Raw genomic sequence first — 87,923 nt, forward strand, 5'->3', positions numbered from 1 at the left:
GCCTTTCAATTTCGCACTATGCAGTGCAAAATGTTATCCGGTATTAGCCCCGGTTTCCCGGAGTTATCCCAGTCTTATAGGCAGGTTACCTACGTGTTACTCACCCGTCCGCCGCTAACTTCTTAAGAGCAAGCTCTTAATCGGTTCGCTCGACTTGCATGTATTAGGCACGCCGCCAGCGTTCATCCTGAGCCAGGATCAAACTCTCCAATAAAGTTAGTTTGTCTAGCATCATAAATAAAAATTGACGTTTCACGTTGTTTGTTTCGTTCAGTTTTCAAAGAACTTATCCGCCGCTCAATTGCGACTTTCTTATGTTAACACCTTTGTTTTTCGATGTCAACATTGTTTTTCATTTCTTTTTTCTGTCTGCTTTCTGCTTTCGTGCATCAGCGACGTTTATTAATATATCATGGTGAATTTCGAAATGCAACACCCTTTTTCAATATTTTTTATAAAAACTGGCCAAATTTCCTTCCTTGTACCATATACTAAAAATATCAGTTCATCTATTACACTAAATTACGGGGAGGAATACAAATGGAACACTTCGATTTATTACTTAAGTTAGGCCTCTCTGCCATTTTAGGATTTGCAATTGGTTTAGAACGTGAATTAAAGCGAAAACCACTAGGTTTAAAAACTTGCTTAGTTATTTCTATTATCAGTTGCTTGCTTACCATCGTTTCGATTGAAGCAGCTTATAATTTACCTAGCTCACTTTCAAACCGAATTGGCATGGATCCTCTCCGCTTAGCAGCTCAAGTTGTATCAGGAATTGGTTTTTTAGGAGCAGGGGTTATTTTACGTAGAGGTAACGATAGTATTGCAGGCCTGACTACCGCCGCCATGATTTGGGGAGCATCAGGAATTGGCATTGCAGTGGGAGCCGGTTTTTATCTAGAAGCTATTTCTGGTATGTGTTTTCTTATGATCAGTGTAGAACTTATCCCTTTTGTAATGAATATTTTAGGACCAAAGTCCCTCAGGCAGCGTGAAATTGCTGTAAACCTTGTCGTGAATAGTATGGAAAATATCCCTACCGTCATCGATGACATAAAAAAGATGGATATAAAAGTTAAAAACATGAAACTTAAAACATTAGAAACTGGAGCCCATTTCATACAAATGAAACTATCTGTTGACCAAAAAATACGTACAGCTGATGTATACTATGCAATCCAACAGCTTAATAGCGTTCAACAAACCGAAGTGGAAAGTATCTGACAACTCCCTCACTTATGAGGGGGTTTTTCTTTTTTCATAATGGCAACAATATAAAGTGAAACTTCCATCAGTGGGGGTCTTACTGTCCACGAATAGCGGGATAACTATATTGATGCGGGAGGAGCTACAAACATTGAATGCAAGAAGTAGTATCTTAGATACATTTCGCAATTCTATTATTTTACGTCTAGTCACCTTAATTAGCTTATTCATTCTCTTCTTTGGATTTCTTATACATAAATTAGAACCCGTTCACTTTCGAACATGGTTTGACGGTATATGGTGGGCACTTGTCACAACGTTCACTGTTGGATACGGCGATTACGTTCCTCATAGTATACAAGGAAAAATCCTCGCAATTATTCTCATTTTGTTAGGAACCGGATTCGGTTCTTATTATATGGTTTCATTTGCTACAGAAATGATTAGTAAACAATACATGAAAATAAAAGGTGAAGAGGCTGCCTCTTGTCATCAACATATGATCGTCGTCGGTTGGAACGAACGTGTAAAGCATGTAGTAAGTCAAATGCGCGTATTACAACCAAACCTTGATATTGTCCTTATAGATGAAACACTTCCTTTGCTGCCAAAGTCATTTCATCATCTACAATTTATTAAAGGCTGCCCTCATCATGATCATATTTTACTCAAAGCAAACATTCGTACTGCACATACTATTTTGATTACAGCTGACAAAGAAAAAAGCGAGAGCTCTGCTGATACACAGTCTATTTTAACCATCTTAACAGCGAAAGGATTAAACCCAAATATATATTGTATCGTTGAAATGTTAACTTCCGATCAAATTCATAACGCTAAACGAGCAGGTGCAACAGAAATTATTGAAGGAAATAAATTAACAAGTTATGTGTTTGCTGCTTCTTTATTATTTCCTTCGATTTCAGAAGTGCTGTTTACAATTTACAATGAAATTACTGCGAATAAATTACAACTCCTGTATATTTCTGAGAAATATGATGGAGAAACATTCGAATATTGTAACTGCGATTTATTAAAACAAAACATACTCTTACTCGGCCTACAACGTGACGGGCACTATCATATAAACCCTATTCATTCATTTACTCTGAAAAAAAATGATTTACTAATTGTAATTAAACATTAAGAAGATATACTTCTAATTCCCGAACTAGAGCTTTTCCAATATCAATATATTTCGCTTGAATATCTCCGTCTGGATCTTTCGGCTCTGTAAACTGATCGAAAGACGTTATCCCTGCTGTAAATGTATTCACTTCATCATCTAATTCGTCTTGATACACATGTGACAGAAGGTATGGTGTATCAAGGCGAACGATAACTCCATTTACATCGAGTTCTCCTTCAACTGCCGTAAACGGTAATCGTAAAAATTGATATCCTTCCTCTTCATCTATTTTATAGTCAAAACATCCCTTCTCATAATCCCAATTCCCGCCGATTGTATAGCCCAGCGGCTTTAATATTTCTTCTAATTTGAAAAGGGCAAACGTTTTTCCTTGTAGCTTCGAATGAATCTGAATCAAATGGATCATCCTTTCTAGATTTTTTTTAGCATGCCCAATTCGAACTCCATATATCGGCAATTCGACACAGTATAAGGATTCCTCAATATTATCCGACACGTATTTACTATAAAAAAAGCTGTTGGGATGATCCCAACAGCTCCGCTTTTCTTATTTCAAGCGTTCTTCTAATTCTGCTTTTAGTTCTTCGAATCCTGGTTTTCCAAGCAAGGCAAACATGTTTTTCTTGTATGCTTCTACGCCTGGTTGGTCAAATGGATTTACGCCTAGTAGGTAGCCGCTCATCGCACATGCTTTTTCGAAGAAGTATACGAGATAACCGAATGTATACTCATTTAGTTCAGGAATGTTTACGATTAAGTTCGGTACACCACCATCGCTATGTGCAAGTAATGTTCCTTCGTATGCTTTTGTGTTAACGAAGTCTACTGTTTCGCCAACAAGGTAGTTTAATCCATCTAAATCGTTCTCATCTAATTCAATTTTTAGTTCATGTGTAGATTTGCCTACTTTTAGAACTGTTTCAAATAGGTCGCGGCGTCCTTCTTGAATGTATTGACCTAAAGAATGAAGGTCAGTTGAGAAGTTTGCGGAAGATGGGAAAATACCTTTTTGATCTTTTCCTTCACTCTCACCAAACAATTGTTTCCACCATTCAGCGAAATATTGAAGTGCTGGTTCATAGTTGACAAGCATTTCAATTGTTTTTCCTTTATTGTATAAAGCATTACGTACAACTGCATATTGGTAAGCTGGATTTTCTTCAAGCTCTGATTTCGCAAAATCATCATGACCTGCAGCTGCCCCTTGCATCATTTCTTCGATATTTAAACCACTTACAGCAATCGGCAATAAACCAACTGGTGTTAATACAGAGAAACGTCCACCAACATCATCTGGAATCACGAATGTTTCGTATCCTTCTTCGTCAGCTAATGTTTTTAAAGCACCGCGCGCTTTATCTGTTGTTGCATAAATACGTTTACGTGCCTCTTCTTTTCCGTATTTCTCTTCTAATAATTTACGGAAAATACGGAATGCAATTGCAGGTTCTGTTGTTGTACCTGATTTAGAAATAACATTAATTGAGAAGTCTTTACCTTCTAATACATCCATTAAATCTTTCATGTAAGTGGAGCTAATGTTTTGTCCAACAAATAGCACTTGTGGCGTTTTGCGCTGTTCTTTAGACAGCATATTGTAGAAAGAATGATTTAACATTTCAATCGCTGCTCGTGCTCCTAAGTAAGAACCACCAATACCAACAACAAGTAAAATGTCAGAGTCATTTTTAATTTTCTCCGCACACTTTTGAATGCGAGAAAATTCTTCTTTATCGTATGCAAGAGGAAGTTCTACCCAGCCTAAGAAATCGTTTCCTGCCCCTGTTTTTTCATGGATTGCATGGTGTGATACTTTTACTGCATCACGTAAGTATGTTAGCTCGTGTTCACTAATGAACGATAATGCTTTTGAATAATCAAACGTTACATGTGTGCTCATTTTTTTGCCTCCAATACAATGTCTATATGTATTTCTGTCTTCACTTTAGCGAAACAACCGTTGTAAATCAAGCGAACTACAAATTGTAAGCGTACCCAATTTATTTTTTTTACAAAATCGTCATAACTTCTGTCCTTTGTATAGATAAGTATACAACGAGAATTTTAAATTTTTTTGTATAAGAAGGGCAAAAGGTATCCATTCTATAAAAGAAGCTCGATAAGCGAGTAAACGTAGCTCGTTTGCGCTTCATCATTTAAGGAGGGACTGCTTAAAATGAGTACATTACAACGCATCGCTTTAGTATTTACGATTATTGGCGCAGTAAACTGGGGACTCATTGGCTTCTTTCAATTCGATTTAGTAGCAGCTATATTCGGCGGACAAGATACAGCGCTTGCTCGAATTATCTACGGCATTGTAGGTATTTCAGGTTTAATTAACCTTGGTTTATTATTTAAACCTTCTGAAGAGCTTGGAACACACCCAGAAGCACGCCAAGTTAGATAACTCTCTTATGATTTTATAAAACACATATCTCCGCTTGTTTTATAAACAAGTGGAGATTATGACGCTTCTCTACCTTCCGACATACGGGCGTTTCTTTATACTGATTACAAGTGCAGCAAAAGAAACGTTTGATTATTTTATATCATAATGTAACACGAATAAAAGCAGGGAGCATAACTCCCTGCTTTTATTTTGTAATTTGTGATTCTTCAATCCACTCTGTTAACTTTTCTCGTAATGTGTTAAATCCATTTGCAGATGGATTTGGAATACGTACTTTCCCTTGTTTCCATTTGGCAGCCTTCAATGACAAACCCATTTTTCCGTTCTTCTTATCAACTGAAAGTACCTTTACTTCCACTTCATCTCCGACTTTTAAAAAATCATGAATATCTTTCACATATCCATTTGTAATTTCAGATATGTGCACAAGCCCTTGTGTTTCTTCATCTAATGCAACGAATGCTCCGTAATCTTGAATTCCTGTTACTTTCCCCTTTACAACCACTCCAGTTGGATATTTATTTAACATAAGAAACACTCCCATATGTTTACCTTTTGTATTAGTAAATTATACCACCTAGTTGGATTTGATTCAAAATTCATGAAAAAAATCCCTTTAACATGTATAAATCTTCAAATATGGGGATAAAATACTAACACATGGCTTTCTAGTATTCCCCCCCTTTTATGGACAAAACGTATTACGTTTTGTCCTTTTTTCATTCTCTACAAATCGTTCCATACGTTTCATTGCTTCCATAAGCTGTTCAAGTGACGCGGCATACGAACAGCGAATAAACCCTTCTCCACTCTCGCCAAATACACTTCCAGGTACAACAGCGACTTTTTCCGCTAACAATAAACGTTCAGCAAATTCCGCCGAAGATAATCCAGTCGAACGAATCGAGGGAAATACGTAAAATGCTCCGCCAGGCATATGACATTCTAATCCCATTTCATTAAACGAAGTTGCCATAAAGTTTCGGCGTTGTTTATAGCTCTCACGCATACGAATAACCTCTTGTTCTCCTGAACGCAGCGCTTCTAACGCCGCAAATTGAGACATCGTCGGCGCGCACATCATCGAATATTGATGAATTTTTAACATTAGTTCTGTAAAATGTTTAGGAGCTGCAATTAACCCAAGGCGCCAGCCTGTCATCGCAAAGCCTTTTGAAAAGCCAGAGATTAAAATCGTATGATCACGCATATGTTTCACACTTGCAAAACTTGTATATGTTTCATCGTAAACAAGCTCGGCATAAATCTCATCAGATAATACAATTAAATTGTATTTCTCCACAATAACAGCAAGCTTCTCCAATTCTTCTTTATTTAAGAGCGTTCCTGTCGGATTGTTTGGAGAACATAGTAAAATCGCTTTCGTATTCGATGTAATGACCGATTCAATTTGATGCGGCTGCACTTTAAATTCATTCTCTGGAGATGTAGACACAGGTACTGGTACACCGCCCGCTAACGTAACAAGCGGCGCATATGATACAAAGCTTGGTTCAATAATAATTACTTCGTCACCAGGATTAACAATGGTACGCATTGCCACATCTAACGCTTGGCTTGCCCCAACTGTTACAATGATCTCTTCTTTCGGATCATAATCGACTGAAAATTGTTTGTGTAAATATTTTGATATTTCTTCACGCAGCTCTAACAATCCAGCATTCGCAGTATAGGCTGTATACCCTTCTTCTAACGAACGAATACATGCTTGTCTTACATTCCAAGGCGTCACAAAATCAGGCTCTCCAACTCCTAATGAAATAACCCCTTTCATACCGGCCGCCAAATCAAAGAACTTGCGAATACCGGATGGTTGTAAAGATTGTGCTACTTTTGATAATTCAAATTTACTCATGGTGCCACCACAATTCGTTTATCATCATCTTTATTTTCATATATAATTCCCTCATGTTTGTACTTTTTCAAAATAAAATGCGTTGTCGTTGATACGACAGATTCAATTGTCGCTAACTTCTCTGCTACAAATGTTGCAACTTCAGCCATCCCTTTTCCTTCTATCGTAATGGAAAGGTCATATGTCCCTGACATTAAATACACCGACTTTACTTCTGGATATCGGTAAATTTGTTCTGCTACCGCATCAAATCCAACGCCATGCTTCGGTGTAACTTTCACATCAATCATTGCTGTTAAACCTGTATGTTCTTTTACCTTTGTCCAATCAATCAGTGTTACATAATCGACAACCACTTTTTCTTTTTCTAATTTCTCAAGAATTGCTATTACTTCTTCTATATCTATGTTTAACATTTTGGCTAATGTTTCTTCAGATAATCGGCTACTTTTCTCAAGACAAGCTAACAATTCTAACTCTTTTTCTGTCATCACAATCTCCCTTTCCTTTTTGGATATTTTCTAAATTATACAGACTGCTTTTCCTATTTGAAAAGAAGATTTTTTTAAGGAATTATGTGACAATAAAATAGAAAGGGGCTGACACTGTGAAACAAAAAGTCTACATTGCAGAAAAAGTGCCTGCATTTGTTGAAGAATATATTGCTGAGCATTATGAATACGAAAAGTGGGATAGTAATGAAAAAATCCCGCGCCATGTACTATTAGAGAAAGTAAAAGATAAACACGGACTATTAAATTTCGGGGCTATTATTGATGATGAACTACTCGAAGCAGCTCCGCAATTGAAGGTAGTGAGTAATATTTCAGTCGGCTATGATAACTTCGATATCACAGCCATGAAGCAAAGAAACATAATCGGAACGAACACACCATACGTGTTAGATGATACTGTCGCTGATCTTGTCTTTGCGTTAATGTTATCTGCATCGCGCCGCGTTTGTGAACTCGATCGTTACGTAAAGTCAGGACAATGGAATGCGGAAATTGGAAAAGAGCATTTCGGCTTAGATGTTCATCATCAAACAATCGGAATCATCGGCATGGGACGCATCGGGGAAGTTGTTGCAAAACGCGCAAAATTCGGCTTCGATATGGACGTTTTATACTACAATCGCAGCCGTAAAGAAAAAACAGAACGCGAGCTCGGCGCAACATATTGCGAATTAGAAACGTTACTGCAAAAAGCAGATTTTATTGTCCTTCTAACACCATTAACAGAAGAAACGTATCATTTAATCGGGGAAAAAGAATTTAATATAATGAAAGAAACAGCCATTTTTATTAATGCATCCCGCGGAAAGACAGTAAATGAAAGAGCATTAATTGAAGCGCTGCAACAAAAGAAAATTTTTGCAGCAGGCATTGATACATTTACACAAGAACCAATCGAAAAAGATAACCCGTTGTTATCTCTGCAAAATGTCGTGACGCTTCCTCACATTGGTTCTGCGACGTTAAAAACACGCCGAACTATGGCAATGACAGCAGCAAAAAATTTAGTAACTGGATTGCAAGGACATACACCGCCGAACGTTGTGAATGAACTAAAATAATGAAAACGCGCCTGTTTTGACAAGCAGGCGCGTTTTCATTATTCATACCCTTTTTGTAACTACTCAGCTATACCTTTTAGAAATTTGGAAAAGGGGATGATTTTAGTGAAAGCGTGTCTCTCTATTACTTATAAATTCGTTTTTTGGCATATAGACTGTTGTCATGCAAACAGGGCAGGAGCCTGCACTTATTGTCTACTTTTGTTTTCAAACCTTGCACGTGGCAGGAAAGGCCCTGACCGCTCCCATGCATCGCCAGTCCCTCTCTCCATTTAAAAAAATGCTTTTCTGTCGGTTTTTCATAAAGTAACTGAGTAGTTACCCCTTTTTTTAATAGGAATGTATAAGTCAACCTTTGCCTTCCCTTCCGGATCAGTTGCTGGGTTATTCATACAAAATTCAAGGCATGGTTTATCATCTGCATCGTATTCACTATTAGGGAGCCATTGTCCAAAAATACTTTGATAAGCAAGGGCAAATTTATCGAGAGTATCATGAAACTGATACAAAGCGTATGTACCTCCTTGTAAAGTTTTATATTGTATGTCATCATTATTTTCTTTATAGAAATCTTTCGGGATTGTTACACACGCATCGTAGCGACAAGCATATTCATCAACAAAATTAGGATCATCTAATGAAATTCCAATCGAATATTTTGTTTGGTCAATCCCATGTTTATGTGCCCATTCTCCCAATTTACTCCATGCCTGAAAAGTTTCTAAATAGCTCCCAACGTGTCTCACATACGCTACTTCATAATCAGGTAATTCTTTAATCATAATATTCATTGTCCATATCCTCCTTAACAAGTTATTGTTGCTATCATTAGCGTAACAAACGGAGGTAGACATCTCTTCTTGATTCTTGCTCATATATAACGAAATATTGCTATTATGAAAATTATTTTTCCTAACATCAGTAGGAACGATATGAAAGTGCTTTTTAAACAATGCATGAAATGTGGATGATGATTCAAAACCACAGAGGTTACTGATCTCTAATATCGATTTGTTCGTTTCTGTTAAGTAGTATATCGATCTTTGAAGACGTTTTTTATTCACAAAAGACATCGGGGTTTCACCAATAATAGCTTTAAAGATCCTACTAAAATGATACTTAGAAAAGTGCGATACTTGAGCTAATGAATCAAGATCAATTTTCTCAGCGTAGTGATCTTCAATATATTTTATAACCGTTTCAATTCGGGTTTGATAATCATTCTTCATGTAAACTCTCCTACTCCTTCGCTAATAAAAACTTTCAATTCCCCTAAAAAAATTCTCACTTACTACCGCTTTTCCTTCTCGTTCCTCTAGGATAATTCCTACCTAAAAAGGAGATGATATGAACAAAAAAACAACGGAGTGATGAAGATGGAAAACGAAGTTCAACTCCCTCACTTCATCTTTTCTACAAGAGGGATGATAATTCATTATGAGCTCTACCAGTCTGTCAATGCCGAAGAAAAACCAACATTTGTTTTAATTCATGGGTTTCTCTCTTCAACCTTTAGCTATCGACGTCTCATTCCCCTTTTAACAAAGCAAGGGAATGTGATTGCTCTAGACCTACCGCCATTTGGAAAAAGCGATAAATCCTATCATTTCACATATTCCTACCAGAACCTCGCAACAATTGTCATTGAACTTATGGAACATTTACAAGCAAAAAACGTTATTTTAGTAGGGCATTCAATGGGAGGACAAATTGCGCTATATGTAAACAAATTGCGGCCTGATTTAATTCAAAAGACAGTTCTTTTATGCAGTTCAAGTTATTTATCTCGGGCGAAACTGCCGCTTATCTATACTTCCTATTTACCATTCTTTCATTTATACGTAAAAAATTGGATTGTAAGGCGAGGAATCGTCCATAATTTAATGAATGTTGTTCACGATCATTCTTTAATCGATGACGAAATGATGCAAGGCTATGCAGCGCCTTTTTATGATAATCGCATCTTTCCTGCACTTACCCGCATGATTCGAGATCGCGAAGGAGACTTAACGTCAAAAGAACTACAAAAAATCACAACACCTACTTTGCTTGTTTGGGGAGAAAAAGATCGTGTTGTTCCTATTGAAGTTGGACACCGCCTACACAATGACCTGCCGCATTCACACTTTATCTCTTATGAAAACACAGGACATTTATTACCTGAAGAAAAACCAGAACACGTATGCGAAGAAATTATGACTTTCTTAGCTAATTAACCTAAAACAAGAAGCGGATATCGAAAAGCCCACCTCCCGTAAACTTTTCGATACCCGCTTCTTATACCCTTGCTATTCAATAAGAACTTATAGACTACAACTTCCGCCGTCTTTTAATAATAACAATTGTTCTGCTAACCATTGACATTTTTCAATCGGCAATGTTCTATCAAATGATATTAAATAAATGTGCTGTATTTTCTTTGCGATATATTTTGCATCATCAAATGTACTTACAATGTAGACGATGTCGCTTGCTTCCGTTTCATAAAATTCCGGCCCCATTTGAAACGGATCCCACTTCTTCACAAAGTCTATCATCTTCTCATATGTCCCCATACACTTCCCGCCTTTTTCTTAAATTCCACTTCCCTTTATCGTATCATATCAGCTATGCTAGAAAAAATGATAGAACTTTCAGCATATTCATCCCAGAATCGAAAGGAGCAATAAATATGGGGAACTTTAACGAAATGATAAATCGCCGCGGAACAAACTCCGTTAAATGGGATACACATAAAAACGAGGAACTTCTTCATGCCTGGATTGCAGACATGGACTTCCCTGTTCCCTCACCAATTCAAGATGCTTTAACAAAACGTTTACAACACCCTATTTTCGGTTATAACACTTCAAGTGAACAAATAAAAGAAGCAATTTGTCATTGGGTAAAAACACAATACAATTGGGTTATTGAAAAAGAATGGCTTGTCTTTAGCGCCGGCATCGTTCCTGCACTTAGTGTTTCTGTACAAGCTTTTACTGAAAAGCAAGATTCAGTGCTTGTACAACCGCCTGTATATTCCCCATTTTTCGAAATGGTAGCAACGAATGGGCGCCAAGTGCTGACTAATCCGCTGCGCTTAGAAAACGGTGTTTACAAAATGGATTTTGAACAGTTAGAGAAACAATTTCAGCAAGATATAAAACTGATGTTTCTGTGTAGTCCTCACAATCCAATTGGACGTGTATGGACAGCGGAAGAGTTAACAAAACTCGGTGCACTCTGCGAATTGTATGATGTAACCGTCATTGCAGACGAAATTCATGCTGACATTATCTTTAATGGATGTAAACATATTCCACTTGCCTCTTTATCACCAAACTTAGCGAAGCGAACTGTTACATGCATCGCCCCAAGTAAAACATTTAATATTGCTGGGCTGCAAGCATCGGTTATTATTATTCCAAATGAAAAGCTGAGAGATGCCTTTACCGCTGTGCAGCATCGCCAAGGCTTTCATGGTTTAAACACATTTGCTTACGCAGCAATGCAAAGTGCGTACACAGAATGCAATGAATGGCTAGCAGATTTGTTAGCTTATATAGAAGAGAATGCACGATTTGCATGTGACTTTATTAAACAGCATATTCCGAAACTATCCGTCATTCAGCCTGATGGTACGTTCTTACTTTGGATTGACTGCTCCAAACTTGGACTCACACAAAGTAAACGAATGGAATTATTAGAGACAAAAGGAAAAATCATTGTAGAGCCTGGAGAAAAATTTGGTGCCGGCGGTGAGCATCACATTCGTTTAAATATCGGCTGTCCACGCCCTGTATTAGAAGATGCGCTCCGCCGCTTACAATGTACATTTGCGTGTACTTCTAAAGAACAGCTACCTATGTGATTTGAATCTGGTTATTATAATAAAAGAGCTGGAAATTTTCTCTCCAGCTCTTTTATTTATCCGCTATGTTAGCTTTTATTGGTATCCACACTTCTTCTTTTGCGTTTAAATCATCTGGACGATAATTATCATCCATAATTTCAAAATGCTCCCTTACATCTAAGCTATAATTTGAATTCGGTAACCACTCTTGAAAAATATACTGGAATGTGCTCAAATCAGACGCTGTTCCTTGATGGATAAAAACAGCATATAAGCCTCCTGCTAACGTATGCGTTGATAGTTCTGAAGAAGTATCATTTTCGAAATGTTCCACCTCAACAGCAGCCCATTTTTCATAAGTATAGTTCATATCATTCAAATTTAAAGGGGTGCTTAACACCTTTACAGAAAGAAAACAAGAGTTACTTCTGTAAGGGATACGATTTCTTAATGGCATAAATGTTTTCCATATTCCCATTGTGACTTCAGGGTCTTTTACAAAAGTTGTTTCTTTCCTAATTCCAACAATGTTTTTTGCTGGGATACTTATTATTTTAGGCTCCATTCTTTTCTTTCCTCTCATTATTACTATTTAACATAAATATGTAATAGTCTAGCTATATTAGGAGTTTGATTAAAATTTATCCTTCTTAATGTATGTACGTGTTCTCTATATACCCGAGTTAAAAAAACGACATAAAAACCCCTTTCCCTGCCACATGCGAGGTTTAAAACAAAGAGAGCAAGCGAGTACCATTCGCTTGCCGTTTTTTCATAGCTTCGTATGTATCCGAATTCCTTTTGCTTTCTCTTTTTCACCCTTCACACTTACACTCAATTCATATGAGCCAGGTTTCGGTGCTTCAAAAGAAAGCAGACCCTCTTTTTCGGAAGTGATTTCTTCTTCATGAATAACCTGATCGCCTTTTATGACTTGCAATAAAATTGTACCTTCTTCAACGGATGCTTCATAAGGAATCTCCACATTTCCATTTTCAACTTTAATCGTTTGTACTTCGTGAGAACCTTGCAGAGAGCCAATTTTCAAAGTAGTTTCTCCGTTGTTTTGAACCTTTGTGATTTTTGTTGCTACATTGCATGCGCTTAACAATACAACAAGCGTAAGAATAAGAAGTGAACGTAATAATTTCATAGAATCCCCCTTTTGTGTATGTACATGTTCTATTATAAAGGATTTTCCAAAAATCAACTGAAGGATATACGTAATTCGGAAAATATATGATGTATATCCTTTCATAAAAATCCGCTTCTGCGCCAAACCAAAATCTGTATGATGATAGATTCATAAAGTGTCCGGCGCAGTAGCGGTAATTTAAACTTTCCGAAGTCAAAAATTATAGCGAACACCGGAAGCTTGCGCATAATTAATTATTTTGTTCCTATTCACGCCACTCTCTTTTTTCTGCTTCAATTTTAATTATCTCTTCCACAATGCGTACACTTACCACGCCGACGATAATAGTAAGCGATGGCAGCAAGACCAAGTGCTACTCCCCATGGCACCCAGAAAATCATAGGTCCAATCGTTCCCCATATCTGACTGAGAAGGAGGGTATCGGCTGGCATAAAGTGTAATATCACAGCAAGAAAATTAAAGGTAAAGACAAATCCAGCTGCAGTTACCGCAATGGCTATAATAGAAGCTGGAACTACTGCGAGCATGATAGGAACTCTTTTACCGCCAATGAACGGGAACCAATCGGGGAATATTTCACCCCATTTTTGAATCAAACCAAGTGTAAGAATCCCTCCGCCTATGCAAACAGACCCAAATACCCACTCTGTTATATGTGCCATAGAATTAACTGTTGAGAAATCGTGAAAGAATTGCTGGTCTACTCCTAAAGGTATATTAAGTGCCCATGCAAAACGTGTGATAGCATAAGGAATAGGCGCAAGAGCCGCGATAATGGTCAACCATCTTCCCCAGCGTACCAATAAAAATGTGTTTCCTTTCTCTGTCCGTCCACAGTATTCACAAGCATCACGGGTCCTACGTTGATATGCAACAGCAGTCAAGATCCAAAGCAGAGCACCTATAATACAAATAAGCTGATTGAACATAATCCAGTTAAAAGCAAACTTAAATAAAAAGGCATAAGCCATAGCTGCGATTAAGCTAATATCAGGAATAAAAAGAAGCAAGGCAACGGCAAAACACCAAGCAAAAGTAAGGAATAGCCACCTAGGAAGAACACCTCTCCATATTTTTTGCATAGCTACACCAATCACTGTTCCTAATAAACAAAAAATCACAAAAATGAGGCCACAAGCTTTGGATGGAAGATAAGTAACCATGGCCGCAAACAATCCCATCCCATCACTTTTGAAGGGATAACCCGCCCCTCCAAGTAACCAATAGAGCTGTACAACGCCGTAAAGCAGTGACCACCCCGCGGCGCCATATCCAATCCATAAGGGCCATCGCTTAAAGCCTTTCCCAATCTTTTCTTCCATTATCGGCGATGAAGTTTCCATTGAAATTCTCCTCTTTTCTTTACTATTTTACATACCTACGAAACGAATCGAATGGGGTATTAGCACTTACTTATGTTTCATAAATTTAACCCCACCATCATTCTAATCAGTGAAGATTAAAATAACGGTGGGGTCTAGTTTAAATTTCGTTTAACTTTTGTCAGATTACCACATTTCAATTTTTTCATATAGATAAATACAAGTTCCGTTCATCGAACTTGTTATTTTCCATTCAAGATTCATTTCTTGGAGCATCAATGAAACAATGGATAAACCAATTCCTGCTCCTTTTTCACTGGAGATGCTATCCATTCCAGGGCCTTTGTCTTCAACAACAATAGCAGTCCTTCCATCTAACTCTTCCAAGCTTACACCAACATACCGTCCAGCTTTTGCGTGTCTAACAACGTTTTGGAATAGATTATCTAATATACGGGTAAACCAGTGCGGGTCAACATTCCACATTAAAGCTTTTTCTGCCAAATGAACCTCCACTTCAAATCCTTCCTTTTCAAATATAGGAAACCACCCTGCAACGGAAGTCCGAGTTAATCGGATCATATCTGTCTCCTTCTGTTGCAAAGTATATTTCCCCGCCGATAATAACGTGTAAGAAAGAAGGTTTTCGAGCAATTGGCTAAGAGCATCTACTTTTCTTTCAATCAAATGAAGCGATGCCTTCCCTTTAGGAGATAAGGTTTCCTTTTGCAATGAATAAGCATGTCCACGGATGGTAGTGAGCGGTGTCCGTAAATCGTGTGATATATTAGCAATCAATTGTTTACGAAGAGCTTCCTCCTCCAGTTCACATTTCCTACTGCTCTTCAACTCGTCAATCATATGATTGAATGCCGACCCTAGTTGTGCAATTTCGTCCTTTTTACGAACGAGAATTTTCTGAGGAATGCCGTCCTCATCGACTTCGGCCATTGCGGTTTGTAGTTGAACGAGACGCCTGCGAATTTTCGAGAAAAATACCCAAGATGCAATTAGAAAAATTGCAAAGACAAGTACAAAATATACTAACAAAAACTTATCATCGATGACGGATGCACTAGGTGGCTGTGTAACGAAAAGAGGGACTTGAAAAACCATAAAGCCTTGGCTCTGGTCACCGCCAATAAAAGCAATAATTGTGAACATATCATTATCAACATTTTTCTTCATAAACTTAGTGCTTTCCTGAAACGTCCATTGGTCAGGTATACTCTTTTTTTGGGGAAGCTTGAGCTGTGTTTTGCCTGCGGCGTCAACCCAGAACATTGTCGCCATTGAATATCGTTCTTTTAACGAATAGATTTGTTTGTCCACTTGATTTGGTGGTGCCCCGTCCAACTTGTCCGCCTCATCATTCCACATTTGTTCCAACTTTTTTGTATCTATATACTTGACCTTTTGTTGCATATCCTTGTCTAGTGTATATTTCGGTAAATAATAAAGAGGTAAAACAAACGGCCATAAAACGAGCGCAGTTGTAATAATCAACAAATATCTAGCTAACAGCGAATGTCGGAATTTCATTGTTTCACCCTATATCCAATACCGCGAATTGTTTCAATTATTTGTGGCTTACTTGGCTCCTGCTCTACTTTTTCACGTAAATGGCGGATATGTACCATTAAGGTTTTATCTCCTTCGATATATGGATTTTCCCATACGGCCTCATAAATTTGTTCTTTTGTTAAGATTTGGTTTGGATGACGGAGTAAATAGGTGAAAATTTGAAACTGCTTAGCCGTAAGTATGATATCATTATTCGATCTGGAATCCACAATGCGGTTCTCATTCAAATAAATGCGGAGATGTGATAGTACAATGAGTGGGGAGCATATCTTGTCAAACCGTCTAAGAAGCACTTCCACCCGTGCCCCGAGTTCATCGGGATGAAAAGGCTTTGTCATATAATCATCCGCAAACTGCAGCCCTTGCAATTTATCATCAATCGATGATCTGGCAGATAGCATTAAAATAGGGGTCTTTGGAAATTCCTTTTTCAACCGCTGTCCAACTGAAAAACCATCCAATCCCGGAAGCATAATATCAAGGATTACTAGATCGATTTCCGTCATATGTTCAATAGCACCTTCGCCTGTGGTAATCCAAGTTACCTGATAGCCCCGTTCGAATAAATCTTCACATACCCAAGCACCAATTTCCTTATTGTCTTCAATATATAGAAGCTTCCTTTTCATGTAATCCCCTTTCTGAATCCCCCACCTATCTTCTTTAGAAAAGCGGAAGCGGCTCGCTTAGAATGTGAGGGGGATAACATTTCTGACGTAGAGGTGTTTTTTACCTCTTAGGAAGAAGCGAAGCCACCGAACATTCTAGCCACTGGAACTAGACAGCGTTTCTCTCTGAATCTTGAAGTGAGGGTCTTACTGCTCATAAATTCCAGGATAAAATGGTAATATTGTATATTAATAGGTTATATAAATACAAACTAGGGTATCAAGTAGTACAACAAATATTTTCAGGTGATAAAGTGAAACTTCCATCAGTGGGGGTTTTTTCATCCCCCACTGATGGTTAGCCCGCCCAATCGGGCTTTTACGGGCAGTTATCCCCCACCTATCTTCTTTAGAAAAGCGAAAGTGACTCGTTCAGAATGTGAGGGTGATGGAGCTTCTGACGTAGAGGTGTTTTTTACCTCTTAGGAAGAAGCGAAGCCACCGAACATTCTAGCCACTGGAGCTGGACAACGATTCTCTCTCAATCTTGAGGTGGGGGTCTTACTGCCCACGAATAGCGGGATAAAATCATAAAGTAAAGCTTTCATGTTCGTTCTTCGACGGCTACTTATCTTCGTGAAATTGTCCGTGCTTTAACAGATGTCGCACACGAATATGAGTTACCTTACACGAAGGACCGAATTTTGTTGAATCACTTTGTGCCCGCATCCAATAACTTGTATCGGTGATTTTAATATCGAAATATACAAAGGCCGCCGAGACCTTCCTGGCAGCCTTTACAACGTACGGTTTTCTTTATTTCCCTTTTTCCTTCTCTTTTTTTAGATCCGAAGCCTTTTTCACAATCACACCGCATACAATACGTTTCCCAGAATTTCCTGCTGGCTGTGTCATCCCATCGTCTGCATTTTCCGTAATGATAAGCGATGCACCGTCTTTTCTATTCATTGTTGTTTTGCCTTCTTTTAAAGCCACTTGCGGTGCCGTAATATCTACCTTAATCTTCCCTTCGCCATCCGCAATCACATTCGGCAAATCTCCATTTTCAAATCCTTTTGGATGTAATAACCCATGCTTCTTTTTATTTGGATTAAAATGATCCCCAGCAGAAATAAAGTCCGGTGCTTGACATTGCCCTACTTCATGAATATGTACTCCGTGTACACCAGGTGTAAGCCCCTCTGCTTTAATCGAAATCTTTACTCCGCTTGATTGCTGGGCAACCTTCGCCGTTCCTACTTGATCTCCAGAAGCATTATACAGCTTCACTTCTATTTCTTTCGGGTTCTCTTTCGCACATCCAGCAAAGAGGATAGCTGCAAAACATCCCAATACGAGTTGCTTTTTCATCCATGTTCCCTCCAAACTCATTCTGTTTTTATATTGTCCGAGCCTAGAAGGAAACATACAAAAACTCCTGCACGAAAGCCGACAATTCTCGAAGAAAAGACGTCTCTAATCGCCAGGTTCGTCTAGCTAATGTTTACCGTTTTTCCATAATCCGTTTTTCCATCTCTTTCAAATTTTCCGCTTCTCTTTCTGATGATTTAATAAACATACGCCACGTAGCAATTGCTCCGATTATAAATAGTACACATACAATGGCAGGTATAATATATTCTGTCTTATCTTCCGGAAAGTATAAAGGCATCATAACTGTTCACTCCTTTGTTCATTTCCTTGCTACAATTGATTATACAGAAATTTCAGTCTAAATAAAACTTCCTTTCTTCTTTGACTCATTCTCTTCCATTGCTTACTATGAAAAAGGGGTGAAAAATATGAATGAAACATTCCAAATTGGCGATGTTGTAACAGGTATTTATAAAACAGGTAAATACATTGGGGAAGTCACAAACGTTCGTCCGCAGCATTATCTTGTAAAAGTGCTCGCTGTTGTAAAACATCCTATGCAAGGCGACCTGCATAATGTAAAACAAGCTGATGTACCTTTTTTCCATGAACGCCGCGCCTTAGCATTTCGCGAACAAACGAATATCCCGCAACCAATGGTGAAACGCTATGAAGGCGATGTGCCAGATTATAAGGAATCACTGCAAAAAGCATTAACAGAGCAAATAAGGCAATTACAAGAAGACGACACGCCATTCGCGCAGCGCAGCTTACAAATGCTAGAGCAGTTAAAGCATGATTATCAATTGTAAAAACAACAAAACGACCAAATTACAATTAAAATTGTAATTTGGTCGTTATTGTGCACTCACTCTTTTTAATACTTTTGAAAAGTCTACAAGCTCACCAAGTGTCGGAGGAGCTGGTTTTACTAAGTATTGCTTATCTTTCTCAACAAGTTTAAAAATATTATATGTCGTCATCGCATCGTCTAACGCACAGTGATGCTTACCTGTCCCGACCTTTCCGTATGCCTCAATTGCTTTCCATAATCCAGTTTGGTTGCGCTCTCCAAAAAAACGCTTATACTCTAATGATAAGTCACGACATTGTCCTGCAAATGGATAAGGAATATTAGCTACTTTGCAATTATTCTTCAGCACTTTCATATCCATATTTCCCCACGTCACAACCGTTGTATTGCAACGTTTTTCATAGCTTGCTAGTCGTTCAACAAGCATCGCAAATGAAATTCCATTGTCCACCGCTTCTTGCTGAATTCCTAAAAATGTTTTGCACCGTTCTGTTAATACCGAAAAAGTTGCTGGTTTTACATAAGAAGAATACGTATCAACTACAACATGATTCACAACCGAGACAATTCCGACTTCAATAATTTCCGGAAAAAACCCTTTTGGTTTTTTGCGATTTTGAGGCATCGTGAACTCAAAATCTAAAAATAAAAGTTGTTGTTCATCCATACGATCCCTTCCTTATAAAGTGAAACTTCCATCAGTGGGATCTCCTTCATCCCCCACTGATGGTTAGCCCGCTCAATCGGGTATTAACGGGCACTTATCCCCCACCTATCTTCTTTAAAAAAGCGGAAGCGGCTCGTTCAGAATCGCAGGACGCCCACGCCCCTGACAAAGAAGCGCTTTTTGCCTCGTCCAAGGGGGCGAAACGACCGGAGATTCTAGCCGCTAGAGCTGGACAACTTTTCTCTCCAAATCTTGAGGTGGGGGTCTTACTGCCCGCAAGTAGCCGGATAAACTCTTCCATATTCATCCAGTATACTATAACAAATAACGACGAACACTTTTCAACTTACGAATTTTAATGTAACGACGTAACCCAAATGAAAATTTCTCTTCATACATTCCATGAGATGTATCTTATATATATGTCAAATAGCAGCAAATATTTGCAAAAACAAGAAAATAGCTTAATTCATTTTTGCAGAAAATATGACAAAACTGGGGCTTTCATTTACAGCATACATTTTTCTACTTTATAATGACTTTAATTGTGTTTATTTCGCAATTGTATCAAATACTAAGAAAAAACTACTGAGAGGAGATGAGATTTTTGCACGAAACAACACAAGAAATTGCAAACTGGCAATACTATTTTGCAATTGTTGTCTTTTTAGTTACATATGCCATTATCATTTCTGAAAAAATTAATCGTGCTGTCATCGCGCTGCTCGGTGCAGCCTTAATGGTCATTGTAGGCGTTGTTGATTTACATAACGCTTTTACAAAGCATATTGAATGGGGAACGATTACCTTACTTATTGGTATGATGATTTTAGTTAACATTACAAGTAAGTCGGGAGTCTTTCAGTACGTTGCGATTAAATCCGCTAAAAAAGCAAAAGGAAATCCAATTCGCATTTTAATTATTCTTTCCTTACTAACTGCAGTTGGTTCTGCTTTTTTAGACAACGTGACAACTGTTCTTCTCGTTGTACCAGTTACACTATCTATCACACGTATTTTACAAGTTAATCCTGTTCCGTATTTACTATCAGAAATTATTTTTTCAAATATCGGTGGAACAGCTACACTTATCGGTGACCCGCCAAACATTATGATTGGCTCATCAAATAAGCATTTAGATTTTAATGCCTTTTTAGTGAACTTAGCTCCAATTGTAATCATTATTATCGCTGTAACAGCGGTTATGTTGTACTTCACATACAGGAAACAATTGGTAGCTGACCCGATTCAAATAAAAAAACTAATGAGTTTAAATGAAAAGCAATATATTAAAGATCCAGTGCTCATGAAAAAATCATTAACGGTACTTGGCCTTACAATCGTCGGCTTTATGACACACTCTATTTTTCACATTGATGCAGCAGTTATCGCCTTAACAGGAGCAACTGTATTAATGTTAATCGGCGTGAAAGAACATGAAATTGAAGATGTATTTGCGCATGTAGAATGGGTTACTATTTTCTTCTTTGCTGGTTTATTCGTCCTTGTTGGCGGCCTGATTGATATCGGTTTAATTAAGTCGTTAGCACAGCAAGTATTAAATGTAACTGGCGGTGACATTTCCTTCGCTTCTGTACTTATTTTATGGGTATCAGGTATCGCTTCTGCAACGATTGACAACATCCCATTCGTTGCAACAATGATTCCACTTATTAACGATATGACAGTCGGACTTGGCTTAACACCAGCTGATGCACAAGTTGATGTACTTTGGTGGGCATTAGCACTTGGTGCTTGTTTAGGAGGAAACGGAACATTAATCGGGGCATCTGCAAACGTAATTGTTGCAGGTATCGCAAACCGCGAAGGGCATGGCTTTAGCTATATGGAATTCTTAAAAGTCGGCTTCCCAATTACAATTGTTTCATTAATCATTTCGAACATTTATATTTATTTACGTTACTTAATGTAAATAAAGTGAAACTTCCATCAGTGGGGGTTTTCTTCATCCCCCACTGATGGTTAGTTGAACCAATCGGGGTCTTACTGCCCTAAAGTAGCGGGATAAATGCAAATTAAAAACCAACATGAACCCTTTCTTTTTAAGTGGACAAGAGCTTCTGGCCATGCATAGAAGCGGTCAGATCCTTATCCTGCCCCATGCGTCGTTAAAACAAAGAGAGAAAATGAGTGAAGATCACTTTTTGTTTTGCATGGCAGCGACGTATCTGCCGAAAAATCAAAATGGATTTATAAATAAAAAAAAACGGAAGGAATCCCCTTCCGTTTTTTCATTCTCTCAATATCTCGGTTCATTATTTCGAATCACAAATAAATGGATTGGAAGGAAAATAGAACATGTAATAACGTGTAGAACTGTATATAGTACTGCATTTGTTGTGTATCTTTCAAACAATAAATAAATAACATAAATTCCCAATACAAACAACAGAATTGACGATACAACATTTAAAAACGGAATCCATCCGATAATAAAGCAAGCAACATATACACCAACTAACTTCCAACCTGATTGCGGCTGCATAAATTGCGGAAATTTCTTTCCAATTAAATCTCCCCATGTTTTACAATTTAAAAATGGAATAAATGCAAAGAAAGCATCTTCCAATCCATCTGCTTTTGCCATATGATACAAAGCAAATGCCGTTAACAAATACGCCACCAGAGCCCAAACTAAAAAGATAATAACAAAAATAAGTCCTAACGCTAAAAACCAGGCTATAATCCCATCATTCGGTACACCGTCTATTACAATTTGACTCTCCATCCTAATACCCCCTTCTGTCTTAGTTCCATTCTTTTTCTATATATTCGTCACGAAAAGTATTAAGAAGTGGATAAAAAAATTTTTATCTTTACCAAAAAGCGGTACACTTAAATAAAAAAACGAATAAGGAGTGAAAATATGCACCCTTTCACTGAAAGCTTACAAAAACACTTTGAAGCACATCGAAACCGTGAAAAAGCAGAACCAATGGAACGTTATATGAAAAAACACTTTCCCTTTCTCGGCATTCAAACACCAGAGCGAAAGCAATTGTTCCGTGAAGTACTGCAAAGCGCTGAAGCACCGAAAGTAGCAGACCTTCCCGTTATTATCCGCGAACTTTGGGCACTGCCAGAACGAGAATTTCAAATGCTCGCTTTAACTCTACTAGATAAATATCGAAAGCACTTAGATGAAACGCATATCCCACTTTTAGAAGAGCTCATTACAACAAAATCATGGTGGGATTCTGTAGATATGCTCGCAAGCCATTTTATCGGCCTTATCTTAGCAGCGCATCCACACTTAGTCGAAGTGTATGTGCAAAAATGGATGGCATCTCACAATATGTGGCTGCAAAGAACATGCCTTTTATTTCAACTCAAGTATAAAGAAAAAACAGATACGAAACTTCTCTTCTCGTTAATCGAACAGCTCAGTCACTCTAAAGAATTTTTCATCCAGAAAGCAATCGGCTGGGTACTTCGTGAATACGCAAAAACAAATCCTCAAGCTGTTTGGGAATTCGTACAAACGCATGACCTCGCACCGCTTAGTAAGCGTGAAGCAATTAAACATATTAAAACTGTATTTGTACAATAAGTTTTGGGCTATACTACATAACAGACACTGCATGGACTAAGCAAAACACACGTATCTCTATTGTGAATTAGAAAAGAACATGATAGAATATGGTCATCTATTTTTTAAATATGGTAGCGATGAAGGATAAATAAGTACTTGCAAAAAAGAAGCGATTCAGGGATGGTGCAAGCCTGAAACTGCAAGGAAACAGGCAGTCCCGAGCAATACAGTATAAAGTGGACATACACAGTTGTGTGTCAACTAGGGTGGAACCGCGGGCAAACGCTCGTCCCTAGGCAAATAAGCCTTGGGATGAGCGTTTTTTTTATTGAAAAGCGAAAGCGGCTCGCTCAGAATATGAGGGGGATGGAGCTCCTGACGCAGAGGTGCTCTTTACCTCGCAGGAAGGCGCGAAGCCACCGAATATTCTAGCCGCTGGAGCTGGATCTATTGAAAAGCGGCAGCGGCTCGCTCATCTAATCGCTTCTCCAAGTACTACACCACCTTTCATCGCCAATACGTTATCTTTTAAGGAGGAATTGGAAATGGCTTCAATGGAGCAAATCGTAAACTTAGCAAAGCATCGTGGTTTTGTTTTCCCTGGTTCTGAAATTTACGGCGGTCTTGCAAATACTTGGGACTACGGTCCACTTGGTATCGAATTAAAAAACAACGTAAAAAAAGCTTGGTGGAAAAAATTCATTCAAGAGTCTCCGTATAACGTAGGTTTAGATGCAGCAATTTTAATGAATCCAAAAACTTGGATAGCATCTGGACACGTTGGAAACTTCAATGATCCAATGATCGACTGTAAAAAATGTAAGGCGCGCCACCGTGCTGATAAATTAATTGAAGATGCACTAGAAGCAAAAGGTATCGAAATGATCGTTGATGGTCTTACTTTCGATCAAATGGCTGGATTAATGAAAGAACACGAAGTAAAATGCCCAGATTGCGGCAGCGAAGACTTCACTGAAATTCGTCAATTCAACTTAATGTTCAAAACGTTCCAAGGCGTGACAGAATCTAGTACAAACGAAATTTTCCTTCGTCCTGAAACAGCACAAGGTATTTTCGTAAACTTCAAAAACGTACAGCGCTCTATGCGTAAAAAGCTTCCATTTGGTATCGGCCAAATCGGTAAAAGCTTCCGTAACGAAATTACGCCTGGTAATTTTACGTTCCGTACGCGTGAATTCGAACAAATGGAACTTGAATTCTTCTGCAAACCTGGCGACGATTTAGAGTGGTTCACGTTCTGGCGCAACACTTGTAAAAACTGGCTTCTTTCACTTGGTATGAATGAAGGAAGCATGCGTCTTCGTGACCATGGTGAAGAAGAATTATCTCACTACAGTAATGCAACAACTGATATTGAATTTAAATTCCCATTTGGCTGGGGCGAACTATGGGGCATCGCGTCTCGTACTGACTTTGACTTAAACCGTCATATGGAACATTCTACTGAAGACTTTAATTATGTAGACCCACAAACGAATGAACGTTACGTACCATACTGCATCGAGCCATCTCTTGGCGCAGATCGCGTAACATTAGCATTCTTATGCGATGCATATGAAGAAGAACAATTAGAGAACGATTCTCGTACAGTTCTTCGTTTCCACCCAGCATTAGCACCGTTTAAAGCAGCTATCCTGCCGCTTTCTAAAAAGTTATCTGAAGGTGCTGGGGAAGTGTTCGCAGAGCTTGCGAAAGACTTTATGGTAGACTTCGACGAAACAGGCTCTATCGGTAAACGTTACCGCCGCCAAGACGAAATCGGTACACCATTCTGTATCACTTATGACTTCGACTCTGTTGAAGACAAAGCAGTTACAGTCCGTGACCGTGACACAATGGAACAAGTACGTATGCCAATTACTGAACTAAAAGACTTCTTAGAGAAGAAAATTCAATTCTAATGAAAAAAGGACTGCTTAAAGCAGTCCTTTTTTACGTGCTCATCGATATATCAGCGGAAGTAGAAATAGTCCATCTCTTCTCAATATGAATCGTTTTTATCTTTTTTCTTTTACCGCAACTGTACATCTTGAAATACAAATTAAATTATTTTCTTCATCAATAATTCGAATGTCCCAAACCATAGTCGTCTTCCCTTTATGAAGCGGTGTTCCAATCGCAGTGACTATGCCGTCTCGTTTAGACTGCAAGTGATTTGCATTAATTTCAAGACCAAAACAAATATATTTATCTTGATCAATTAAATTATATGTACCGACACTAGCAACTGTTTCTGCTAAAGCAACAGATGCTCCTCCGTGTAAAAAACCAAATGGTTGATGCGTACTTCCATGCACTGGCATCGTCGCCACAACCTTTTCCTCTGTCATTTCTAATAATTCAATACCTAATGCTTCCATTAATGTTTTAGACATCTGGTTGTCCCCTTTCAAATTACCAAAAAATGCATAATAAAATCTATTTCTTTTCAAACTATTAGTAAATCTATAATACATGGAGGTATATTATATGAAGAAACTATTATATATCATGTTACTTTTTTTCCTCTCTACTGCTATTGTACCAAAAGAAACAATAGCAGCCCAAGCATCTAACATTACAATTGAAGTTCATACTGCAACACAAAAAGGTAAAAAACCTTATTTGGAATATCAACTCAATTATCCACAATTTCATAACATTTCGGATGGACAATTTCAAAAGAAATTAAATACGTATTATGAGAAAAGCATAAATAGGTTCAAAAAGAAATTAGAAAAAGATGCAAAAACATATTATGAACAATCAAAAGAAACCGATGCTCCGTTTCATCCATATGTTGCGAATGTTGACTACAAAGTTCCATTCAATGCATTTCCATTACTCAGTCTATATGTAAACTATTATCAATATACAGGCGGTGCTCACGGCATGTATGAATGGAAAGCAAATACGTTTGATGTTCAGCAGAACAAACCGCTTCGCTTAGCAGATTTATTTCAAAAAAATAGTCAATATGAAAACATCATTAAGACCGAAATCGTTAGACAAATCGAGCAAAATAAGGAGAATTTCTTTCCAGATGCTGCCGAGAAAGTAATGAATGAAAAAAAACTCAAATACGTTTTAGAACAAGAAAATTTGGTGATTTATTTCCCGTTATACGAAATTGCACCATACGTCAGTGGCATTCCACAATTCCGTATTCCTTATACGCTACTTCGTGAAGTGTTAGAGCCGAAGTATCAAAATATTTTAATTGACAATACCTAAACAGATTCAGTACTATAATGTTAACCAAACAACGACAAGGGGTTGACATTATGAATAAACTTCGTGTATTAGACTTAGCTTTAGCCGCGATGTTTGTCGCACTTATGGCGATCGGTGCCAATATTACATCTTGGGCACCATTTCTACAAATTGCAGGTGTTCCGCTTTCTATGCAGCCATTCTTTGCTATTTTAGCTGGTCTTCTTCTTGGAAGCCGCCTTGGGGCCTTATCTATGATTGTTTATACATTAGTTGGAATTGCTGGAGCACCTGTATTCGCCGGCTTTAAAACTGGATTTAGTCAACTATTAAGTCCAACTGGTGGATTTATTATTGCTTTCATTCTTGTTGCTTATATAACAGGTAAAATCGTTGAGCAAGTGAAAAAACCAAAATTCGGTACATTCATTGCAGCTTCTACTGTCGGAATCATTCTTATCTATGTCATTGGAACAACTTATATGTACTTAGCTATCAATAGCTGGATGAACGGTCATATTAGCTATGTAGCTGCTTGGAAAGTTATGATGTGGTTTGCAGTAAAAGATATTATCTTTACAGTGATTGGCGCAATCATTGCACCTCGTATATACTATGCTGTTCGCCGTTCTGCGTATCAAAATAGCCGCTTGGCATCATAAAGTGAAATATCCATCAGCAGATGCTTATTGCCCACGAATAGCGTGATAAATTGAACACATTATTTTATACTATTGTTTTTCTATAAAAGACGGGAATCGTTATTGTCTTTTATTACGAGCTAAAGAGGATATTCTCCTATTGGATGATATCCTCTTTTTTATGGGAAACATTTTCTATATATATTTGATTTTTACATACAAATAAATTATGCTTGAAAAAGAATTAAATTAAAGTAAGGATTTGATTAGAAATGAGTAGAGAAGCCTCTCAAGACAAGACAAAAAGATTTCTCATTGTAACACTATTTTTCACCCTTGGGACAGCTTTAGGAAAACTACTTGGATTTGCAAAAGAAGTAACACTTGGAGCTTATTTCGGTACAAACTATGCTGTTGATGCATACGTTGTCGCTTTAAATATACCTACTATTGTTTTCACTGGTATTACAGGAGCTTTCGCCTTTTCTTTTATTCCTATCTTTATGGAATTAAAGGGAAAAGATCCGGTTAAAGCATATCGATTTATGAATAATTTTTTAAACATTGTTCTACTTATTTTTTTCATTCCGCTTTTGCTCATTGAATTGCAGCCCCGCTTCTTCATTTCAATATTTGCGCACGGGCTCCCTGAGCAAACAGCTTTATTATCGGCTTACCTATTACAAATTATTTTTCCGACTGTATTTTGTACATTCATGATTGATATTTTTAATGCTTATTTGAACAGTTTACATAAATTTCGTATTACGAGTATGCAATGGGTTATATTAAACGGGATTACACTTATTATTTTCGTCTTGCTTGTAAAATGGATTGGAATTTATGCACTTGCACTCGGTGTTATTGTCGGAAACGTCGTACAAAATACACTCGTCTATTTCGCTTCTAAGAGGGAAGGATATCGCTATCAATTTATAATCGATTGGAAAGATCCTTCTTTAAAAACAATGATTTCTTTGAGCATTCCTGCTTTTATTACAAGTACATCTGTTCAAATTAATCTACTTGTAGATCGTACACTAGTCTCTGGATTAAAGGAAGGATCTATTGCGGCTCTTAATTATTCCCAAAAGCTATACTTTATTCCGCTTGGGTTAATTGCTGCTCCTGTCTTAACAGTTATGTATCCTAAATTTGTTGAGTACGTAAATCAGTCAAACTGGAAAGACTTTGCAAAATTAATGGAAACAAATATAAAGGTGCTGTTATATTTATTTATTCCTGTCTTTATTTATTTCACCTTTTTTACAGAGGAAATTGTCAAAGTTATTTATAACTATGGTGCATTTGGGAAAGATTCTATTATGATGACAGCAACCGCGTTGCAATTTTATGCGTTAGCTGCCCTCATGCAGCCATTAAAAGACTTACTTGATCGCTTGCTTTTTTCTTTGAAGCTGAATCGATACATTATGTATGCATCGATTATTTCTATGATTATAAATGTTATATTATGTATTATACTTGTTAACCAGATTGGTTTAGCTGGTGCAGCTCTTTCCACTTCAATAGCATCAGCGAGCACTGTACTTATGCTATTATGGATGCTACAAAAATTCATGAAAGAGAAAGAACAGGTGAACTTGCGCTACGGTGGCTTTTTATTCAAATGTATTGTTGCATCTTTTGTAAGTTTGTATACTTCCAAACTGCTGCTTCATTTCTTACATGATACAAAGTTGCTTATCTTATTAGCAATAGCAATTGGTGCCATCGTTTACTTACTCGTCACTTACACATTAAAGATAAAGGAGCTACAACAATTGCTATCGCTATTTTTAGGTAAAAGGAAGGATATAAATGAATAAAATTATGTACCTTTTAAATTATATCGGGGATGGAGGATCAGAAAAATACGTTCTAGATTTAATGGAATCTATTGGTCCAGAGCACTGTATCCTTGTATACTCTATCCCTGGTCCTTTCTTAAAAAAGTTTGAACAACTAAACGTACCAATGTACCGCATTAACATGCGTCATCCTTTTGATATACAAGCTGCCATACAATTAAAGAAGATTATAAAAAAGGAAAAAATTGATATTGTTCATGCACAATTTTTACGTGAAAACTATATTGCGATTTTAGCCAAACTATTAGGTGCTCCTGTTCGGGTCATTTGGACATATCACGTAAATGTGCTGATGCCATTTCACCTAAAGTGTAGCAATTCCTTTTTTACTCGCTATAATGATGCAATCATTTGCATCTCTCAATTTATGAAGCAGCAACTATGTCAAAAGGGTGTACCAGAAAAAAAAATACATGTTATTTATAACGGCGTTTCAGATCCATATACAGATGTCCCTCTTTCTCAGCGTGGGCCGAAAAAAATTGCTGTTATCGGGAGGCTAAGCAAAGAAAAAGGACAACCGTTCTTATTAACAAGCTTGCAAAAACTAAAAGCTCTGCACCCATCTTTAGAGTGGCATTGCGATATTATCGGTGAAGGGCCATTAAAAACAGAGTTAACAACTATGATTCAAGAATTATCACTAGGTGAGCATGTATCATTAAAAGGATTTCAAGATGATGTTATAAAAGAGTACACAGAACATGATATTATTGTGATCCCATCAGAAAATGAAGGATTATCCTATGTCGCTATTGAAGCAATTGCTATGAAAAAACCTGTGATTGCAACAAATGTCGGCGGCTTGCCAGAAGTAATTGTTCATAATCAGTCAGGGCTATTAATACCGTACGGATCGGAAGAAGCTTTAGCTGCTTCCTTAGCACAATTATTACAAGATGAAAAGTTATATCATTCCTTAGCAGAATGCGGACGCGAACATTACCTACAACACTTTACTTTCTCAAAAATGGTGAACGAAGTTACAACACTTTATCGCATACCATCATCATGTTAAAGGAGAATATATATGACACATTCAACTCGATTCTACTATATATGGGCAAGTATCTTCTTCATTCTATTGGGATTACTGTTTCCATCAATTTATACCGGGCTTTTCATTTCTTTCGGACTAGCATGTGCTGCTTTTCGGGATGAAAAGCTCGGTATTGCTTATTTATTACTATTTATTCCGATGCGCCCTTTTCTCGTTGCTTTTAATCCTGGGCTAAAGTTTATCGGTCTATTTATCATCATTGCACTCTTAGTGCGTCTATTATTGCAATATCGAAATAATATTCCACAGCTTTTTTCATTCCGTTACTTTGAAATATTATATTTTCTTTTCTGCTTGTTTGGCGCTGGAATTGGTCTATTAAACGGCGTTTCATTTATTGCAATTGCTATGCAATTACACACGCTGCTTCTATTTTATTTTGTATACTATATTGTTTCTCGTATCACTGTTCAGCATGATGATATCGTATTTTTTGCGAAGATTACCTTTATTGCTTCTGTCATTATGTCTGTACAAGGTTTAATTGAAAAACTATCATTGCGCACCATGTTATTGCCAGAGGCTTGGAAAGATCTTGTGCTTGCTCCGACAAATAAAATTCGGATATACGGAATGGCCGGCGGTCCAAATGAATTGGCATTATATTTGACGTTAGCTTTTCTCATTTCACTATACGTTCTTCAACACGTATCAGGGAAAATGAAATATGTCACATATACAGGGCTCATGCTTATTGCCACAACACTATGGCTCACGTATTCACGAGGTGCCTTTCTAACAGTTATCGTCTTTGGACTTGTCTATCTATGTATCCACCGAAAGATGCCAATCTGGAGAGCATTGCTAGTCATCTCCCTTTTGTCATTCCTATGTGCAACATGCATCTCAAAAATGACAAACTACTTAGAAGGAGATCAAGTAGGCGTAAAACGATTTACAGAAGCATTGTCAGAAGACACAGTTGAACTTAGTAAACAAGACGGGCGCATTTACTATGTAAAAAAAGCAGTTGAAATCTTTCAAGATAAACCGATTACTGGCTATGGATTAGGGACATTCGGGGATGCTGCTACGCAAACTTTTTCATCACCTATTTATAAGCATTATGGGATTACATGGAATTTTTATTCTGACAATCAATACATTCAAATACTCGCTGAAACAGGTATCATTGGCGTGCTCTTATGTGCGGGATTTACCTTTGGATTCCTTTCTCTTCTTTGGAAATATAGACGAAAAGCACCATTTGCTCCTCTTACTTTATATTTAATAGTTGGAGCGATTATTGGCAGCGCATTTTATAACATATTAGAAAATGCTTCATTTATGATGTATTTCTTTTTAACAGCCGGGTATATACAGCATGCCACGAAAAAAAGCTACTGAGAATTCAGTAGCTTTTTTCTTTCTTATTCTATTTTTGTCGTAACCTTCTTACCTGTACAAAAGTAAATAATATAGTAAGGATGATGCTTACACCAGAAATCATCATACCAAGTTTTAATCCTGGAGAATAGTAAGTAAGCATAACTTCATGATTACCAGCTTCCGCCTTCACTCCTAACAACCCATCCATGACCGCTGTTGTAGGCTGCTCTTTCCCGTCGATTGTAACTGACCAACCGGCATCATAAGGAATCGGGAATACAAATGTAGCATCATTCTTTAATGCAATTTTTCCTTTAACCATTTTTCCTTGGTTTTCAGTAACCTTCATACTGCTTTTTTGTAATGCTTTTATTGTCTCATTAAATTTGTCTATGTCTAATCCATAGAACTGTAATCCTTTTAACGAAAAGATATCTTCATTTTCAACCTTGATCTTCATCGTTGTAATCCCATTTTTTGGGAAATACCCAAAATCAATTAAAGTTTTTTCAATATCTGGCGGTAAATAAGATGGATACTTTTCATTCACCATAATTTCTTTCCAATTTTCAATCCCTGTAGCTAATCCGTATAATTGAACCTCTTTTGGTATATTTACTTGAATCGTAATATATCCCGGGTTTTCCTTATTAACTCGTTCATATTTTCCTTCTTGTCCTGAAATAGCAGCCATATTTTCCAATGAAATTTTTGGATCTTCTAGCTTTTTAAACAGCGTTCCTTTTTTTATATTAATCAATTTTTCCTGGAAAACAAAAGGATTTTCTTCTTTTTTAGAAGGTATATGTTCGATTGGATAACCAAATGGAATCATATTGTTATTCTTAAATACATTAGCAAAGCCAAATTGATTTATTTTTTCATGTCCATATTTCGGTACGATGCCTTCTTCAATTTTATATCCAATTTTTAAAATCGCATCCATGAGCAACGTGTCACCATGGTTATTGGCTACTAAAAAGTCTGGAGACGTTGAATAGCCCGTTAGCTTTAAAAAGCGATGAAATGATCCGTTTGCCATCGAGTTAAATGTTTGGAAAGAAGGATAATTATATTGTAATGAATCATTTAGCGTTCGATAATATTTAGTACTTACACGATAATGCTCTGCATTGATTTCATTTACATATTGAATAGCTTGTTTCGCATCTTTGTTCAATTCGTACTCATCACGCTTTGTATAAGCCATTTCTTTATGCAATCCATAAATATATTTTCTTGTATTAAACCCTATGTCACATACTAAACATAGAAGCAATAATCCTGTCGTTATTTTTGTTAATGATGGTTTCATCATGCGAATATGCAATACGACCACGATAAAAGTAATAAGGATAGCGTTTATAAGCAGTGTCTTACTATGAACTACTTCATAATGTTTCACTGACAATGCATACAATAAAATCAAATGGATAATATAACCAATCCATAACGGCAATACATCTTTTCGACTGATATGTTGAAATACTCTCGCTGCCATAAAAACAGCTAACATTACAAAGACAAACGCAAAACGATATGGATATGCATTCGGCCACTTATTTCCATGCCACGCTAAATTTAAAAATGGAATTGCAAAACTACAAATTAAGAACAAAAATACAGCTATAGATAAGAATTTTTCTCGTTTATTAATTCCTTTATTAACAAAGTATAAAGGTAATAATACGAGTACTAATATAGATGCATATACGTTCGGAATACCAAATAAACTTGAATCATACCCACCAGATAATAACTTCCAATAGAAAAGAAGTAAATCTAGCTTCCATTCTAATTTGAACTCCGTTGAACCGATACTATATGGGTTACTCTTTAACGCTTCAAGAGTTGGAAGAATAATCACCGCTCCTATGCCAGCAGCTAATCCCGTTCCGAGGCAGAAAAGAAGAAAATATTTTCCCCACGTTTTTATGGCCCGAAACTCATATTGTGTAAAGAGTCGAATCATAAAATAAAGGAATGTAAAAATCCCAAACATAAAGGAAATGTAGAAATTTGCGATAAACATAATTGCTAACGAAAACGTAAAGAAAATAATCTTTTTATCTCGTAAAAGTTTTTCAACTCCTATTAAAACGACAGGTAGAAATACAATACCATCTAGCCACATTACATGAAACGAATAGGCCATAACAAAGCCTGATAATGCATAAGCTGTTGAAAATAATAACAACCCTTTATGCTGCTTTCCTATCACATAACGTAAAAACAAGCCGCATGTTACTCCTGCAAACCCTACTTTTAAAAGCGTAATAAGAAAAATAAATTCTGGAAGGTTTGCTTTATTAAAGAAGAAAAGAAGAAGAGAAAACGGACTTGATAAATAATAAGCAAATGTTCCAATAAAGTTAAGTCCCCCGCCTAACTCCATTGTATATTGTAAACTCTTTCCTTCTGTAAATACGCTATGTAAATAAGAATAAAATTGAACATATTGTGTGCTTAAATCACTAATTAATACTGAATAATTCCCAAACGGATACATACCAAATATAGCATAACTTAAAAGCAATATCCCAAACGGAATGAAAAAGAACAGTACGCCATATAACCCTCTTAATTGTTTCATTATTTTATGCTCCTGTTTTATTTTTTTTGCATACTTGCTATTTTCTCATATTAATGAATATTTGTAAAAAAAAACCTTTCTAAACAGGTTCTGTTACCCCTGCTTAGAAAGGATTCTCTTTCACATTACTTCCTCTTCTTTGACACGATAAAACAAAGAACAATCGCTGCCAATAAGCTAATAACAGAAACGATGACCCCTACTACAAATCCAGGGGATGTATACTTCAATTCAATTGTATGTGTTCCTTTTGGTAGTTCTACTCCAAGAAATGCATCATTTAATTTCAGTACTTTACCATCTTTTCCATCAATTTTTACTTTCCATCCTTTATCATATGGGATAGATAAGAAAAGGAGATTATCTTGCTTTACATCAATCTTCCCTTGAACACTACGACCCGTATAGTTTGTGACGTTCAATGGTTGTTGTTTTAATTCATTCACACGTTTTTCAAATGTATCTATGTCAAGTCCATAGAACAACTGCTGATCTAATTCAACGGAATGACGTTTTACCGTCACTTCTACTTCTACTTTTTCATTTTCAAAATAGCCTAAATCAAGAATACCATTGTTCCAATAATAAGATGGATAATCAGACACGTCGCTGTCTGGTCCCTCACCGATTGTTTTACCTAATGTTTTTCCATTTACGTAAACCTTTGTTACACCAGTTGGTTCCACACGTAATTTTGTATATAACTGTTGTTTTCCTTTAACATCAAACACGTATTTAATACTTGCTGTCTTATCATCTTGCTCTTTGACTAACTGGATTGGTTTTTGATTTGTAAGAGCCGCTTTTTTCTTCTCAGCAGCAAGTTGCTTTTTACTTTTTTCTTCATCTGCTACTGCCAAGTTATTATATTGAACAGAAATTGGTTCAAGCGGTTTATAATAGCTTACACGTTGTCCATTTAACTTGCCAATTAGTTTATTTTGCTCTTCAAATGAGTTTGTATAGTTGGTTTTTTCAACCTTTAATTTCTCTTTTCCTTTTGTATCAAACTCATCTTTATTGACCATATATCCAAACGGAAGGGCATTTGTATTCTCATATACGGAAATATCGCCGACATTATCGACTTTTTCAAAACCATATTTATTTAACGGACGATCTGAAATCATATACTTCATACCAAATAAGGCATCAGTTGAAACAATTCCTTTGCCGTTTTGCAAAATTAATGCATCCAAATAACCATAACCTAAATCTTGCATATATAAATTCAAATGCCCATTTGCAACAGAGTTGAAATGAGTAAGTCCTTTATATCCAAAGCGCATCGCATCATTCCAAGTTCTTCCCATTGTTGTTTCCATGCGATATAGCCCTTTGTCTTTTTCAGCTACTTTTTGAATTGTTTCTTCATATCCCGGATATGGAGATGCATATTCTTGACGATTAATGTAGCCATATTCATAGCCCATTAACTTAATCATATATACTGTGTTAAGTGCAGCATCTAGTCCAACTACAGCTACTAATGCGAAAGATACCAATGCTTTGTTCTTTTTCACTCGAACTTTTGCGTATAGTAACAGCGCATATACAACAACGAAAAAGATGTTTGCCATCATTTTATTGGATTGCATATAAGAAGGTGCTACTTTTCCAAGTAAAACAATCATAAATAGGTTAAAGAAAACGACTTTTTTCAATGCAGGTAATAATTCTTCTCCGAATACCATAAACGTTCGAACAGCCACATAAATCAGTGAGAATGACAATACAAACGAATAACGATATGGGAAGTTTGTTGGCGGTTCAAAGCCATGCCAAGCAATATTTAAAAATGGTATTTCAAAAGAAAGAACGATAAAGAGCATCACTGCCCCGTATACAATTTTTTCTTTTAATGCAATTTTCTTTGTTACAAAGAACAATGGAACAAGTAACAGTGTCAATACACCAGCATACACGTTTGGCATTCCATTAACCGTTGTATCGGTAATTCCATTAAAGAAGCGACTATAAAAATCAAATGGGTCGAAATTAAACGCTGTAGAAAATGGAAGTTTCGTACGTTCTGCAAAGTTACTCTTTAAGTCCATATACGTCGGTAGTATAATAAATGCCGCCATTCCAGCTGCTAAACCTGTTCCAATGCAGAACCATACAAACTTTTGCATAAATTGCTTTACATTACGAACGTCATAAAGGACACAGAAACGCGCCACAAAGTAAATAAATGTAAAGATCCCTACCATATAAGAAATATAGAAGTTTGTAATAAACGTAAGAGCTAAACTAAAAATAAACAATCCGTATTTTTTAGTTGTCAACAACTTCTCAATTCCAAGCATAATGAGCGGAAGCAAATAAATTGCATCCAACCACATAACGCAGAAGGAATAGACTGTTACAAATGACATTAATGCATAAAAAGTTGAGAATAATGCGATTGTAATCTCACGACGCTTCATCATATGACTTAAATAATGTGTCATTGTCACACCAGCTAATCCAACTTTCAATAATGTCATAACCATAATTGCTTCTGGAATATGAGCACGATCAAAAAAGAGAATTAAAATAGAAAACGGGCTTGCTAAATAGTAGGCAAATACGCCAAGAAAATTTAGTCCCATTCCGCCTTCCCAACTATAAAAAATGCTTTTTCCATTTTTCATAACATCATATAAATATGTGTAAAACTGTACATACTGTGTGTGCAAATCAGTAATAAGAATTGATTTTTGTCCAAATGGAGCAATACCAATCAGTATAAACATTACACCATAAATAGAAAACGGAAGGAAAAAAGCTAATGCATATAAAAATTTCTTTTTCTTAAATAAATCCAACAGTTGTTGCATTATACTCCCCCATATCATTCCTAGTTCGAAAATATATGTATAAAAAACAATAGCCGGCATAAAGCCAAGCTATTTGTTTTTTATGCATTTTGGCCTTGTTTCACTTCGACCTTCTTTTTGAAAATTATATATTTACTTGCAAAATAGTTAACAATTACAACAATAACATTCGCGATGATTTTTGATACTAAATCATTGATACCTAACCATTCGATTAATACAATCATGGAGAAAATATCGATGAAGTACGATAAAACGCGAAATCCCATAAAATAGAAAAATTCTTTCATCGCATGGGCAAAGCTTGTTGGTTGACTTTTAAATACGTACTTTTTATTTGTAACATACGCAAACAACACAGATATAATCCATGCGATTGTCGTAGCAACTTTGTAATCCATTCCAACTAAAGTTGCACAAACATAATACGTAACTATATTAACTAACGTCGTTAAACCGCCAAAAAGCAAATAGTTAAAGATTTCCTTCATTCTGTTATTCACGTTTTTAATCCCCTAACGATTTGATTTTACTTTATGGTCTTCTACGCGATATAACTTTGCTGTCGGCTTTTCATCCAAATTTGTTACTTTATCATCGTTATACTCATCTACAAAGTATAGTGGACGATTTTTCGTTTCGTTAAAGATACGACCTAAATACTCACCGATGATTCCAATTGAAATCAACTGTACTCCACCAAGGAATAAAATCGCTGTCATCATTGATGGATATCCAGTTACGGACTCACCATACATCATCGTTTTAATAATGATCCAAAGCATATAACAAAACGCACCAAATGATACGGTGAATCCTAAGAAGGATGCAAGACGTAATGGAAACGTTGTAAAGGATGTGATTCCTTCAATTGCTAAATCCATTAGCTTAAAGTAGTTCCATTTCGTTTCACCAGCTGCGCGTGGATCGCGGTCGAATAAAATTTCTTTCTTATTGTATCCAATCCAACTGAACATTCCTTTTGTATAACGCTGTGTTTCACGAATTTGCTTTAATGCTTCCACGCAGCGTCTATCCAATAAGCGAAAATCTCCTGTATTTTCTTGAATTGGGATTCTTGTTGTTTTCTTTAATAGGCTATAGAATTTTCCAGCTGTCCATTTCTTCGCCCAAGATTCTCCTGCACGAGAACGTCTTTTTGCATAAACATCATCATAGCCTTGCTCCCAATATTGAATCATGTCTGGGATTAATTCTGGCGGGTCTTGTAAATCAGCATCAATAATGATAACTGCATCTCCCATCGCATGATCAAGTCCTGCGATCATCGCTGTCTCTTTACCAAAGTTACGAGATAAGTCTACATAAGAAATGCGTTTATCGCGTACTCGAAACTCTTTGATCATATTTAATGTATTATCTTTACTTCCATCATTCACAAATAAAATCTCAAAGTTGTAGTTTGGCACCGACTCAATTACGCCCGTCAACCGGCTATACAGCTGATCTAACACTTCTTCTTCATTATATGCCGGTACTAAAATTGTAATGGTCTTCAAAGAAGGTACCCCTTTCTTTTTCAAATTTTCTCAGTAAAGAACAATTTATAAGCACAGATTAGACATAGTAAATTGGATGTTTCCCTTAGAATACCTCATTCTCCAATTCACTATGTCTAATCTTACACATCTATCAATAATTAATTTTTAACCGCTTGTTCTTGTACAAGTTTTTGCATAATTTGTAGTAAATCTTCTTTTAATTCGTCATGTTGCAGCGCCATTTCAATTGTTGTTTGAATAAAGCCAAGCTTTTCACCAACATCATAACGTGTTCCTTCAAAATCGTAAGCGAATACGCGTTGAATTTCATTTAGATTTTGAATTGCATCCGTTAATTGAATTTCACCGCCAGCACCGATATGTTGCTCTTCTAAGAAGCGGAAGATTTCAGGTGTTAAGATATAACGACCCATAATCGCTAAATTTGAAGGTGCTGTACCTTGTGCTGGTTTTTCAACAAATTGTTTTACTTGATAACGACGACCATCTTTTTCTAATGGATCAATAATACCGTAGCGATGTGTTTCATTTTCTGAAACTGTTTGTACACCAATTACAGATGACAATGTTTTTTCATACTCATCGATCAATTGTTTTAAGCAAGGTGTTTCTGCTTGCACAATATCGTCTCCAAGTAATACAGCAAACGGCTCATCACCAATGAATTTGCGCGCACACCATACTGCATGTCCTAAACCTTTTGGTTCTTTTTGACGGATATAGTGAATATCAACCATTTTAGAAGATGCTTGTACTCTTTCAAGCAACTCATACTTTTTCTTCTCTAATAAATTTTGCTCTAATTCAAAAGCATTATCGAAATGATCTTCAATTGCACGTTTTCCTTTACCTGTAACAATAATAATATCTTCAATACCGGCAGCTACTGCTTCTTCAACGATATATTGAATTGTTGGTTTATCAACAATCGGTAACATTTCCTTTGGCATTGCCTTCGTTGCTGGTAAAAAACGTGTTCCAAGACCAGCAGCAGGAATAATAGCTTTTCTTACTTTTTTCATGTTTACAACCTCTTTCTTTATTGGTTTTACATGGCGAACATTTTTTATTTCCTATCAGTTAATTTATCCTACACAAGATAAATTTATTGTACAAAGCACACTTAGTTATAGAGAAAATAATATGAAGAACCTCATCATATTAATTCTCATATTGTCTCTCTCTCTAGGAATCTTACAACCTTTTTCCTTTGTAATATTCCCTTTTTTTATGACAAAGTGACATTCCCTACAAATTTTACATGATTGTCTCTTCATTAGTCAAGGTTTCCTCAAACTTGTCATAAATTTATAACTTAATAATACTCCTCTTTTATGAATAAAATGTCATATCAAGCCCTACTGTATAAATCCATTTTAACTTTCCGACATCTTGTCTAGCTCCAGCGGCTAGAACAGTCGGTGGCTTCACGTCTTCCGCCGAGGCAAAAAGCGCCTCTATGTCAGAAGCTCCATCCCCCTCTTGTTCTGAGCGAGCCGCTTCCGCTTTTCTTTGTAAGTCTCTGCTACGCAGAATACACCATGACCTCTACTTGCTTTCTCCTTTTGTTTTGAACCTTGCATGTGACAGGAAAACGCCCTGACCGTTTCTATGCGTGGCCAGATGTCCTCCTAAAAAGAAAGGGGTTTCATGTTGTTGTTTACTTATATGAATGTCCATAAAATAGATTTGCCTGATACATCTCCTTTACAAAATAAAAAAAGGGATTTCTCCCTTTTTTTATTTTACTCGATTCATAATATCTTCTTTAATCGCTTCAAGCTTCTCTTCACTACGCTGCAAGGAATCTCCTTGTACACCGAAGTAAAACTTAATCTTTGGCTCTGTTCCAGATGGACGTAGGCAGAACCAAGATCCATCTGCCAAATAATACTTTAATACATTTGATTTTGGTAATTCAATTTCTTCTGTCACATTTTCTTTTACTTTTGTTCTAACGCTCGCTTTATAATCTTCTGCAATCGTTACTTCTAAATCTGCCACTTCTGTCGGTCTATTTTCACGGAACGATGTCATCATATTTTGAATTTGCTCTGCTCCGTCTTTTCCTTTTAACGTTAAGGAAACAAGTCCTTCACGGAAATATCCATACTTTTCAAATACTTCAAGTAAACCATCATATAATGTTTTGCCTTGCGCTTTATAATATGCGGCAACTTCACATGCAAATAATACAGATTGTACTGCATCTTTATCACGGCAGAACGGGCGAATTAAATAACCGTAGCTTTCTTCATAACCGAACTGGAACTCATATTCTCCGCTCGCTTCATATTGCTTAATCTTCTCACCGATAAATTTAAAGCCAGTTAACGTATCGATTGTATCAAGTCCATAAGATTTTGCGATTGTACGTCCTAATTCAGATGTAACGATTGTTTTTAATACAACACCGTTTGCCTGTAAAATACCTTGTTCTTTCTTTTGTGATAATAAGTAATCCAGCATTAAAGCACCTGTTTGGTTTCCTGTTAATACTTGATACTCACCATCATGATTGCGAACTGCTACACCAAGACGATCAGCATCTGGATCTGTTGCAATTAATACATCTGCATCAATTTCCTCACCGTATCGAATTGCCAATTCAAACGCAGCATGTTCTTCTGGATTTGGTGATTTTACTGTTGAAAAGTCTGGATCTGGCTGTTCTTGTTCTTTTACAACAGTTACATTTTTAAATCCAACTGCCTCTAATCCGCGGCGAGCCGGAATATTAGATGTTCCGTGCAAAGGTGAGAAGACAATTTTTAAATCTTGTCCAACTTCCTTCACAAGCTCTTTATTAAGAATAACTGTTTTTAATTGTTCTAAATATGCATCGTCAACTTCTTGACCGATGATCTGTAAGAGACCATTTTGTTTCAATTGCTCTACATCAGCAACCGCTACTGTCAATTCATCACTTACATTATTTACATACTGAATTAACTCATCTGCTTCTTTTGGAGGCAATTGTCCACCATCATCTCCGTACACTTTATAACCGTTATATTCCGGCGGGTTATGGCTTGCTGTAAGAACAATTCCACTGTACGTATGCAAATAACGTACTGCAAATGACAATTCTGGTGTTGGGCGTAGACTTTCAAATACATATGTTTTAATGCCGTGAGCACCTAATGTTGCCGCTACTTCCATTGCAAACTCTGGAGACTTATGACGGGAATCATATGCAACAACAACGCCGCGTGCTTTTGCTTCTTCACCTTGATTTTCAATGAAACGAGCTAAACCTTCCGTCGCCTTACGAACAGTGTACACATTTAAACGATTTGTGCCGGCACCTAACTCTCCGCGCATACCACCTGTACCAAATTCTAAGTTTTTATAAAAACTATCTTCAATTTTCTTTTCATCACTTTGCATTGCTTCTAATTGCTGCTTTAGCTCTGCATCTAAATCTGCAAAGGAAATCCAGCGTTCATACTCTTTTTTCCATTCCATGTTGTTTTCTCCTCTCAATCAGCATAGTTTCATTATATGAAAAAAATTATGCTTCCCTCAATATTTTTTATTTTTTTACAACATTTAATTCCCTATTTATCGAGTGAAAGCACTGGCACACATCTAAAAAAGGATTGGCAAATGCCAATCCCCTCCTTACTTACTCTTCATTTCCAAAGCTTTCAACAAGTGTTGCCAATGTACGCACCATTGCTCCTGTTCCTCCGCTTGGACCTAAGTCATGTGCGCTCTTTGTATCAGATGTTCCTGCGATGTCTAAATGCACCCAAGGTGTTTTTTCTGCAAATTCTCCAAGGAATACACCTGCCATAATCGCATGGCCATCACGCCCTGGCGAGTTATTTAAATCTGCTAACTTACTATTTCGAACACGCTCTTTATCGCGTTCGAAAATCGGTAATTGCCACATTGGCTCATCTGTTTCCATCGATGCCTCTAGCACTTGCTCATAAAATGCTTCGTTATTTGTCATAGCACCCGTTGTATGATTTCCAAGTGCAACAATAACACCACCTGTTAATGTCGCAACATCAACAAGATAATTTGCTCCAAGCTTCTTCGCATACGTAATACCATCAGCTAACGCTAAACGACCTTCTGCATCTGTATTTAATACTTCAATCGTTTTACCACTCATCGATGTAATCACATCATCTGGTTTAAATGCAGTACCGCTCACCATATTGTCTGTAGAAGGAATAACAGCCACTACGTTTTGCTCTGGGCGAAGTTCACCGATAATTTCCATTGCACCAAGAACAGCTGCCGCACCGCCCATATCGCCTTTCATACCAACCATGCTTTCGCGCGGTTTTAGAGAATAACCACCTGTATCGTATGTAATTCCTTTACCAACTAAACCAATTACATCTGTCCATTCTTCTTTACCTTTATATAAAAGAGCAATCATTTTTGGCGGCTCTGTAGAACCTTGATTTACCGCAAGCAGGGCGCCCATTCCAAGCTCTTCCATTTCTTCTTTCTCAAGAACTTTATAATCCATATCATACTTTTCCGCTAGTTCAACCGCATAATCGGCTAAAGCTGTTGCCGTTAACATATTTGGCGGCATATTCACAAGCGTACGCGCAGAGTTTGTAGCACGCCCGTGTACATAGCCAACTGTTAATGCAGCTTCAATTTCTTGCGGGTCTTCCTTTGTAATTACAACAAAGCTTTCTAATTGATGCGCTTCTTTTTTATCTGTTTTATATGTTAATAACTCATATGTGCCAAGGAAATATGTTTCTGCCGCAATATGCGCAACATCAATAGCGTCCATTTTATCTGTAACAAACGAATCTAACATAAATGCAACATTTTTCACTTTAGCACTTTGCAATGTTTTCGCTAACTTTCCGAGCGTACCTCGCAGTGTTTCTGTCGTATATCTTTCTTTTTTGCCAAGGCCAACAAAATAATAACGCTTTGTATCTGTTTTTCCTAAACTATGTAATTTAGAAATGACTTTTTTCTTTGGAGAAATTTCCTTTTCATCTAGTAACACTTGTAAATGACCATCAAACGCTTGGTTTAATTCTTTCACAAAACTGCTCATTACCTCATCTTCAAATAAAGCAACAACTACCGCTTCATGACTTACTAATTCTTTTTGCACTTGAAACATGCTAGCACCCCCTGTTTTTTGTGTTTCTATTATATCCTTATTTTCGGGAAAATGCGACAATTCAAACTTCTTCCATGTATAAAATAAATTGCGGGAGCTGCGGCAATTTCTGAATTTCCTCATATGAAATTCGATTTATCTCTTTCGGTAACATTTCACGACACGTTTGAATGAAGTGTACAACTTTTTCAACATTCAAATTCCAATAAATCGGGCAATACGGAGTTAAATACGCTTCAGCTACTCCCATCATTATCCGTGCCCCCTTTATATTTCCGTAGCTATAATGATACTGTGAGACTGTCATTTGCAATAAACCTTTTAAAAACAAATTCCCTCGATCTTCGAGCCACATTTCTTCTAATAAGTCATGGCACGTATAATAATCACCTTCATTATACTTTATAAAAAACTCATAATACGCTAAAGGATAATCTTCCATCACTTCTCTCCCTTTACTGCGTTTTTTCTTCTCCATTTCACTTTATCCTGCGATTCTGGGCGAGCCGCTTCCGCTTTTCTAAAGAAGTTAGGTGGGAGATAAACTGCTGGCATGCGCCCGATTGGTGAGGGCCGATAATCAGCGGGGGATGAAGACCCCCCCCACTGATTAAAGTTTCACTTTATGATAACAAACAAAAGAAGTCTAGCGCCACAAGCGTCTAGACTATTGCTGTTTTAAATATTGTGAGCGAAACACTTGCATTGTTTCGTCTTCATTTAAAAGCGTTAAATCTTGTTCTGTAAGTTTGCCATTTCCCATTTTCACAACGTAAACATTCACTTTTTTCTTTCCCCATTGATTATATACATCTCGCACGGTTTCATAATATAAATCAAGGCGATTCCCTTGAATTGCACCGCCTTTATCCGCCACAACACCGTAGCCATATCCAGGAACGAACAGAATCGTCCCAATCGGAAATACGCGAAGATCAGCTGCGATGGTTGAATATATATCCCTCTTTACTTTCACTCCGGAATATGTAATCCCGTACTCAGGATGTCCTTTTGTTTTTCCTGTTGACTCCATACCAGCTGTATATCCTGTGGCAGTAACTTCCATCTGGTGGTACTTTGACCAATCTTTTGCATTCTCTAAAGCACGAATAACTTCGGCACTTGGAATCGCCTGCTTATTTTGTTCAGCTGCGTGTACTACTTTCACTTCATTTTTCTTATACATATGAATCATTTCAGAAAGAGAGATTCCTGACATAGCTTGCCAAGTTACACATAATGCAGCTATAAATAAGCAAATCATTATCATGCGAATGCTATATCGTTTTATCATTTTCGTTTTCCACACTCCTTCATCGTTATTGTGCCCCAACTGATGAAGGAAATATTCATGAAAAAAGCTCCTAAAAAAAAGGAGCTTCAAAACATTTGATATCCACGTTGTCGTAATGATTTGATCACAATGCCAGATAAAGCGGCACCGACTAAGCCAGTTGATAAGATCATAATATCAGCTTGTCCAAGGTGAAGAAAGCTTGTTCCTAATGAAGTGAACGCTTCTTTCGGCTGTACAAAGTAATCTAAAAAATCAACTTTATCAATAATAAACACACAAATAAGCGGATATACGACAACCATGACCCATGTTGCTCGTAAAATCATATTTAATAAAAAACCAATTCCAAAAAATAAAACTAAGAATAACATCATAGAAATTAATAAAACGGGTATGCTCATTATTTCCATCCCTTCTTATTTATTTTCTGTATTTCCTACAAAAATGTTATATACTGTATAGCCAAATTGCTCTCCTGGATTTAACGTCCCGTCCATTTGTAAAAGCGGAGCTGGCATCGCTTCTAATAAATACTGTATTAACACGGAAGCATGTTCATCATGTGCGATATCTGTCGGAAATAAGAATGCTCCTTCAGACAATTCTCGCTCCTGAATGATAATATGTTCTCCTTTTGGTTCTAAAAGAAAAATAATCATATTGTCACTAATCTCACCCTGTATGACACCTGATCGAACACTCATTATTCCTTTCACACTCGTAGCAATTCCTGTCTCCTCTAACACTTCACGCTGCACTGCTTGATCGATTGTTTCTCCTTCATTGACAAAACCAGCAGGCAATGACCATTTTCCTTTTAATCCGCCATATTTTTTCTTAACGACAAGCCACCTTCCATCTGACGTTATGACAAGACCACTTACCGCTAACCATACCTTTCCACGTTTACTCATTATTAGAAACCCCTTCCGGTCAAACGAACAGAATATTCACTCTTTTCTTCCATTATACTATAAAGATTTCAAAAGGAGAACGAGGTGAAATGCGCTCTCTATGTAAAAAGAACTTTATTTATTTTGTAATATTCAGTAAAATTAAAACAACAAAAAACAGAAACAGCCGATAGCCGTTTCTGTTTTGAATTACAAATTAAAATAATTTTAACTTACCTTTTTTAAGAACTAATAAAGGTCCGCCAAGTATAAATAGGTAACGGTTGTCGATTACTTTCTTCATGAATGAAGCTTTCCAGCCAGTTAATTTTTTGCCCATTACAACGCCCATTGCATCGTCATGTCCTAATGAACATACAGAACCTTTGTTATCGAATACAAACTTCTGCATTTCGCCTTTACCACGAACAAGAACGGCTAAGTTATGTGCAATGTTGTAACCTTGTTGAATCGCAATTTGTGCTGTTGGTGGGTATGGACGGTTAATTTCTTCGTTAATGATTAACGCTGCATCACCAACCATGAATACTTCTTCATGACCTGGAGCGTGCATGTACTCGTCCACTTTTACACGACCGCGCATTGCTTCAAAGCCAGACTCTTCTACAATACCGTTACCGCGAACACCTGCAGCCCAAACTACAGTTGCAGATTTCAATAATTCTACATCGTCGCCGTTTGCAACAAGAATACCTTCTTCAGTTGCTTCTTTAATAGCTGTACCAATGCGGAATTCTACACCTTTTTTCTCTAATTGTTTTACAGCGTACTCAACTAGCTCTGGATCGAAACCAGGAAGTGCTGTTGGAGCAGCTTCAACACAAATGATACGCGCTTTTTCACGAGGAACATCATACTCTTCGCAAAGCTCAGGAACACGGTTTGCAAGCTCACCTACATACTCGATACCTGTAAATCCAGCACCGCCGACAACGATTGTAACTAACTCATCGCGTTTTTCCGAAGCATATAGAGAAAACATGTACTCCATATGATCACGAATTTGACGAGTTGCATTAATGTTAGCAATAGAGAATGCATGCTCTTTTAATCCTTTAATTCCAAACGTTTCAGACTCGAAACCAAGACCGATTACTAAGTAATCATACTCTAGCTCGCCATTCTTTAAGATAACGCGCTTTTCAGCTGCTTTAATTTCTACAACTGTGTCTTGTACGAAGTTTACTTTGTTTGTGTCGATTACATCTTTAATGTCTAAACGAACTTTGTCATGATGCAACGTACCAGCTGCACTTTCATGTAACCAAGTTGCTTGATAATGATAGCTGTTGTTATTTACTAATGTGATTTCAGCTTCACTTACAGATAATGTTTTTTGCAGACGAACAGTAGTAATCATTCCGCCATAACCTGCGCCTAGAACTACGATTTTTGGCTTCTTCACCCTAATCACAACCCTCTTCTTTATATAGATAGTTAAAAATAATAAAAATAGTGCTAAAACAAATGAAATGCTAAGAATGTAAAAGTTCTCACATTCTTAACAAAACCAAAAACAAGTTTGAAAAATGTTACGAAATTTGTCATAAAAAATTAATACATTTACCTTCCTATATTAGTCGTTTTCTTTTTACTTTTCAAGCACTTGTAGAATTATCAATATTTTAAAATAACGTAGTCTTTTTAAGTTTTTCGACATTTGCTTATTCACTAAGTGTATAAAGCTTTTCACCCAGTTTTTTGCTTTCTGTGATGCCGTATATATATTAGAATTACGAAAAAATACATATAATTACCAAACATTGCATCCTTTACTTACTGGCTAGTTTCTTCTTTGTATAACAAATCTATACAAAGTGCATATACGATTCAGTCGTTTTCTACGGCTTTTTTTTATAAAATATGATATTATTTGTCTTGGGTGCGCTTGCACTCCGCTCATGAAAGTTTCGTATAACATACATACGAGTGTATATAGGATAAGCACGAAAAATTTCCTAATTATAGGGGGAGTAAACAGTGACAGAAAATCAAAAGGTATACGACATCACTATTATTGGTGGAGGCCCAACTGGATTATTCACAGCTTTTTATGGCGGTATGAGACAAGCAAGCGTAAAAATTATCGAAAGCTTGCCACAACTCGGCGGTCAATTATCCGCATTATATCCTGAAAAGTACATATATGATATCGCAGGTTTTCCAAAAATTCGTGCACAAGAACTTATTAACAACTTAAAGGAACAAATGAGCAAGTTCGAACCAACCATTTGCCTAGAAGAAGCTGTACAAACGATAGAAAAACAAGAAGATGGTGTGTTCAAACTTGTAACAAATAAAGAAACACACTATTCTAAGTCCGTCATCATTACAGCTGGAAACGGCGCGTTTAAGCCGCGTCCTTTAGAATTAGAAGGCACAGAGAAATTCGAAAAAACAAACTTACATTATTTCGTTGATGATATGAATAAATTTGCTGGCAAACGCGTTGTCGTCTTTGGCGGCGGAGATTCTGCTGTAGACTGGACAATGATGTTAGAGCCAATCGCAGAAGAAGTAACAATCGTTCACCGCCGTGATAAATTCCGCGCACATGAGCATAGCGTCGAAACGTTAATGAACTCGCGCGCACTAGTAAAAACACCATACGTTCCAGTTGAACTTATAGGTGAAGAAAAAATTGAACAAGTTATACTTCAACATGTGAAAACAGAAGAGACAGTTGTCATTGATGTTGATGATGTCATCGTAAACTACGGATTCGTCTCTTCCCTTGGTCCAATTAAAGATTGGGGCTTAGATATCCAAAAGAACAGCATCGTTGTAAATTCTAAAATGGAAACAAACGTCCCTGGCATTTACGCAGCTGGTGATATTTGCACATACGAAGGAAAAGTAAAACTAATCGCATGCGGCTTTGGCGAAGCCCCAACAGCAGTAAACAACGCAAAAGCATACTTCGATCCAAATGCGAAGCTGCAACCAATGCATAGTTCTAGTATGTTTTAACAGAAAGAGACTGATTCCAAAGGCACTTAAGCGCCTTTGCGAATCAGTCTCTTTTTTACATGCCCAGCAATATATATCGGCGGAAGTGGAACATATATCGGCGATTCGACACAATATAAAGTGAAACTTCCATCAGTGACGACTTTCTCACTGATGGAAAGCCCGCCCAATCGGGCTTTTACGGGCAGTCGTCTTCTCCATGCTTCCACAACCTGTACTGCCCGTTAATGCGGGATAAAGACCCCTCGACGATGTTCGACACGTAATTCCCCTATCCTCCACCTGTATAATTATGGTACAATCGATAAGAACGTTTGTTCTTATCAAAAAGAGAGGATGATACAATAATGCAACCTACAATTATAAAAAAAGAAGCTTTTCAAGCCATCGGGATTTCTATTACTACAAACAACGAACTGGAAATGTCCAGCGCCGGAAAAATCCCTCATCTATGGAATCAATACTTCCAAGAGCAAATTACCAACCAAATTCCTAACAAAACTACACAAACAGAAACGCTCGCATTGTATTCCAACTATGAATCCGATGAAACAGGTCGCTATACGTATACAATTGGTGTTCCTGTTTCTACTGTCATTGATACACCAGAAAACATGACATCATTCACGATCCCAGCTGCTACATACGCCGTATTTACAACGCGCAAAGGGCCGCTATCCGAAATCATCGCAGAAGCATGGCAAGATATTTGGAACTGGTCAAAAGAAAATAAACGTGCGTTCACAACGGACTTCGAGCTGTATGATGAACGAACTTTCGATCCAAATGATGCTCAAGTTGACATTTATATTGCACTTGCTTAATACACAAAAAGACGCAAGCAGCTGCTGTGTCTTTTTTTATATCCACTTCTCGTTATACCTTTATATATTTTTTAATCAACATATGGATATAACATCAAACCTAAAAAAAGCCTTACATTACATATCGCCGAATCTTACAAAACTGTTATGTTTCTGTAAGATTCGGCGATAGTAAGTCCATACGTTCTCCTGCATAATAAGCGTATAACAACAAGAAAAGATTTCATGAGGTGATACATATGAATGGAAATAAAATATTATCTGCTCTTTCGTACTTTAGTGTTCTCTTTGCACCTATCTTGTTCCCGCTAATCGTTTGGATTGTAGGCGATTACGAAACAAGAACTCATGCTAAACGCGCTCTATGGACACATATTCTTCCGAGCATCGCTATCTTTATAGGACTTGCAGTATTAGGAGTTATGGATGCTGGTTTTAATCAGCCAGCTGAGACACTTGCTCTTAGTGCAGTGATTGTAGTATGCATTTGTGCCCTAATTAGCCTATACTACTTTATTTGGAATATGGTAAAAGGAATTACAGTCCTTAAAGGATAACTTCTTCCATTGAACTACCCCCACCTACCGTTTCGTGCTTGAGGTGGCGGTCTTCTCACTAGATATGATAAAAAAGGATTCCCCAAGTTAAAAACGCAACCACCCAATATCTCACATAAGAGCCGTTTGGTGGTTTTTCCTTTTTCAACATGAAAAATCCACTGGGCAAATTCTACTTTTTTGAATACAATAAAAAAGTATCTGTATAGAAAGATTAGAAACTGTTAACAAAGATAAAAAGACATATGACAGAAAGGGATTCATATGGAGGAATTACAGAAAAGTAAACTTGCTCTAGAAGAAATGGAAATGCCTTTATTAAAAAATACAAACTTCCTATTTCTTTGGGCAGCCACTCTATTTTCAAGCTTTGCCTTAGCATTTTTTACGTTTTCACAAACATGGTACATAGCAAAAACATTAAATTTAGAAGCATCACTCGGTGTTGTCTTTGTGGCTCTTAGTGTTCCGCGCCTCATCTTCATGATTATTGGCGGAGCTGTTGCAGACAAATTCCCAAAAAAGAATATCATGTTTTATTCTAATATTATTCGGGCGCTTCTTGTCACTATCATTCTTATTTGGTTTATTATTGGTCACGTCACACTATACACATTTGCTTTATTTGCACTTTTCTTTGGCTTAGCCGATGCCTTTTTCTGGTCAGCTGATGGTTCTATCTTACCTGAGCTCGTAGCGAAGCATCGTCTTACACAAGCAAATTCACTTACACAAATGACGAACCAAGCATCAGTTATTTTCGGCCCTGTCCTTGGCGGGATACTCATCAAATTCAGTAATTATGAGACAATCTTTACAATAACGATTTTATTATTAATTATCGCTGCCATACTGATTCAAAAAGTTCACTCTAGTACAGGTCAAGAAGATAAACATGAAAATAAAGGCATGTTCACCTCTATTAAAGAAGGCATTCTTTATGTGAAAGAATCTTCATTTTTATCCACGTTCCTTATTTGCAGCGCCTTTTTGAATTTATTTTTAATCGGACCGATGCAAGTTGGTTTTCCGCTATTTGTTAAAAATGTACTGCACGGTGATTCTCTACAATTTAGTTATTTAGAGGCAGCTGTTGGCGGTGGGATGGCCATTGGCGCTGTTATCGTTGGACTGCGAAATATTACTCGCCGCCGCGGGTTATTTTGCATTATTATGATGCTGTTGTCAGGTGTTTTCTTCTTGTCTATTAATTTCAGTACAACACTTTGGCAAGCACTTCTTTCAGGCTGCTTTTACGGCATTACAATCGCAATGGCAATTGTGCCGTTAATGGCCATGATTCAATCGACTGTGAAAGAAGAAATGATGGGACGTGTCATGAGCTTACTTATGCTATCATCGATGGGCTTTATCCCTATTTCTTATGCAATTACATCACTTGCCTTAGCAGCTGGAATACCTATTGTTATAGTTATGAAAAGCGGTGCAATTGCTGTCATTGTCTTTGTACTCTTTATCGCGATTCGCGTTCCAACTGTACGAAAATTTGATTAAAAGAAAGGAGTTATGCTTCATAAGCATGACTCTTTTCTTTTTTCACTTTCCAATGGAAATCCGTTTTGTTAATCTTAGTTTGATACTGCGCCAAAATTTGCTGCTGCTATGTATTAAACTCTTCTTTATTTTGAAATTCACTATGTTGCTTCATTAATGAATACATTTTACTCATATTCATCACTCCCATTTATAAATAAGAAAAAAAACATAAAGGTGGAGAAAGATTTTATTGTATGATAAAAATAAATTCATCAAACTGAGGTGGAAAAATGATTGTAATCAGTGCATGTTTAACTGGAATTGCTTGTCGCTATGATGGAAACGATAATTTCGTTACAAAAATCCAAGAACTACTCGAAAAAGAAGAGACAATTCTTATTTGTCCGGAAATATTAGGTGGATTACCAACGCCTCGCATGCCTGCTGAAATCACGGGAGGCAACGGAGATGATGTGCTAGATGGAAAAGCAAAGGTTATCGATCGCAGCGGAAATGACGTGACAGAAATCTTTATTGCAGGTGCTTACAAAGCATTAGATCAAATCAAAGATTTAAACCCTGAGTATATTATCCTAAAAGAACGCAGTCCGTCATGCGGAAGTTCTGTCATTTACACGGGTAAATTTAATGGACAAAAACAAGATGGTTACGGCGTTACCACTGCATTATTTAAACGACATGGTTTTACGGTTATTTCAGAAGAAGCATTTACCGAAAAATAAGGCGATGCCCTTTATTCCTCTCCTTATTCATTTTTTCCGTATTTCTCCATTCGTTTGCACAATAAATATCTATATAACAAGAAATACAAAGATAAGCCATATTCATTATCATTAATATAAAATATATTATTAAGAAGCAGGTGAACTGGGAGTGAAGAGAATAAAATGGGCTGTTTTCATTTTAGTGTGTAGCATACCACTATTTCTATTAAGTGGTTGTTTTACAGAAACAAAACTAAAAAAACCAATAGGAGATTATTTGTCAGAAAGCTATGGAATAAAGGATGGAGATTTTAAAATTCTTTCTGCTGATAATAATTGGTTTGAAGGTATTGATCATCAAACTTATGTAGAAATAAAAAAACCCTACCACACTTTTGCTTATTTAATTGTAGATAGAAATTCACATGAAATAGATAAAAATAGCGGCGATGATGTTTTCTTAGAAATATTCAAAGGAGCGTATGTTAAACAACATCGTGATGTTTTGAAACAATCTGATAAGATTATAAAAAAATATAACTTATTAAGTGAATCTCCTAATGACTATGACAATGGGAAACAAAATTTCTATTACTATTTACATATAAATATAGATGAACAACAAGAAAAAGAATTAATTACAGACTTCAAAAAAGAACAAAAATTAAACACTGACAACATAATAAAAACATTAAAAGTTAGTAAACCTAGAGATAATGCCGATCATATAGGAGTCATCAATTTTATTTACTATTACAACACCTATAAAAATAACGGAAGTGTACCTAAAGCCCAAAGCATTGTGGATGATTTTGAAAAAAGTCACGTGTTAACAGAAGGTGTTTATAACGTAGCAGTTAACACTATATATTCTAGTCCTGAGTCTATACAACAAGGGATGGATAGTAGAAATAGTAATGTCATGTTCATCGTAGATAAATCAGGGAAATTTAAAGCAATGGAACCAAATTCGAGTTTTTAGAACCCGATAACTTCGAAAATGGCGACGAAATCTGATAATCCATCTATATACTCATTTACCGTGACAGTTAATGCCACAAAAGTCCATTTAAAAAGAAAAAGAAGATAACCACTTACTATATATAGAGGATTGTCTTCTTTTTCTTTTCTATATAAATAAGATTTTCATCCCTTACGCAAACCATATAAATTCATTTTAATTTTTTGACATATAAGTTACTACTATGCAGAATACAACATGACCTGTACTCGCTTGTGGCAGGAAAAAGCACTGACCGCTTCTATGCACGGTCAGATGCTCTCGTCCCCCGTTTTTATCCCGCATTAACGGGCAGTAAGACCCCCACTGACGGAAGTTTCACTTTATGTCGATTTTTACCTGTATATAGCCTTATTATGAGGCTGGTTTGTTAATTACATAACGTTGTTCAATGCGTTGTTCAATTCTTTCCAACTCTCGTTTATCATTCAGGATCTTTTGTTTATTTTCCTGTACTAATTCTTTAAAGGATTTATTAAGTAATTTACAATGCTTTTTCACAATAATCATTCCTCCTTATTTTCTATGAAACCAAGATGTAGAATGAAAAAACACATAAAACTTTTCGCTTCTTGTAAAAAATTTGTCTTTATTTGTCGAAAAATTCTACTTAATTAAATAATACTATACCTTTTTCTTTTTCAAAAGGTAATTTTTTGAACATTTCGTGAAATTAACGAACTATGGTAATAGGGATTGTATTTTTTGTTTTTGCCATTAGCTTTTTGTACTTCCGTTTATTCACAGATCTAGATCGAGATAGAAGACAGTATCAAATGCTTTCTAAAGTGGGGTTAACGGAAAAAGAATTGAAGAAGGTTGTAACACAACAAATTAGTGTGTTATTTTTTGTACCAATTGTAGTAGCAGTAGTTCATAGTGGTGTAGCATTTATGGCACTACAATATATAGCGCAGCATAAACACGTAGATTTATCAGTTACTCAAAATTCCATTTTCGTATTCACAGGGTTTATATTTGTACAAATTACTTACTTTTTGTTTATTCGAAGAAATTACTTACGTCAGTTACTTCGCTTTGTGGGCTGAGATTCCATATGATTTAAATATATTCAAATTAATAGTGTAGGCTGATTATTGGCTTACACTATTTTTTTATACAAAATTAAAAGAATACTCTTAAGTAACAGTTTTTTTAGAATAATACTGTTAGCGTGGGGGGTTTCCGAAATGCTGGCGGTACCCCATATAGAAGAAACAAAAAAACACGCGGTGTAGGTGCACCACGTGTTTTCAATTAATTCGGAAGCTCCTGATTCCCGTTTACAATATCCTTTGGCTTTACCTTCAAAAATGCCTTGTGTAAGATGTTGTTTTGAACGCGATAAGCTGGTGCATTGACGCCGCCGTAAATCGTGCTAATACCTTCAACCGCTGCACCTGTTGTGATGGTATTGCCAGTGATGTTTGCTTGTTGGCCCTGGAACGGTTTGTCTTTATTCCAATAGTCTCCCACTTTGATAACCGCTTTGTTCATCCCTGGCAGTAAGCCAGAGGTAATCGTGTTATTGACAACATTGATTTGTTTCCCCATTGGGATATTGAGTACAGTTGTATCACCATTGATATCAAATCGAGAGTTTTGAATTGTAACATTTGCGTCTTTGTTTCCGACGTTAAATGTCCCTTTTGCTGCCTTAAATGTACAATTTTGAAAGATGTAAGTGCCGTTATAGTCGACATGTGTACCACCAGTCGCAGTTGGACTGGATTCAAACATGCAATTGTTATAGGTCCCTCGTACGAATGAAGTGCCAGGGTGATTGAGCACTTTCAAGTTGTCAAAAGTACTTCCGTCTGGTGCTTGGCCGCCCACTCTTCCTCCGTTTATGGTTACATTACTTACATGAACAGGGTTGACCCACACATTTAAATCCATATTGTTTAATGTAAGGTTTTTCGCTTCGATTCCAAACGGGACACGACTTGAAAGACTAAACATCGTTTTATCAAATGTCATGCCGTCTACCACCGCGCGAGGTCCTGTGATGCTCATCAGTCCATCCTTTATGCTGTTTCCTTCAAACGTGATATCGTGATAGGCGTAAATACTATTGGCATCAAATGTATTATTCTTGATATATGCATTTGTGAATGGTTCGGAAACAGCTAAACCGATTTTCCCTCTTGATCCGAAGTGATTCCCTTCAACAACCCCATCATGTCCATCATATAAAATGACATCGTATTTGTTATTGTTGTAGAATTTGTTGTTTTTGATGAAGATGTTTTTGTTCATCATCCCGTTTTCACCGTATCCGCCCTCTACGTCAATGCCAGATTCAGGCGCAACACCTTTAATATCATGGAAGACACTGTCTGTGATGGTTACATGGTCCGCGCCTCCCACTGTGATGCCTTGACGCCGATTAAAGGAAAAGTCAGAATGTTTTACGGTCACATTCTTTGCTAATGCCTTGCTCCAAAACTCCCCGTATACACCGCTCGTATTTGCTTTTTTAAACACCGCTTTAAAGGACGCTGCAGATTTTGGAATTTGAACCACTTCTTTTCCGGTATTGACACTGTAGCTAGATAAGAAGGAACCATCTGCTTGATAAAAATAGACATCATAGAGATACGGCAAATTTTTTGCATTTGGCATTTCAAAATAAGGTTCTGTTTTGAGGATGTCCTTTGTGAATGGGATCGGTGCTTTCAATCTAATTTTCGTTGGATCTGCCACTTTGTTTCCATTTTTATCAAGAGAACCCGATTCAAAATGATCTGGATAGATGTCTTGCAATAACGTTCCTTTCCCACCAATACCCGCACCATCACCTGTGAAGTTTGTTGCTTTAACGCCGTCAATTGTCAAGTTTTTGGCCGCATATACAGAAATGCCGATTCCATTTTCATGCGTACCAGGAAAACTCGGTCCTTGTTTTTTCGAATAGTCATGCGTATCTTTATCACCTTTGTACGTCCCGCCTTTTAATGTGACGTTGTCGGCGCCGTACCCAACACATACAGTTGAATATACTTCTCTTGCGTTTGTTTCTTTTTGAATCACAGCATTTTCATCTAACCAGAATGTGATATTCGGAACCATATTGATACACGCGGAAGGGTCATTCGACAAAGCAGGATTTTCTTTTTTTACCATGTACGTTCCTGCTGGAACCTTGAATGTTTTGAGGGCATTTGCTTTTGCGAATTGGAGTGCATCGTTCATTCCTTTTGTCGATTCAATCGGATGCGTGCCATCGTTTGAAATATGCCATTTTTCTTGCTCTTTTTTGTTTAATTCATAGAAAGTACCATCTTTTTCTACCGTTTTGAGGGCAGCTTGTTCACCTGCCGCCGCCTTTACTTGCACGTTCCCATTTTTCAACCTGCTTCCGTTGATCGAAGTTTGAAATAGTCCCTCTTTATTTGCTGTAACGTCTGCAGAAACTTGTTTTCCATCTGCATCTGTCACTTCAATGTGAACAGGCGTATTTGCTTCTGCCGTGCCTTCTACTCCGTAAGAAGATTGATTGTTGTAAATCATATGTTGTAAATTTCCGAGTGCTACGTTTGTTTTTTTTGTTTCTTTTGTTTGTTTTGCCGCTATTTGGGTAACAGGATTACTTGTGAATACCCTATTTGTTTGCACGAAACGCTTTCGCCCTGCACCGTCCCATTTTTCGTATTTATTTGCGACATGCACCGCGGTAATTGGAATCGGTTTCATGGTATTCCCATTTTCTGTGTGCAAACTATTTTGAAGCAATAACAATAGAGCTGTCATCACCATCATCGATACTTCACCTCTTTCTATATAACCATTTCAAATTAATCGTTTTAAGATTGTTTGTTGGGATCTGATTTATCCCTTTCTTTTAACTTTTTCTCTACATTGTAAACGATTGTAATCATACATAGAATCATAAGCGTCACGATTCCAATTGTTGTATAAGGACTTCTCCATAACAAGCTAACGACGCTTCCGATTACAATCATAAAATAGCCGCTTCTTTTCAAAACATTGATTCCACACGACATCTACCGTTTCCCTTTTTCTTGATGAAGAAAAGAAATTTATCGTTTATTTAGATTATTTTTATTATAAGATATAAAGGAATCAGGAAAGGCGAGAGTTTCACCGTTTTTATTTTATTCACGAAAAAACATGATACCATTAAGAAAAACAATTTGGCAAGGGGGAACAATATGAAACACGTAATCAAATCAAAAAAGCAAAGAAACCATATGATTATTCCTTTGCTTGGTATTTACTGGTTCGTTGCACAAAACAAACATCTTTAGCAAGATTTCGTAAGATATTTGGGGATAAGAAACTTTGAATTTCTTGAGCAAATAGTTGTAATTCATCAGATACAGAAATAGACATACAAAAACGCCATCCTTTCCTATGATTCTGCAGAAAGAATAGCGTATTTTTTCATTTTAGGGGGTATTTTGTTTTATTAGCTTGATAGCGATGTGACGGTACCCCTGTTAGCTCATATTTTAATTATCCTTACACTTAGCGTACAGAGTACTAGTTAAATCATTTCCAAAATATGTCTAAATGTACAATTTTCTTTTTTTGATATGGTGAGGCCTAATAAATCCATTTTGATCTCCCAGCATATAAGCCGCCGTTATGCAGAACAAAATATGACCTACACTCACTTTCTCCCGTTGTTTTTATCTTCGCACGTGGCAGAAACAGACCCTGACTGCTTCTATGCATGGCCAGTAAAAATGGGTTTAATCAAAAAGAGCGTCGAGCTTTGGACGCTCTTTTTGATTAACAAGGTATAATGATAGAAAAACATGTTCCTTTTCCTTTTGTACTCTCTATTTCTATATCTCCATTTAGCTCTCTAATAATGCTATACGCAATCATAGTACCAAGCCCAGTTCCTTTTTCTTTTGTTGAATAAAATGGCGTGGCAATTCGCTTTATTTCTTTTCGAGACATTCCAATTCCTGAATCAATAATATCAATTACAATATTACCCTTAATTTTTTGTGCACGAATTTGTAATACTCCACCATCTTTCATAGCTTCAATTCCATTTTGTAAAATGTTAGTTAAGCACTGTTTTAATTTTTCAGGATTCGCATTTATATACAAACACGCTGGAATATCTCTCTTTATTTCAACATTGTATGAAAACGCTAGTGGTGAAATAATATTGGTTACTTCCCGAAAAATACAACTTATATTTAGTAGTTTTTTTATCGTATGTTGTGGTTTTGTGAGAGATAAATAATTATCGATAATCAATTGTACTTTTTCTAATTCCATTAACATAATTTTCAAGTACTCATCTTGAGATGTTTTTGAAATTTCAATTTCACGGAACAATTGAGTGAATCCATATACAGTAGTCAGCGGGTTATGAATTTCATGTGCAATCGATGCAGCTAATTCACTAGCTGTATAAAATTTTTCAGCTCTTTGAATTTTTTCTTTCATTTTAAATTTCTCGATCATTCCCTCTACTAAATAAACAGACAAGAATCCTGTGAAGGCGTTGACCACTACATAATTAATCAAAAATCCAATAAAAACAGCTTCGATTTTACCATTTATTTCAATTTGATTCATTATCGCAAAGATAGAAAAAGAACTAGTACAAATCAAAAGCAATAATGTGTTGAACAATACCTTTTTTCTCCTAAAATAAATGGGTAGAAAATAACGTAATATTGTCGTAATAGCTGTAATTACAGTATATATAATAACTGATGAAAAAAAGCCGTTTCCACCTAAATAAAATCGATAAGCAATATATACAATACTTATACAAATAACGCTTCTTGTGTTTCCATATAGAAGCACTAAAAGAATAGGAATAAAACGCAAATCATAAATATACCCATCATGTAAATGAATAGGGAATGTCATACAAAGAACAATTGCAACCGATGAAAGAAAAGAAATGAGTATGTTGTTACGTGCTTTTTTTTCTGTTTTATCTAACCAAAATACTTGATAACTAAGGATACAAATTATAATAATAAATGCATTTAATAGTAGTGTAGAAATTCCCATATTCTATACCTCCCTAATTTTTTGTAAGGGGGATAATACACTCTTCCTCAAAAAAATATTTTAATTTTATATTACGTTATTTCAATTTATTAGTTCGTTACGTTTCCCGATTTTAAAAATACTAAATAGGTATACGTGCTTTTGATCGTTTATATTCGTTAGGTACAAAGAAAAATTTTTTTGGGTACAGACGTACAAGAAAGAGGAAATGGGAAAAACTTCACGATTACTTTCTGAAAATTCTGTTAATTCAAAAAGACAAACCATCTTCTCTTCTATATAATTGACTTTATAATAACATGAAAATGAGCAAATAACAACAAAAACACTCGAATTTCTACTTTTTTCGCCATTTTTACTCTTTCGTTCCATCCAAAATAAAAACCCTCTTAACGAATGAATATTGTAATTCACCGTCAAGAAGGTCGGTATTATTAATCCTTATAGATGCGCACTACACAAATATTATCTAATGTTAACATTCCTCAGGCTTACCGGCATTCGTCGCTGTACGGAAAGATGATCCACAGCCGCATGATGCGATTGCGTTTGGATTGTCGATTGTAAATCCACCGCCAAGCATTGATTGCTTATAATCGATTTTTATTCCTTTTACAATTGGAGCACTTTCTTTATCAATAACAAATTCAACACCGAAAAATTCAAGAACTGTATCGTCTTCATTTGGTTCTCTTTCAAATCCTAAGCCATAAGAAAGACCGCTACATCCACCGCCGTGTACAGCAAGGCGAACGTATCTTTCTCCTTCTTCAGCGTCTTTTAACATATCTTTAATTTGATGTGCTGCTTGTTCTGTTACAGTAATCATAGAATTCACCTTCCTTCCTTTCTTCTCTCGTTCTATTATACATCTTTACTCTTCAATCTTATAATAATATACACCGCTGCAAGTGACTTCTGCTGGACCATTCATGAGAACTGTTCCTTCTTCTGTCCATGTAATCATTAAATCTCCGCCTGCTAAATGAACAGTAATCTCTTGTCCGCGCTTCATCTTTCTATTTAAGATTGCAGCTACAACCGCAGCACATGCCCCTGTTCCACATGCTTGTGTAATGCCCGAACCGCGTTCCCATACACGAAAATGCATTTCACAATCATTCAGTACTTCAATAAATTCTACATTTACGCTTTCCGGAAACATCTCATGTGTTTCTAATACAGGTCCTAATGTTGTAAGCGGTGCTTCTTCAATATCATCTACAAAAATAACAGCATGCGGATTTCCCATTGAGACAGCTGTAAATGTGTAACGGTGGTTACTGTAAAGGAAATCTTCACGAATAAATGGTATTTCTCCTTCACCTAACATCGGTAAATCAATGCGTTTTAATCTAGGTGCTCCCATATCAATTGTTGCCGAGGTTACAATTCCATCTTCAGCTTTTACTTCTGCTGTAACGATTCCTGCTAACGTTTCAATCATAAAAACAGTCTCTTCTACTAATTTATGCTCATATGCGTACTTTGCAACGCAACGCAATCCATTCCCGCAGCTTTTTCCTTCTGAACCGTCTTTATTAAAAATACGCATTTTCACAGGAGCAATGTCAGAGGGACAAATTAAAATCATTCCGTCGGAACCAATTCCAGTATTCACATCCGATACTTTTTCAGCAACTTTTGCGAGATGCTCTTCTGCAATTTGTTCTTCAAACATATTTATATAAATGTAGTTATTCCCAAGTCCGTGCATTTTTGTGAAAGAAAGTTGTGCCATATTATTTCACTCCAAAATTTTTGATTGTTATAAGTATAAAATGAGCGCTTTTGGAAAACAATAAGAATGTCCCCCGTTTCTCATATTCAACGACAATTTTGGTGTAACAATGTCGTACTTACACATATTGTGTAAGCAAAAAGCCCTTCAAAAAAGGGCTTTCTTTTTTGTCTATATACTAAGCAACTGCTGCACTTGTTATAGCCTGTTCTTTCGAAGTGATTTTATGCGTTCAAATGAAAAGGCGCTACCTCGTTGCAGCACCTTAAAACATCGGATTTTCATCTAAATAATCGTATACATTTTTCACAAGTTCATCCGGTGTTTCACCTTTTACAACTTCACCGTTTACGAGCGCATACGGCCCTTCAAAACAAACGCCGCAATACCCAAGACAGCCATACTCAATCACATCTAAATTCGGATCTTTCTCTAATTGTTCACGTGCCTTTTGCGCACCGCTTGCAAGGTTGCTAACACAAAATTCAATTAACGGTTTAATCAACCTCAATCCCCCCCTATATCTATTTCAAAGCTTGTTTTATAACAGTAAGCCTAAGATGTTTGTCTAAGTCCAGCGAAAACGATTAAAATATTCAATCGTTTCATTTGTTAACTCTTAATAAAAAGCGTTTACTGGCAGGAAACTCCATAATTCTACTAATTTTGAATGAGCCACTTCCACTTTTCTTCTTATCCAGTCCCAGCGGGTATATAAATCCTTTTTAATTTTTTGACATATAAGTCAAAACTATGCAAACAAAGACATGACCGCTACTTGCTTTCTCCCTTTGTTTGAAACCTCGCATGTGGCAGTCAAAGGTCCTGACCGCTTCTATGCACGGCCAGATGCTCTCGCCCCCCTATAAAGAAAGGGGTTTTATGTCGTTTTTCTATTTGTATTTATATAGAATGGCCTTTAACATCGCTTTCACTTTCTTATTATTGTACAACAGAGTATGTATTCACGCATTGTTATTTGCTTCTAAATTCGATATAATTTTAATGAGTAAAGTCAAAATATTTTTGTAATATAAAATTTTATGATTAGGGGATATTTCAACAGAAAAGGGGTAATCCATCATGAAGCACCTCGTAATACTAGGTGGCGGCTACGGTGGAATGAGAGTTTTACAGCGTCTTCTTCCGAGCAACCAACTTCCAGATGATGTTCAAGTGACATTAATCGACAAGGTACCGTATCACTGTTTTAAAACAGAATACTACGCATTAGTGGCAGGAACGATTTCTGAAACGCATATTCGCATTCCATTTCCAGAGCATCCACGACTTAATATTCAATATGGTACTATAACCAACGTTGATCTAGAAAACAAAGCTGTTCATCTTGAGGGCGGTGAAGTTGTCAATTATGATGACTTAATTATCGGACTTGGCTGTGAAGATAACTATCACAACGTTCCAGGAGCGAAGGAAAATACATATAGCCTTCAATCCATTGAGCAAGTTCGTCAAACATATCAACAACTAAATGGTTTAGAACCACATGCAACAGTTGCTGTTGTAGGCGCTGGACTAAGCGGTGTTGAAGTAGCAAGTGAGCTTCGCGAAAGCCGTCCAGACTTAAACATTTATTTATTTGACCGAAAAGATCGCATTCTTTTCCCATTCCCAGAGAAATTAAGTAAATACGTAGAAGAGTGGTTTTTGAAGCATAATGTTACAATTGTTCGCAACTCGAACATTACAAAAGTAGAACCAACTATTGTGTATAACCACGATGAACCACTTGAATGTGACGCAATTGTATGGACAGCTGGCATTCAAGCGAGTGAAATCGTTCGTAATCTACCTGTCGAGCATGATAATAGTGGTCGGGTTGTATTAACAAAGCATCATAATATTCCAGATTACGAGAATGTATATGTGCTAGGTGACTGCGCTGCGCTGCCACATGCACCATCTGCACAGCTTGCAGAAGGTCAAGGTGAACAAATTGTCCAAATATTATTAAAACGTTGGAACAATGAAGCATTACCAGAAGAGCTACCTGTTATTAAACTAAAAGGTGTTCTCGGTTCTCTCGGGAAAAAACACGGATTCGGTTTACTCGCAAATCAGCCATTAATGGGCCGCGTACCGCGTCTTTTAAAGTCAGGTATTCTTTGGATGTACAAACATCATAATGGTTAAAAAATAAAAGAAGTTCACAAAAAATGTGAACTTCTTTTATTTCCTACACTTCTTCTTACATTCCTCTATCCCAAATAATAAATACTGCTTCGTCAGCTTAGCACGTTTCCATCTCGATAAAGACGGTTTCATTCCTTCTTTTTGACGTACCCGGTACACATCTTGAAGAAGCGGTTCCCATTCTTTAAAACATTTCATCATATATTGCAGCCCTTCATCTTTAGAAACAATCCGTTCCATCTCTAGCGTGTATATAATACGTCCTATTGTCACAACTGCAAACTCTACCCATTCTGTAGATAAAAATAAATATGGACGCTTTACTTTCTCACTCCAATATTGTTCCACATTGTATTTCATTGTGCTTACAACATCATCCCACGTTACTACATATGGAAGCTCGTCTGCTTTTTGACCCAAAATCGTAATACCGCAATTCTTTATCATCCACCACGTCACAGAATTAATGTCCCAATAGCCTTCATTTATTTTTCCATCTGAATAATATAGATACGGTGACATCTCATGATTTTGCTTTCCTACATCACCAAGCGGAATATACATCCCATCCATTCGTTTACCGAGGTCATGTGTATAAAGCCTCTTATGTAATTCACGTATTTTCACTTTCTCTGCTTCACTGACTTGTTCTGTCATCACCGTTACAAAGTCAATATCACTCGTTTCCGGATGAAATGCATCTAATGCTAATGAACCATACAAATACACACCAATTAGCTTTTCTTTTGAAATGATTTTTTGAAGTTCGTTCACATATTGGTCTAATAAGAACTTTGCTTCTTTTGGTATAGAATGCTCCGTTACGATAGCCATAAGTATACTCCTAACGCTGCTGTCATATTAGGAATTGCTGCAAATGCGTTCGTTTTAGCAGATTGAAAGCGGGATTCTTTTCGCGTTGGCTTTGCCGAGGCAAATGTCCCCCTTGCTCCTAAAATAAATCCATCTATACAAAGAAATACTGCACTAGCTAAGAAAAAGACGCCCAGCCAACCTGCTAATGAGTAAATCGCTGCTGCATCCTCTTTCATACAAGCAATACTGCTAACTAGAAAAAGCCCTATAATCCCCATTACAAATCCCTTCTTCATCTCATTCATCCTCCAAAGCACAGAAAAAGCCCTTGCGATTTGTAGTCTAAGTTGCAAGAGCTCTGTGAGTGATAAGTTATATTATAAATATTTCTCAATTTCTTCGTATACATCCTTTAAGCGAGGATTTCCTTCTCCGACAATCTCGTTATTCACAAGAACAACAGGATAAAATAAGTCTTCTTCCATAACACGCTCAGCAAAAGCTCGTTTTTCTTCCTCCTCTTGCTCCTCATGAATATCCACATATTCAAAATGAAACTTATCTTCTTGTCCTTCATATTTTCGTCCGATTGCTGCTTGCAGCCATTCATACGTTTCCGTTGAAGACGGCATTCCAACGCAGCTCGCACATACAACTTTCGCGCCGTAAACACTAACTTTTATCATATTTTCTCCCCCATTTGCACACACATTTCTTTCCACATCTTATTGTCACATATAAGCAGGAAACTTCCATAAACTATCTTGACAATATAAGAAAGATATTAAAAATAGATTTTCCCCTGTATCTTGATTATAATAAAACTGATGAAAGGAGTCGATAAAAATGGAAAACGAAAACTTACACGAACAAGTAGTAGAAGTATTAGATAAATTACGTCCATTCTTACTTCGCGATGGCGGTGACGTAGAATTAGTAGATATCGAAGACGGTATCGTTAAATTACGCCTTCTAGGTGCTTGCGGCAGCTGCCCAAGTTCTACAATCACATTAAAAGCTGGTATCGAGCGTGCTCTTTTAGAAGAAGTACCGGGTGTAATTGAAGTAGAACAAGTATTTTAATTTAAAAGCGGAAGCGGCTTGCTCAGAACAGGAGGAGGATGGAGCTTCTGACATAGAGGCGCTTTTTGCCTCGACGGAAGACGCGAATCCACCGACTGTTCTAGCCGCTAAAGAAAAAAGAGACCCACCATGGTCTCTTTTTTCAAAATTACATATTACGTAAGCCAGTCAATCTTGCGAATTCCTAACCTATCAATAGGTAAGCGAATAAGATCATAAAACTGCTGAAGAAACTGTTCCGATTGATTTACACGTCGCAAAATCGTTTCTAACCGATCTTGGTATACATACTTTTGCGTTTCATTTCCAGTTAAGTAATAACCTTCGATGGTTTCAAAATAATGAAGCGGAAAGAGAAGACGGGCAAATAATAAACGCCAGCCAAACGAAGATAATGAATAGTTCCGTTCGTAGTCGGTTAAGAACTGGACAATCGTTTCTTCCCAGTTCTCTCTTTTTTCAAAAGAAATATGACGTACCCATTCGGCTAAATCACGGCTTGGATGGTCATATACCCAATCAACTGGCAGCTTTAATCGTTTCGTTTGCTGCCAAAGTAATGGCGTAAATCGTTCCTGACAAATTGTTGCGGCATCAGTAGGTTGAGGATTATCATCAATTTCTGTATCTACTACATATTGAATCGCGTTTTCGGCAAGACCTAAGTAGTACGGAAAAGATTCAATAAATAATTGTTCAAACACATCAGTAGGGTGACTTGCTATTTTAGATTGCCAAAAACGTTCGAGTTGATCTAATCGTTTTTCCCAGAGCGACTTCCATTCACCAATTCGGCTGAGATGTTCAATTTCTTCTGAAAAGAATGCACCGCGCTTATGAAATAATGATAACTCACTTCCTAATGAAATGACATTACGCTCTAACGTGCGTATTCCTTTTAACAAACAATAATTTGTTTCTTCTATCTCACTAACGTAATAACCTTGTACGTTTGGCACAAACGTCGCAACGGTAATATCACCTTGCTGATTCATATAATCACTTAATTTTTTCATTTCAACAAGCTCTTCTTCTTGCAAATGACCGGCAGGAAGAAGCACATAAATTTTATTACGAACCCAAAAGCTTTTATAAGGACCAAGAGGTGTAAATTCCTTGACGTGTATATGATAGTTCTCATAAATATGTTGAATCATCGTACTCGCCACCTACATTTTTTCTATATATATATGAGCTTTTAATTGAATTTCATTCCTATGCACATCATACACCTATACGTATACAATATAAAAAAGAAAAAAAGGTGATAAACATGACACAACGAAATGAACTACAAGAAAGAGCATTACAGTTACTACAAGAACGCGGTGTAAAAATTGACGATATTGCAGAACTCGTTCATTTTCTTCAAAAAAAATATCATCCAAATTTAGCAATGGAAGAATGTCGTTATAATGTAGAACGTGTCTTATCCAAACGTGAAGTACAAAATGCCCTCATTACAGGAATTGAATTAGATGTTCTTGCCGAAAAAGGTTTACTAAGTGCACCTCTTCAAGACATCATTCACCGCGATGAAGGATTATACGGAGTAGACGAAGTTGTCGCCTTATCCATCGTCAACGTATACGGCTCAATCGGTTTCACAAATTTTGGCTATATCGATAAATTAAAGCCAGGTATTTTACAATATTTAAACGATAAATCTACAGGTAAAGTTCATACATTCCTCGATGATATTGTTGGAGCGATTGCTGCTGCTGCTTCAAGTCGTTTGGCACATAGGGCAGCACACGCTGAATAATACAAAAACAAGAAAACCAGCTTCTATATAAAAAGAGCTGGTTTTCTTATTTATTTCTCCTCATACTCCATAAGCTGAAATTCTCTACCTCTGTTCACAAAAGACACTTTCTTTTGAAAACCTGCTTTCACATATAGATGAATAGCCCGCTCATTAAAAGCCGCAACGCTTAACCGAATTTTCTCTGGCTTAAACTCATCCTTCGCAAACTGCAATCCTGCTTGTAAAAAAGATATCCCCAGCCCCTTTCCTGTTAATGCTGGTTTCATCCCAAGTCCGATATCCACAACGCGCTCACCTGTGTATAACTTCGCATCTCTTCCGCCTGGCACCTGTGCGTTATCCCCAAAACAAAAATAACCGATGAATTTATCCTGCTCATCACAAACACCGTAATATGTACCATCAAGCAATTCTTTTAACGTTTCATCTTCCCCAGTAAAACTATACAGTTCATACGGGGTCTCATATTGCCATGTATTGATTTCTTTCGCTTCTTCGATTGTAAGGTTATGAATGTTCATTTGTATGTTCTCCTCGCTTTCCTTATACCTATTCGCTCACACGAAAAGAAATCCTGTTATACAAAGCATCTTCTTTGCTATCCCCCTGACAAGTAACTACAATAGTTACAGAAGATGTTTTCAACTGATTTTGAACATACTACTCACATATCCACATATAGGAGGACTCGTAATGAAACATTTAATCATTTATGCACACCCGAATCCACAAAGTTTTAACCACGCAATTCTAGAAACAATGCAAGGACAACTACAAGAAAAAGGACATGAAGTGTGCGTTCGTGATCTTTATGCGATCAACTTTAATCCTGTATTAGCTGCCAATGATTTCATTTCATTTTCACAAGGAAATACACCGGCTGATATTCAAGCTGAGCAAGAGCATATTACGTGGGCAGATGTAATTACCTTCATTTATCCAGTTTGGTGGACAGGTCTTCCTGCCATCTTAAAAGGGTATGTAGATCGTGTATTTAGCCACGGATTTGCTTATGCATACGGCGCAAATGGTATTGAGAAGTTATTAACAGGTAAAAAAGGCCTATTATTATCCACAATGGGCAATTCGAAAGAAAATTATGAGGCAAGTGGTATGTTTGAGGCAATCAAGAAAACAACTGGTGCAGGGATTTTTGATTTTACTGGTATTGAAACGGTAGAGCACGCTTTCTATACGAGCGTCCCGTCTGTGGATAATGAGACGAGAAAACAATACCTTGCAGAAGTGAAAGAGCTTATGAATCGTTTGTTCTAATAAAAAACCACCTTTTGAAGGTGGTTTTTTTAATTCCCAATAATCTTAGGGGTATATCTTTGCAGAACTTTTTCTATGTAATCATCTCATACAAACTCTTGGAAAAATTTCCGTGGAATAAAAGAAGCCAAACATTGTGTTCGGCTTCTAAACATCCATTACAATTCATTTCTTCTTCGACTATAAGCTACTGTATAGATGCTTGCACCAATTAATACAGCAACAATAAAAACGAGTAGTAAATTACTATACAAGTACGTTTTCGCATTTTGTATAGTGGAAAGTAACGGATATTCTAAAATATGTTTTGTTAATAACCCACCAACAATCGCTATCCCTAGTCCTTCTGCTAAGAAGCAGGCGAAGCTAAGAAATCCCATACCTGCACCGACTTCCTTCGGTCCCAGAGCATCCGCAACACTCGTAGAAATGACTGTTTTAACGAAGGAAAGTCCACCAAACATTAGAATTAGCATACCTGAAACGAACCATGGGGTTTGATCTGCAAATAATGAAAGGATAAAAAAGCTCGCAATAATGAAAGATGAGCCAAGCCACAGAACAAATGTCGTTCCTCGTCTATCAACTAGGCTACCACCAACAATGCCGAATGCCATTACACTCATCGTTCCTGGGAATATAACCCACCCAATCATACTTGCAGACAGTTGGTGTACACCTCTCATCATATAAGGAATCATTGATATACAACCTGCCACGGTACCTAGGAGAACACAACCAGTTAGCACTCCCAACATAAACTTTCGGTTCATCAATAATCTTGGTTCTATAAAAGGCTGTTCAACCTTGTGTATATGCAAAGTGAAGCCTACAAACAACACAAAACTAATCGCCAAATACAACCAATTATATTGCGTTGTATATATAGTAAATGTAACAATTCCACAGGACAGTAACACTATCCCAAAAATATCTATCCTCTTCCCCTTTATGGATTCATTCGGAAGTTCTTTTAGAAAAAAGGGGATAGTGAAAAGTGTCAGCATCGGAATCAGAAAAAGAACGGGCCACTGTACATAATAGGCAACCGTCCCGCCAAGAGCTGGGCCTATTCCTTCTCCCATAGCTACCAACGAGCCAATTATGCCAAATGCTTTCCCTTGCTCTCCTGATTTCACGTAGCGTGCAACGATTACCATAACAAGCGCTGGCACTGCTGATGCACCAACCCCTTGAATAAAACGCGCAGCAATTACAGCAAGAAAATGAGAATGTGCGAATACACCTAAAAGTGATCCGCCACTGTAAGCAAGCAGACCAAAGACAAGTAATTTCTTCACACCATATTTATCACTTATTGCTCCATACGTGATTGACCCAATAGCAAATGAAATCATAAAACTTGTATTTACCCAGTTAGCCAAAGACGGTGATATACCAAGATCTTTCGCAATATCAGGTAAAACTACATTAAAAACCATTTCATTCAATACACTGAAGAAAGCAAGAAAACCAAGCCATAGAAAAGCTTTCTTCACATCAGTAAACACATAATTCGGTGAATCTTTTTCCATTAGGATGATACCCCCATATTAAAGGGGAACCACGCAGTTTATAGGGTAAATGATACGCTTTCCCCTTGAATTTGTACCCTCATCATTTTTGTGCACTTCATACATACTCCTCCTCATCACATTTGTTCCAAATTATACCATCCATCTATTTAGCAAGAAAGAAAAAAAATCTCACACAATTCGACCACATGAATCTTTTGGTTATAAAGTGAAACTTCCATCAGCAAGGGTTTTTCCCCCACCACCGATGGAAAGCCCACCCAATCGGACTTTTACGGGCAGTTATCCCCAACCTTTCTTCTTTGATTCTCTCTTAATTTTGAGGTAGGGGACTCACTGCCCACGAATAGCGGGATAAAAAAATAGGCAACCATTTACGATTGCCTATCTCTTCTTACATCTTCTTAATCCACTCCGTCAAACTGTGGACAACATGCGTTGGCTGCACGTCGTATTCTGTTAATTTTTCCACAGATGTGACTCCTGTGTGGACAAGTAGTGTATCCATGCCCGCATTCATGCCTGCCAAAATATCCGTGTCATAGTTATCCCCAACCATTAATGTTTCTTCTTTCGTTGTTCCGAGTACTTTTAATGCTTGCTCCATAATAATGGATTCTGGTTTACCAATGAAAATTGGATTTACTGTTGTGGATACTGTTACAACGGATGTTAAGGAACCGTTCCCTGGCAATAAGCCGCGTTCTGTTGGAATCGCAATATCACCATTTGTTGAAATGAATGTTGCCCCGTTTCGAACAGCTAAACACGCTTTTGCCAATTTTTCATACGTAATTTCACGATCTAGCCCAACAACGACAAAATCAGGATTACTATCCACAAGTGTGAATCCTTTTTCCACAAGTGCATCACGTAAACCTTCTTCCCCAATCATATATACAGAAGCATTTTGTTTTCTTTCATATATAAAGTTCGCTGTGGCCATGCTTGTTGTAAATACTTGCTCTGGTGTAGCCGGAATATCAAACTGCACAAGCTTGTCTGCCACTTGCTCTGGTTTACGCGTCGAGTTGTTCGTCACAAATAAATAAGGTAAGTTACGCTCTTGCAGCGCCTTTATAAAATCGCTCGCCTCTTCAATGCGTTCTTCGCCTCGGTACATCGTTCCGTCTAAATCAATTAAATAGCCTTTATACACAGATGTCACTCCTTCTTGATACATACTCTCTTCTTATCGTATCCTCTTTTCCAAAAGAAAAAAACGCTTTTTCAAAAAGCGTCCCATAATGTTCATTTTTTTTCTATGATTTGATACGAACAGAAACAGTCTCCCGCGCACATACTCGATAATACTTTTACATCAGCGGTTGGCAATAGCTTATTATACATACTTTTCTCATCATGACAAATTTGAGGAAACTTTTCAGCTACCTCCATTAACGGACAATTTTGTTTTTGTAGTATGAAAGAATGTTCACTTTCTTGTTCTACGCGCACCATATACCCATTTTTTTCTTGCATGATTGCAATTTCTTTTAAGCGCTCTAATGTTGTTTCCTTTCGATTTACACGTTTTGCTAATTGTTCTTCCATACGGTCTGTTCGCGCCTGCAAAAGTTTCTTAACAAGTTCTTCATCGCCAATACGCTGCAAATCTTCTAGCATTTCGACTGCAAACTGCTTATATTGTTTTGGAAACAAGTCTTCTCCTTTTGCACTTAAACAGTAGACATACATTGGTCTCCCGACATGTTGCCGTACCATTTTCATTTCAATGAGCTTATCCTTCTCAAGCTTACTTAAATGACGACGCACGGCCATCTCTGTAATTTGCAACGCTTCTGCTAATAACGAAACCGTTTGTTCTCCTCTTACTTTCAAAAGTTGAATAATTTCCTCTCTTGTGGAACGTGCCGCTTCCCCCATTTCTTAACTCCCTTCGAAAAAGCTCTAACGGACAGCATACATCATGGTCCATTAGAGCTAAAACATAATCTATTCTCCCACAAACGCAGATACAGGACCAAGCTCTTGTTCCAAATACCGGCGAATATTGACAGGGTATTGTTTTATCATATCAATATGTTTTTGCACTGTATGATACACTTCTGTATGGTTCATACTTACATAATCCTGCACAATCATTTTTCGAAGACGAACGACCTCTTTTAAATGTTCTCCTTCTTCATTTGTAACAACTTTTTCATCCATTAAAATATCAATAATATCTTCATAGCTACCCGGATCGCGCATAATAAATCCATCAATCATGGCATTGCCTACATCTAAAATAGAATCAATCATAAGATGCGCCATACGCTCTAATGCATATTCCTCAAGCGCTCCCTTGTATTCTTGCTTTGTTTGAAATGCTGCAACAACTTTCTCTAAACACTGTAACATTTGTTCAATTTTTTTACGGTCTACAAAGTACATATATGTCACCTACCTGGAAATTAAAGCATTTTCATTCCCAATTGTAACCCTTTATTCAAAAAAAATCGACAATTTTTCGAATTCACCTTTTTCCGGTTCTTTGTTATAGTTATATTTGTATGATTTTCGGAATTGGAGGAATGTCACAATGGAACGTGAACTCGCATTAGAAATTGTCCGTGTAACAGAAGCAGCAGCCCTTGCATCAGCACAATGGATGGGCCGCGGGAAGAAAAATGAGGCAGATGACGCTGCAACAACTGCAATGCGTACAATGTTTGACTCTGTTAACATGGCAGGTACTGTTGTGATTGGCGAAGGGGAACTTGATGAAGCACCGATGCTTTACATTGGGGAAAAGCTCGGAACAGGAAACGGTCCAGAAGTAGACATTGCCGTTGACCCGTTAGAAGGAACAAATATCGTAGCGAAAGGTCTTGCAAACGCAATGGCTGTTATCGCTGTCGCTGATAAAGGAAACCTTCTACATGCTCCTGATATGTATATGGAAAAAATCGCGGTTGGTCCAAATGCAGCTGGTAAAATTAGCTTAGATGATCCTATTGAAAAAACAATTGAAATTGTAGCAGAAGCAAACAATAAAAAAATTCGTGACTTAACAGTTATCATCCAAGAACGTGAACGTCATCAAGAAATTATTAACCGTGTTCGGGCAAAAGGTGCACGCGTAAAATTATTTGGTGATGGTGATGTTGGTGCATCTATCGCAACAGCTCTTCCAGGCACAGGAATCGACTTATTTATCGGTACTGGCGGTGCCCCAGAAGGCGTTATTTCTGCCGCTGCGCTGAAATGTCTTGGCGGAGAGATGCAAGCACGTCTCGTTCCAATGAATGAAGAAGAAGCCGCACGCTGCCTTGCAATGGGTTTAGAAAACCCACGTCAACTGCTAATGCTAGATGATTTAGTATCCGGTGATGATGCAATTTTCTCAGCAACAGGTGTATCTGCTGGCGAGTTATTAGACGGTGTGAAATTCCTTGGCGGCGATTTAGCTGAAACATATTCGATCGTTATGCGTTATAAAACAAGAACAGTGCGCTTTATTAAAACGCACCACCATTTAGATCATAAACCACACTTAAATTTAGATATTTAAAAAGGAGTCATGTTCATGGGAGAACGTTTTTTTCTTTACGATGACACAGTAGAAACAAAAACGCGTTTCGTAAGCTTTATGGGAGAAAACGAGCGCCACGATTTAGCGCTTTTGTACTCCGATCGTCATTATGGCAAAACAATCGTCCTTGATATGCAGCGCAATAAGTTTGCGATTATCGGTCGTGACGATTTAGAAGAACCTGGCTACTTAGAGCATGCATTTTCGATTTCTGAAGAAAATGCAGAAGAATTACGTTCATTTTTATTTGAACTGATGTAATCCAAATCACCGGCTTGTAATAGAGCTGGTGATTTTTTATGTTATTTGTTTTGAATTTTCAGTTTAATGCGTTATACTAACGACAAATCTATTTGGATAGAAAGGATGTCACACTACGTATGCCAACATTTACTTTGTAATGGATCAGCAACTGGATAGCATTACTCTCAAAAAAGCACAACGCTTTTTTCAAGGGAGTAGTCTGCCCAATTCCCATTACAAAGGAACGTAGCACATCTGCAGTATGATTGTTACGAAGGTTCCTCACAAGGGAACCTTCTTTTATTTTTCTCTTTTTTCTATATTTCATACCGCAAGACATCCAAATAGATGTCTCACGTTCCTTTATCTAAATACGAGGTGAAGGAAAATGCAGAACGTACAACTTTTTTGGAACTTATATAAAACGGAATTAGAGACAACTGTTGAAAAACATTGTAAAAATTGTGGTCACACAGCTCTTTTTACTGATACGCACATTCGCAGGCATAACGCGAACGGTAAAAACATTTACCGTTTTGCGATTTACAAATGCGCAAAAGGACATACGTGGAATAAAAAGTTACACATTTATAAAACACATTCTGAGCACGTGGAAACAGTCGACACCTTTCAAGAAGAAAGACAAGAAACGCTAAACAACATTTCAATTACCCCCTATCAAAATGGGGGAACAACTGAACTAACCATTCTCTTAGAATCCGTGCACGGAGTGTTTCGCATCGATAAAGTATTGGCAACCTATATTTCAGAATGGAGCCGTACAGTAATTACAGAAAAAATTAAAGATGGAGCTATTCAACTAAACGGTCAACAAATTAAACCAAATGCCAAACTTGCAGCTGGTGACTGTATTTCTATATATATGTAATTTGAATCATATCGAAAAGTAGAAGGAGCTGACTTTTTAAAAGCCAGCTCCTTCTTTTTACTTCTTCACTTTTCTCAGTACAAAGTACGAACACCCAAAATTACAATACTCATATAAATACTCAGATAACGTACTAATTTTTGTATCATACGTTGCACGCTGGTTACTATCATCAAAAAAGCCGCGCAAACGAAGCTGATCATAGCCCCAATCGCCCACAATGTAATCATATTTATTTAAAATTTCTGCATAACGAGCTTTAAATGCTTCTTCATTAAATCCGTTTCGGTTCTCTTCTATTACTTCATAGTGGATATTATTCACATGAACTGTAGTGCGAATCTCCTGTTTTTGCTCCATCTTCCAATCCCTTTCCTATTCTTTCTTCTTTTTATCGTATCATAAAGCCTCAAAACCAACAATTTCAAATACAAAAAACCTTCTCAGTGGGAAATGCTATAAAGTGAAACTTCCTTTTGGAACGCTCTTCTCCAAAAGGTTAGTTGAACCACTCGTACTTACATCAAATAAGGAGAAAACAATCATGAAAAAACAACTGCTCTTATCCCTTCTCACTCTTTCCATCTGTGCTGGATGTCAAACAAAGAAAGCAGAAATGAAACGTGAAGAAGGAAGCCGTGTACTCGTGTCAGAACATAAAGACTTATACGGGAAGGACGTCCCAAACCGCGTGTTAACAAGGGTTGGCTATTCTCACAAACAAAAAGATGAAGTGTCCAATCGTCCAGTTGGTAGCATTAACAAAGAACGATTAGCTGAAATGATTACAGATTTAACTGTGAAACTGCCAGATGTCATGAACGCCGCAACACTTGTAACAGATGACGAAGTGTTTATTGTTTACCGAGCAAATACAACAGACCCAGCTTTAGTTGCTGATCAAGTCCAAAAAACAGCACTGTCTATCGTTCCCCGCTATTACAAAGCATATGTATCGACAGAACAAAAATTAATATCACAAATTCAAGGACTAAAATCAGGCACATTAAACGATAAAGAATACGCTCAAACACTTGATATGCTTAAACGTGAAATGAGCAAAAACCCGCACTTAAATAATACACAAACGGATACAATGCCTAATACGATGAAGTAAAGTGAAACTTCCATCAGTGGGGAGTTCTTCATCCTTCACTGATGAAAAGCCCGCTCAATCGGACTTTTACGGGCAGTTATCCCCTGCCTATCTTTTTCGCTTCTCTCCAAATCTTGAGGTGGGGGTCTTACTGCCCGTTGATGCGGGATAAAGTACTACCTGTTGAATCAAATAACCTGGGAAGATAATCTCAGGTTATTCCCTAAACATTTCACCGTTTTTCAGGCATAATATAGAATATATATATTAGAAAGTGGTGAAATTTATGGTTTCAAATGCAGCAATTGGAAGTATAATCGTCCAAATCGTTATCTGTGTTCTTATTCCGATTATTGCTCTCATTTATTTTCGGAAAAAGTATAAAATCTCTTTCAAAATTGTCGGTGTCGGAATTGTATTTTTTATCGGATTCTCACAAATTTTAGAGAAAACGTTACATGTATTTATATTGGGAAATCCAGCGACAGCTCCACTGTTAAAAAATTCGTTTATCTATGCCATATATGGTGGATTAACAGCTGGCATTTTTGAAGAACTTGGACGTTTTATTGCCTTTTACTTTCTACTCAAAAAGTATCAGGAATATAAAGATGGTCTCGCTTACGGAATTGGTCACGGGGGGATTGAATCATTATTAATCGGAGCAACCACTGGAGCCCAAACTCTCGTATTTGCTTTCGCCATTAATAACGGTACCTTCACCAAAATGATTGAAAAAGTACCACAGCTTAGCGCTGTCCAAGACGCCTTAATACATAATCCGCCTTATCTCTATTTATTTGGCGGAGTTGAACGACTCGTTGCTTTTATCATGCAAATCGCTCTCACAATGCTTGTCTTATACGGTGTAAAGTATAAAAAATACATGTTTGTAGGACTGGCAGTATTCCTTCATGCGTTTGTTGACTTTTTCGCAGCACTCTACCAACGCGGGCAAATTCATTTGTTCGTAATCGAAGGACTGATGATGCTATTTGGTATCTGTGCTTACATGATTATTCGTAACATAAAAACAAAATTTACATTAGAACATGCAAGCTAAGCCAGCTCGGTTTAGCTTTTTATTTTGTAAGAAACCCCACCCAACTTCCCAATAATTAGAAAAAAGAGGATTTCTCACTCTATTTGTCGAAGTACGTACAAATTCGTCTATATAAAGTGAAACGAACGGAGCACATACCAGCAGTTAACTATTACTTCCTGTTAAAGAAAAGAGGAATGAATTATGAAGAAATTAATTGTTGTCCGCCATTGCATGGCAACTGGACAAGAACATGATGCCCCGCTTACAGCAATAGGCGAGCAACAATCAAAAGATCTTGCCAATTTTCTCATTACAAAACGACTTCCTATCGAAAATATTATCTCTAGTCCCTTTACTCGTGCTGTTCAATCCATTACACCTTACACGTCACATATGCAGCTCCCTATTCAAGAGGATGCACGGTTAACTGAGCGTATACTGAGCGGCGCCCCAATGAGTAATTGGCTACAAATGCTAGAGCAAACATTTACAGACATAGATATCACTTTTCCTGGCGGAGAATCTACACGCCAAGCGACGGAGAGAGTTCGATCACTTATCCACAGCATATTACAAGATGATACACAAAAAGTAACACTGCTCGTTACACACGGTAACTTATTCACACTTATTTTAAGAATGTTTGACGAAAACATCGGTTTTTCCACATGGAAAAGCTTAAGTAACCCAGACGTATACGAAATTACAATCGAACATGATGCAGTAACTATCCACAGATTATGGGAGATACATTGTGAAACGAATTAACGTAACTACTGATAATTTAGAATCAGAACATATTTGCTGCGCTATATCTGACAAGAAAATGGCACGCGGAGTCCAGCAAAAGAAAGCATGGCTACAAAAACGAATAGAAGAAGGACTTGTCTTCAAAAAGCTAGATGTAAACGGAAAAGTATTTATTGAATACCTTCCAGCTGAATCCGCCTGGGTACCTATTATAGCTCCAGGATATTTTTGTATAAACTGCTTTTGGGTTTCTGGGCGCTTTAAGGGAAAAGGACACGGCGCGGCATTATTAGACGAATGTATGCAAAAATCAATGGTAAACACGGTGTTGTTGTTATTTCAAGCAAAAAGAAGCGCCCATATTTATCAGATGGCAGCTATTTAAAGAAAAAAGGATTCGAAGTTTGTGATACAGCACCACCTTACTTTGAACTCCTTGTGTATAAGTTTGATGCCGAGGCACCTATCCCGCAATTTCATACGAGCGCAAAAGAAATGCATGCTGAAACTCAAGAAGGATTGGTTGTGTATTACACAGATCAATGCCCTTTTACCGATTATTATGTCCACCAAGAACTGAAAGAAATTGAGCAAGAATACGACATTTCTGTTCAGCGCAATAAAATTTCAACCCGAGAAGCTGCTCAAACTGCGCCGTGTGCCTTTACAACATATAGCGCTTTTTATAATGGGCAATTCATTACACATGAAATTATAAACAAAAAGAAATTCGAAAAACTGTGGAAAACATTCAAAAAGTGAAACGAAAGGAGCTTGCATTCCGATGTACGAAGAAGTCATCTCGTTACTACATAAAACGAATGTTTTATATGAAAAGTTTGAACATGAACCTATTTTAGATTACGAAACAGATCGGCTCATTCGAGAACGCCTTGGCTTAGAAGGCGAACCAAGTAAAAGCCTCTTTATGAAAACAAAATCTGGGGCTCACTATGTCTTTTTTACATTAGAAGGAACTCGCCTCGATATGAAGCAAATGAAAGACATCATCGGTACACACGTATCACTTTGTTCACCTGATGAACTAAGAGAGAAGACTGGATGCATTCCAGGTTGTGTTGCTCCGTTTGGTTATACACAGGATGTAACGATTATTGTGGATTCTTCTATTTATCAACACGAAAAAATATTAATTTCACCTGGTGTCCCTGAATTTACGATTTCGTTATCCACAGAAGAATTACGAAAAATTTTATCCACATGTGGAAATATTGTATTAGAATATGAATGAAACAAGAGCTGAAAATTCCAGCTCTCGTTTCATCCATGTGCACCCGACCCCGACATATTTAATACAACTACTCCGCCAATAATGAGCACTAAACCAACGAGTGTTTGCCATGTAAAAGCATCCTTCCAAATAAGAACACCAATTACTGCCGTTAACGCTGTACCAACTCCGGACCAAATCGCATAAGCAGTGCTAATTTGAAGATGCTGCAATGTTTGTGATAAAAAATAAAAGGCAGATGCAAAGCCAAGAACAACCCCGATACTTGGCCATACTTTCGTAAAGCCATCTGACAACTTCAGCATCGTTGTTCCAAAGACTTCACTCACAATTGCAAACGCTAATAAAATAAACCCTTTCATGAATTCCTTCCTTTCTATTCAAGTACATCTTTCTCGAAAAAAAATCCCTCTTAGCTAAGTTACTAAGAAGGATCTCCTCATTATTTTGCTGCTACTGTATTCTCTTTTGCAGATTGTACTTGCTCATCAGCATGGTAAGAAGAACGCACAAGTGGACCAGCCTCACAGTGACTAAACCCTTTGCTAAGTGCAATTTCTTTTAGCTCTGCGAATTCTGCTGGTGTGTAATATTTAATAACCGGTAAATGCTTTTTAGACGGCTGTAAATATTGACCAAGCGTTAAAATGTTAACGTTGTTTGCACGCAGGTCATCCATTGCTTCGATAATATCTTCTGTTGTTTCACCAAGCCCAAGCATGATACTTGATTTTGTCGGAATGTCTGGCTGCATTTCTTTTGCACGACGTAAAAATTCTAATGAACGATCATATTTTGCTCTTGCGCGAACTCGGTCAGATAATCGACGCACTGTTTCAATGTTATGGTTTAAAATATCAGGACGTGCATCCATTAACATTTTTAAATTTTCTTCTATCCCACCCATATCAGATGGTAAAACTTCAATAGACGTAAATGGACTTTTGCGACGAACAGCACGCACTGTTTCCGCAAAAACTTCCGCTCCTCCGTCTTTCAAATCATCACGTGCAACCGCTGTTATAACAACATGTTTTAAGTTCATTTGATACACGGAATCCGCTACGCGTTCCGGCTCTTGTAAATCAAGCTCTGTTGGTAAGCCTGTTTTAACAGCACAGAAGCGACATGCACGTGTACAAACTGCACCTAGAATCATAAATGTTGCTGTTTTACGAACAGCCCAGCATTCGTGAATATTCGGACACTTTGCCTCTTCACAAACGGTATGAAGGTTCTTAGAACGCATCATTTTCTTTAAGCCTGTATAGTTTTCATTTGTATTTAATTTAATTTTTAACCATTCGGGCTTGCGCTTATATTCTGTTTGTTTTGTCATGTTCATCAACTCCGCACAATATGAAATAGTTTACCGTGTTCGCTTCTTTCAATGTAACATATCTATTCTATCGCATGAAAGCGATTTGCTCAAATGAAGATTGCAAGAATTCTTTCCAATTATTACTTATAATGAAATATCGTGTATATCTCACACTAAAGGTAGTGATTCGGAAAGGAGCTTACTGCCGTGCATCGAAAACTTTTCCTTCTGCTTTTTATTTATTTTCTTCTTCAGACCAATATTGTGTACGGGGAAGAAAACAAGCAAGATATATATAAGAAGCGAATGACATTATATAAAGAAATGGAAACCGTCTCTCTTATTCCATGGTACTACTTTGCTGCCATTGATCAATACGAACGAAATATTCGTTCCGTACGCCGAGATATTCCGAAAAAGCCAGATGCCACTATCTCGATTTATTTCAAACCAGAAGTATGGTCCGGGCCAGCAAATTCAGACCTCCATGATACAAGACCGTACACAATTTCCTTATTTGGAGGCATAGGGTTAGACGGAAATAACGATGGATTGGCAGACCCAAATAATGAAAAAGATGTTCTCTATACAATGGCTACCATATTAGGAAAACGTGGGGCAAATCGTGAACAGCTAAAAATTATGCTGTGGGAGTATTATCAGCGGGCAAAAACAGTAGAGTTAATATTAGGGTATGCCCGTATGTACAAACATTACAATCGAATTGATTTAGAGGGAAATGCCTTTCCTCTTCCCATTCACAGCAACCATAGCTACCGCAGTACATTTGGTGCGAAACGAAGCTTTGGTGGACGTCGTATGCATGAGGGAACAGATATTTTTGCCGGGCACGGTGTACCTGTTCGTTCTACTTGCTATGGCATTATTGAAACGAAAGGATGGAATCGCCTTGGCGGCTGGCGCATCGGTATTCGTGATTTATACAACAACTACCATTATTACGCACATCTAGGGGGATTTTCAAAAGAAATACAGCTTAGACAAATCGTTGAACCTGGAACTGTTCTTGGATTTGTCGGCAGCACTGGCTACGGCCCTCCTGGGACAGCTGGTAAATTCCCGCCTCATTTGCATTTTGGATTGTATAAAGATAACGGCTATACGGAGTGGGCATTTGATCCGTACATGCATTTAAGTTTATGGGAACGAAAAGAAAGGATGAATTCAAAAAAATAACAGAAATTATTGTAAAAAAGCGGCTCGTTTCAGTTAGCCGCTTTTTTCTCGTTCTTTTCTGGTACAACAACTCCGCCGCTTCCATAATAACCAGGCACCTCACCTTGAACAATGCGCGTGGCTATTGGAATATCTTGCTTCACAGTTACTTCTTTTGTATGAAACGGAATAATAACCTGAAGCGCCACTTCAATTTCCATCACAATTTTAATTGCCGTATTGTTAATTCCTTGCTGCTCAAAATCTTGTTTAATATTTGTGGATACATGACCAATTGTTGTAAACGTAATCGGAATATCTGGTCCTATATTACCGAGCAATGCATTATCCGTAATTCTTCCGAGAGGAACAGATAGTGCCGTTCCGTCATCTTCTGATAATCCTAACGCCTTCGTATCTCCTTTTTCAACCAGGTGTAAATATTCTTCTATGTATGTTGTTGTCGTTGTTAAAATTTCATTAACTGCTTCTGTATTTAAATCCATTGTAGAAACTTTTCCGTTCTTATCAGTTTGCACTTTCATTAATGAATCAACGTTGATGCCTTGCGCAACCCTATCTTTCACTGCCTTCGTCATCACAACTGTGGCAGTCCGCTTCGTTTGCATTTCTGCATATTTCATTAACGTTGGCCGAATGCTTTTATTCACAAGCCATAAGCCTTGTAAGGTAAGAAAAATAAAAATAGCAAATGAAATAAGCAATACGTAACGAAATGGCAATGGTCCTTTCCGAAACCGAGAAGTTCGGGGACGAAACGCACGCATAACAAAATCCCTCCTTCTTACACATGTATATGCAAAAAAGAGGGACGATATATTAAATCATTTTCACCAATGCTTCTTTTCCAATTGTACCAGTTGTAATTCCTAATCTTTCTGCCTCAATCGTAACCGATTCAAGCGGTGCTTCTAACAACTGCTCAATTGTCCTAACCCCAACGGCACGCCCCGCAAGGATACCGCGATCGCTTAACTTTTCATTTAACAAAGCAACATCCAGCGCCCCGCACATAATATATCCTTTATCGCTCATAACAGCTAACAGATTTGTTTTCGGAAGCTGTACACTCACTGCTATAAACGTGTGTTCATTTATTATAATTGGTTCTACATTAACCATAGTTCACACTCCTCTCTCTTTATCTGTATGAAAAGAGAAAAACGAATGTGAATACAAAAAGCCTACTGCAATGCAGCAGGCTATAATTTTACAGATGAAGCATATGTCAGTAATGTATTTGTTAAAACATCACGAAGTAGTTCCGGCATATAGTATTCTTTTTCTGATACAACAGCAAGCTCTGGATACAAATAGCCAAATGTGAACATATCGATCGTCCCTACTGTGTAAATTCGTTCTAGATCTAATGATTCTCCGTTGATAATGACATCTTCGAGTAATGTTTTATTACCCGGAATCGTATCCGGGACAACTTCAACGCCCGCATATATCATTTTCCCCATGACTTTTCCACGAAATCCTAACCCTTTTACTTCAAGCTGCTCCATGTTTGGACGACGCGCTTTCAAAATCACATCTCGCAATGTTTTTCCTTTCATCTGCAAGCGGCATGGGTTAATTGGATGTGGACAAATGCGATGAATATCTCCTCGTGTAACTACACCTTCTTGTAGTCCTTCAAGTAATACACCCGCATTTACCATACCGATTTCAGCATCGCACCATTCTTTGAGAGACTCGGCAAGCATATGAGCCAATTTCGTTTCTTGAAACCAATTCATTTCTAACGATTCTTTTAAAGTTACAACAGGCTCTGTCATGATAAGATTACTATCTTGTTCAAGCTCTTCTAGTAAAGCATGCCGCTCTCCATATGCTCCTAATCGTTTCGTGCTAATTGCCCGTCCATCTTTTTTCATCACTTTCTTTGTTTCTAAATCCACCGTAATTTGCACATGTCCAACATAATGCCCCCACTTCTCCCCGCAGCAAAGAAGCGTTCCACTCACCAATACACCACGCTCAAATAAATGATGAGTATGTGCACCTAAAATAACATCTAGATCGTAATGCTCTGCCATATATTCATCTGCATTTTTCCCTAAATGAGATAAGACAACAATGACATCTACCTGCGAGCGCACCTCTTCTAAAATCGTTTCCAAATGTAGAAATGGATCTTCAATATGCCAATCTAACTTCGCATAAAAATCAGGATATGCGACTGTTAAACCAATGAACGCAACGGTAATTCCGTTATCAAGCGTTTGCAGTACATATGGTTTTACCCACTTCGGACGCGTTTGATCTTTTTTAAATAAATTGGCAACGAGCACTTCAAAATTTGCATCGTCATATAGATGATCCAACTGCTCGTTAGCAAGTGTAATCCCTTCATTGTTCCCAATCGTTACATAATCGTACAACGCTTCGTTTAATAGCTGCACATTTCCTTTTCCACTCGTTGCCTCAGAAATCATATGAAATCGATCAACATGATCGCCAATATCTAATGTAAAAACCGCTTCACCAGCAGCAAGACGACGCTTTTTCTCTTCTAACACAAAACGCGAAATCTGCGGCCAATTTTCAAAATGACTATGTATATCATTTGTATGATAAAGATGAATTGTTACTTCTTGCAGAGAAAAAACCTCCTCTCAATTCCCTACTTCTTGTTTACGCTATATGTAAGCTTGAATCCTGTAAATACTTTTCGTCTTTTCTTGCTATTTTACATTGTACTCTCATTGAGGGAAAAAGCAAAAATTTCTTCTTAAAAATTTTCTGAAAAAACATTGCATTTTTGATACAATATATATATATTGTATATAAAGTATATATACAATATGAAGATTAAGAGGGATTTGCATGCAAATAATTATTTCAAACAGTTCTAAGGAACCGATTTACGAACAAATTACCAACCAAATAAAATCACTAATTTTGAGTGGTGATTTAAAAGAGGGATCGCCACTCTCATCAATGCGCCAGCTTGCAAAAGATTTGCAAGTCAGTATTATTACGACAAAGCGCGCGTATGAAGAGTTAGAAAAAGCAGGCTTTATTTATTCGATTGTAGGTAAGGGCTCTTTTGTTGCTGAACAAAATTTAGATGTAGTACGTGAGAAAAAATTAAAAGTTATTGAAGAACAGTTAGTGTCTGTCATTACTAATAGTAAGGAAATTGGGCTACCCTTAACGGAACTTCGAGAATTATTAACTATTTTATATGAGGAGTAAAATGTATGGAGAATATAGTAGAGCTACACAATGTTAGTAAAACATTTCAAGGTTTTTCGATAGAGCAATTAAATTTACAAATTAAAAAAGGATTTGTAACAGGCTTCATTGGCGCAAATGGTGCAGGGAAGTCGACAACCATTAAAATGATAATGAACTTATTAAAGCCAGATACGGGTGAAGTTGAAATTTTTGGCTTAGACTATGCAACACACGAAAAGGAAATTAAAGAGCGCATCGGTTTTGTTTTTGATAGTAATGTATTTTATGAAGGCTTAAATCTAAAGGATATTAAGCGAATAGTCGCACCCGCTTATAAAAATTGGGACGAAACGATATTTAAACAGTATGTAGAGCAGTTTGAACTGCCAATGAATAAAGCAATTAAAGCTTTTTCAAAAGGTATGCAGATGAAGGCTTCACTAGCGCTTGCGCTATCACATCATGCCGAGTTGATTATTATGGATGAGCCAACAGCAGGTTTAGACCCAATATTTAGACGTGATTTACTCAATTTACTGCATGAATTAATGCTTGATGGCAATCGTACAATATTCTTCTCTACACATATTACGACAGATTTAGATCGCATCGCTGATTTTATTGCCTTTCTAAAAAAGGGGAAATTAATCTTTAATCAATCGATTCATGAGGTAGGGGAAAACTATGCTCTAGTAAAAGGTAGTACAGATTTATTAGACCGCGATACAGAAAAAGCCTTTGTAGATATTCATCGTGCACCGACTGGCTTTGAGGCATTAACGAATAATGTAGCTGAAGTTGAACAAATTTTTGGTAATGAGGTTATAATTGAACGCGCCTCATTAGAAGATATTATGTATTACTCGAAAGGAGTAGGGCATCATGCTTAATTTAATCAAGCGCGATTTAATTTTACAGAAGAAACAATTGCTAGTTTATTTAGGCTGTATCGTCTTTTTTATTGTGATGAACACGCACCCTATTTTAATATTTACGATTACAAGTATTTTTATTCCTTTTAATACGCATGCCTATGACGAAAAGACCGAAACAAATATTTTATTAAATTCTTTACCATATACCCGTAAGGAAATTGTCGCTTCACGTTATATTGGGACAATTGTTTACATGCTATTGGCGATTGCTGTAACAAGTGCAATGCTTATCATCTTCCAAAAGTCATTTACTGTAGAGCATATTGTAATGGGCAATGCATTATTTTTGCTATTTGCAGCCATTACATTTCCACTATTTTATCAGTTTAAACAAAATCATATGTCTTCCATTGTGATGGTTTCATTTCTAGTATTAGCACATTTTGGTCCAGCTGCTGTACAATTTCTTGTAACAAAGTTTAGTACAGTTACCGATGCTATTTTCAGCTTATCTGTACCTGCATTGTATACCATAGCTACGGTTATTATTGTATGTGTTTATATCATTTCATGGGGAGTATCATTAATTATTTATCAACGTAAAGCATTTTAATTTTAAATTTTCCGTATTATAAAACATAAAATTTAACAGGCTATCCTTGTTAAAAGAGCAAAATCCGGTGAGATTTCATCGGATTTTATTTATGTACGAAAATTAATTTCAAAATATTTTTTGTATAACATATCTAATATCAGTTTAAACAATTTGTTAAATTTAAAATTAAGTTAATTTGATAAGTTGCATATTGCAGGGTATCATTCTACTTTAAATCCAGAGGAGCTTGTAACTGAAATTCAGATTCCGGTTATGAAAAGAAAAGTGAACTAAATATTTTAAATTGCTCTATTAAACAAGGCACTTTTTCATTTTTCTTTATAATTATTACCTTGTAACACGACATATGTCGTGTTACAATCTCACTATAAGGTGGTGACCCATAAAATGGATAAAGAGATATTAAAAGGAAGTATCGATATTTTACTCCTTTCTATCATTCAGCAACATGATACATACGGTTATGAAATCATTCAAAAATTAAAAGAAAACAGCAAGGATGCTTACAATATGAGCCAAGGTACACTATACCCCGCGCTCAAACGTTTAGAGCAAAAAGAACTGATTACTTCTTATTGGGGCGAATCTGAAACAGGGATGAAACGAAAATTTTATCGCATCACTGCAAATGGAGAAAAAATACTTCAAGAAAAACTAACAGCATGGGATCAAATTACTACTTTAATTAAAGTATGTCGGAAAGGAGCCTATAGCTGATGACACTTGAAGAATACATCAAACACATTATTAAACACACACATGTACCGAAAAATGAAAAAGAAGAGTTATACCTTGAACTATACGACCATCTGACAAGCCTACAACAAGAGTTTATCGAGCAAGGAAAATCAGAAGAAGAGGCAACGCAATTAGCAATTCAACATTTTGGAGAGGCTGATGTACTGGGAGTAGAGATTGAGAAGTCGATGAGTCCTTCTCATAAATACATAAAATGGCTTGCTTGGGGACTATTTATTTCATATTCGCTCATCTTAGTATTTCAACTTTTATTAAGCAGACCGTTTTTTGATTACTTCCGCAATGTAACATACTTCTTAGAAACAGGTAATTGGAACGCGATTAGCCATCTAGTAAATGTGATACCTTTTGCAAGTACATTTAAATACCTTACAAATTTCAATCATTATAATCTAGATATATGGCTCATGAATACGATAGGGAATATTATAATATTTATTCCTTTCGGTTTCTTCATTCCTCTCTTATTCCCGAAAGTAAGTAACTGGAAATTAGCTTGCAAACTGTTTATTAAAATCGTTTTCTTTATCGAATTACTACAATTAATAACCTTTACTGGTATCTTTGATGTAGATGATATTATTTTAAACGTAACTGGCGGATTAATCGGCTACAGCATTTACATCGGCATGAAAAAATTATGGATTCGCTATAAGCGTACTGATAAAGCCACCTCATTTTGATGATAAGGTGGCTTCTCGCGTGTCGAACATCGTCGAATGGTCTTTATATCATGTCGAATCGCCGATATATTGTAAAAATCGCCAATATATTTGCGACCAAGTAAAAAAGCGCCCTATAAACAGGGCGCTTCCACTTTTAATTAACGATTAATATTAGCACTTGGGTATAATGTTGTTCCTCCAATTGAAACTTTTATTTCATTTGTTAATGGAACATTTTGTTCATTAATAATTGTTCTCCACCATTCCCACGCAAGACCTGTACATTCTTTTGCTAGGACTTTTACATTTTTCGCATTCGGTGGTAGTGGGATTACTGTATTGAAATGAGCAGTTCTGTCTTTTCCATTTCCTTCCCAAGTTTTATGGGATAGTACTTCTTTGCCATTTTCATCATACGAGAATTCATCCCAAGATACATCAAATTGAGCAACATATGCACCAGTATGATCAAGCGTCATTTTCGCACTAGAATATTCTGTAGTTGTAGTCTCAATATAATCTGTATTGTTATGAACAGCAGCAGTTGCGTTATCTTTTAAGAAAGAGCTAGTATATGAAATTGGGTATGCTGGATTTTTAGAACTTAATTCTGCATTATCTTTAATGATATTGCGAATTTCATCAAAATCTTTTGTAACAACCTTGTTATGCTCTTTTGCATCTCCGCCTAATACTACAGCAGTAAAGGTACTGTCTTCAAAAATATCTTTGTACTGTCCACTCGCTTCAACGCCTTGACCCTTAATTAAAGCTTTAAAAGCAGCTTGTACATCTTTACTCTTAGATGATGTTTCTAATTTCACATAAACTGTTCTACCATAAGCTACATTTGACACCATAATAGGCGGAGCTGTATTACTTACCCCTTTACGAGTTAACTCATCAAACGTAACACTATTATCAAAAAGATCTGATGGATTGTTAGGTAGTTCTGCACTTACGGTATAAAAGATTTGCTTATATGCCGCAACCATCA

Annotated in this window: 89 protein-coding genes, 1 rRNA gene and 3 pseudogenes; 40 read left to right on the forward strand and 53 right to left on the reverse strand. The window is 37.0% G+C overall.

Annotated features, from left to right (window positions below):
• A 16S ribosomal RNA gene (locus BM350_RS21545) occupies positions 1-214 on the reverse strand; the annotation flags it as partial.
• Positions 215-540: 326 nt separating this feature from the next.
• On the opposite strand from BM350_RS21545, the gene BM350_RS21550 reads away from it, so the two are divergent.
• Together BM350_RS21550 and BM350_RS21555 are read left to right on the forward strand one after the other, a co-directional pair.
• Positions 541-1,227: an MgtC/SapB family protein gene (locus BM350_RS21550; RefSeq protein WP_090919032.1), complete on the forward strand. Its 687-nt coding sequence runs from the start codon at positions 541-543 to the stop codon at positions 1,225-1,227.
• Between the two features lie 133 nt (positions 1,228-1,360).
• Positions 1,361-2,356 carry an ion channel gene (locus tag BM350_RS21555; RefSeq protein WP_090919030.1) on the forward strand — a complete coding sequence of 332 codons (996 nt, stop codon included), beginning with the start codon at positions 1,361-1,363 and terminating at the stop codon, positions 2,354-2,356.
• Here BM350_RS21555 and BM350_RS21560 read toward each other — a convergent pair.
• The gene (locus tag BM350_RS21560) at positions 2,346-2,756 is read right to left on the reverse strand and encodes a YugN-like family protein (RefSeq protein WP_139207753.1); all 411 of its coding nucleotides are present in this window, start codon (positions 2,754-2,756) and stop codon (positions 2,346-2,348) included. The genes BM350_RS21555 and BM350_RS21560 overlap by 11 nt on opposite strands.
• 150 nt (positions 2,757-2,906) lie before the next feature.
• Positions 2,907-4,259 carry a glucose-6-phosphate isomerase gene (locus BM350_RS21565; protein WP_090919029.1) on the reverse strand — a complete coding sequence of 451 codons (1,353 nt, stop codon included), beginning with the start codon at positions 4,257-4,259 and terminating at the stop codon, positions 2,907-2,909.
• Between the two features lie 276 nt (positions 4,260-4,535).
• Here BM350_RS21565 and BM350_RS21570 point away from each other — a divergent pair, with 276 nt between their 5' ends.
• Positions 4,536-4,769 (forward strand): DUF378 domain-containing protein, encoded by a 234-nt coding sequence (locus BM350_RS21570; protein WP_035433268.1) that lies wholly within the window; start codon positions 4,536-4,538, stop codon positions 4,767-4,769.
• A gap of 187 nt (positions 4,770-4,956) precedes the next feature.
• Here the strand turns inward: BM350_RS21570 and yugI are convergent, their stop codons facing one another.
• The 3 genes from yugI to BM350_RS21585 form a co-directional block, all read right to left on the reverse strand.
• Positions 4,957-5,301 carry a S1 domain-containing post-transcriptional regulator GSP13 gene (yugI, locus tag BM350_RS21575; protein WP_090919027.1) on the reverse strand — a complete coding sequence of 115 codons (345 nt, stop codon included), beginning with the start codon at positions 5,299-5,301 and terminating at the stop codon, positions 4,957-4,959.
• A 156-nt stretch (positions 5,302-5,457) separates the two neighbouring features.
• The gene (locus tag BM350_RS21580; protein ID WP_090919025.1) at positions 5,458-6,648 is read right to left on the reverse strand and encodes an aminotransferase; all 1,191 of its coding nucleotides are present in this window, start codon (positions 6,646-6,648) and stop codon (positions 5,458-5,460) included.
• Positions 6,645-7,142: an Lrp/AsnC family transcriptional regulator gene (locus BM350_RS21585; RefSeq protein ID WP_139207752.1), complete on the reverse strand. Its 498-nt coding sequence runs from the start codon at positions 7,140-7,142 to the stop codon at positions 6,645-6,647. The genes BM350_RS21580 and BM350_RS21585 overlap by 4 nt, the downstream gene beginning before the upstream one ends.
• Positions 7,143-7,255: 113 nt before the next feature.
• Here BM350_RS21585 and BM350_RS21590 point away from each other — a divergent pair, with 113 nt between their 5' ends.
• Entirely contained in the window at positions 7,256-8,224 is a 969-nt protein-coding gene (locus BM350_RS21590) for a 2-hydroxyacid dehydrogenase (RefSeq protein ID WP_090919021.1), read from the forward strand.
• 299 nt (positions 8,225-8,523) lie between these two features.
• Here BM350_RS21590 and BM350_RS21595 read toward each other — a convergent pair whose 3' ends face one another.
• Positions 8,524-9,453, reverse strand: a complete 930-nt coding sequence (locus BM350_RS21595; RefSeq protein WP_090919019.1) for an AraC family transcriptional regulator — start codon at positions 9,451-9,453, stop codon at positions 8,524-8,526.
• Between the two features lie 147 nt (positions 9,454-9,600).
• On the opposite strand from BM350_RS21595, the gene BM350_RS21600 reads away from it, so the two are divergent.
• A complete protein-coding gene (locus tag BM350_RS21600) occupies positions 9,601-10,440 on the forward strand; it encodes an alpha/beta fold hydrolase (RefSeq protein ID WP_090919017.1) in 840 nt (279 codons plus the stop codon).
• 87 nt (positions 10,441-10,527) lie between these two features.
• On the opposite strand, the gene BM350_RS21605 is transcribed toward BM350_RS21600, so the two are convergent.
• Positions 10,528-10,779, reverse strand: a complete 252-nt coding sequence (locus BM350_RS21605) for a DUF1871 family protein (RefSeq protein ID WP_090919015.1) — start codon at positions 10,777-10,779, stop codon at positions 10,528-10,530.
• Positions 10,780-10,895: 116 nt separating this feature from the next.
• Here BM350_RS21605 and BM350_RS21610 point away from each other — a divergent pair, with 116 nt between their 5' ends.
• Entirely contained in the window at positions 10,896-12,074 is a 1,179-nt protein-coding gene (locus tag BM350_RS21610; protein WP_090919012.1) for a MalY/PatB family protein, read from the forward strand.
• Positions 12,075-12,126: 52 nt separating this feature from the next.
• Here BM350_RS21610 and BM350_RS21615 read toward each other — a convergent pair whose 3' ends face one another.
• The 7 genes from BM350_RS21615 to BM350_RS27085 all read right to left on the reverse strand — a co-directional run bounded on the left by BM350_RS21615 (position 12,127) and on the right by BM350_RS27085 (position 18,401).
• Complete coding sequence (locus BM350_RS21615; RefSeq protein ID WP_170857752.1) at positions 12,127-12,621, reverse strand: GyrI-like domain-containing protein; 495 nt, start codon at positions 12,619-12,621, stop codon at positions 12,127-12,129.
• A 207-nt stretch (positions 12,622-12,828) separates the two neighbouring features.
• The gene (locus tag BM350_RS21620; RefSeq protein WP_090919036.1) at positions 12,829-13,209 is read right to left on the reverse strand and encodes a hypothetical protein; all 381 of its coding nucleotides are present in this window, start codon (positions 13,207-13,209) and stop codon (positions 12,829-12,831) included.
• Between the two features lie 281 nt (positions 13,210-13,490).
• Entirely contained in the window at positions 13,491-14,555 is a 1,065-nt protein-coding gene (locus BM350_RS21625) for a hypothetical protein (RefSeq protein WP_090919008.1), read from the reverse strand.
• A 165-nt stretch (positions 14,556-14,720) separates the two neighbouring features.
• Complete coding sequence (locus BM350_RS21630; RefSeq protein WP_090919006.1) at positions 14,721-16,076, reverse strand: HAMP domain-containing sensor histidine kinase; 1,356 nt, start codon at positions 16,074-16,076, stop codon at positions 14,721-14,723.
• Complete coding sequence (locus BM350_RS21635; RefSeq protein ID WP_090919004.1) at positions 16,073-16,747, reverse strand: response regulator transcription factor; 675 nt, start codon at positions 16,745-16,747, stop codon at positions 16,073-16,075. The genes BM350_RS21630 and BM350_RS21635 overlap by 4 nt, the downstream gene beginning before the upstream one ends.
• Positions 16,748-17,542: 795 nt before the next feature.
• Positions 17,543-18,097 carry a superoxide dismutase family protein gene (locus BM350_RS21640; protein ID WP_090919034.1) on the reverse strand — a complete coding sequence of 185 codons (555 nt, stop codon included), beginning with the start codon at positions 18,095-18,097 and terminating at the stop codon, positions 17,543-17,545.
• Between the two features lie 133 nt (positions 18,098-18,230).
• Positions 18,231-18,401 carry a hypothetical protein gene (locus BM350_RS27085; protein WP_170857753.1) on the reverse strand — a complete coding sequence of 57 codons (171 nt, stop codon included), beginning with the start codon at positions 18,399-18,401 and terminating at the stop codon, positions 18,231-18,233.
• Between the two features lie 127 nt (positions 18,402-18,528).
• On the opposite strand from BM350_RS27085, the gene BM350_RS21645 reads away from it, so the two are divergent.
• Positions 18,529-18,912: a kinase-associated lipoprotein KapB gene (locus BM350_RS21645; protein WP_090919002.1), complete on the forward strand. Its 384-nt coding sequence runs from the start codon at positions 18,529-18,531 to the stop codon at positions 18,910-18,912.
• Between the two features lie 45 nt (positions 18,913-18,957).
• Here BM350_RS21645 and kapD read toward each other — a convergent pair whose 3' ends face one another.
• Positions 18,958-19,581 carry a 3'-5' exonuclease KapD gene (gene kapD, locus BM350_RS21650; RefSeq protein WP_090919000.1) on the reverse strand — a complete coding sequence of 208 codons (624 nt, stop codon included), beginning with the start codon at positions 19,579-19,581 and terminating at the stop codon, positions 18,958-18,960.
• Positions 19,582-20,188: 607 nt separating this feature from the next.
• On the opposite strand from kapD, the gene BM350_RS21660 reads away from it, so the two are divergent.
• Positions 20,189-21,514, forward strand: coding sequence for an ArsB/NhaD family transporter (locus BM350_RS21660; protein WP_139207751.1), 1,326 nt, complete (start codon positions 20,189-20,191; stop codon positions 21,512-21,514).
• A 327-nt stretch (positions 21,515-21,841) separates the two neighbouring features.
• Here the strand turns inward: BM350_RS21660 and BM350_RS21665 are convergent, their stop codons facing one another.
• Complete coding sequence (locus BM350_RS21665; protein ID WP_090918994.1) at positions 21,842-22,330, reverse strand: hypothetical protein; 489 nt, start codon at positions 22,328-22,330, stop codon at positions 21,842-21,844.
• Between the two features lie 138 nt (positions 22,331-22,468).
• On the opposite strand from BM350_RS21665, the gene BM350_RS21670 reads away from it, so the two are divergent.
• Positions 22,469-23,152 (forward strand): DNA alkylation repair protein, encoded by a 684-nt coding sequence (locus BM350_RS21670; protein ID WP_090918992.1) that lies wholly within the window; start codon positions 22,469-22,471, stop codon positions 23,150-23,152.
• Between the two features lie 527 nt (positions 23,153-23,679).
• Complete coding sequence (locus BM350_RS21675; RefSeq protein WP_090918990.1) at positions 23,680-25,056, forward strand: glycine--tRNA ligase; 1,377 nt, start codon at positions 23,680-23,682, stop codon at positions 25,054-25,056.
• Between the two features lie 96 nt (positions 25,057-25,152).
• Here the strand turns inward: BM350_RS21675 and BM350_RS21680 are convergent, their stop codons facing one another.
• Positions 25,153-25,530: a hotdog fold thioesterase gene (locus tag BM350_RS21680; RefSeq protein WP_090918988.1), complete on the reverse strand. Its 378-nt coding sequence runs from the start codon at positions 25,528-25,530 to the stop codon at positions 25,153-25,155.
• 94 nt (positions 25,531-25,624) lie between these two features.
• Here BM350_RS21680 and BM350_RS21685 point away from each other — a divergent pair, with 94 nt between their 5' ends.
• The 5 genes from BM350_RS21685 (at position 25,625) to BM350_RS21705 (ending at position 31,266) form a co-directional block, all read left to right on the forward strand.
• Positions 25,625-26,368 (forward strand): DUF3298 and DUF4163 domain-containing protein, encoded by a 744-nt coding sequence (locus BM350_RS21685; RefSeq protein WP_090918986.1) that lies wholly within the window; start codon positions 25,625-25,627, stop codon positions 26,366-26,368.
• Positions 26,369-26,418: 50 nt separating this feature from the next.
• A complete protein-coding gene (locus BM350_RS21690; RefSeq protein ID WP_090918984.1) occupies positions 26,419-27,009 on the forward strand; it encodes a biotin transporter BioY in 591 nt (196 codons plus the stop codon).
• A gap of 251 nt (positions 27,010-27,260) precedes the next feature.
• Positions 27,261-28,817, forward strand: a complete 1,557-nt coding sequence (murJ, locus tag BM350_RS21695) for a murein biosynthesis integral membrane protein MurJ (protein WP_090918982.1) — start codon at positions 27,261-27,263, stop codon at positions 28,815-28,817.
• Positions 28,810-29,877 carry a glycosyltransferase gene (locus tag BM350_RS21700; protein ID WP_090918980.1) on the forward strand — a complete coding sequence of 356 codons (1,068 nt, stop codon included), beginning with the start codon at positions 28,810-28,812 and terminating at the stop codon, positions 29,875-29,877. The genes murJ and BM350_RS21700 overlap by 8 nt, the downstream gene beginning before the upstream one ends.
• Before the next feature lie 12 nt (positions 29,878-29,889).
• On the forward strand, positions 29,890-31,266 hold the full coding sequence (locus BM350_RS21705; protein ID WP_090918978.1) for an O-antigen ligase family protein: 1,377 nt from the start codon (positions 29,890-29,892) through the stop codon (positions 31,264-31,266).
• Between the two features lie 28 nt (positions 31,267-31,294).
• Here the strand turns inward: BM350_RS21705 and BM350_RS21710 are convergent, their stop codons facing one another.
• The 12 genes from BM350_RS21710 to BM350_RS21765 form a co-directional block, all read right to left on the reverse strand.
• The gene (locus BM350_RS21710; RefSeq protein WP_090918976.1) at positions 31,295-33,841 is read right to left on the reverse strand and encodes a YfhO family protein; all 2,547 of its coding nucleotides are present in this window, start codon (positions 33,839-33,841) and stop codon (positions 31,295-31,297) included.
• A 125-nt stretch (positions 33,842-33,966) separates the two neighbouring features.
• The gene (locus tag BM350_RS21715) at positions 33,967-36,663 is read right to left on the reverse strand and encodes a YfhO family protein (RefSeq protein ID WP_090918974.1); all 2,697 of its coding nucleotides are present in this window, start codon (positions 36,661-36,663) and stop codon (positions 33,967-33,969) included.
• 80 nt (positions 36,664-36,743) lie between these two features.
• Positions 36,744-37,166 (reverse strand): GtrA family protein, encoded by a 423-nt coding sequence (locus BM350_RS21720; protein ID WP_090918972.1) that lies wholly within the window; start codon positions 37,164-37,166, stop codon positions 36,744-36,746.
• A gap of 12 nt (positions 37,167-37,178) precedes the next feature.
• Positions 37,179-38,183, reverse strand: coding sequence for a glycosyltransferase family 2 protein (locus BM350_RS21725; RefSeq protein ID WP_090918970.1), 1,005 nt, complete (start codon positions 38,181-38,183; stop codon positions 37,179-37,181).
• Positions 38,184-38,323: 140 nt separating this feature from the next.
• Positions 38,324-39,208 carry a UTP--glucose-1-phosphate uridylyltransferase GalU gene (gene galU / locus BM350_RS21730; protein ID WP_090918968.1) on the reverse strand — a complete coding sequence of 295 codons (885 nt, stop codon included), beginning with the start codon at positions 39,206-39,208 and terminating at the stop codon, positions 38,324-38,326.
• A gap of 718 nt (positions 39,209-39,926) precedes the next feature.
• Positions 39,927-41,654, reverse strand: a complete 1,728-nt coding sequence (locus tag BM350_RS21735; protein ID WP_090918450.1) for a phospho-sugar mutase — start codon at positions 41,652-41,654, stop codon at positions 39,927-39,929.
• A 160-nt stretch (positions 41,655-41,814) separates the two neighbouring features.
• Positions 41,815-43,302, reverse strand: a complete 1,488-nt coding sequence (locus BM350_RS21740; RefSeq protein WP_090918447.1) for a leucyl aminopeptidase — start codon at positions 43,300-43,302, stop codon at positions 41,815-41,817.
• A gap of 61 nt (positions 43,303-43,363) precedes the next feature.
• Entirely contained in the window at positions 43,364-43,744 is a 381-nt protein-coding gene (locus tag BM350_RS21745; RefSeq protein WP_090918457.1) for a DUF309 domain-containing protein, read from the reverse strand.
• A gap of 225 nt (positions 43,745-43,969) precedes the next feature.
• Positions 43,970-44,596 carry a 3D domain-containing protein gene (locus BM350_RS21750; RefSeq protein ID WP_090918445.1) on the reverse strand — a complete coding sequence of 209 codons (627 nt, stop codon included), beginning with the start codon at positions 44,594-44,596 and terminating at the stop codon, positions 43,970-43,972.
• A gap of 86 nt (positions 44,597-44,682) precedes the next feature.
• Complete coding sequence (locus BM350_RS21755; protein ID WP_090918443.1) at positions 44,683-45,000, reverse strand: YuiB family protein; 318 nt, start codon at positions 44,998-45,000, stop codon at positions 44,683-44,685.
• A 15-nt stretch (positions 45,001-45,015) separates the two neighbouring features.
• Positions 45,016-45,513, reverse strand: coding sequence for an NUDIX domain-containing protein (locus BM350_RS21760; RefSeq protein WP_090918441.1), 498 nt, complete (start codon positions 45,511-45,513; stop codon positions 45,016-45,018).
• A gap of 196 nt (positions 45,514-45,709) precedes the next feature.
• Entirely contained in the window at positions 45,710-46,918 is a 1,209-nt protein-coding gene (locus BM350_RS21765; protein WP_090918439.1) for an NAD(P)/FAD-dependent oxidoreductase, read from the reverse strand.
• Positions 46,919-47,493: 575 nt separating this feature from the next.
• On the opposite strand from BM350_RS21765, the gene BM350_RS21770 reads away from it, so the two are divergent.
• The 6 genes from BM350_RS21770 to BM350_RS21795 all read left to right on the forward strand — a co-directional run bounded on the left by BM350_RS21770 (position 47,494) and on the right by BM350_RS21795 (position 53,068).
• A complete protein-coding gene (locus BM350_RS21770) occupies positions 47,494-48,483 on the forward strand; it encodes an NAD(P)/FAD-dependent oxidoreductase (protein ID WP_090918436.1) in 990 nt (329 codons plus the stop codon).
• A 347-nt stretch (positions 48,484-48,830) separates the two neighbouring features.
• The gene (locus tag BM350_RS21775; RefSeq protein WP_139207729.1) at positions 48,831-49,307 is read left to right on the forward strand and encodes a GyrI-like domain-containing protein; all 477 of its coding nucleotides are present in this window, start codon (positions 48,831-48,833) and stop codon (positions 49,305-49,307) included.
• Between the two features lie 239 nt (positions 49,308-49,546).
• Complete coding sequence (locus tag BM350_RS21780) at positions 49,547-49,864, forward strand: magnetosome magnetite crystal formation protein family (protein ID WP_090918434.1); 318 nt, start codon at positions 49,547-49,549, stop codon at positions 49,862-49,864.
• A 264-nt stretch (positions 49,865-50,128) separates the two neighbouring features.
• Entirely contained in the window at positions 50,129-51,379 is a 1,251-nt protein-coding gene (locus BM350_RS21785) for an MFS transporter (RefSeq protein WP_090918432.1), read from the forward strand.
• Between the two features lie 272 nt (positions 51,380-51,651).
• Positions 51,652-52,104 (forward strand): 2-thiouracil desulfurase family protein, encoded by a 453-nt coding sequence (locus tag BM350_RS21790; protein WP_090918430.1) that lies wholly within the window; start codon positions 51,652-51,654, stop codon positions 52,102-52,104.
• Between the two features lie 151 nt (positions 52,105-52,255).
• A complete protein-coding gene (locus BM350_RS21795; RefSeq protein ID WP_090918428.1) occupies positions 52,256-53,068 on the forward strand; it encodes a hypothetical protein in 813 nt (270 codons plus the stop codon).
• A gap of 393 nt (positions 53,069-53,461) precedes the next feature.
• Here the strand turns inward: BM350_RS21795 and BM350_RS21800 are convergent, their stop codons facing one another.
• Positions 53,462-53,617, reverse strand: coding sequence for an FbpB family small basic protein (locus BM350_RS21800; protein ID WP_090918426.1), 156 nt, complete (start codon positions 53,615-53,617; stop codon positions 53,462-53,464).
• Positions 53,618-53,787: 170 nt separating this feature from the next.
• Between BM350_RS21800 and BM350_RS21805 the strand changes: the two are divergent.
• Positions 53,788-54,156: pseudogene (locus tag BM350_RS21805) on the forward strand (FtsX-like permease family protein); the annotation flags it as partial.
• A 208-nt stretch (positions 54,157-54,364) separates the two neighbouring features.
• On the opposite strand, the gene BM350_RS21810 reads toward BM350_RS21805, so the two are convergent.
• The 6 genes from BM350_RS21810 to BM350_RS21840 form a co-directional block, all read right to left on the reverse strand.
• On the reverse strand, positions 54,365-56,869 hold the full coding sequence (locus tag BM350_RS21810; protein WP_090918424.1) for a right-handed parallel beta-helix repeat-containing protein: 2,505 nt from the start codon (positions 56,867-56,869) through the stop codon (positions 54,365-54,367).
• 44 nt (positions 56,870-56,913) lie between these two features.
• On the reverse strand, positions 56,914-57,114 hold the full coding sequence (locus BM350_RS21815; protein ID WP_090918422.1) for a hypothetical protein: 201 nt from the start codon (positions 57,112-57,114) through the stop codon (positions 56,914-56,916).
• A 751-nt stretch (positions 57,115-57,865) separates the two neighbouring features.
• A complete protein-coding gene (locus tag BM350_RS21820) occupies positions 57,866-59,119 on the reverse strand; it encodes an ATP-binding protein (RefSeq protein WP_090918420.1) in 1,254 nt (417 codons plus the stop codon).
• 475 nt (positions 59,120-59,594) lie between these two features.
• Positions 59,595-59,948, reverse strand: a complete 354-nt coding sequence (locus BM350_RS21830; protein ID WP_090918416.1) for a HesB/IscA family protein — start codon at positions 59,946-59,948, stop codon at positions 59,595-59,597.
• 45 nt (positions 59,949-59,993) lie between these two features.
• Positions 59,994-60,860 carry a diaminopimelate epimerase gene (gene dapF, locus BM350_RS21835; protein ID WP_090918414.1) on the reverse strand — a complete coding sequence of 289 codons (867 nt, stop codon included), beginning with the start codon at positions 60,858-60,860 and terminating at the stop codon, positions 59,994-59,996.
• 265 nt (positions 60,861-61,125) lie between these two features.
• Positions 61,126-61,365, reverse strand: a complete 240-nt coding sequence (locus BM350_RS21840; RefSeq protein ID WP_090918412.1) for a YuzB family protein — start codon at positions 61,363-61,365, stop codon at positions 61,126-61,128.
• A gap of 578 nt (positions 61,366-61,943) precedes the next feature.
• Between BM350_RS21840 and BM350_RS21845 the strand changes: the two genes are divergently transcribed.
• The gene (locus BM350_RS21845) at positions 61,944-63,014 is read left to right on the forward strand and encodes an NAD(P)/FAD-dependent oxidoreductase (protein WP_090918410.1); all 1,071 of its coding nucleotides are present in this window, start codon (positions 61,944-61,946) and stop codon (positions 63,012-63,014) included.
• A 36-nt stretch (positions 63,015-63,050) separates the two neighbouring features.
• Here the strand turns inward: BM350_RS21845 and BM350_RS21850 are convergent, their stop codons facing one another.
• From BM350_RS21850 to BM350_RS21860, 3 genes are all read right to left on the reverse strand, one after another.
• Positions 63,051-63,848 (reverse strand): nucleotidyltransferase domain-containing protein, encoded by a 798-nt coding sequence (locus BM350_RS21850; protein ID WP_090918407.1) that lies wholly within the window; start codon positions 63,846-63,848, stop codon positions 63,051-63,053.
• Positions 63,836-64,126 carry a hypothetical protein gene (locus BM350_RS21855; protein WP_090918405.1) on the reverse strand — a complete coding sequence of 97 codons (291 nt, stop codon included), beginning with the start codon at positions 64,124-64,126 and terminating at the stop codon, positions 63,836-63,838. The genes BM350_RS21850 and BM350_RS21855 overlap by 13 nt, the downstream gene beginning before the upstream one ends.
• An 81-nt stretch (positions 64,127-64,207) precedes the next feature.
• The gene (locus BM350_RS21860) at positions 64,208-64,516 is read right to left on the reverse strand and encodes a YuzD family protein (protein WP_090918403.1); all 309 of its coding nucleotides are present in this window, start codon (positions 64,514-64,516) and stop codon (positions 64,208-64,210) included.
• 181 nt (positions 64,517-64,697) lie between these two features.
• Between BM350_RS21860 and BM350_RS21865 the strand changes: the two are divergent.
• Positions 64,698-64,913 (forward strand): annotated as a pseudogene (locus BM350_RS21865) (NifU family protein); the annotation flags it as partial.
• A 155-nt stretch (positions 64,914-65,068) separates the two neighbouring features.
• On the opposite strand, the gene yutH reads toward BM350_RS21865, so the two are convergent.
• Positions 65,069-66,070: a spore coat putative kinase YutH gene (yutH, locus tag BM350_RS21870; RefSeq protein WP_090918401.1), complete on the reverse strand. Its 1,002-nt coding sequence runs from the start codon at positions 66,068-66,070 to the stop codon at positions 65,069-65,071.
• A 116-nt stretch (positions 66,071-66,186) separates the two neighbouring features.
• Between yutH and BM350_RS21875 the strand changes: the two genes are divergently transcribed.
• The gene (locus BM350_RS21875) at positions 66,187-66,678 is read left to right on the forward strand and encodes a phosphatidylglycerophosphatase A family protein (RefSeq protein ID WP_020063076.1); all 492 of its coding nucleotides are present in this window, start codon (positions 66,187-66,189) and stop codon (positions 66,676-66,678) included.
• A 50-nt stretch (positions 66,679-66,728) separates the two neighbouring features.
• Here BM350_RS21875 and BM350_RS21880 read toward each other — a convergent pair whose 3' ends face one another.
• A complete protein-coding gene (locus BM350_RS21880) occupies positions 66,729-67,202 on the reverse strand; it encodes a GNAT family N-acetyltransferase (RefSeq protein WP_090918399.1) in 474 nt (157 codons plus the stop codon).
• Positions 67,203-67,374: 172 nt separating this feature from the next.
• Here BM350_RS21880 and BM350_RS21885 point away from each other — a divergent pair, with 172 nt between their 5' ends.
• Positions 67,375-67,956 (forward strand): NAD(P)H-dependent oxidoreductase, encoded by a 582-nt coding sequence (locus BM350_RS21885; RefSeq protein WP_090918397.1) that lies wholly within the window; start codon positions 67,375-67,377, stop codon positions 67,954-67,956.
• Between the two features lie 158 nt (positions 67,957-68,114).
• On the opposite strand, the gene BM350_RS21890 is transcribed toward BM350_RS21885, so the two are convergent.
• From BM350_RS21890 to BM350_RS21905, 4 genes are all read right to left on the reverse strand, one after another.
• The gene (locus BM350_RS21890; protein ID WP_090918395.1) at positions 68,115-69,491 is read right to left on the reverse strand and encodes an MFS transporter; all 1,377 of its coding nucleotides are present in this window, start codon (positions 69,489-69,491) and stop codon (positions 68,115-68,117) included.
• A 394-nt stretch (positions 69,492-69,885) separates the two neighbouring features.
• Positions 69,886-70,650, reverse strand: a complete 765-nt coding sequence (locus BM350_RS21895; RefSeq protein ID WP_090918452.1) for a TIGR01457 family HAD-type hydrolase — start codon at positions 70,648-70,650, stop codon at positions 69,886-69,888.
• A 92-nt stretch (positions 70,651-70,742) separates the two neighbouring features.
• A complete protein-coding gene (locus BM350_RS21900) occupies positions 70,743-71,378 on the reverse strand; it encodes a helix-turn-helix transcriptional regulator (protein WP_090918393.1) in 636 nt (211 codons plus the stop codon).
• A gap of 69 nt (positions 71,379-71,447) precedes the next feature.
• The gene (locus tag BM350_RS21905) at positions 71,448-71,888 is read right to left on the reverse strand and encodes a DUF86 domain-containing protein (RefSeq protein ID WP_090918391.1); all 441 of its coding nucleotides are present in this window, start codon (positions 71,886-71,888) and stop codon (positions 71,448-71,450) included.
• Positions 71,889-72,036: 148 nt separating this feature from the next.
• Between BM350_RS21905 and glpX the strand changes: the two genes are divergently transcribed.
• From glpX to BM350_RS21925, 3 genes are all read left to right on the forward strand, one after another.
• On the forward strand, positions 72,037-73,008 hold the full coding sequence (gene glpX, locus BM350_RS21910; protein WP_090918389.1) for a class II fructose-bisphosphatase: 972 nt from the start codon (positions 72,037-72,039) through the stop codon (positions 73,006-73,008).
• A 15-nt stretch (positions 73,009-73,023) separates the two neighbouring features.
• Complete coding sequence (locus BM350_RS21915; protein ID WP_090918387.1) at positions 73,024-73,290, forward strand: DUF3055 domain-containing protein; 267 nt, start codon at positions 73,024-73,026, stop codon at positions 73,288-73,290.
• Positions 73,291-73,660: 370 nt separating this feature from the next.
• Entirely contained in the window at positions 73,661-74,161 is a 501-nt protein-coding gene (locus tag BM350_RS21925; protein WP_090918385.1) for an Hsp15 family protein, read from the forward strand.
• 57 nt (positions 74,162-74,218) lie between these two features.
• Here BM350_RS21925 and BM350_RS21930 read toward each other — a convergent pair whose 3' ends face one another.
• Entirely contained in the window at positions 74,219-74,521 is a 303-nt protein-coding gene (locus tag BM350_RS21930) for a YutD family protein (RefSeq protein ID WP_090918383.1), read from the reverse strand.
• A 184-nt stretch (positions 74,522-74,705) separates the two neighbouring features.
• Between BM350_RS21930 and BM350_RS21935 the strand changes: the two genes are divergently transcribed.
• The 5 genes and pseudogenes from BM350_RS21935 to BM350_RS21955 all read left to right on the forward strand — a co-directional run bounded on the left by BM350_RS21935 (position 74,706) and on the right by BM350_RS21955 (position 78,304).
• Positions 74,706-75,278, forward strand: a complete 573-nt coding sequence (locus BM350_RS21935) for a YhcN/YlaJ family sporulation lipoprotein (protein WP_090918380.1) — start codon at positions 74,706-74,708, stop codon at positions 75,276-75,278.
• A gap of 265 nt (positions 75,279-75,543) precedes the next feature.
• Positions 75,544-76,320 carry a YhfC family intramembrane metalloprotease gene (locus tag BM350_RS21940; protein ID WP_090918379.1) on the forward strand — a complete coding sequence of 259 codons (777 nt, stop codon included), beginning with the start codon at positions 75,544-75,546 and terminating at the stop codon, positions 76,318-76,320.
• A 183-nt stretch (positions 76,321-76,503) separates the two neighbouring features.
• Positions 76,504-77,070 (forward strand): histidine phosphatase family protein, encoded by a 567-nt coding sequence (locus tag BM350_RS21945; RefSeq protein WP_090918377.1) that lies wholly within the window; start codon positions 76,504-76,506, stop codon positions 77,068-77,070.
• A gap of 43 nt (positions 77,071-77,113) precedes the next feature.
• A pseudogene (locus BM350_RS21950) lies at positions 77,114-77,814 on the forward strand (YoaP domain-containing protein).
• A gap of 22 nt (positions 77,815-77,836) precedes the next feature.
• Complete coding sequence (locus BM350_RS21955; RefSeq protein WP_090918375.1) at positions 77,837-78,304, forward strand: YbaK/EbsC family protein; 468 nt, start codon at positions 77,837-77,839, stop codon at positions 78,302-78,304.
• Between the two features lie 29 nt (positions 78,305-78,333).
• Here BM350_RS21955 and BM350_RS21960 read toward each other — a convergent pair whose 3' ends face one another.
• Entirely contained in the window at positions 78,334-78,666 is a 333-nt protein-coding gene (locus BM350_RS21960; RefSeq protein ID WP_090918374.1) for a DMT family transporter, read from the reverse strand.
• An 80-nt stretch (positions 78,667-78,746) separates the two neighbouring features.
• The gene (lipA, locus tag BM350_RS21965; protein ID WP_090918372.1) at positions 78,747-79,643 is read right to left on the reverse strand and encodes a lipoyl synthase; all 897 of its coding nucleotides are present in this window, start codon (positions 79,641-79,643) and stop codon (positions 78,747-78,749) included.
• A 189-nt stretch (positions 79,644-79,832) separates the two neighbouring features.
• On the opposite strand from lipA, the gene BM350_RS21970 reads away from it, so the two are divergent.
• Positions 79,833-80,822, forward strand: coding sequence for a M23 family metallopeptidase (locus BM350_RS21970; RefSeq protein ID WP_090918370.1), 990 nt, complete (start codon positions 79,833-79,835; stop codon positions 80,820-80,822).
• A 29-nt stretch (positions 80,823-80,851) separates the two neighbouring features.
• Here the strand turns inward: BM350_RS21970 and yunB are convergent, their stop codons facing one another.
• The 3 genes from yunB to BM350_RS21985 form a co-directional block, all read right to left on the reverse strand.
• The gene (yunB, locus tag BM350_RS21975) at positions 80,852-81,589 is read right to left on the reverse strand and encodes a sporulation protein YunB (protein WP_090918368.1); all 738 of its coding nucleotides are present in this window, start codon (positions 81,587-81,589) and stop codon (positions 80,852-80,854) included.
• Positions 81,590-81,641: 52 nt separating this feature from the next.
• Positions 81,642-81,944 (reverse strand): YunC family protein, encoded by a 303-nt coding sequence (locus BM350_RS21980; RefSeq protein ID WP_090918366.1) that lies wholly within the window; start codon positions 81,942-81,944, stop codon positions 81,642-81,644.
• An 80-nt stretch (positions 81,945-82,024) separates the two neighbouring features.
• Positions 82,025-83,431, reverse strand: coding sequence for a bifunctional metallophosphatase/5'-nucleotidase (locus BM350_RS21985; RefSeq protein WP_348272215.1), 1,407 nt, complete (start codon positions 83,429-83,431; stop codon positions 82,025-82,027).
• A 226-nt stretch (positions 83,432-83,657) separates the two neighbouring features.
• On the opposite strand from BM350_RS21985, the gene BM350_RS21990 reads away from it, so the two are divergent.
• From BM350_RS21990 to BM350_RS22010, 5 genes are all read left to right on the forward strand, one after another.
• Positions 83,658-84,029: a GntR family transcriptional regulator gene (locus BM350_RS21990; RefSeq protein WP_090918362.1), complete on the forward strand. Its 372-nt coding sequence runs from the start codon at positions 83,658-83,660 to the stop codon at positions 84,027-84,029.
• Positions 84,030-84,034: 5 nt separating this feature from the next.
• A complete protein-coding gene (locus BM350_RS21995; RefSeq protein ID WP_090918360.1) occupies positions 84,035-84,901 on the forward strand; it encodes an ABC transporter ATP-binding protein in 867 nt (288 codons plus the stop codon).
• Complete coding sequence (locus tag BM350_RS22000) at positions 84,894-85,499, forward strand: ABC-2 transporter permease (protein ID WP_090918358.1); 606 nt, start codon at positions 84,894-84,896, stop codon at positions 85,497-85,499. The genes BM350_RS21995 and BM350_RS22000 overlap by 8 nt, the downstream gene beginning before the upstream one ends.
• 390 nt (positions 85,500-85,889) lie before the next feature.
• Positions 85,890-86,219 carry a PadR family transcriptional regulator gene (locus BM350_RS22005; protein ID WP_090918356.1) on the forward strand — a complete coding sequence of 110 codons (330 nt, stop codon included), beginning with the start codon at positions 85,890-85,892 and terminating at the stop codon, positions 86,217-86,219.
• The gene (locus BM350_RS22010; protein ID WP_090918354.1) at positions 86,219-86,944 is read left to right on the forward strand and encodes a VanZ family protein; all 726 of its coding nucleotides are present in this window, start codon (positions 86,219-86,221) and stop codon (positions 86,942-86,944) included. The genes BM350_RS22005 and BM350_RS22010 overlap by 1 nt, the downstream gene beginning before the upstream one ends.
• A 140-nt stretch (positions 86,945-87,084) precedes the next feature.
• Here BM350_RS22010 and BM350_RS22015 read toward each other — a convergent pair.
• On the reverse strand, positions 87,085-87,923 hold an 839-nt coding region (locus BM350_RS22015), incomplete at its 5' end, for a thiol-activated cytolysin family protein (protein ID WP_211482636.1).

This window comes from Bacillus sp. 103mf, from assembly GCF_900116295.1.
In the GTDB taxonomy this organism is placed as follows: Bacteria; Bacillota; Bacilli; order Bacillales; family Bacillaceae_G; genus Bacillus_A; species Bacillus_A bruguierae.

What these genes read in the sequence shown, in the direction of transcription:
- BM350_RS21890 (WP_090918395.1), bottom strand. Translation starts at nt 69,491, where the DNA reads ATGGAAAAAGATTCACCGAATTATGTGTTTACTGATGTGAAGAAAGCT.
- BM350_RS27085 (WP_170857753.1), bottom strand. Translation starts at nt 18,401, where the DNA reads ATGATGCCTTTATACTTTCCGGAAGATAAGACAGAATATATTATACCT.
- BM350_RS21705 (WP_090918978.1), top strand. Translation starts at nt 29,890, where the DNA reads ATGACACATTCAACTCGATTCTACTATATATGGGCAAGTATCTTCTTC.
- BM350_RS22005 (WP_090918356.1), top strand. Translation starts at nt 85,890, where the DNA reads ATGGATAAAGAGATATTAAAAGGAAGTATCGATATTTTACTCCTTTCT.
- yugI (WP_090919027.1), bottom strand. Translation starts at nt 5,301, where the DNA reads ATGTTAAATAAATATCCAACTGGAGTGGTTGTAAAGGGGAAAGTAACA.
- BM350_RS21875 (WP_020063076.1), top strand. Translation starts at nt 66,187, where the DNA reads ATGACACAACGAAATGAACTACAAGAAAGAGCATTACAGTTACTACAA.
- BM350_RS21845 (WP_090918410.1), top strand. Translation starts at nt 61,944, where the DNA reads ATGAAGCACCTCGTAATACTAGGTGGCGGCTACGGTGGAATGAGAGTT.
- BM350_RS21855 (WP_090918405.1), bottom strand. Translation starts at nt 64,126, where the DNA reads ATGAAGAAGGGATTTGTAATGGGGATTATAGGGCTTTTTCTAGTTAGC.
- BM350_RS21595 (WP_090919019.1), bottom strand. Translation starts at nt 9,453, where the DNA reads ATGAAGAATGATTATCAAACCCGAATTGAAACGGTTATAAAATATATT.
- BM350_RS21850 (WP_090918407.1), bottom strand. Translation starts at nt 63,848, where the DNA reads ATGGCTATCGTAACGGAGCATTCTATACCAAAAGAAGCAAAGTTCTTA.
- BM350_RS21665 (WP_090918994.1), bottom strand. Translation starts at nt 22,330, where the DNA reads ATGGAGAGTCAAATTGTAATAGACGGTGTACCGAATGATGGGATTATA.
- BM350_RS21645 (WP_090919002.1), top strand. Translation starts at nt 18,529, where the DNA reads ATGAATGAAACATTCCAAATTGGCGATGTTGTAACAGGTATTTATAAA.
- BM350_RS21710 (WP_090918976.1), bottom strand. Translation starts at nt 33,841, where the DNA reads ATGAAACAATTAAGAGGGTTATATGGCGTACTGTTCTTTTTCATTCCG.
- BM350_RS21905 (WP_090918391.1), bottom strand. Translation starts at nt 71,888, where the DNA reads ATGTACTTTGTAGACCGTAAAAAAATTGAACAAATGTTACAGTGTTTA.
- BM350_RS21790 (WP_090918430.1), top strand. Translation starts at nt 51,652, where the DNA reads ATGATTGTAATCAGTGCATGTTTAACTGGAATTGCTTGTCGCTATGAT.
- BM350_RS21935 (WP_090918380.1), top strand. Translation starts at nt 74,706, where the DNA reads ATGAAAAAACAACTGCTCTTATCCCTTCTCACTCTTTCCATCTGTGCT.
- BM350_RS21810 (WP_090918424.1), bottom strand. Translation starts at nt 56,869, where the DNA reads ATGATGGTGATGACAGCTCTATTGTTATTGCTTCAAAATAGTTTGCAC.
- BM350_RS21780 (WP_090918434.1), top strand. Translation starts at nt 49,547, where the DNA reads ATGAATGGAAATAAAATATTATCTGCTCTTTCGTACTTTAGTGTTCTC.
- BM350_RS21820 (WP_090918420.1), bottom strand. Translation starts at nt 59,119, where the DNA reads ATGGGAATTTCTACACTACTATTAAATGCATTTATTATTATAATTTGT.
- BM350_RS21620 (WP_090919036.1), bottom strand. Translation starts at nt 13,209, where the DNA reads ATGAAATTATTACGTTCACTTCTTATTCTTACGCTTGTTGTATTGTTA.
- BM350_RS21925 (WP_090918385.1), top strand. Translation starts at nt 73,661, where the DNA reads ATGCAGAACGTACAACTTTTTTGGAACTTATATAAAACGGAATTAGAG.
- BM350_RS21610 (WP_090919012.1), top strand. Translation starts at nt 10,896, where the DNA reads ATGGGGAACTTTAACGAAATGATAAATCGCCGCGGAACAAACTCCGTT.
- BM350_RS21675 (WP_090918990.1), top strand. Translation starts at nt 23,680, where the DNA reads ATGGCTTCAATGGAGCAAATCGTAAACTTAGCAAAGCATCGTGGTTTT.
- lipA (WP_090918372.1), bottom strand. Translation starts at nt 79,643, where the DNA reads ATGACAAAACAAACAGAATATAAGCGCAAGCCCGAATGGTTAAAAATT.
- BM350_RS21745 (WP_090918457.1), bottom strand. Translation starts at nt 43,744, where the DNA reads ATGGAAGATTATCCTTTAGCGTATTATGAGTTTTTTATAAAGTATAAT.
- BM350_RS21565 (WP_090919029.1), bottom strand. Translation starts at nt 4,259, where the DNA reads ATGAGCACACATGTAACGTTTGATTATTCAAAAGCATTATCGTTCATT.
- BM350_RS21930 (WP_090918383.1), bottom strand. Translation starts at nt 74,521, where the DNA reads ATGGAGCAAAAACAGGAGATTCGCACTACAGTTCATGTGAATAATATC.
- BM350_RS21750 (WP_090918445.1), bottom strand. Translation starts at nt 44,596, where the DNA reads ATGATAAAACGATATAGCATTCGCATGATAATGATTTGCTTATTTATA.
- BM350_RS21615 (WP_170857752.1), bottom strand. Translation starts at nt 12,621, where the DNA reads ATGGAGCCTAAAATAATAAGTATCCCAGCAAAAAACATTGTTGGAATT.
- BM350_RS21735 (WP_090918450.1), bottom strand. Translation starts at nt 41,654, where the DNA reads ATGGAATGGAAAAAAGAGTATGAACGCTGGATTTCCTTTGCAGATTTA.
- BM350_RS21860 (WP_090918403.1), bottom strand. Translation starts at nt 64,516, where the DNA reads ATGATAAAAGTTAGTGTTTACGGCGCGAAAGTTGTATGTGCGAGCTGC.
- BM350_RS21605 (WP_090919015.1), bottom strand. Translation starts at nt 10,779, where the DNA reads ATGGGGACATATGAGAAGATGATAGACTTTGTGAAGAAGTGGGATCCG.
- BM350_RS22000 (WP_090918358.1), top strand. Translation starts at nt 84,894, where the DNA reads ATGCTTAATTTAATCAAGCGCGATTTAATTTTACAGAAGAAACAATTG.
- BM350_RS21775 (WP_139207729.1), top strand. Translation starts at nt 48,831, where the DNA reads ATGCAACCTACAATTATAAAAAAAGAAGCTTTTCAAGCCATCGGGATT.
- BM350_RS21980 (WP_090918366.1), bottom strand. Translation starts at nt 81,944, where the DNA reads ATGGTTAATGTAGAACCAATTATAATAAATGAACACACGTTTATAGCA.
- BM350_RS21995 (WP_090918360.1), top strand. Translation starts at nt 84,035, where the DNA reads ATGGAGAATATAGTAGAGCTACACAATGTTAGTAAAACATTTCAAGGT.
- kapD (WP_090919000.1), bottom strand. Translation starts at nt 19,581, where the DNA reads ATGGATGAACAACAACTTTTATTTTTAGATTTTGAGTTCACGATGCCT.
- BM350_RS21885 (WP_090918397.1), top strand. Translation starts at nt 67,375, where the DNA reads ATGAAACATTTAATCATTTATGCACACCCGAATCCACAAAGTTTTAAC.
- BM350_RS22010 (WP_090918354.1), top strand. Translation starts at nt 86,219, where the DNA reads ATGACACTTGAAGAATACATCAAACACATTATTAAACACACACATGTA.
- BM350_RS21630 (WP_090919006.1), bottom strand. Translation starts at nt 16,076, where the DNA reads ATGAAATTCCGACATTCGCTGTTAGCTAGATATTTGTTGATTATTACA.
- galU (WP_090918968.1), bottom strand. Translation starts at nt 39,208, where the DNA reads ATGAAAAAAGTAAGAAAAGCTATTATTCCTGCTGCTGGTCTTGGAACA.
- BM350_RS21880 (WP_090918399.1), bottom strand. Translation starts at nt 67,202, where the DNA reads ATGAACATTCATAACCTTACAATCGAAGAAGCGAAAGAAATCAATACA.
- BM350_RS21785 (WP_090918432.1), top strand. Translation starts at nt 50,129, where the DNA reads ATGGAGGAATTACAGAAAAGTAAACTTGCTCTAGAAGAAATGGAAATG.
- BM350_RS21940 (WP_090918379.1), top strand. Translation starts at nt 75,544, where the DNA reads ATGGTTTCAAATGCAGCAATTGGAAGTATAATCGTCCAAATCGTTATC.
- BM350_RS21600 (WP_090919017.1), top strand. Translation starts at nt 9,601, where the DNA reads ATGGAAAACGAAGTTCAACTCCCTCACTTCATCTTTTCTACAAGAGGG.
- BM350_RS21570 (WP_035433268.1), top strand. Translation starts at nt 4,536, where the DNA reads ATGAGTACATTACAACGCATCGCTTTAGTATTTACGATTATTGGCGCA.
- yutH (WP_090918401.1), bottom strand. Translation starts at nt 66,070, where the DNA reads ATGATTCAACATATTTATGAGAACTATCATATACACGTCAAGGAATTT.
- BM350_RS21915 (WP_090918387.1), top strand. Translation starts at nt 73,024, where the DNA reads ATGGGAGAACGTTTTTTTCTTTACGATGACACAGTAGAAACAAAAACG.
- BM350_RS21900 (WP_090918393.1), bottom strand. Translation starts at nt 71,378, where the DNA reads ATGGGGGAAGCGGCACGTTCCACAAGAGAGGAAATTATTCAACTTTTG.
- BM350_RS21670 (WP_090918992.1), top strand. Translation starts at nt 22,469, where the DNA reads ATGCACCCTTTCACTGAAAGCTTACAAAAACACTTTGAAGCACATCGA.
- BM350_RS21580 (WP_090919025.1), bottom strand. Translation starts at nt 6,648, where the DNA reads ATGAGTAAATTTGAATTATCAAAAGTAGCACAATCTTTACAACCATCC.
- BM350_RS21625 (WP_090919008.1), bottom strand. Translation starts at nt 14,555, where the DNA reads ATGGAAACTTCATCGCCGATAATGGAAGAAAAGATTGGGAAAGGCTTT.
- BM350_RS21755 (WP_090918443.1), bottom strand. Translation starts at nt 45,000, where the DNA reads ATGAGCATACCCGTTTTATTAATTTCTATGATGTTATTCTTAGTTTTA.
- BM350_RS21830 (WP_090918416.1), bottom strand. Translation starts at nt 59,948, where the DNA reads ATGATTACTGTAACAGAACAAGCAGCACATCAAATTAAAGATATGTTA.
- BM350_RS21800 (WP_090918426.1), bottom strand. Translation starts at nt 53,617, where the DNA reads ATGATTATTGTGAAAAAGCATTGTAAATTACTTAATAAATCCTTTAAA.
- BM350_RS21635 (WP_090919004.1), bottom strand. Translation starts at nt 16,747, where the DNA reads ATGAAAAGGAAGCTTCTATATATTGAAGACAATAAGGAAATTGGTGCT.
- BM350_RS21685 (WP_090918986.1), top strand. Translation starts at nt 25,625, where the DNA reads ATGAAGAAACTATTATATATCATGTTACTTTTTTTCCTCTCTACTGCT.
- yunB (WP_090918368.1), bottom strand. Translation starts at nt 81,589, where the DNA reads ATGCGTGCGTTTCGTCCCCGAACTTCTCGGTTTCGGAAAGGACCATTG.
- BM350_RS21715 (WP_090918974.1), bottom strand. Translation starts at nt 36,663, where the DNA reads ATGCAACAACTGTTGGATTTATTTAAGAAAAAGAAATTTTTATATGCA.
- BM350_RS21815 (WP_090918422.1), bottom strand. Translation starts at nt 57,114, where the DNA reads ATGTCGTGTGGAATCAATGTTTTGAAAAGAAGCGGCTATTTTATGATT.
- glpX (WP_090918389.1), top strand. Translation starts at nt 72,037, where the DNA reads ATGGAACGTGAACTCGCATTAGAAATTGTCCGTGTAACAGAAGCAGCA.
- BM350_RS21680 (WP_090918988.1), bottom strand. Translation starts at nt 25,530, where the DNA reads ATGTCTAAAACATTAATGGAAGCATTAGGTATTGAATTATTAGAAATG.
- BM350_RS21945 (WP_090918377.1), top strand. Translation starts at nt 76,504, where the DNA reads ATGAAGAAATTAATTGTTGTCCGCCATTGCATGGCAACTGGACAAGAA.
- BM350_RS21760 (WP_090918441.1), bottom strand. Translation starts at nt 45,513, where the DNA reads ATGAGTAAACGTGGAAAGGTATGGTTAGCGGTAAGTGGTCTTGTCATA.
- BM350_RS21700 (WP_090918980.1), top strand. Translation starts at nt 28,810, where the DNA reads ATGAATAAAATTATGTACCTTTTAAATTATATCGGGGATGGAGGATCA.
- BM350_RS21990 (WP_090918362.1), top strand. Translation starts at nt 83,658, where the DNA reads ATGCAAATAATTATTTCAAACAGTTCTAAGGAACCGATTTACGAACAA.
- BM350_RS21960 (WP_090918374.1), bottom strand. Translation starts at nt 78,666, where the DNA reads ATGAAAGGGTTTATTTTATTAGCGTTTGCAATTGTGAGTGAAGTCTTT.
- BM350_RS21640 (WP_090919034.1), bottom strand. Translation starts at nt 18,097, where the DNA reads ATGAAAAAGCAACTCGTATTGGGATGTTTTGCAGCTATCCTCTTTGCT.
- BM350_RS21550 (WP_090919032.1), top strand. Translation starts at nt 541, where the DNA reads ATGGAACACTTCGATTTATTACTTAAGTTAGGCCTCTCTGCCATTTTA.
- BM350_RS21740 (WP_090918447.1), bottom strand. Translation starts at nt 43,302, where the DNA reads ATGTTTCAAGTGCAAAAAGAATTAGTAAGTCATGAAGCGGTAGTTGTT.
- dapF (WP_090918414.1), bottom strand. Translation starts at nt 60,860, where the DNA reads ATGGCACAACTTTCTTTCACAAAAATGCACGGACTTGGGAATAACTAC.
- murJ (WP_090918982.1), top strand. Translation starts at nt 27,261, where the DNA reads ATGAGTAGAGAAGCCTCTCAAGACAAGACAAAAAGATTTCTCATTGTA.
- BM350_RS21690 (WP_090918984.1), top strand. Translation starts at nt 26,419, where the DNA reads ATGAATAAACTTCGTGTATTAGACTTAGCTTTAGCCGCGATGTTTGTC.
- BM350_RS21955 (WP_090918375.1), top strand. Translation starts at nt 77,837, where the DNA reads ATGTACGAAGAAGTCATCTCGTTACTACATAAAACGAATGTTTTATAT.